Here is a 115,343-nt window from a genome sequence, read left to right as displayed (position 1 = left end):
TAGTGCTTGGCTGTTTGTTTTAATGGCGAGCTTTTTATTATAGCGATAGACGAAAAGCATAATGACTGCAGTCGCAAGTGCTGTCCACCCTGCCAACAGGTCAGGAGCCGCATGCTTTGGGTCCAATAAGGATGGTACGGCATTCGTAACGACTTGAACTCCGACAAATAGCATAATAAATGATGCGACAAGTGCTGAAATCGTCTCCGCCCGAAAATGACCATACGGGTGATCATTATCAGGTGGTTTCCTTGCAATACGAAGCCCGATCAAAACAGCAATTGATGCGACGACATCCGTTGAGTTGTTAAGACCGTCGGCCATTAAAGCTTCCGACGCGGTGACATACGCAACTCCTATTTTTAATACAGAGCAGAATATGTAGGCGAAAATACTTACCCACGCTCCACGTTCTCCTTGTTTTAGATCCGAATAGACATCCATACCTCATCACCTCAAAAATACTTCTCCAACCTGCTTCAACAACGAGAAAAATCAAAGCGCTGGAAGCAGTTGCTTTTTTTCGAACTTCATCGTAACAGATAGGATTCATGTGGGTCTACAGAAACAGTTTTAGTTCGATTCATGAGAATAGGGGGAAGGAAAATGTGTTGCACACCCGCAATTTTTTCACTGGAAAATTTTCCTTGAAATTAAATGGACTTCCCGTTATCCTATTCTTGCAATCCAAAATAAAAAAAGCACGGGAGCTTGGAAATCACCAGGCTGAGAGGATGGTACTGTGCCATCGACCGTTGAACCTGAACTGGGTAATGCCAGCGGAGGAATGTCATATACGACACGAAAAGATACGTGTATCTTTAGGATACTCGTTTCTTCTCTACTCTCGCGTTGGCGTCGCATGTTGTTTATGCGGCGCTTTTTCGTGGGATGTTTCTTTCGCCTCCCTAAACGGTTCTCGCTTTCGTGCAACCAAAACAAGGAGGTTTTTCTTATGTCATTGGTGTCATCTTTTCCAGGCAGTCGCAAAGTATACGAAACAGGTAGTCGCGCGGACATCCGAGTCCCGATGCGCGAGATTTCCCTTCATCCTACCGAAGGATTGTCTGGCTCCACACCCAATCCCCCTCTTCGCGTGTACGATACGAGTGGCGAGTATACCGCAACGGGTTACGTTCCTGACATTGAAGCAGGACTGCCCTCCATCCGCCACAAGTGGATCGATGAGCGAAATGATGCGGAAACGTATGTCGGTCGCGAACCACAACTAGTTGACGACGGCATCCGAAACGAAGAAAAGGCAGCCACCCTCCCTACTTTCCCTCGAGAGGGCTACGAACCAAAACGGGCAAAGCCAGGGAAAAATGTTACCCAGCTTCATTATGCCCGAAAAAATATCATCACACCGGAAATGGAATACGTTGCCATTCGCGAGGGTGTCTCCCCTGAATTTGTGAGGGCAGAAATCGCCGCTGGACGTGCGATCCTCCCTTCTAACGTCAATCATCCTGAAAGCGAGCCGATGATCATTGGCCGCAACTTTCATGTCAAAATCAATGCCAACATCGGAACGTCAGCTGTAAGCTCTTCGATGGAAGAAGAAGTTGAAAAAATGATTTGGTCGGTCCGTTGGGGTGCCGACACCATTATGGACCTTTCCACGGGAAAACATATCCACACCACACGGGAGTGGATTATCCGCAACAGTCCCGTTCCAGTCGGTACCGTCCCGATTTATCAAGCACTTGAAAAAGTAAATGGGAAAGCCGAGGATTTGACATGGGAGGTTTACCGAGACACCTTGATTGAGCAAGCAGAACAAGGCGTTGATTACTTCACGATTCATGCTGGTGTTCTATTGCGCTACATTCCTATGACAGCTAACCGTGTTACCGGTATCGTCTCTCGCGGTGGATCGATTTTGGCCGCATGGTGCCTGGCCCATCATGAGGAAAACTTCTTGTATACGCATTTCGCTGAAATTTGCGAAATTCTGAAGGCCTATGACATTTGTGTATCCCTCGGAGATGGACTACGTCCTGGCTCTATCGCGGATGCGAATGACGAGGCGCAGTTCGCAGAGCTTGAAACATTGGGAGAACTCACAAAAATTGCGTGGGAACACGACGTACAAGTCATGATTGAAGGCCCCGGTCACGTCCCGATGCATCTCATTCGCGAAAATATGGATAAACAGTTGTCCATTTGCCATGAGGCTCCTTTTTACACACTTGGACCACTCACGACCGACATCGCTCCCGGCTATGATCACATTACTTCAGCGATTGGCGCCGCCATGATTGGATGGTTCGGAACAGCGATGCTCTGCTACGTAACGCCCAAGGAGCACCTCGGCTTACCCAATAAGGAGGATGTCCGCAACGGTTTAATCGCATACAAAATCGCAGCGCATGCCGCTGATCTCGCAAAAGGACATCCGCGGGCAAAACAACGAGACGACGCCTTATCCAAAGCTCGTTTTGATTTTCGCTGGAACGATCAATTTAATTTGTCTCTGGACCCAGAGCGCGCCCGCGAATATCACGACGAAACATTGCCAGCAGAAGCCGCCAAGTCCGCTCATTTTTGTTCCATGTGCGGACCTAAATTTTGCAGCATGAAAATATCGCACGACATTCGTCACATCGCCAATGAACAAGGGTCTGCCCAAGTTCCCACCATTCTTGCAGGGATGCAGGAAAAATCCCGTGAGTTCCGCGAACAAGGAAGCCGTTTGTACCAGTCGTAATGAAGGGGGATGCCTATGGAGGAAGCCAGTCGTTTACGAGAAAAGATCATTCGATTAGAGGCTGAGCTAGAGCAATCTAAACAACAATTGCGGCTGATTCAACAGGACTGCAGCCACGTCTATATCGAAACTCCACTTACGCGAACATGCTCCAAGTGCCTGCAAACCGAAAGCCTCTACTATTAATAGAAAAAGGTCGAAATCCCGTTGGAGGATCTCGACCTTTTTTCTTGCTTATTTCGTCATTCCGACTTGCAACGGAAGTCCTTCTTTATAATAGAGAGAAGGCGATAGCAGAATGAAGAAAATATGGACATGTAGAAAGCCTTGGTTCTTCAAAATGCCGTGTATGGCACTAGCAATCGCGTCATGTTGCTTTTGTTCACGCGGAAACATCATGATCTCTACAGACAAAGGACTGTTCGTCAATTGATCTACCTGAAGCAGCTCCAATTTCACCTTTTCCTGAGCGACCTCAGCAATTTTGGAAAACTCTTCTATAAGAATCTGAGAAATGGGCTCTATGTCTTGCTTCGCAAAGCCTTTAAACCGAAGAAACGGCAAGTCAATTCCTTCTTTCGTAAATAAGTTCGCACAGTCATTATAAACAAGTCTCTAATTATATATCAATGAAAAAAGGATTAAAGAAACACAAACATTCCCAACCCGAGCGAGACACAAAGAGGGCCATATCAGAGAGTAGCTTCCTTCCCATGAGGTGTGGTGGACGTACCACGGAAGGAGGAAGCAGCTCAACCAGATACAGCCCAATGCGCTAACCCATCAATTACTTTAGATACAAGTAGTATAGCTCGAATTCAATACTTAATCAATAAAAAAGTTTCGTAAAATTCCTACAAATACCCATGCGACTTCATTATTTTAAGCTGTTTTTAGAAATTTCAAATAGAGGACATCCCTCGATTCATGAGGGATGTTGTTCACTCCAGCACACATTGATCAGTAGGTATATCAACAATTGCTTGTATGCTTGGTTGTCGTAACGTATAACCCTCTGTCCATTCTGCGAAGTTCACTTTCACAGTAACATTTGGTTGTAGCCAAATCGCTCCTCTATTCCTTTCGGGTTTGTTAAAGAAGGGCATATCCTTTTGTATGAGTGGCACGATCCTCTCTGTTAGTGCCATCCAATCGTTCCGCGTTAATCTCCCTGCCCCTGCATGTCCAATATAAAGTAACCTACCTTCTGAATCGTATAGCCCCAACAGTACTGCGTTTACGATGTTGTCTCGTATCGTTACTCCTCCTACAACCGCTACGATATCCCGATAGTATTTTTTCTTTTGCCATTGTTTTTCTTTACGCCCAATAACATATTTGCTGTTTAGATCTTTCATGATAATGCCTTCCATGCCTTGTTGCTGAATGACAGTAAACAACGCTTTTCCATTATCGTGGTTGGAAACTAATTGGATATGGTCATTCGTCACGATTATTTCTTGTAGGATATGAATCCTTTCTTTCAATGAACGCAGATTGATCCACTGCTCGTCGAAAAAGATGACATCAAAAATCATATATGTAATAGGAACTTCTTTTCGCACATGGCTAACTTTCTCCAAACGTCTTATTCCATCCCGTCGCATCACTTCATGAAACGATGGTTTTCCGTCCGGTCCTAATGCAATAATTTCTCCATCTACTATGACAGATCGAGCTTTGCAGTACGAATGAATGTCTGCTACTTCAGGAAAATGAAAAGTCCGTTCATTTAACCGACGATTAAATAATCTCGTTTGATGACCATCAAAGTAGGTCAGTATCCGGACACCATCCCACTTCACTTGGGCAATCCAGTCTGATCCTTGAGGAATTACGTCACATAATATTGGCTCCATCGGAATGATTGGATGCATGGTTCACCTCAGGTCAATAAAATACCCTCAATCGTTCGAAGGTTCTTCCTACTATTATGCTAGATCAGGGGATATATCATACCAAGTGGACTTAGGCGGGAATCATTCTTCTACCAATTCATTCCAACCCAACAAGTCATTCACGATGGAGTCCAGCTCATTACGTAATGGATTACTCGACCACATATAAATGATCCGTGACAGATTCAATCATTGGTCCAATGTCTTTGAGCATGTCACGATAACTTCCGCTATTTTTCATCGTCTCCAACGCCTCCTTCTCTCTCCAGATACTTACGACACCAAAAAAGGGATTGTCCGTTTCTAAGCTAGGCTCCATGAAATATACATCTACACTTCCTGCGGCTTTATTGAGAGGAACAAGTACATTTCGCCCTATTTGCCTCAGTTGCTCCTCCATTCCCTCTTTACTACTGATTGTCACCACTCGAACAAACATCATCGTTCCTCCTTATCTAATTAATTATCTAGTTAACGAATCGTGCTTTTTAACCAAGAATCCAGCTTCGTCAAATCATCAGCCGAGCAGGTTTCGTTTAGTTCGCTGTGTAAAGAAGCGATAGATTGGCGTTTTAATACAGCCTGCCAAGCACGCTCCGCTTCATCCATGACATCAGATAACAAGCAGGCGTTGTTATCCTTTAACTGTAGCATCCCTTCAAAGATACCCGTCGAACGATAAAGAGATTTCACACCTTCTACTGCCATGTACACATCATAAATGGTTATGTCGTCTGGTGAAGCTTGCAGTCGAAAGCCTCCTTTTGCACCTGGCACAGACAGAACAATCCCTGCCTGTACAAGTTTTCTCATTAACTTTTGCAAATAAGTTGGAGAGACGTGGAGCTGTTGACTTAGAGCTTCACCAGATAACATCGCCTGTCTAGGTAGTCGAGTTAGCACCAGAAGAGCATAAACGGCCTGTTCGACGCCAGACTTCATATTCATGCTTCATCCTCTGTATTGAACATCTGATTTTGTTGGGCGATTTTCAATTTTTCGGGCGTTACATCATTACCCAGCGGGTCTAAGATCGTTAGCCCTGAAAATGTGTGCAAAACTTGCCCGCGGATAATTTGCAGATATTCTTGACGAAGCTGTTGTTGTTCTTCCTTTTCTTTTTTGGTTAAACCATCTTCGCGTTGTTTTTTCGATAAGCTATTCATTCGTTCTAAAAATGGGATCATCATTTTTTCCACCTTTCTATTTATAGAAGTTCCTTTGCAAGCAAACGGTAAGACTGTAGTCTCGCCTCATGGCTATGACTGATTGTTCCAAGTACGGCTTCCGTGATCCCGTATTTTTCATCGTGCTCACGTAGTGTATCAGCAACATCTTTTGCACTTCCCACCAGGAAACGATTGCGGTTGTGTTCGATCTGCATTTTGTCCATTTCGGTATAGGAATAATTCAATGCTTCTTCTGGTGTGAAGATTTGAAACGGCATGCCTTTATCCAGAAACAGCAAATTCAGATCCAGGCTCGCTGCGTGATATTCAGCTTCCTCCGTTGTTTCCGCCGCCATCACAAAATAGCCAACATTGATTTTGGGAGCAGGCATAAACTCTGAGGGTGTGAAGTTCGTGCGATACGCTTCGAGCATTGGAGACTCTAATTGTCCACTGATGAACTGGGCAAATGAATACCCGATACCGAATCTTCCTGCCTGTGCAGCGCTGCTTCCACTTGATCCTAGTAGCCAAACCTCAGGAAGTGGAGCGTCTACTGGTGCTGCCAATGTGCGGCTGTACACATGATCTTCAGGCATCGTATCTGTCATAAACATCATGGTTTCCATCAGCTTATCGTACTGGTTAAGCAGATTCGGTTGTCTTCCTTCATGCAGGGCAAGCGTGGAGAACCGATCTCCCCCTGGAGCACGACCGACACCAAAATCAATTCGATTAGGATACAGCGTTGATAACGTTTTAAAAACTTCGGCCATTTTTAATGGAGAATAATGCATCAGCATAATTCCACCGGAGCCAACACGAATGTTGTTTGTTACAGATGCAATGTGTGCAATCATGATCTCAGGAGAGGCGCTTGCCAAGTTTGTAGCCCCATGATGCTCTGAGTACCAAATTCTGTTATACCCCATATCATCCACAAGCTTCGCCAGCTCAATGGTATTTTGAAAGGTTTGCGCTGAAGTTTGACCGTTAGATGTAGGTGTTTGATCCAAAACACTTAGTTTCATAGTTAGACCTTCTTTCGTCGTGAATAAGGATATTTAATATCTGTGATTTTGTTTTATAGAGAGGCGACAGATACAAGATCTATCGAAAATGCATGTTTTCAGGGAAGACGCCACATGATCAAGCATGTGATGATATGTGGCGGAACATCCATCCTACCAATTACTTGCCATTCCAGTACGTCACTTCATCAACACTCAAGCGTACAGTCGGGAACCCTGGTTGTGTAGCTTTCCCTACAGGAATCATCAGAACGTTCACCCAGTTATCTGGAACATCGAAGATTTTTCGGAACTCTTCTGTGTTATAACCAAGCATTGGCACAGTGTCGTAACCTCTTGCCTTTGCCGCGAGCATCAATTGCATCGCAACAAGTCCTCCATCAAGGTGCTGCCATTCTCTCCATACTTGTTCACTCACCGTACCGTAGTACCCTTTCACACTTTCGTTAATTCTGTTTTTCACTTCTTCTGGCATGAAACCGGCTTCCACTGCTCTTTGATTGATTTTTTCCGCGTTCTCTACTGTATAGGCGTTCATATCTCCTAATACGACAATGACCGCGGATGCATCAACCACTTGTTGTTGTCCCAGTGCCGTAGGAAGCAGTTTTTCCTTGAGTGCTTTCTCTGTAAAGACCATAAAACGCCAAGGATTCAGATTCGTACCACTTGGAGCGAGAATCGCCTCTCCGATGAGTTCTTTGATTTCTTCCTCTGAGATTGTATAAGAAGGATCAAAAGTCCGAACAGAACGACGCTCTCGAATGACGTCATAAAAATTTGCTGTGCGATTTGCAGTTTTCATAGTAGCAGTACCTCCTAAATATTTTATGCAGGATACTTCTATGGGTATAATGGTTACAGTCCTTATCACGATCCCGCATTACTTGGTAACGAACCCTATTATGCAAGGGATAGGAAACATTGAAAAGTACGCACTTTTACGTACTATAGGAACGCCAACGTGCTATAGGTACGTCAACGTACCTGTATATTTTTAAAGGAGTTAAAGAAAATGAAACAGTACAACAACAGGCTGGAAGTCGTTTTAGAAGTGATTGGTGGAAAGTGGAAGGCTCATATTTTATATCACTTAACCAGGGGACCGATCCGAACAGGGGAATTAAAACGATTAGTAACGGGGATTTCACAAAAAATGCTCACGGTACAATTAAAAGAGCTTGAAAGAGATGGCTTGATCACCCGAAAAACATACGATCAAGTACCGCCAAGAGTTGAATACGCCCTGACCGAATATGGGGAATCATTAAAAGAAGTCTTACAAGTACTATGTAAATGGGGCGGAGACTATCTAAAGCATCGGTATCCGAATGGTGAAGTTTCCGTTAAAAATCAGGATGATATTATTGGATGACCATACCTTAGTCACATATTTCGTTGAAAAATCAAGGTATATGGTTCTCATCCATTACAAAAAGGCAGCTGAGTCAAAGACTAAAAAGTCTTTACTGTCACTGCCTTTATTTAACGATGTATGAATGGTAGCTTTGACTTGGAAATTCGTAGGCACACCCCCTCTACTTTCGATCTCATTGTCGAAACGATCCAGCCTGTTTTGCCCTCCCCAGCTTTTGTTTTCCATGATTAAGAGCCTGCATCTCCCCGTAGCTCGTCAACAGCGCTATCAGTAAGAGGGCAATAAACACAATAGCTGTCGCAACCCCTCCGACTGCTGATTTGTCCTTAAAAAAGTCCCCAATCAAAATCACGATCACACATCCACTCAAACAGACTGTCGTGATCCACACCATCGACCGGTAAAATCGATAAAGCTTCGTTCCTTCGGGTATGAGGCTTTGCTCTCTTCCTTTGTTCTTTCTCCTTACGTGAATGAGCAAAAAGATCGCCAACGGGAATTGAAAGACGAGCACGATCAACGGCAAGCTATAACTAATAAATTGATCGATATGCGCTACATTTGGAAACGCAAATATGGACGATACAACGATAAACCATCCACACGGAGCATTGAATGTATTGTAATGCCGCTGTCCCCCAAATGATCCCACCCCCACTAAAAATGCCAAGTAAGCGACAATGACTTTGATTGTGAAAGCGGGGAACCAAACACTAAAGAGGATCATTTCGACCCTGTCCAAAAAATCTGTGACGTGGATTTGCTGGACGAGAATATAGATAGGGAAATTCAGTCGACTGGCGATCATGAAACCCATCACCCCGAGCAAGACGAGCAACATAATCGTCGTCCCAAAGCCAACAATGATGACCCCGTGCTTCATCGCAGCAAAAAATAGTCGCGGCTCTACAATGGCATGTAAGAATGCCCCAATGAGAAAAATATCACCATATACACCCACTGGTAAAAAGTTGCTGACCACGATTCGATCCAAGCTAGTGGTCAAGATTGGTTCCAATCGCTCAACGTTGTATTCATTAACCAGCAGGAAATAGAGCGAAATGCACATGATGAAATAAAGAGGAAAATAAAACTCATTTACCCGTGCCGCCACCTCAAGACTCGTTTTGCCATAGTACATCATCAGTAAGACGAAGACGAGTAAGATGACCTCCAATGGCGTGGTTGGCAATAAGGAGATATGTAAAAAATCAGCAGCCCCTTTAATATCGATCGCCAGGATGATCCAAATGTAAAACAAAATGAGTAGATTGATAGCTCCACCAATCCACTTCCCACCAATGATAAACAAGATTTCAAAGATATTTTTCCCGGGGTATGCTTCAACCAGCCCACTCAAAACGTAGGCGATAAAAAGCGCATAAAAGATGGGTAAAATTTGAGAGAACCAAGCATCCATCCTTGCTACATGAACGACAGACCGCAAGAAACTGATCATCATTCCTGTCATCAAGACACTACCGACCAGCCAGGCAATTTGTCGATGATTGACAACTTGCTTGTGAATCATACTTGGGCCTCCTTATACGAACTGATCCACCCACCACTTCACATGAGGAGATAGAAAGTTCATCAAATTACTCGTGGGTAACACTTGATAATACTGGAATTGCAAAGCAATCAGACAAAGAATGGTTAAAACGTAGAAAATAGCAATGACTCGCTGCTGTCTCCCGTCCATTGCTTTTCGCTTCATGATGAATTCTCCAAACGAAAGTACCAACATAGAGATAAAAAAGATCAAAAATATTCTATTCATGATCATCTTCACCTTGGGTTATATTTTTCGTTGTCTGTCCGAAATTGGCCATGTGCACTTTGGATCGGATTTCATATGTGATTTTCGGAAGCTCCTTATTCCACCTGTTCCGATATCGGTCTCGCCACTCTCGCGGATAATTCCTCGACAATGCGATTCCTAACCCAATGAAGTCTGATTGTTTCTGTTGGATCGTTTTCATCATATGATTCACACCGCTATTGATTTGCTCGACGAGCTTTGTTTGCAGCATTCTAATATTTTTCTCTTCCTCGAGATCGAGGGTTGACAGATTCTCCACCACCACAGCAGAAGCGTAGAGATCAATTTTGAAATGAATGTGGCCTTTCCTGATCACAGGCTTGATACTCGCCCTTCCTTTCGAAAGAGTTATCGTAAGCCGTTCGTGCTTGTTAAGGGACTCCACAACAGAAAACGGAGTAAAATCGCGTTGGAACAATCGCAAGCCGAGCAGTTCTTTGGGCTTCGCGATGGATACGAGCTTGTCCTGTCGAAATAAGCCTACCCCCGTCGCCTCTATTTCTTTTGACTTTCCTTTCGGATGGGAATCCACTGCTGCCAGAACGGGTAAAATGGCATCAACCCCTGGTGTACCGAGCATCTGGGCTACATCCTTCAACGTTACCGTAATGCCCCCCATCTTGACCAACTCACGCATCGCTTCTCCCGAAAAACGTTCAAATTGCGGCTGTGCGGTTAGTAATTCGATTCCTTTGCCTTTTGTCATGACAATGTAAGCTGTCAGTCTGTTTTCCGGAAAGCGCGACACAATATCCAGCACATCCGACATTCCGTCCTTCGCCAGTTCTTCGCCTATGACGATCATCCGGTGATGGGAGTAGTAAATTTCTCGAGACATTCTTGCTTGGATCAATCCATTCGCTTCCCGAATTGTCCTGCCTACTGCGGAATCAACGTAATAACTCTTATCACCACTCGTCCCACCACCACCTCCGGACTGGGCGCCTAGGCTACTGACCAGGGGGACCTGAATGGATAACCGATACCTGCCGTCTGGTTCCTTATCCATCGCCATTGCAATGACGATGGCCATATCATTTACTTCACGGCGATCCCAACATCCAGATACTAGGAACATACAGAGCGACACCACCAATATGCGGGTCACAGCCTTCACGATTGTCCCTCCTCATTTGGATGACGGTTGCCTGTCACTCCTGATTGCCCTCCTCTTTGCTGAATAGAATTAGCAAAACCATCGCTCATACGCCTTGCATTTTGAACTCCCAAAAAGCTTGGGCGTTTTTCCATCATCGACCACGGAGCCCTCATTAGTACGTCTTTTAGATCGCCGATCGACATCGGTCCTAGCGGCGATAAATAAGGGACACCAAAAGAGCGCAGGTTGGCCATATGACCGAGGATGAGTAATAACGCTACTAGCATTCCATAGATGCCGAGGATCGAAGCCGCAATCATGATCGGAAAACGCAGCATTCGCAATGAAATCGATGCATTAAAATGCGGGATGGTAAATGAGGCAATCCCTGTGAGCGATACGACGATAACCATGGGGGCAGAAACAATCCCTGCCTGCACCGCTGCCTGACCAACGACCAGCGCACCTAAAATACTGACGGCTTGTCCGACCGTTTTCGGGAGACGAATCCCCGCTTCTCGCAAGGCTTCAAAAGAAATTTCCATGATAAAAGCCTCCACAATAGCAGGAAAAGGAATGGACTCGCGCGCAGCCGCAATACTTAAAAGGAGCGTGGTCGGTAGCATCTGTTGGTGATAAGTCGTAATGGCCACATATAAAGCAGGGGTAATGAGCGAAATGATGAGAAATACGTAACGCAGCAGTCGAACTAGGGTAGCCATTTGAAATCGCTCGTAATAATCCTCGCTGGCCTGCATCATCATCCAAAACGTAACAGGCACGATCAAAACCATCGGTGTCCCATCCACAAATATCGCGACACGTCCCTCCAGCAATGCCGCTGCAACCGTGTCTGGGCGCTCGGAATACATAACCTGAGGGAAAGGCGAGTACGTGTTATCCTGGATCATCTCTTCGATATATCCACTTTCCAGCACAGCATCCATATTGATCTTGCTGATTCGACCAGTGACCTCCTGTACGATCTCTGGATCAGCAATCCCATCAAGAAAGGCAACCACCAGATTGGTGTTCGTCTCACGTCCAACTACCAAGGACTTCATTTTCAAACGAGGTGTTCGCAATTTGCGCCGCAGCATCGACGTGTTCGTGCGAATATTTTCGATAAAGCCTTCACGCGGCCCACGTACGACCGCTTCTCCTTCTGGTTCGTTAACGGAGCGTTTTTCTGCTCCACGAATGCCGAGCGTGAGCGCTTCTGTATTTCCCTCAACAAGAATGCCTGTATCACCTGAAAGCACAGCTTGTAGCAGCTTTTTATAATCGTCTACTCTTCCCATCTGGGAAACGGGCAAAAGTGACTCTTCAATCACTTTTATATCTTCATCGCCGTCTTCAAGCACCATTAGCGATTTCAGTGCAGAATTGACCTCTTTCGTATCAATTAGCCCATCAACGAAGACAGCAATCCCACGGACACTGTTTTTTTGACGGAATTCTCGTATGACAAAATCAGAGCAATCAGCGAACATTTTTTTCAAAAGATCAATGTTCTGTTCCAATTGAGGCGAAATCGGTATACCCTCCAGCTCGATTAAGCTACAGGCATTCATTGTCTCAATCAGTTCTTGCATTTTATCTTTCTTCTTGAATTCCATTTCATCACCAACCACTGGAAAGCTACCCGTATTATGGTTGATTGGCAGGAAATATATGCAAAGTGGTTTTCCTTTTACATAGAGAAACACGGATGGGAGATAGTAGGAACACCTACTACCTTTTAAAAAGAAGGTGAAAACATTATTGCGTCCTGCAACAAAAGAGTACGAGCTGACGATTGACAATCACATATTGTCCATTACAAATCCTGACAAGCCTCTATGGCCACAGGCCAAGGTAACCAAGCTAGATTACTTGCGCTATTTGCTGATTGTCGCAGCCCCACTTCTGCGGTATAGCAAGGATCGGCTGTTAACCGTCATTCGCTACCCTCACGGAGTTGGCGACAAGCACTTCTATCAAAAAAACGCCCCTGACTATGCGCCTGACTGGATACAAACGCATACGTGGGAAAATGTTCGTTACGTACTGTGCAATGATCGGGCGACACTCGTGTGGATGGCAAATCAAGCAGCATTGGAGTGGCACGTCTCCTTTCACCTCGCCAAGGATGAGACTCCGACAGAGCTCGTATTTGACCTTGACCCTTCTACAGACGATTTTGCTGTTGTGATAGAGTCTGCCCTCTTGTTGAAACAGCTGCTCGATGAATTACAGCTGCCTTCATGGGTCAAAACATCTGGTTCCAGTGGCTTGCAAATATACGTTCCGATTGAACTCCGCTATACCTTTGAACAGACACGCCTGGTCGGACATTTCATCGCATCCTATTTAGTCAGCAAGCATCCCTCACTTTTAACCATCGAGCGACTAGTGAAGAATCGGGGAGATAAGCTGTACATTGACTATTTGCAACACTGGCGGGGGAAAACATTACCAGCCCCTTATTCAACCCGTGCAAAAGAACAGGCAACCGTATCAACACCACTCCTGTGGGAGGAGGTTCCTCATTCTCATCCCACAGACTTCACCGTTTATACAGTGCCCAAACGACTGGAAACATTCGGAGATTTATTCTCATCCGTATCTGCTCCAATGAAACGAGCCTCCCTTGATGCCATCCTCGGCTTTTTGCAGTCCCAGTAAGCCATTAGTTGGAATCCAGCAGCCTATTTGTGCTATACTTGGCACAGATGTTTTGAGGCAAGGAGGCACATTCATGATTGATCCGATCGCAATTGCAATCGGCCCCTTAAAGATTCACTGGTATGGCATTATTATGGGGCTGGCGTTTTTCTTGGGTACTTATCTCGCGCGCTACAATTCCAAACGTTCTGGCATTGATCCTGATCACGTCTTGAACATGGTGGTTCTGATCATTCCAGCAGCCATCGTTTGTGCAAGATTGTATTATGTAACGTTTGAATGGGAGCAGTACGAAGACAATCCACTGGACATCTTCGCAGTTTGGCAAGGCGGCTTGGCTATTCACGGTGGATTAATCGGTGGTGTTCTGGCAGGAAGCTGGTATATTCGAAAACATAATCTGCCGTTCCTTCGTTTGGCTGACATTTTTATGCCGAGTGTCATTTTGGGTCAAGCCATCGGACGTTGGGGAAACTTTATCAACCAGGAAGCGCACGGTGGTCCCGTCTCTGCTGAGTTTATGGAAAAGTTCCCCGCATTCATCCGCGAACAAATGTTTATCGGCGGACAATATTACCACCCTACGTTTTTGTATGAATCGATCTGGAACCTTTTCGTTTTCGCCGTTCTCATGTTCATGCTGTACCGATTCAAAAAATTCGACGGACAGGTCTTGTTCAGCTACATGATCCTGTATTCACTCGGTCGCTTCTACATTGAGGGAATGCGTACAGACAGCTTGTTAATAGCAGATACTCTGCGTGTCGCTCAATTAGTCAGTCTGTGCTTAATTGCTGCTGGTGTCATCCTGATGCTCGTGTTTGCACGCAAAAACAAGCAGACAGGACATTCCCAAAACTCGATTGAATAACGTTAATATGCCATAGCCATTACCACTTAGGTCAGTCCGACTGGGTGGTTTTTTCTTTACCTTGTCTGAATTGTCGCAATGCAGGCAATAACTAGGAGAAAGAATGAAAAAGGTGGGGAATCAGATGGATGATGGAATTTTAGAAGAGTATCTCGATCGCTACGTACGTATTCATTTTGCTCCTGATATGATCGGTCAAGGATTATCCGCATACGCAGAAGGCAAATTGTATGATTACAGCCCAAATGGGATTTTAATTGAAGAACGGGATGGCTCACTGGACTATATCCCATTCTCTGCCGTACGCCTCGTGCAAATTAAACCCAAGCCTGGTTTATGGGAGCGTTTAACTGGGTCAAGTTAATGAAAAAGACACCTTCCCGCGTTCTCTACACGGAAAGGTGTCTGGTTGTGTGTTATATAAAGATGTAGCTCTACAGGAATACGTCATACACGACGTAGCATGCAGCAGCCAAAAGTCCTGTAATCGGAAGGGTAATGACCCAAGTGACCAAAATTCGGCCAGCCAAGCCCCATTTTACTGCGTTCAGCTTTTGCGATGCCCCAACCCCCAAGATGGCGGATGTGATCACGTGCGTTGTGCTCACCGGCAGTTTCAAAGCTGTAAAGATTGTGATAATCAAGGCAGAAGACAGGTCTGCTGAGAAACCGGAAATTGGCTTGATTTTCATAATCTTACCACCCAAGGTCTTGATGATACGCCATCCACCAAAAGCTGTACCTAAAGCCATTGCAATAGCAGCTGAGAGTTTTACCCACAGTGGAATGACGAATTCGCCCGGTTCTTGTATCAAGAATCCTCCAGAAATCAGAGCAAGGGTGATTACGCCCATTGTTTTTTGCGCATCGTTGGCTCCATGGCTGAAGGCCTGCCAAGCTGCTGACACGACTTGCATCGAACGGAAATTTCGATTGGTTTTGTGGTACGCTGAGTTACGAACAAACCAAGACACAAGCTTGATCACGACAAAACCAACAGCAAAGGCAACAAGCGGTGATACGATCAACGCTTGGATAATGCTAATGAAGCCTGACCAGTTAATGGCACCACTTCCTGCGGCACCAAAAGCAGCACCTGCAACACCGCCGATAATCGCGTGCGAGGACGAACTAGGAATTCCGAACCACCAGGTGATTAGGTTCCACAAAATCGCAGATGTCAACGCGGCCAAAACGACGACCAATCCATTTTCCAGCTTGAATGGATCGGTAATGCCTCCCCCGATTGTCTTCGCTACACCTGTATACGAAAGTGCACCAAGCAAGTTACACAGGGATGCAATAATAATCGCGGTTTTCGGACTTAATGCACGCGTCGAAACAGAAGTCGCAATTGCATTCGCTGTATCGTGAAAACCATTGATAAAGTCAAAAGCTAGCGCCATGATGACGACGAGTACCAGAATAAGCAACTCTGGCGAAAGATCAGGCATTCTTTAACACGATCCCTTCTACCAGGTTGGAGACGTCCTCAGCGAAGTCAGCACAGTCTTCGAGCTTATCGTAAATCTCTTTGAGTTTGATAGCCTCCATTGGGTTGGTATCAGGAGAGTTCAACAAATCAGATACCATTTTGCGGTAGTTGGAGTCAGATTCATGCTCCAAATCTTTAATTTCCCCAGCGATTTGTGTAACGACTTTATGATCCAGCTTGCGCAGTGTGCGAATCAGCTCGATCAGCTTTGCCGAGCATTTCACCAAAATATTGGCTTGTGCCAGTACACGTGGATCTGGTTGAGTCACTTGGTACAAATACATACGATCAGCGACACCGTCAATGTAGTCGATCATCGAGTCCATCGTATGAGCGAGTTGGTGAATGTCTTCACGCTCAAGCGGAGTGATAAAAGTGGAGTTTAACTCGTTCATGATGCGACGAACGATCTCGTCTCCTTCTTTCTCGACAGCCTTGATTGCCTTAACCTTTGTTTCTAGATCTTGATAGTTTCCTATCATTTCATAGAAAAGATGAGTTCCTTTGTGCACAGTGGCAATCTGCTGCTCGAACAGATCAAAGAAGATATACTTGTTTGATTTCAACATACGGGACTTCTTCACTCCTTTGAATAAATGACACCTAACAGATTATATCGAAAGTTATTGTTTCCGTAAATTTAAAATCAAGGTCAAGTGTGTATATTTTTCTTTAAGGAATTATTAAGTTTTTGTAAATGCCCTTTACAATCAAAAAAAACACCCGTGTCAAGAGAGATGACGAGTGTTATTCTTGCCAATATTTATCTTTTCATTCGAAGCGACCATCATGCAATCTTTCCTCTTTTTCGCTTCATACATCAGCATATCTGCTATTTTCGCTAACTCTTCCGCTGTTGAAGCATGGTGAGGGTACGAGGCTACTCCGATGCTGACCGTGACACCTGAAAGAGCGTGCCTCACTTGATTTTGAATACGTTCTCCAATTGCCAGTCCTCTTATTGTGTCTGTATGCGTTAACAAAACGACGAATTCTTCCCCACCCCATCTTCCAACCGTATCTTGTTTGCGTACACTTGCTTGCAAGAGTCTTGCAAATTGGCAAAGGATTCGGTCGCCTTCCAAATGGCCATATGAATCATTGAATATTTTGAAATTATCCAAATCAATAAACAATAAAGTAACAGATTGATGATTGCTTTTTGCCAACTCTACTTCTTCAACCAACTTGTCATGAAATCTGCGATTGACGAGAACGCCTGTAAGTGAATCGTGATAAGCCATCTGCCGCAACTGATCTACATATTTCCCTATTTGATAGGCAGCAAGCGACTGAATGATAGCCACAAGTAAAAGAAAGACAACCATACTCTCATCCGTAGGCAATCCGTATCCGATCAGCCAAACCGAGATGATCACACAGGACACACCCAAGCTAATCCAACGTGAGCCCAAAGCACACTACCCCCGATCTATCCGATGTTACCCTCTTCCAATTCGGACATTAGACCTACCTAACGAATTTTTAGTAGGTCTTTTTTCACATAACCAGGAATATTTTACCTATCTTTTTTTGTAAGTTCAAGCAAAACCACGAAACTGTCACTTATTCATTCAAGCGAATCTTGGAAAAATCCTGACAACCAGCCTTTGGTCTATACACATGCTGTAACATGAATTGGAACCAATTGGAAGGGATAAGCTAATGGCTAATAATGACAGACGGGAGTGAATGAATGTATGCCCCGTATTGAAGCAGTGGCTACAGCAGTACCTTCCCACGAGATTACACAAGAGGATTCCATGAAGCTGGCACGCCTATTTTTTCAAGATGCTTTTCCCGACATAGACCGTTTGTTACACGTATTTGCACACAGTCACATTCAGAAGCGATATTTTAGCATGCCAATGGATTGGTTTTTGGAGGACCGGCCCTTTGCAGAGAAAAATCAATTGTATATCGAACATGCAGAAGCCTTGGCCGAGGAAGCAGCCCGAAAGTGTTTGACAAAAGCTGGTGTCGAGCCGTCATCCATCGATTGTCTGATGTTTGTATCAAGCACTGGTATTGCGACCCCAAGCCTTGATTCCCGCTTGCTACACCGTTTAGGACTCCGTCCGCAAGCAACCCGTGTACCGTTGTGGGGCCTTGGCTGTGCCGGTGGAGCGATGGGATTGTCGCGGGCATGTGAATACACCCAAGCTTATCCCTCGCGGCGAGTATTGCTTGTGAGCGTAGAACTGTGCGGCTTGACCTTCATCCGACAAGATTTGTCTAAAAGCAATTTGGTCGCAACGTGCCTATTTGGAGATGGAGCTGCAGCCGCATTAATAGAAGGAGACCAAGTCTTGTCCTCTTCTGACGCACCTAAGGTTCAATTTTGTGATGCACGAACGACAACATGGCCGGACACCGTAGATGTCATGGGATGGGAATTGACCGATCCGGGGTTAAAAGTCATTTTCTCTCGCGACATCCCTACTCTCATTCGTTCTTCGATGCGCGAAAACGTCGAAAGCTTTCTGTCACCACACGGGATGTCTATTGATCATCTGCGTCATTTCATTTTCCATCCAGGTGGAGCCAAGGTATTAACGGCTTACCAGCGGTCTCTGGGCATTGGCACAGAAGCCACTCGTTTTTCTGAAGATGTTCTAACCAATTTTGGAAACATGTCTTCCCCTACGGTTTTGTTCGTCTTGGAAAAAAGCTTGGAGAGGGCGTGGGAACCAGGAGATCGCGGTTTGGTCGCTGCGCTTGGACCTGGATTTAGCTCCGAGCTCTTACTTCTGGAGGCGAGATAGCCATGTTGCTCTTCTTTGGATTCGTCATGGTTGCAGTCGTGTTGCAGCGGCTGGTCGAGCTTCTCGTTGCCGTGAGGAATGCCCGCTATATCCGGTCAAAAGGTGGCTACGAGGTTGGGGCGAGTCATTACAAATACATCGTTCTTCTTCATCTTCTCTTTTTTCTCTCGCTTATTTTCGAGGTGGTGGGAAAAAGCAGTGCCATGGTTCTGCCCTCCTGGTGGGCGGTACCGTTCAGCCTGTTTTTGATCGCGCAAGGACTTCGTTACTGGTGCATTCGCAGCTTGGGTAAACGGTGGAATACTCGCATCTTCATACTCCCAGGGGAGGCTCCGATCAAGCGAGGTCCTTATCGGTTCATTCGTCACCCCAACTACTTGGTCGTATCGCTTGAGCTGCTCCTACTCCCCCTGACATTTTCCGCTGTGACAACTGCCCTGACGTTTTCACTCTTGAATGCCTGGCTGCTCCTGCGTATACGGATTCCCTTGGAAGAAGCAAGCGTCTACGATGGTAATCGTGAGTCATAAAAACGAAAAGTCTTTGGCACACGCACATGCCAAAGACTTTTTATCGAGCAAAAGGTTTATCACTTGTCATTCAGCGGGAAAAGAAAAGAAGCTATTACTCTTTCCCGTGAGGTGGATCAAGTGAGTCGTACAACCATAGTGGAGCCTCAGGAGACGAAGCGTATCATCGTCCGAGACTTTTTCGCTTTGATTGAAACGCTACCGAACAAAGATGACCAAGCTAGTATTCAAACCTTTCTTCGCTATTTGCAAAGTCTGCTAAGAATCAAGCAAGTCGTTCCACCGGTTGTGGAAATCATGACGGTCATCAAACAAAACAAGCCACTTCTCTACCACGCAGCACGCAGAATTACTCTTCCTTCAAGCAATCTGCACATGCTATTTCAGCTAGAAATGGATATTATGCTTGCTCACGAAAGGCTTCGTCAGTACGACAAATGATTTGGGTAGGCTTTGCCTTACCCTTTCAAGTTTTCTGGATTCAAACATTCAAGTTCTGCAATGACAAAACGACCATCTTTGCGAATCAGGACGTCATCAAACCAGATTTCTCCTCCACCCCAATCCGGACGCTGGATGGAAACCATGTCCCAGTGCACAGACGATTTGTTGCCATTGTATGCTTCGTCATAGCATTGACCAGGCGTGAAGTGGAAGCTTCCGTCTATTTTTTCGTCAAACAAGATATCTTTCATCGGGTTGCGAATGTAAGGATTCACACCGATAGCGAATTCCCCAACGAAGCGCGCTCCCTCGTCCGTATCCAAAATTTGATTCAAGCGTTCGGTATCGTTCGCTGTTGCTTCCACAATTTTACCGTCCTTGAAGGTCAAGCGAACATTTTCGAAAGTGAAGCCGTGGTATGGTGTTGGCGCATTATGAGTGATAACGCCATTTACGGAATCCTTCACAGGTGCTGTATACACTTCACCATCTGGAATATTGCGCAGGCCAGCACATTTCACAGCAGGAATGTCCTTGATTGAGAAGCTGAGATCCGTTTCAGGTCCTACCAAGCGTACCTTGTCTGTGCGATTCATCAAGTCAACCAGACTATCCATTGCTTTGTCCATTTTCGCGTAATCCAGGTTACATACTTGGAAGTAAAAATCTTCAAAAGCTGCTGTAGACATATTCGCAAGCTGTGCCATGGAAGGATTCGGGTAACGAAGAACAACCCACTTCGTTTTAGGCACGCGCACGTTCATCACCGGCAGCTCATACAAGCGAGAATAGATGCTCAGCTTGTCACTTGGAACATCAGCCATTTCATTGATGTTGTTCGCTGCACGAATCCCGATGTAACCTTGCATTTTCTCCATGAGTTCAACTTCATGTTGAGCCATGGTCTTCAACTGCTCTTCATTGCAATTCATTGCGATTTCTCGGCTGACGGCGGGATTAATCAATTGAACATAAGGACTGCCGCCTGCTTTGTAAATCTCACGCACGAGGGCTTGCACCAAATCCGGTGTGTCCCCTTTCGCGTTGATCAAAATGTTTTCCCCTGGCTGTACTCGTACAGAATAGTTAACCAGATTGTGCGCTAATTGATCTAATCGTGAGTCTCTCATTCGTGGCACACCCTTTTTAAATTTTCTGATTCCTCTTGTATTTTTACCGATACAATCTACCAAGTCAATAAAAAATTTTTTATCAACGAAACAAAAAGCGGCCAGCCTCCTTGTTTCCAGGCTGACCTTGCTCTTTTCCTATGTTTTTACACGGTCTGTTCCCTGTCCTCAATGGTTCCCATCTTGTACATGTCACTGACCAACTCTTGCGTTGTAGCTAGACCAGCCGTATATTCGTCTGCCTCTTGATAGTAGACGGCTCCACCTGCATCCTCAGTGCCCAACTCTCTCGCCCTGGATCGAGCCTGATCTTTTTCATAACCTGCCATTTTCGTTCCTCCTTCCCTCTGGTTTCTATTCGCTATAGTTTGTACGGGAATCTCCAGATTTAGCCGAAAAAAAGACGCCTTGCCCAATCGAGGGACAAAGCGTCTTTATCATCAGCTATGCTTATTTTTCGTTATCGGATTCTGGAGCGATCGTTGCCCAACCAGCTGCTGGAGCACTCACAGGAGTTACGCCACCAGTAGTAACAAATTGATCTACTCCTGGCATCATTGCCCAACCAGCTACGTTAGAGATTACTGGAACATATTGTCCACTCACCCATACATACTCATCTTTACCTGGCATGATGACCCAGCCACCTTGTTGAGTCAAACCTTGAATTGGGGAAACTGTTTCTGGAGTCGCAGGTTTTACTTCAGGTTTAGTTGCTGGTGCAGTTGTTGTGGTTTCAGTTGCTGGTTTTTCTTCAGTATTTGCAGGCTTTTCTTCTGTAGTTGCTGGTTTTTCTTCAGTTGCAGTTGTTTTTGCTTCTGTTGCAGTAGTCGTTTCAGTAGCTTTTACTGCCTCTTCTGCAAATGCAGCTTGTGTGAAGAGAGCCGCTCCTAAGATACAAGAACTCATGATCAGTGTGCTTTTCTTTTTCATATGTGTACACTCCCATTCCCGCGGTACACACTTTTGTCTTACACGAATGTCCCCAAACCCGAACTTGAAGGTATGCTATATGCACTGCTGCATTTTCCTGAGAAAATACGTAAACTGCTCTAACTCGTCGTCAGACAGATTCTCCAGCAGCTTTCCTACTAGTGCTCTCCTGTGACACAAAAGTCCTTCCAGAGTCGGAACGGCTTGTTGTGACAAAGCGACCCACACGACACGTCGATCCTGTTCATCTCGAACCCGGTCAATAAAACCAGCCTTGACCAACCGATTGAGTGCGATTGTGGTGGCACTATTGGATAACTTCAAAATAGTCGCCAGCTCAGAAACTGTGCTTCGTCCTTTTTGATGTAGCACACGCAGCAAGATAAACTGCTTCGGACTGATTGACTCTTCCTCTAGCCAATTGTTAATAAAGAAACGAGCAATCTCGACAAATACTCGATCCAGTTCCTCAAGTTTACTGGCACGGGACATATTGCTCACAACATCACCCATTTTCGGAAAATTAATAATATAAGTACTTTTACTATAAAACTATATAGCCTAAGTACCGGAAGATCAAGAGGACTCCCGAAATTATTTCTTTTCACGAAAGATATGTATGAGCCAGACAAAGTGTTTACCACTTAATATTTTTATTGTAAAACTTATTTCAAGAACATCTTAACTCAAACAGGAAAAACTGACAATAGGTAAGCTTGCAAAATAATGTTACGACTTTTTCAGCTTCATCCACGAAGCCAATTATTTCCTTGAATCATCTTTCGTATCTATTCGTAAAGCATGTATAATGGGAAGACAGCCTTACACACACGAGGCATTTGACTCAGGCATATTTGCCACAGAAACTACATACATAGGAGAATTTCAATGGAACAAACCAACCCTACACCAAAATGGAAAGCGGAATTGCTCGATTGGTTAAAATCGTTTGTCTTGATTGGCGGATTGACTGCCTTTATCTACGTATTTGTCATGGCTCCCTACGTTGTCCAAGGGCGTTCGATGGAAAGTACGTTGCATGACCGCGAGCGCGTCATCGTAAACAAAGCGGTTTACTATCTCAAAGAACCGCAGCCTGGCGATATCGTCATCATTCATCCAGATGCAACTGGCGACAACTGGATCAAGCGCGTGGTCGCAGTAGCAGGTGACACCGTTGAAGCCAAAAATGATCAAGTGTATGTCAATGGTCAACCGCTCAGCGAAGAGTATTTGGTCGAAAACAAGCTAAAAGCTTCTTCGTCAGGTGTGACGTTAACCGAAGATTTTGACCCTGTGAAAATTCCTGAGGGCAGTGTGTTTGTTATGGGGGACAATCGCAACAACAGTATGGACAGCCGCGTCATTGGCCCTGTTCAACTGGATCATGTAGTTGGACGTGCAGAGGTCGTATACTGGCCGCTGTCCCAGGTTCGCCTCCCACGTTAACATTTATCCATGCACAAAAAAGCCGCTCCTTATCGGGGCGGCTCTTTTCGTTTTCGATGACGTTATTTGTGGGCAATTGCCGCTTCAGAAAAATAATCCTCCAAAGTAAGGCCACCTGCCATAATTTCTTTCGCCATTTCCTTCCCTACATAACGCAAATGCCAAGGCTCATAGGCATATCCAGTCGTATCTTCCTTGCCCTTCAAATAGCGAATGACGAAGCCAAAGTCTGCACAGTTGGCTGCCAGCCATGTTCCTTCAGGTGTCTCAGCAAAGGATTCTTCCAAGCGTGTACTTGCATCATATCCGGACACATCCATAGCCAAGCCAGTCTGATGCTCGCTCTTTCCAGGTACGGCACTGTAGGCAGCGGCATGTTCAGCACCTTGTGTTCTTACATACGTTTCGTACAGCGATTTTTGGGTCTTAGATGAGCGGTAGCCAGAAACAGCATACAGTTCAATACCTTCTGTCTTTGCTTTGGCAAACAGTTCTTCTAATGCTTGTGCGGCTTCTGCTCTCAGTAATCGCTTCTCAACTTTTTCATCAAAAGGAAATGGCACATTCGGCTCTATCAAATCCGGTGGAATATAATCGGCAGGCAATGCCCGCTGTTTATTTACGACAACCGAGAGATCTGTTGCATTCGTAACAGTTGGCACTCCATCCACATCTTTTATCGTCTCTGCAAGAGATGCCCGTTGGGGACGTGCTGTCTCCTCGTTATTTGGCTCAACTGTCGTTGACTGCGTTCCCTCTCCCGCGGATTGTCCATTCGACTCGCTGGATAACATTCCACTTAATGAGGGAGGTTCACATCCACTGAGTAATGCTACTGATAATGCTGCGACGATCGCAAGGCTGCTGGTGCGATTTTTGTTCATGATCGATCCTCCTGGTTCCTTACAGACACATATGTTCTGCTCTACCTTACCATGGAGTTATACGAAAGAAAAGGTAGATAGGTCACGCTTTTTCGGAGGTATATTCCTCGTTTAAGTTTTTGACAAGCACCGACACCCATTCATCCAGCGACCAAAATGGGAAGCCCGCGGCCTTAGCCTTGCTGTTATCCATGTAAAAGGATGCGACAAACCCAAAGGGAGACGCATCAGAAGCATCTATTGTTGGCTCAATGCGGGCAGGTTTTCCGACTGTTTGCGCAATCATCTCCATCAGTTCAGCAAGCGAAACAGTCCCATCCGAGCACGCATTTACTGGCCCTGTGATGGACGTTGTCGGCACCCATGCCAAAAATTGAGCTGCTTCCTGTGCATGTATAAAGCATATCCGGGCAGCGAGATTCGTGATACCTATTGGGAGCTCCTCTTGCACATGCTCAATGTGAAACCATAGCCGACGAGTGTAATCGTCTTCCGCCAGTACGATTGGAAAACGAACGGCTACGACAGGGAAGGCCTTCTCCTGAAAAAAGACGGCTTCTGCTTGACGTTTGCCTTCTTGATAGGTCGTCTCGTCTCTCGTTTTCCGGTTGATTTCATACGTGTATGGATCAAATGCTTCTTCCTGTAGTGGTTCCTCTGCATAGTCGTAGACGGACAGAGTAGAGGTCAAAACGTACTTACCCACTTTCCCCCGAAAAACCTTACACGCATCCATTGCATTTTGGGAGGAATAACAGATGTTATCGTACACCACGTCCCACTGCTCTTCCCCTGCAACCGCTAGTGAATGGACGTCATCGCGATCAAGGGTCATTCTTTTGACAGAGGCAGGCAACTCCACTTGGGTAAACCCTCTCGTTGCCACCGTAACGTCTGCCCCAGCTTCAACGAGAAGCTGGACCAATCGCTTTCCAAAAAATCGCGTTCCTCCGAGTACAAGTACTTTCTTCATTTTTGCAACATCCTTTCCTTGATCAGCCTACTTTTTGCGATTCAACTCGATGGACCGCTCTCCTTCCTTCCAATTAACCGTATAGCCCAGCTTCTCGCCAATTTTTTTGACAGGCAAGTAAGGCATTCCCTTCACCATGACCACATCAGACTGGAAGGACGTCACTTTTTGTCCCAAACCTAACAGCAACTTGTTAGCGTGAACATACGCTACCCCATCTATCATCACTTTTTGCTCTGCTGTATATGGATAGACATGGCCGTTTACTCGTAAGTCAAAGGGGCCTTCTTTTTCTTTTGGCGACTGGACTGGCTGCGCAGCCGTATACGCAATGGCATCGACCCCTAGTACAGTACCCTCGCGTGTGTTATCCGCTCCGCCGTACATTTTTCCCGTTTCAAAATCGTACACTATCGCTTGGACGTTACCAATGTTCGTCGGCTCCTCAGCAAAGACGTGACCTTTTGCCATCAATTGCAGGATGACATCTTGGTCAATGCCCGCTTCCCACGTCACATTCGGATAGCCGCTAGAAAAAATGCGTGGTGCACGGATGGCCTCCTCAATTTCCATTCCATGATCGATCACATTGAGAATCGTCTGCGATACGGAGGCGATAATCGTAGAGCCACCAGGTGAGCCAATTGCTAAAAAAGGCTTTCCGTCTTTTAGCACCATGGTTGGCGTCATGCTCGAACGTGGACGCTTGCCAGGCTCGACCTGATTGACACCACCAGGAATCGCGTCAAAATCCGTAAGCTCATTATTGAGCATGAAGCCGTAACCCGGAACCATCACACCGCTGCCAAAAATATCTTCAATGGTGGTCGTATACGCAACGATATTCCCCCATTTGTCCATCACAGAGAAGTGCGTGGTCTGCTTGACCGGAGATTGATCTCTCAGTTTTATGGACACCTCTGGCTTTTTGCCAGGATCGTACTTCCAAGGGTCGCCTGCCACTATATTGGCATTCGCGGTTTCTTCACGAATGAGCTGACGCCGTTCCTTGATGTATTCCTCCGCAATCAGTCCCTTTTTCGGTACTGGATACACGTCCTCGTCCGCCATATACGCCGCCCGATCTGCGTAGGCGAGGTGGTTGGCTTCAATCAGATGATGCAAATAGGCTACCGACCCGATTCCGTCTTTTGTGTTATCGTAGCCTTCCATCAGCTTCAAAATCTGAATCAGCGTCAAGCCGCCAGAGCTGGGTGGTGCCATCGAAATCACTTCATATCCGCGATACATGCCGCTGACCGGTTCACGCTCTTTTACTTGATACGCCTGCAAATCATCGAGTGTCATGGAGCCACCCGTCCTTTGTACCTCCTCGACGAGGGCCTTGCCAATTTCCCCTTCATACAAGGCATTCGAGCCTTTGTCACGGATGATCTTCAACGTTTTCGCCAATTGGGGCTGAATCAGCATCTCACCTTCTTTGAGTGGAACGCCGTTTGGCGCAAACACCTGTGCAGCCGTCCCATGCTTCTTCAGCTTTTCCATGGAATTGGCAATAAATTGAGCGGACACCCAGTTGACGCGAACTCCTTTTTCCGCCAGTTCAATCGACGGTTCTATCACTTTTCCCAAGTCCCATGTCCCATACGATTCCAACGCCTGTTCTACACCCAGCAATGTACCTGGAACACCTACGGCCTGACCGCTCGTATGTCTCTCTTCAAACGGGATCGGCGTGCCGTCCGCCCGCAAAAACATATGAGGAGTCACCTTGGCAGGCGCCACTTCCCGACTATCTAACACGGTCACTTTGTTTTGATCCTTCACGTAAATCATCATGAAGCCACCGCCGCCGATACCGGACATATACGGTTCTGCCACATTCAGAGCAAATTGGATCCCAGCCGCAGCATCAATCGCATTGCCGCCCTTTGCCAAGATATCTCTACCGACCTGCGCCGCTGCTGGATGAGAGACCGCGACAATTCCTTTTGTAGCTCCTTGCACACCGGCTGGCACACCTGGGACTTTTCCCACCGCAAAATGAGGAAACGAAAGCACGGAAACAATCGAGAGGGCAACCAACATCCCTTTTTTCATGCGATCCCTCCTATTCCATTTCATTAACTTCTACTATTATTATAATTTTCAGCATTTTTCAAGGTCAACCCACATTCACAGTTGCCTAGGCAAACTTTTCTCTACAGAAAAAAACACTCTTCTGCAGCAAGACTTGTCGTCTTCACAGAAGAGTGTTGCGATTTTTGCTTATGGCATGACGACCAAATTGCTCACCACGCGTCGTTCTTTGCCGCCAGAAGGCTTGTTCAACAGCTTGCCATTGTAATAAAACGCACTGGATCCGCCGCCGTCGAGGTTATACGCATCCACGACATGCCACTCTTGCAGCTTTCTTTGCGCTTCCTCCAGCGTAACACCATTACTCCAACCATCTCGTCTTCCATCAATAACAATCAGCAGCAAATCGCCGTTGTCGAAATGACCGATCAGCGTTCGCGGTTGACGCGCATTCGCCCATTCACGCGGAATAGGCAATCGCTTTCCGTCTTGCAAGAGACGCGGCAAAAAGCTCGCTCCCTGCAATATCCCTTGTTGTGTAATTTGCGCCTGTGTTTTGATGTTTGTTCCGACCAGATGACCTTTGTTGTTGAAACCGACAAAGCTCAGCTTCGCATTATTGGAAAAGGTTCGAATCTTGCCGTCAACAACAGTGATGCCTAACGGAGTCAGATTGCCCTGCTTGTCCGCCATAAAGCCACCTGCATTGATCGCAAGTATGGCTCCTGTACGCTTACCAGCTTGACTCGTCGTTTCTCCTTTACTTTTCACAGAGTTGTTGGCCAGCACCATTTTCAACGCGTTCGGATCATTGAGGCGCACTTTGGCCATATAACCGCGGTATCCGCCTTCTTGTAGGGAATAGACTTTCACTGTCGAGTTTTTCCCGAAGTGTTGACCGATCGGCTTGCCAAGCATGTTGGACAAAATCGTGTCCAATACATCCGCAGATTTTTGCGTCTGGGATTTGCTCGCTTCAAGTGCGCTGCTGATGTTCTTGTTTTGTTGCTCGTATTCTTTCTGTTCCTTTTTCGAGCGATCCCGGATGTCTTCGATGACAACTTCTACGTTTCGAAGCTGCACCTTGGTGTCGTTGAGCCGTTCCCCCAGCTCATCTGCTTGGCTCTTCGCTACGGCAGAAGGAAGCTTCAGGCCTTCTATCTGGAGCTTGTCCACTGGATTGTCCAGCGCAAAAGCGACCAAAAAACCGAGAGCAGGCGCCAGCAGAAAGAGAAAGAAACGGTTTATCTTACCAAGCACGGGCAGCATCCTCCAATTTTTTCAGAGATGCTTTCAAATCAACCAGCTGTTTATTGAGCTGGTCAACCCTATCCTGCAGAGCTTCTTTGGTCTTGTTCGTGCCACCAATGGTTTCACCCGTCAATGCCAAATCTTCTTCCAGATTTCCCAGACCCTTCTGGACATTTTGCATTTCTTCCTGCACCAGAGTCAATTGATCTCCCAATGCCTTCGTCTGCTTTTGATTCTCTTCTTGAATTTGATCAATTCGTTGGTTCACAAATTGCTGCTGCTTGTCCAACGTATAAACAGCAAAGGCATATCCAGCGTAGGCAAGTCCTACCCAGACCAGAACGGCCAAAACGATTGGTAGTAAAGGACGCTTACCTTCTGTCTGGGAGGGAATCAATGCCTGAAAAAGACTGCCTCTTCTGCGTCTTCCTTTCTGCTTCCCGTTTGCCGGGAGTGGCAGTGTGGGTGACGAAGTCGATGACGCTCCCATGTATTTGTCGTCCATCGGCCCCCTCCTCCTTTCTGTGACTTAGAGTGAGGTTTCATTATAACATAGAAAGTTTTTGAAGCTGCATTTTGCTGAATAATGGAGAAATAAGTCGAGAAAAGAAAATACCGCCAATATTTTTGGCGGTACCTCGCTTTATTTTCGTAGTTGAAATTCGTTTTGCAACTGGTTGTGCAGCCTTTGCAAAAACAGGATCGGGTCTTCCTTGGTGTTCTGTTCGTCAACAAGCTCTAATTTTTTGCGCATGATGCTGGCAATTTGATTCCCGAGTTCATATTTTTTTGCTTGAGTTAAAGAGGATAGTCTGCCGATGAAGGAAGAAAGCAGTTGCCAGTCCTCTCGGGTAATCGCCTGTTTTTGGCGCTCATCAAGTATGAGTAGCGCATGATTCAAATCAAAGCCATTTGGCTGTTTGTCTTTCTTTTTCTGAAAAAGAGTCGACCGCTGTCCTGACTCCACCACGACAATTGTGCCAGCTACCATATCGCCAATTCGCTTATCACGGGGGTGGAAAAAGCATACGAGCGCCCCGAGAAAATAACCAGATGGCATTGCGTCAATGATGCGAAACAGATTCCGGATCGTTGAGGAAACAAAAGTCGCAGGCTGTCCGTTATCACGGATGACCCGGATTCCCACCAGCCTTTTGCCAACGGTCTGTCCGCCCCAGAATGCTTCCAGTAGCCAAAAGTAGCCAAAGTTTACGATGAAGGTAACCAGGAGAACGATGGCTATCGTGTAGTTGTCATCATCCAGGAAAAAATCTTCTTCTTTTCCAAATAAAACTATGCCAAACAAAATAAATACAGTAAGATTAACCAGGAGCAAGATTCCTGTATCAATCAGCATCGCAGTGGCTCGACTGCCTAGACCTGCCGTCTGAAATCGCAGCATAACATGCTCGGGTGTCACGACAGAAGCTTCTCGATTTGACCCACTGACGTATGTCGGTTCATTCATGATGGTTTTCTTCCCCCCTCGAAACTTTGAGGTTTTTTCTAGTTTTGAAACACGCGCTAATGTAAGGAGGCATTATACATGGATATTACCTCGTTTTGGCACAAGCATAAAGCCTCTTGGGCCGAACTGGAACAATTAGTGGAGCGTTTTACCCGACAACCTCGGCACATCAGTGCTACCGATATTGATCGCCTGACACAACTATATAAGAAAACATCTGCTCATTTGGCCTATGTGCGCTCCTACCATCCTGCAGACGAGATCACGCTCTACTTAAATCAACTCGTCTTACGTGCACATAATTTGGCTTACAAGCAACGAATAGGCAGCTGGCAGCAGCTCAAGCATTTCTTTGGTAGCTACTTGATGGGTCTCGTACATAAGCGAATGAGCTTCATTGGTGTGGCAGCCCTTCTCTTCATCATCGGTGGTATTTCTGGCTTTGCCGCCGTTATGGTCGATCCACTCAACCTGTATTATGTATTGCCACAAGGGATGGCTGAGCAGATCGATCCATCTAGGCTGGGAGAAGGGCACGAATCTCTCGACAGTCCGGTCATCTCCACGATGATTATGACCAACAACATCAAAGTTGCGATGCTGGCCTTTGTCAGTGGAATTACGTTTGGAATCGTCCCTATCTACCTTCTCTTGTTCAATGGCCTTCTGGTTGGAGCTTTGGCAGCCGTCTACTATCAGGCAGATAGCAGCTATGCGTTTTGGGCCTACATTTTGCCACACGGCGTGATCGAGCTGACTGCCATTTTCATTGCTGGCGGAGCAGGTCTTCACATGGGGTACCGTCTGCTAGTACCCGGCCGCTACGCACGAAGACATCAATTTTTGGAGGCGGCAAAAGAATCAGCGCATCTACTATTGGCTACCATCCCACTTTTGTTCATCGCGGGAATCATAGAGGGCTATATTACTCCATCGAGTCTCTCTCTCGAAGCCAAGTACATCGTAGCTGTCGGCACAATGCTTTTGCTAATTGCCTGGTACCTCCTCGGATACAGACCCGATTCTCACAAAGCTTCTCTTGATTTGATGTCCAAATAAGTATTGATAACCGTTAGCGTCAACTGATCGGCCGGAACGTCCAGTACCTGGATACCCGCGCCGATCATTTTTTGTTGAAACGCCCTGCGATCGAGCTGGAACCGTTGAGCTACCGCCTTCGTAAACGCCAAGCTGCTGTTGCTCGTGTCTATATGACTCCATTCATGCAGAAGCGGATCTGCCAAAGACAGCAGCAAGAGTAAATGCGAACGGCGCATCCGCCACAAATAATTGCTCAACTGATCTTCGACGAGGTAGTTTTCCATATCTGAAAAAAGAACCACCAAGCTCCTTCTCTTCTGCTGGCGATTCAAAAATTCAAGCGCCTTCGCCGGATCAGCCTCTACAAAATCACTCGTCAGGTTGTAGGTTGCCTCCAAAAGGGTGTGCAAGTGGCGCAGCCCTCTACCTGGAGGTATGTACGTCTTGATCTCATGCGAATAGGCTAGTAGCGCTACCTGATCTCCTTGACGCAATGCCACTGCCGCTAACGTGAGCGCAGACTCCAGTGATCGATCCAATCTCGTCTGGTTATCCAGCTCAACACCCATCAACCTACCGCAATCGACCAGTATGGTAATCACTTTGCCATGCTCTGGTCGATATTGGTTTGTCATCAGACGGCGGGAGCGTGCTGAAGCAGACCAGTTAATCATCCGAGGATCATCGTCAGGCACGTAATCGCGGATCGCATGGAATTCCGTCCCAGCTTTTGCCCTGCGCATGATTTTTTTCCCGTCGACGATCAGGCTCTCCTGCAACGAAGCCAAGTAACCACGAACGGCTGAAAGGTCGGGATATACCTTGATCGTTTGTTCACACGCAAAGCGGCTTTGGCGATACCACAAGCCAAGTTTGCCATGCCACCGCATGTAAAGCCAGCGGAACACGTACTCTCCGCGTTCTTTTCCTCTTGTTTCAAAACTTATGTTAGTTAAGGGTTGCTCCATCACACCTGTGACCGGTCCAGCTTCTTCAAATGACAGTGGAAGATCGTCCACGATGGAGTACGCAACGGATTGCCCACTTCTGTTCGCCAGCTCAAGCTCGATCGAAAACGATTGTCCGATATCCGTCTGCTCAGGCAAGATTCGCTGGATCGACAAGTCTCTGCGTTTGGGGATGGTCATCCAATCCAAGATGCTAGCGATCAGGAGTAAACCGTTGTACAAAAAGAATGTCGAATAGCCAATCTCCAGTAGAAATCCGACGATCGCGATGGGTGTGCCTAGCAAAACTGCCACGAGCAGTCGCTTGGATGGCAAGACAAAACGGTCTGCCAAAAAATCAGCGAGGAACTGGAATAGCCGCCAGCGTCTCTTCGATGATGTGGTCACTGGTACCCCCCTCCAATTCTACCTGCGGTGACAGTATGAGTCGGTGCCGCAATGCAGGGCGAGCCACCATCTTCACGTCATCAGGCGTCACAAACTTGCGATTGTCCAAAAGTGCCCAGGCTTTGCTCGCCATCAACACAGCGATTCCAGCACGAGAGCTGGCACCTAAGAGCAAACGTTTCGTTTCGCGTGTATTGCGAATCAGTGTCGTGATGTACTCCAAAATCGAATCATCCACAACCACTTCTTCTAATTGGCGTCGCTTCTCCAAAATCGCCTCCCATGTAAAGAGCGGCTCTTGATTACGCTCGTGGCTGCGCTTGTTGGGAATATGTTTAGCGAGGATTTGCTTTTCATTTTCATGCGATGGATACGACATCGTTAGCTTGAACAAAAAGCGATCAAGCTGAGCCTCCGGCAACACATACGTTCCTTCGTATTCCACCGGGTTTTGCGTAGCGACGACGAAAAACGGATCTGGCAAAGGATAAGTGATACCATGAATCGTCACTTGCCCTTCCTCCATTGCTTCTAAAAGGGCCGCTTGGGTTTTCGGCGGTGTCCGGTTGATCTCGTCCGCCAGCAATAAGTTAGCGAAAACAGGACCTTTGATTGTCTCAAACTGGTTCTGCTGCATATTGAACACCACGTGACCAATAATGTCCGATGGCATCATGTCAGGCGTAAACTGGACGCGCTTGCTTACGCCCCCCATCAATTCCGATAAGGTCCTGACCATTTTCGTCTTTCCGATACCAGGTACACCTTCTAGCAAAACGTGTCCGCCGGCAACCAAAGCTGTTAGCAGTAGCCGAACATTTTGCCGCTGACCAACCAGCTCTTTTTCCATTTGTTGCAACAATTGCTCCACGGTAGTTGTCACTCCTTCTCCAGACGCTTCGTAATCTCATCCAACAAGAGACTGTCTGCAAGCAAGCTCTTCGGCGAGTATCGCCCTTCGTTTTTTGCCTGTTCCAGTCGTTCCAGCAGATGAGCGAATTTCTCTACCTCTTGATTTGTCCATCTTGTTTTGGCATATCGCACGATTTCCACTCGATCAGCCCGTTGGTGCACTCCCCACCGATCGTACAACAGCTGTCGCATGTAAGCCTCTCGATGTCGTAACGCATCCTGTGCCAGCCCTCTTCGCTCATACCAGCTAGACACGGCGAGCAACGTCTCATCACCACGTCGCACCGTCCATTCCCTAAGCGTATAGACCGGTCCGAAACGTTTTCCTCTCCACCACACATACAGCAACAGTAGGATACCGAGTTGTATGCAGGCAACTATGAGCCACCCTGGGTAGATCGCCAAAAAACCTGGTTTTTCCTGCAAGCCGTGATGGTATTCGTCGACCCAGAGGACCGACCAATCTCCTTGTACGTACGGCCAGATCGCTTCAAAGTGGGACAATCGCTCAATTTTTTGATTGGTTAGCCATTCCGGTACGAGAAAAAACGTGACACTGCCATCTCCCACTTCTGTTCTTCCTCCGAGTATCCCCTGATCGTCGTAGAGAAGTAGCTCCATGTCGTCATCTTCTAAAAATCTCAATGAGGTCTCTGCTTTGCCCATGAACTTCCCCTGAACGAGAGGTCCCTGAATATTTCGCTCCTGATTTTCTTTATCCCGGATGTACTCCGTATAAAACGGAAGGTCTTCCCACTCTGGTCTCGAGTGAAAGAGAATCAGGTCATTGCCTTCACTGACCCAATCCAGAATATCTATCTGTTCCTCTGGCATCAGTCTTTCCGGCTCTACTACGAGCATGGCCTGCCCAGTTGCTGTTGGTAAAAAACGCATAGGCTGCCGCCATTCCTTTACCTGCTTGCCTTTTTCCTCCAGCAATACGAGCACAGCCTTGATTCCGCTCGGCTGTGCAGAAGAAGCCAAGTACGGTGGAAGAAGCTCGGCTGTAGGCTTGACAATCAACCAGCCCACGATGACGAGCAGCAAGGTAGCCACAACAATTCCGACACGATAGGTGCGCAAACTATCCATGCTGTCCCTCCTCGCGCCAGATGCCTTCCAGTTCGTTTACACGCTGCCAGAACGACGCTTCATCAACAAGTGCCTGCCCGTACCAAACAGCATCGAATTCTCGTGCGAAGCTGCCGAACACATCGCGTAAGCTCGGTTGATTTGCCTCAATTTCTTCTGCGTATTCCCAATTCGTTTTCCATTTCTCCACACGAACCCATGACTTCATTTGCAAATAAACCAACAACGCCAAAAACAACGAGCGTTCTCCTTCCCGCCATTCTCCTCGCGCTGCCTTTTCTTTCGCATCACGCAAATAGTCTGCATGAGAACGTATTTTTTCACCTTCCATAAACAGCGGTCGATGCTTCTTCTGTACCCAAATCATTCTGCGGAACAACCAGTAAATGATGCCGACCAGTCCCAGTACTGCCATAATGAGCACGAGTGTAGATACGGTATTAGCCGCGCCAGATGGAATACTGGTCCACTTAAAAAGATCGGCGATCAACTCGATCACAAACTCCATCGCTCTTTGAATCCAGTTCTCTCCACTACCTTGGGGCAAATTGAACTCGTCTCTGGCTAGAATCTCTTGTAAATGCTCCTTGTCATCTACCCAAGGACTCGTGCTAATCATGGGTAACTCCCGGCTCTTGTGCAGGGGTAGGAGTTGCTGGTTCTACTGGTGCAGATGTGGCAAGCTGACGGCTTACTAGCTCTTGTAAATCTGTCCCTTCTTTTCTCACGCGCAGATCAAAGTAAGCCAACGCGTAAACAATGGCCATCCAAGGGGTCAAGAGGCAGGTAAGTGCAACCAAAATGATTTGCGCGAGGATAGATGTACCTAAGACGCCAGTGAGTACTAATTGCATGCCGCTAGAGAACATCGAGTAGATCACACTGAGAACAACAAAAAGACCAAATAAACGCCAAAAGTTTCCTTTTGTCATATTCCAGCTCTGACCGATTCCGACACCATCACGTTCGAACAGAACGAGCGGCATATAAAAACCCCAACGAATTAAGAAAAAGCCCGGTACGAGCATCATCCCAGCAATTAAGAATAAATAGCCAAATAAAACTAAAACGATCATAAGCACAATGCTGCCTTCATCTGACGGATCAAACATGGTTTCAAATGTCATTCCACCCGCGAAGGCGATCATGACGAAAATCAATCCATATACGATGACAAATGCTGTCGACACTGCAAACGCGATTACTCCATATAGGAAAGTACTGCCCGCGAGCGGCCAAAATCGACGAAGTGCCCCCTTCAAGGCATCTTTTAAGCTCAAAGTCTCTCCCTCGAGAGCAGCCTTCGTCAGTAAAATCGAACCGGAAATCATTTGCGGGTAGGCGATGATCAAAAGGATTGGTGCGACAAGGAATATGAATATGAGCAGCATAGGAAGGCTTTGTGTCATAAATTCTTCTTGTCCGGCAAACCTTGCGCCTAACGATTCCGCAAAGTCCATACCTTCTGTATCTTGTGCGAGCAAAGGCACTCTGGTAAGGTCAACCAGAAGCAGTTGCTGCAGGAGTAACAATGGACCGAACCAAATTAAAGCCAGCAAAAAGAATGCTCCAAAATACTGGCGATATACAGAAAAGCTCTTGTCCAACAGCTTCCCCACTCCCATGGGGGCAATCGGCGTACGATTCATGAGAAACCTCCATCTTTCTTTTTGAGATTACCTGATAAGTATACACGATTTTCCTGTTTTTTTAAAAAAATCATCTAATTTTGCTAATGTTTTCCTGCCTGATTTTGTCAAATCAGGTGTTAGTCCAATGCGGTCCCCCCCCTGCTGAATATGATATTGCATGCATAGTAAGGAGGGTGTTGCCTTTGAAAGCATTGAGAAAGAAGAAGCTAAAAGCAAAGCAAGCCCGCTGCCGCTGCAAGAAGCGATCTACCAAACGCAAATCCAATAGTCTGCTCAGGCAACTACGCCGTTTTGTGCGTATCAGCGTTCGCGCACCTCGAGTGAATGTGACCAGCCCCATTCCACAAGTAGAAGCACCTGTTGTACATGTAGAAGCTCCCGTTATACAAGTAGAAGCTCCCGTTGTACATGTAGAACGGCCTGTTGTACAAGTAGAAGCTCCCGTTGTACATGTAGAACCGCCTGTTGTACAAGTAGAAGCTCCCGTTGTACATGTAGAACCGCCTGTTGTACGAGTAGAAGCACCTTATGTACAAGTGGAAGCTCCGAAGCCAATCGTCATCCCGGCACCATTAGTGAAGGTAGATGTCGAAGCGGAAGAATCAGCGGATCAAGCATGTATAGATGGGCTTCGTCAAGAGCTCAGCAAATGCCTGAGAAACGATCAACTTGTGGAGGTCTTACTGACGACGGATTGGGGACCTGAGAGTCGTTCTTACCGAGTCGGCAAGCTTCTTAGAGTGGATGAAGGAATCATTGAATTACTGACCTTAGCCTCCTCACGTACAAACGGAGCCTCTATCCTGATTCCTATCACCCACATCGTCGCGATTATTCCAAATGCAGAACCTTATTGAAAAAGCTGATATTCTGCGAGGCTTTAGGTTTGCCTAAAGATGCGGGGAGTCTGTGCGTAGTAGATTCCCCGCATCTTCCCCCATTTCGTGCAATATGCATGTGGGACAAGCCCTTTTGTTCAGACAGGCCTGTCCACTCTAGCAGGACAGTACGTGACTCTTTCGTCTCGAAGGTATGAATAAACGCCCACTTCTCCGATCTCTCTGCGGGAAGTGGGCTGATAGCATTCACTTTTTGGTTTTACCTACCCTTGTTATTCCATACGTCTAGCACATCGCTTGCGACTCGATCCCATGTAAATCTTTGTTCGGCAAGCTGGCGTCCGCTTCTCCCCATTTGACGTTGGAGATCGCGGCTGGACAACAGTTGTTTCAGCTGTAAAGCAAACGCTTGAGGGTCCTCCGGCTGCTCGATCAACAGTCCATTGCCTCCAATGATCACCTCAGCATTTCCACCCCGTTTTGTCGTGACAAAAGGCAGACCGGCAGCCATCGCTTCATAATGGACACGTGCCAGTGGTTCCTCCCATTGCGAAGGACAGACAAAAACGTCCCCCGCCCAGAACCAGTGGTGAATCTGATCTGCCGGAACAAATCCCGTAGTTATAACCGGAACAGGCGAACGATTCGCTAATGAGCGTACATACGCTGCATAGTCACTGATTTTATTTTCACCATACCAGGACCCTCCAACCAAGACGAGAGCGATGTTGGAATGGTAGGAGCGGAGTTCATTCATCGCACGAACTAGAATGTCGGCTCCTTTTTTCGGCGTCAATCGTCCTACAAACAAAATCACTTGTTTGTTGCCAAGATTATGCGTCGCCCGCAGTTCCTGACGAATCTTTTGTGCCGTATTGGATCTTTCCACCGGAACGAATGTTTCCAAGTTCACACCTGAATAAATCGTGCGAACCTTATTTGCGGCTTCTGGATGCAACGAGGCAATGACCCGACCGACATAATCACTGATCGTGATGATGCGTTCTGTTTCAGCAACCGCTCTAGCAGCTTCTGCCTGCCCTATTTTTACCGGATCAAACATATCATTGTGCATACTTAGAATGATACGTGCGTTCGGGCATACCTCACGAATGATGGGAACCATCCGCGGTCGGTTAAAAACATGGATGACATCATAGTTGTTCGCACTTAGGAAAGCGGCTACTTCGCGTGCATAAATCTCGAACACCCCTTGACCCTCTACCCGCACATAACGTGCATTGCGAACTTTTTCATCCATTGGTAGCGTGGGATCCGACGTTCCCAGGATAGTCAGCTCGTGATGCCTCCCTAGAATATCTGCAATCCCTGCAATATATGTCTGAATCGCTCCCCCTCGTATAGGAGGGACTGGCAATTTTTCTGTACAGACCATAATAACTTTCATCCGTATTCTCCTTTCCCGTTCCGCCTTCTTGCATTAGTTGCCTCTCGTCTTCTTTGATTTTTGACGCTGCTTCTTCATCTGATCGTTGATGAATTTACGGCTTGGTTTCGCCGTCTTGGCAACTTTCTTGCTCTTGTTGGAAGTGACGGTCCGGGACTGCTGTTTAGATGTCCACACAGTTCCTTTTTTGTTTTTCCTTTGACTTGCGGGTTTTGCTTGTGGTGATTTGGCCTTTACATTGATAGAGACCTTTACTCTCCTTTGAGGCTTGCTTGACTTATTGCTGCTGCTTTTTGAGACAGCTGAGCTCATCCCCCGTTTTTTGTTTCGACGAACGAGGTTTCGTGCTTCGCTCGTAGCGAGTGGCGCTGATGGCGTAAAAGGAGCATTGCCCGAAAATGAGATTCGAGTTCTGCGGGTAGTGCTTTGGTCTGCCTCTGCCCCTTCCTGCTGGCTTTCTTCCTGGTCGGAAGTCGGAAGTGAGCTGGCTACCTGATCGCTTGCAGGCTCCTTGACTTTGGATCCCTTCACCTTCGAATCTTTCTCCTTAGACACCTTGCTCATGGACTCTTTGTCTTTCGGCTCCTCGAGCAAAGACTCTGTCGGTGGAGTGGATACCGCAACAGGTATGAATTCCTGGATACCTGACGCTAGCCTTTGCGGTTCAACCACTTCCGTTATTTGGTCGTAGTTGCCTGGTTCGTATTTGCTGATGTCTTTTGCGAGCTCTGCCAATGCAGCATCTTTCGTTTTATCCCCCGTCAACACTCGCTGCAGAATGCCTTCCGCTTCCGTCGACAGAAAGATTTCGGGATTATAAAACATCTCTTTGAGGTGCTTATAAAATTCGTTTGGCACTGCCATATCATTTAAGAGCACTTCAAACGATTCGCGATCCAGTGGATTTGCCTTATGATAGGCTTCGATCATACCGCGCATCCAGGTAACATCCCAGACGCCCATATCATCCATCGTACTGGTGATGAGCTTGCGCAAATCCCGAAACGGCAAATCGTACGACACGCCATCCAGGTCGATGACCCAAAGCCCTCCCGGACCATTTTGACCATTTGACCAGCCGTAATCTTGGTGCACCAATCCCCAGTGCGCCTCTCCCGTTTTGATCATTTTTGGATAGGCAGATGTTTTTAATTTCTCTAAGGCTGCCCATGCTTGCTGTTCATAGTGATCGACGACGGCCAAAATGGATTTGCTTGTTGGGGTTTCACTGTAGGCTTTTGCTACTTCCCGCATCCACCCGATTTTTTTGGCAATCTTTTGATAATGATTGGGCCAACGATATAAACGGGAAGAGTTTTTGGCTCCTGCGGGCGGAACATAGCCTTTCGAATGACGATGGAATTCACCAAGACCGTAGCAAAGCTCTTGCGCGCCTACCAAATCTACTTTTGTTGCCGGTTGCAAGGCAATCCAATCGGTAACAATCCAAAGTTTCCCACCCTTTTCTACAAAAAGACTGCCATTTCGGGCAGGAATCAATGCTGGTACTCTTGCCCCCTGTTTGACGACGTATTCTTGGAAAGCCACACTATAGAGACTGCGTTCAGGCGTACGGTGCAGTACCTTTAGGCTGCGCGGACCTTTATCTGTCTCGATGCGCCAAATAGCCCCGCCTTTGTCTGGCTTGGAAGTAATGAGTGTACGACTCTTCACCGACATGTCATACTCTTTGATCACTTGGTCTGCGATCGCATCTACTTCCGGTGGCACTGTCATATCCCAGTTAGCCGGCGTTTCCGCATTCCCTTCTCGGGTATCCCATGGCTTAATCACATATTGTTCCATTACATTCCCCCCACACTTCTGTGGTGATGCCTTCGTCCTTCTCCATAAGCTATTCGCTATGTCCTTATCTCGAACCGGACAAATATCATTGGGAGTCTGCCAATTCGTTATTCGCACAGGGATAAAGTCTCGCAAAAAAACAGCTCGACCCCTCGCATGGTAGCGATAGTCAAGCTGTTCGTATTAAATCATCAGCAATTCGCGTATTTCTTGCTCGGTTAAAGCTGAGATTGCCTCTTGCCCCGGTGTAATGATTTCCTCGATCAAGTTTTTCTTTTTTTGTTGCAGCTCGTACATTTTCTCTTCGACCGTTCCCTCTGCAACAAGCCTGATCACTTGAACGACGTTCTTTTGTCCGATACGATGGGCACGATCAGCTGCCTGTTGTTCCACAGCGGGATTCCACCACAGATCATACAAGATTACGGTGTCCGCACCCGTCACATTTAATCCAGTTCCCCCAGCTTTCAAAGACATGAGAAACAAATCCCGCTCTCCCTCGTTAAATCGGTTGCACAAATCTAGTCTCTCTGCTACTGGCGTCTGTCCATCCAGATAGAAAAACGGGACACCGTGATACCCCAGCTCGCGTCCGATTATCCCTAGCATCTCCGTAAATTGAGAAAAGAGCAAAACGCGCTTCCTAGCATTTTTGCATTCACCAATAATCTCAAATAGCTGTTCGAGCTTGGATGACCCTCCGTCATACTCTTTGACGAACAGCGCTGGATGACAACATATTTGGCGCAGTCTCGTCAAGCCAGCGAGAATTTTGATCCGATTCTTTTGAAAGCCTTTATTGTACAGATGCTTCACTGTTTCCTGTTGGAGCTGCGCCAAGTAGGCGACATACAGCTTTTTCTGTTCAGGCAACAGTCTTGCGCTTTGCAGTGTTTCAATTTTGGCCGGCAATTCCTTTAGTACCTCAGTCTTGAGCCTGCGCAATAAAAATGGACGCGTTCGCTTCGCAATCGTATCTCGCGGCAAGTCGAGGAATTCCTTTCGTGCCGGAAAAAGTTCAGGGAAAACAGCATCGTAGATGGACCACAGCTCTTCTACCCTGTTTTCCACAGGTGTTCCCGTAAGAGCAAAGCGATGCTTGGCTTTTATTCGTTTTACTGTCTGAGCTGTTTGAGTCACATAGTTTTTGAAGGTCTGCGCTTCATCCAAAATCAAGGTGTGGAAGGAATTCTCCTCGAACTGGGCATGATCACGACGCAAGAGCGGATACGAAGTAATGAGTACATCGATTTCTGATAGCTCGTTTACGATTTGATTTCGCTCTTCCTTCGTGCCATCCACAATAACGCTACGGATATTTGGCGCGAACTTTTTGATTTCATTGTGCCAATTGTATAAAAGAGAGGCAGGAGCCACGATAATCGCTGGGAGCTTTTGTTCTCGGATTTCGGGCAGAACAGAGAGAAGAAAAGTAATACTTTGCAATGTCTTCCCCAGGCCCATATCGTCTGCAAGAATTCCCCCAAAGCCGTAGTGTGCTAGTGTTTTCATCCATTGATAACCAAACTTCTGATAATCTCGAAGTGTCGCCTGCAAAGATTCGGGTTCTGGAAAGTCCAGATTATCAGGGTTACGCATATTCTCCAAAAACTGGCGCAATGATTTGCCTAGCTGAACAGACTGTCCCTGCATAGGTATATCAAGCAAGCGCAGTCCGCGAAAAGCAGGCAGTTGAAAACCACTTCCCATTTGCTCAGCATATTGCATGCCCATCTCGTCCAGGAAACGATTGATTTGCTCAAATTCCTTTGTCTCAAGCGGCAGGAGCGCTCCATTCGACAGCCGATGATATCTGCGCTTTTCTTCTACCGATTGGATCACACTTCGGATCTCGGACTCGGGTATCCCATCCATATCAAAGCGAAAATCCAGCCAATTTGTTCGCTCATCGACATCCACTTTTACTTTGGGTGGTAGGTGGAGAGGCTGAATCCTGATTTTTACGGAAGTTGTCGCGAATACCTTTAACAGTTTTTCCAGCTTAGGGACGACGTGGTAAAGGAAGTCGTACTCAGCTTCCTCGTCATCGAGAAAATACCCTCCTTCCGTGCGGGTAAAGGCACTTTCCTCCATCAGCTCTAAAATCTGTCGCTCCTTCTCCCCGTCACGCATCAAAATCAGCTCACTGCCACGTTGCCCTCCCCCTTCATAGCCTTCCAGCGGATTGATGACGATATCGCCATATTGAAACTCAAGTCCCGCCAGTAGCCGGTCTCTTACCCTGTCCAAATACAGCTTGGCTTTTAACTGGAATTGCACGACTCGTTCCGAGACGGCCTTTGCAATTTGCACGTTCCCCAGTTTCATCAAGGCCGGAACAATCTGCACCATGAATGGCTCGATTTTTTCCGCTGGAATGTGAATCCGCTCACTGCTATGAGATTCTAACAAGTGCTTCAGCTCTGCCAAACTGTGGCATTGTTCCTTTGGCAGTCTGTGCCATTTGCCATCTACGAACAACAATCCGTAAGCTTCCAAGACAGTGATTTGTTTGAATCCTTGGACTTCCAGCTGATATTCATCGGTTTTTGTCTGGTCAAATTCGAAGTGGAGTGGCGGCGGCTCATCGATACATGCAAACGTTGGATACATTTGGTCATGATGCTGAATGTGAACAGACGGTGCGGTTAGTAACAAAGCAAATAATCGCTCCCAGGTAAATGGCGGAACAAGAAGAACCCGTTCGCCACCTACATGCTTCTGTTCCTGATACTGGTAACTGGCTGTCTCTCGATATATTTTTTCCGTGCGGTAAATTTGCACGAGTTCAAGGAGGATGGCTTTATGTTCTGGCAAAAAGCGATGCAAATTCGGATCATAGGTAAATTGGCTAGAGAAACGATACACTTGCTGCTTATCCAACCGGTCTAAAAACGCGCGAATGTCCTTTACGATGTACAACCTCTTTGGCCCTAGTTTCAGCTCTATTCCGATCATGCTCTTGCGAAAGCCGTACGGTACGATTTTACATATGATTTCCAAGGCAAGCGTTGTTCGTGAATCCAGCAACACGCGATTATGGCTTGTCCGAATCGGTCGGTCCACGAACAAGCCGAACAGTCCCTCAGTTAGCTGGGAATCAGGCTGTGTTGTCATGCCTGCTTGTCTCGTTGTAAAGGAAGTGGAATAGCTGACAGGATGCTCATCTACTTGCAGATCACGCATGGTTAACAAAGAGGCTGCGATATGTTGGCAGTAGTGATCGTACGACGCTAAAGTAGGGCAACTGCACACTGCTGCCATACCAGACTCGTCCAGTTCAATAGTGACCTGATAATTATTTTTTCCTGCGTTCACTGTCGTTTTGATCCAGGCAGGCTCCTGTTGAAAATGCTCCACAAGCACGTTCCCAGAACGGTAAAAAGTCTTTCCTCTTTCATAAGAAAGGCGACCGCACCATTCTTTTATCGTTTGATGACTCACTTGAAAGCTCATTTTCTGTTCCATCCTTATCATGAAATATGTTTAATATTACAGAATGCAACAGAAAAAAGATACGCATGTACGCGTATCTTTTTTCAACAAATACAAACGATTAGTCGTCGTCATCTTCGTCTTCATCTTCGTCTTCGTCTTCATCTTCATCTTCTTCGTCTTCAGATTCCTCATCTTCGGATTCCTCATCTTCGGATTCCTCGTCTTCGGATTCCTCGCCTTCGGATTCTTCGTCTTCATCTTCCTCATCTTCTTCATTACTGCCGAAGTACAATTTTTTCGTGGTACCATCTTCGTATTCAATTTTTACTTCCAATTCTTCTGCACCTTCACCGATGGCCTCACGTAATTGCTCCAACCATTCTTCCATGTTAACCACACCTCCTGGCTATAAATGATTACTTGGTAGCATTTGCCAACAGTTTACTGTCGACTTTGATACTATATGACGCGTTTCTTTTTCTTGTATGGACAGTTGTCGCCTTACTCAAAGAAGATTTTTACACAACTTGGAATACCGCTTCACTTGCGCTTCTACCTAGCCGCTGTTGCAAATGTACGTTTACATATTTGGAAGTAGACTGGACAAACTTTTGAGGGAATCGCCTTAAATACATCACGACTTCGCTACAGAAGGGAGAGCTCATTATTGAAAAGACGAATGATCAAAAGCTTGTTGATCGGGATTAGTTTGTTGCTTACAAGTGCCTTGCCAGTTGACTCGATTATGGCCTCACCAGATCACCCGTACCATTTTGGATTTAAAAAGAGCAAGAATGGTCAGCTACCCTCTATCAACGAGGAAGGCTTTAAAGGCATTGTGGATCGTCACGGTGCGGTTTTTTTAGGGGATACTACGAAAAAAGAGCTTTTCTTGACGTTTGATAACGGTTATGAAAATGGCTTTACGCCAAAGATTTTAGATACACTTGTCACGAAAAAAGTCCCTGCCATTTTCTTTGTGACAGGGCACTTTGTGAAAGAACAACCCGAGTTGATAAAGCGAATGGCACAAGAGGGACATCTGATCGGCAACCATTCCTGGAGCCATCCCGATATGACAACCGTATCGAATCAGAAAATCAAAGACGAACTGACGAAAGTAAGCGATGCGGTCCAGCAAGTGACTGGACAAGCTAACATGCGTTACTTGCGACCTCCGAGAGGTATTTTCAGCGATCGCACACTTGCTGTAACCAAAGATTTGGGCTATACCAATGTCTTTTGGTCGGTCGCCTATAAGGATTGGGATACAAAAGTCCAGCGGGGGGCAAAATATGCCTATGATAGCGTAATGGCTCAATTGCATCCCGGCGCTGTTATTCTGCTCCATTCTGTCTCCAAAGACAATGCAGAGGCTCTCGGGATGATGATCGATGAAGCACGCAAGCAAGGCTATGAATTCAAGAGCTTGGATCACCTTCCGAAAAAGTAGTGCACACCCTCCTTTTGCAAGCAAAAACTCCCGCTGCTTCGCATGTGCAAAGCGCGGGAGTTTTTGGGTTTAGTTGCGATCCAGCAAGGATGCTCCAGCAATACCTGGATGAGTCATTTCAAATGGATCGAGAATCAGATCCAGTTCTTCTTCTGTCAGTACATTGTGTTGCAAGCACAGCTCACGTACAGACTTTCCTGTCAAAATGGCTTCGCGGGCAATGCGTGCAGCAGTCTCATACCCGAGATGAGGATTCACCGCTGTGATGACGCCTACGCTTTTTTCCACGTATTCTTTCATGCGCTCGCGGTTTGCCTCGATTCCTTCCAAGCAGTGACGCGTAAAGACATCGAATGTATTGTCCATAATGCTGATCGATTGCAGCAAGTTGAAGACAAGCACAGGCTCCATAACGTTCAGTTCTAGCTGACCTGCCTCGGATGCCAAACAAATCGTATGGTCATTTCCGATGACCTGAAACGCTACTTGGTTGATGAGCTCTGCCATGACAGGATTGACTTTTCCTGGCATAATCGAGGAGCCTGGCTGACGTGCTGGCAAGGAGATTTCTCCCAGTCCAGCTCGAGGTCCTGATGCCATCAAACGCAAGTCATTCGCAATTTTAGACATATTCATCATGCAAACTTTCAGTGCTGCTGATACTTCTGTGTACGCATCTGTGTTTTGTGTAGCATCCACGAGATGCTCTGCACCTGTCAGCGGGAAGCTTGTGATAGCGGCAAGATGCTTGACTACTGTTGTAATGTAACGAGGGTCAGCATTCAAACCCGTTCCTACCGCAGTCGCTCCCATATTCACTTCGTACAAATGCTGACGAGATTGCTTGATACGCTTGATGTCGCGCTCAAGTACTCGACGGTATGCTTCGAATTCTTGGCCCAAGCGAATCGGAACCGCATCCTGCAAATGCGTTCTGCCCATTTTTATGACATCATCGAATTCTTTTGCTTTTTGGCCAAATGCATCATGCATCTTATCCATCGTCACGAGCAGCTTTTCCAACAGGGTGAGTGTTGAAATATGAATCGCTGTCGGGAAAGCATCATTGGTAGACTGAGACATGTTGACATGTGTATTTGGGCTTAGGTGGAAATAATCCCCTTTTTTCTCACCAAGCATTTCAAGACCGCGGTTCGCGATCACTTCGTTGGCATTCATATTGATCGAAGTACCTGCTCCACCTTGGATCGGATCGACGATAAATTGATCATGCCATTTTCCTTGCATGATTTCTTCCGCCGCAGCGACAATCGCATTTCCTAAGCGCGGATTCAATCTGGAAACTTCCATATTTGCCATCGCAGCTGCTTTCTTTACCATTGCCATTGCATTGATGAGGGAAAAATGAAGATGATACCCGGTGATTGGGAAGTTTTCCGTTGCTCGCATTGTTTGCACGCCATAATAAGCATCTACTGGAATTTGCTTCTCGCCAAGAAAGTCTTTTTCCACTCGAAACGTCTGTTGTTCCATTCTTATCAGACCAGCCTTCTAGGATAATGGTTGCTACTTCCTCTCCATTCTACCACAGTTTGACGCAGGAAGACCGTTCCACCTGAAACACTATTATTTGTTTTTACGTCTTACTATTTGTAGGTACCATTTCATACCAGACAGAATCGAGGGATACCATGAAAAAACTGCTTTTGCTGCTGTTGACGATTGGCTTGCTGCAAGGATGCACGAGTGGCACAACTAGCCCTTCCACTCCAACAGAACAACAGAAGCCACCCGTTGCGGCCGAGCCAGAGAAACCTGCTTCTGAGCCACCCGCAACCACGCAACCACCTACAACTCCTGAGAAACAACCAACGGAGCAACCAGCTCAGCAGGAGACAGTCTATGCCAATGATATTTTCCGCAATGTCACTGTGAAGAAAACCGCCCAAGACACGTTTGAAATCAAAGGACAGGCGAGCGTGTTCGAAGCTGTACTTAATTATGTCGTAGAAGATGGACATAACGAGCTGACGCAAGGTTTCGTGCAGGCTACGACCGCTGCTCCTGATTGGGGAGATTTTACCCATACACTGAAAGTGAAAAAAGCGGAGCCGAACAGCACACTGACACTGATCTTGTTTGAAACAAGCATGAAAGACGGCAGCCGAAGAATGGAACTCATCATTCCGCTCCCGGAATAAGGCCTGCAAAAAAATCAGACCCTCTCTATTAAAAAGAGAGGGCCTGATTGAAAGGGTCTATTATTAGATAGCAGTAGACAGTCAGTTGCCGTATGCCTTGCTGTTACTTTTACTCGCCTTGTTCTTCCTTGAAGCATTCCATGCAGAGTGCACCATTGTTCTCGATTTCATACTCTGTCAAGCGAGCCTGGCAAGACTTGCATTGTTTTTCCGTGAGCACTAAGTTCAAGACTATATCTCCTCTCAATGATGTAACGTAGTCTATTTATATTATAACCAAAGATTTATATCAGACAAATAGCTATCTGTTAAAATTTCGTGAATTTTCAAATATAAAAAATAATAAACAAAGAGGAGATCATCATGACCTCACCCTATTTTTCACTTTTCCTGACAGGAGAGTCGTTTCAACTGTTTTCCACTTCTCACGTTATCACCTTGATTCTTGTGCTCTGTCTGGTCGTACTCACTTATTTATTTCGGCAAAAGCTCCAAGCCTCGACAAATCGACTCTCCACACGTTACGTACTTGCGGGTGTCTTGCTCTTATCGGAGATTTGTTATCAGCTTTGGCATGTTTATACCGAGAGCTGGACGGCTGCTTACACATTGCCCTTGCAGCTATGTAGTGTGACTCTCCTTCTTTCTACCGTGATGCTGATGACGAGAAGCTACGGGCTGTATGAGATTACGTTTTTTGCCGGGATTGGCGGAGCCATGCAGGCATTGCTTACCCCCGAGTTGTTTTATCCATTTCCGCATTTTCGCTTTGTGCATTTTTTTGTAGCCCACGCGGGAATCGTCCTTGCTTGCCTGTACATGACGTGGGTAGAAGGCTACCGTCCGACTGTCCGTTCCATTTGGAAAACGATGGGCTTTTTAAACCTGCTTTTGCTTGTCGCACTTTTCGTCAACCAATGGACGGGCGGAAATTACTTATTTGTCTCGCGCAAACCGGACAATCCCAGTCTGATTGACTTTTTGGGCCCGTATCCGTGGTATATCGTTTCGTTGGAAGGAGTAGCACTCACTTTGTTTTTCTTGTTGTACCTGCCCTTTGTCCGAAAGCAGCCGTTGGCGAAGGAAGTCAGGGGCGATTTATCTGTCTGAATTACGCTTGCTGCTCGTTCACCCAATCAGTTACAAACTGCAAGAAGCGCTTGGCGGCCGGTGACTGCTTGGAAAAAGAAGTTGCTGCCACCCCCAGTGAACGGTAATGCTCCCCTTCAAGCGGGATCATCCGGATATTTGCAGGCAAACGGAACAAAATCATTTCCGGAAGAATGCTGATCCCGAGCCCATTTTGCACCATGGCAATAATCGCGTGATCATCTCCCACTTCATATTTGATTCGCGGCTCGATCTGATACTGGGCCAGCAAACGCTGTATATCATTGTCACAGCCCGTCTTCGGCATGATAAACGTCTCTTCGGCCAATTGGCTCACATGCACCCGCTCCTCTCCGTAGAGCGGGTGTTCCTCTGTCACCAGCAAATACATTTGATCCTTTTTTAAAGGAATACATTCCAAATCCTCTGTTGTCGGTAAGGAGACGAAGCCGAAATCAATTTCTCCGGTTTGAATCCAGCTCTCAATTCCATCGTAATACCCTTCCATCAGCTTAATCTCGATCGCCGGATACTGGTCTTGGAACCGCTTGAGGATTCCGGGAAGCCATTTCGTGGAAACACTCGTAAACGTTCCAATTCTCACCGTCCCGACCTCCAACCCGTTGATGGCAAACACCTCTTGTTTCATCCGCTCATGACAGCGCAAGGTCTCACGCATGTACGGAAGCAGTCGCTCCCCATTACTCGTGAGGCTAATGCCCGATCGTCCTCTGGTCAAAAGCGAAAACCCAAATTCCCGCTCCAAACTTGCAATCGCATGGCTGATCGCTGATTGTGTCAGACCTAGTATTTCGCCAGCTTTGGTTAAGCTCCCCGACTCAATAACGGTGATCACTACCTCAAACTTGTTCAAACTCACCTCTTCGTCCCCTTTACATGAATTCGATTCATGAAAATCATCACAAACATTCATTTTTCTTATTTAAACGATACTCGTATACTGTTTATGGCGCAACACTGATTAGGACCCGCTTTTTCCCGGGCAAGGAGGCTTATCCCATCATGAAACCGCAAGTGAAAGCCGATTTGGCTATGATTTTGGTCACCCTGTTTTGGGGAACATCGTATGTGTTTATGCAAATGGGATTGAAGGATTTGGAGACTTTCAATCTGATCGGTATCCGCTTTGGCATTGCTTTTGGACTGGCAGCCGCCTTATTCTATAAACGCTTGCGTTCCACGAATCGAAAAACATTGCTCCATGCATTCGTACTCGGTGCGCTCCTTTTCGGGGTTTTTGCCACCATCACGAACGGAGTGAAATCAACGACAGCTTCCCAGGCTGGTTTTCTCGTTAGCTTGACCGTTATCTTTGTTCCGCTCTTATCTATTCTTTTGAAAAATCGTCCTGAAAAAAGAGTCTTTGTCGGCGCTGGACTGGCCATGATCGGCATCGGGCTGCTCACACTAAGCGCTGAATTTCGCATCAGCCAAGGAGACCTTTTGTGCATCGCTGGTGCCCTCTTTTACGCTACACATATTACCGTAACAGGCCGATGGGCCAATCAATCGGATACGATCCAGTTGGGGATTTACCAGCTTGGCTTTACGGCACTGTTGGGCATTGTTTTTTCTTTTGCGCTGGAGACTCCCACATTGCCACAGACTACAGAGGCTTGGATCGCCGTGCTCGCCCTTAGCGTATTATGCAGTGCAATTGGCTTTGTCGTTCAAACGGTGGCCCAAAAATATACGACTGCCACGCACACGGGTGTTATTTTTTCCTTGGAGCCAATCTTCGCTGCCCTGTTTGCCTTCTTGGTCACAGGCGAAACACTGTCTGCTCGCGGGTACATAGGCGCAGGTCTCGTTTTGATCAGTGTGTTGATTGCGGAAATCGATGTGAAGAGCTTGCTGCGCGGAAAGCAGCTGACAAAAAACCCGACCCACTTATCCTGAGTCGGGTTTTGCGTATGGGTCATGCAAGAGAGCAATTTGAAAGAAATCCATGCCTGATTTATTTGCTATGATTGAAAAAATGAGTTTATCCATGACGAAGCTATTTAGTATGGAGGGATGGACATGAACCAAAACAACGAAGCAAACAAATTCACAACGCAAGTAGGTGAATGCGAGATTGTGATCACCCGCGTATTTGGTGCTCCACGCGATCTTGTGTTTGATGCTTGGACGAAAGAGGAGAACCTGTCGAAGTGGTGGGGGCCTCGAGGTTTTACGACGACTTCTCAGAAGTTTGATCTAAAACCGGGCGGTACATGGCAGTTTATCATGCACGGTCCTGATGGCGTTGATTTTCCCAACACCAACGTATTTGTCGAGGTCGTTCAACTCGAGCGAATCGCCTTCAAACATACTGTGTTTCCTCATTTTCAAGCGACAGCCATCTTTGAGGATCTGGATGGCAAGACCAAACTCACTTATCGCACCGTTTTTGAAGAAACTGCCGCTGTATTCGATAAGGTGAAAACATATGCCGTCCCAGGTGCCGAACAGACCATGGATCGTCTTGAAGAGCATCTGGCACGTATGTCTGAAAAGTAGATCGTTCCATAAAACAGCGGCAATCCAGGACTTTACTTTCTTGTCCAGGGCAGCCGCTGCTCTGATTTTCGGGTTATTTTTTCAAGACGTGTAGCAAACTTTTCCGCCAATGATGGTCATCATGACCTTTGTCGAGAGCAGCTCGTCTGGATCGATGGTAAATAGGTCTTTGGAGTAGACGGTCATATCCGCATATTTTCCACGAGAAAGCGTGCCTTTGACATGATCTTCATTCGTCACCTGTGCACTGCCCAATGTAAACAGATGAATCGCTTCCTCCATTGTCAGCTTTTCTTGCGGGAAGTATCCATCGTGTGTTTCCCCCGGTGCTTTGCGCGTGACGGCTGCGTGTATCCCCAACAGAGGATCGATTGGTTCTACCGGTGTATCCGAGCCCGCAGCACAAATGATTCCGTAATCCATCATCGTTTTCCAGATGTACGAGTGTTGAATCCGTTCCTGTCCTACGCGATCCATCACCCATGGGAAGTCTCCTGCGAGAAAACGCGGTTGGATATCTGCGATTCGATGAGGATGCTTCAAGCGGTCCAGCAGGTCCGGCCGCAAGATTTGCGTATGAATGAGGCGATCCCGATAGGCGACTGCCGGGAACTGATCCAAGCTGTCCAGCACCATTTCCAGTGCTTTGTCGCCTATGGTGTGCACAGCAATGGGCATCCCGAGTCCACGTGCTTGTCGAACCAGCTCTGTCAGCTCGTCTTGCTCATGTACGGGATAACCACTGGTGCTCGGATCATCAGCGTACGGAGCTGACAGATAAGCCGTCCTGCGTCCTAATGCCCCATCTGCAAAAATTTTCACCGCTCCGATTTGCACATGAGCGTTGCCGTAACCTGCCGTCATGTTTAAGTCGCGCAGCTCATGCATATGCGGATAGAAGACAAGCAGGTTGCTGCGCAACGCAAGCTCTTCGCCATTGATGAGCTCATCATAGAGCCGATACGTTTGCGCAAGTCCGCCCAATTCACGCAAATCCTCTGTATGTGCCCCTGTCAATCCATGCGCCATTGCATAGCGAATCGAGCTGCGCAGGCTTTGCTTCAACTGACCATAGTCAGGTCTCGGAATATGCTTCGTAATCAGGTTGGAGGCAGTTTCTAATAGCATACCCGTTGGTTTTCCGCTCACAGAATCATGTACAATGACTCCCCCCGCAGGCACCTCCATGTCACGATGGTAGCCACATAGCTCCAACGCCTTGCTGTTGACCAAATTCGCATGTCCACATATTCGTGCGAGAAGAATCGGGCAATGTGGTGCCGCTTGATCAAGCTCTTCGATGGTAGGAATGCCGCCACCATCCGCGAACAAATTCTCATCCCAGCCGTAGCCTTGTATCCACGTATTTTCAGGTGTCGCTTGCGCTTTTTCTTTTAAGAGAAACAGCATCTCGTCCTTGGAACGTGCTTTGCTCAAATCCAGCTGCAAAAAGGTGAGACCGAGCCATCCCAAGTGCAGGTGGCTGTCAATCAATCCCGGGGTAGCAGTATATCCTTGCAAATCAATGACCGCTGCATCACTGCCTCCGTATTGAAGAAGCATGTCCGCATCACTGCCCAAGTCATGGACAATTCCATCCCGAACGACTAGCGCTTGTACGAACAAATGCCTAGAATCTCCTGTGTAAATGCGTCCATTTCTGAAAATGGTTGTCGACATTTCATGACCTCTTTTCTGTTCACTTCTGTATTTTCGTATGCCTATCCTCTCTTAATTTGTTTGCTGCTAGTCGTTTTCCTCCCTGAAATGAAATAACGTTCAAAAAATTGCGATCTTCGCTTTTCGTTTGGAAAAACATGGTGTTTACTCACTTTCCTGTTGAAAGCAGCAGCGGTAGGGCACGTTATGTTCATGTCCTATTTTTGCGCGGAGGGAACGTATGCAGCAAAAAACAAAGAAACGCCTTCCATCCTTCCTTCAAATTCAGGAGTCCACTGGTCTGAAAGTGTCACCCCACGAGCCTTCTCATCAAAAGCCATCAGGCCGTCTGGACAATCAAGCCAAGCTGCTGCTCCTGGTCAACGCTGTATTCATTGCCGCTGGCGCCCTTTCTGGCACGTTTGTAAACGTCTATTTGTGGAAGGTAAAAAGTCAATTTGCGCCGATCGCTTGGTTTACTTTTGCCGCCCATCTCGCGGGTGCTCTTACTTTCTGGCTTGCTGGCTGGTACGTCAAGCGTTTGAACAAAATGAATGTCTTGCGTGCCGGAATGGCAGTTTCTGCCCTTTTTTATTTGCTCGTTCTTCTGGCGGGTCCAAAAGCTGTCTCTTATGCCGTACCGCTTGGGCTCGTTCAGGGGATGGCGAGTGGATTTTTCTGGCTTTCTTTTAATGTGGTGTACTTCGAAATCACGAATGCCGATAACCGCGACCTTTTCAACAGTTCGGCAGGGTTGCTTGCTTCCATTGGCGGTATGCTCGCTCCATGGATATCAGGCTTGCTCATTACGCGACTTCCGGGCAATAGTGGTTACTCCCTTATTTTCGGGATCTCTCTTGCGCTATTTGTCGTCGGCGTGTTCATCAGCTTTTTCCTGAAAAAACGCCAGTCGGAAGGGACGTATTCTTGGAGCTTTTCCTTACGTTGTTTGCGAGAGGAGCCCGAGTGGCGCTGGGCAGCAGGCGCTTTGGCTGGTCAAGGACTGCGTGAAGGCGTATTCGGCTTTGTGATCGGTCTACTCGTCTACATTTCCACGAGAAGCGAGATGACTCTCGGCAATTACTGGTTGACTACATCTGCCGTCGGACTTGTGAGCTACTTCCTGATCGCCAAATGGTTCGCTCCTCGCTATCGCAAGTGGGGAATGCTCACTGGTTCTGTCATCATGTGGGGGATTCTCTTCGTATTTTTTTGGCAGGTGAGCTTTACGACACTGCTTATTTTCGGGATCGCCGTGTCTATCGCTTATCCGCTGTTCTCTGTGCCCATGCTCTCCACGATTTTTGATCTGATTGGCACTAACGAAGAGAGCGCACGCAATCGGGTCGAGTATGTCGTGCTGCGAGAGTTCGCTCTGGACGTTGGTCGGCTGGTGGGGATTCTGATCTTTCTGCTGGTAACCTCCTTGAGCGTCTCTCCTCTTACGCTGAACTGGTTGATTCTGTGCATCGGAATCGGCCCACTCATCGCATGGGCGTGCATGACCAAGCTATTCCGTCACGTCCCTGTGACTAAAAAAGCTGACAACTGAACGAAGAATGCGCCCATGACAAAACCCGCTTCGGCTAACTTGCCTAGCGGGTTTTGTCACTGATTTATGAAGACAGTCTCCAGCCACCTGTCGTTTGCTGCAGCTTCCACAGCCGTGCATACAAGCCGTTTTTCATCACAAGCTCATCATGCTGTCCCTGTTCGACGACAGTGCCATTTTCCAGCACGTAGATGTTGTCAGCATTTCGGATGGTTTTCAGGCGATGAGCAATGGCAATAACCGTTCTTCCCTCGATAAGCGTATCGATCGCTTTCTGAATTTGCGCCTCATTTTCGGGGTCGAGTGAGGCTGTTGCTTCATCCAAGAGAATGATCGGCGCATTTTTCAAGATCGCTCGGGCAATGGATATGCGCTGTTTTTCCCCGCCTGACAGCGTGCTTCCCCCTTCTCCTACGAGCGTATCGTAGCCATCGGGCAGCTTCATGATGAAATCATGGCAGCTCGCTTGTTTGGCCGCCTCCTCGACCTCAGCTTGTGTCGCATCCCTTTTTCCGAAGCGAATGTTGTTTGCAATCGTGTCCTGGAATAAATACACGTCCTGGAACACCATCGACACGCGGGAGAGGAGTGCCTCCGGTTCTATGTCGACAAGCGGTTGATTGCCTAGCTGAACAGTGCCTTGCGACGGGTCATAAAATCTGGCAATCAGCCGCATCACGGTGCTTTTTCCACTGCCGGACGGCCCGACCAACGCTGTAAATGAACCGACTGGCATGTGCATGCTCACGTTGTTCAGGACGTTCTTTTCGATATAGCCAAAAGAGACTCCTTCGAGCTTCACATCGTTTTCCGCAGGCGGTTGGTGCTGGCCTGTCATGATCGGCTCCGCCAATAACTGGACAATCCGCTCCCCCGCTTGCTCGTGGTAACGGAATTCTGCATAGTTGACGAGTGCAGCTGTCAATGGATCAAAGAGACGTGTACCAACCAGCAGGAACATGACAAACGTGATCAGGTCTATGCCACCTGCTACGAGCAAATACACGCCGACCATGACCATGAGTGTGAGGCCAGCTCGGATAAAAGCAATGGCGGCGAGCACAATTGGTCCCAGCAAGCCTTCGATTCGTATGCTCTGCCGCATGAACTCGCGAAAGGATTGCTCCAGCCGTACAAAGCGTTCGCCGGTCAAATTGTACGCCTTGATGACGCGTATGCCGTTCAAATATTCCTGCAAGCGATTGGCGGCGTCAATTTTGGCCCGCATATGCGTTGCTCCGAGCCTGCGTTGAAGTCCTGATGTCATCAGCACTAAGAGAATCGCTATGGGAAATGCAGCAAACAAGGCCAGTGCCATGCGCCAATCCGCGAAAGAAAGACCTACGATCGCCATGACAGGCATGATGATCGCCCCCAGCATTTGCGGTACGAGATGGGAAATCCCGTGCTCCACCATCGTAAAGTCTCCCATCATCATATTGGCCAAATCCCCTGGGTCTCTTTTGTTCAAGTAACCGAGTGACAGCTTGCGAAGATGCTCTGCGAGCTTGGTTCGCCCCTCTGCCGCCGTGCTGTAGGCACCGCGAAATTGTGTGCGATACGCTGGAATTTCGCATAGAAACAAAAGGAGCAAGGAGACTACCATCCATCCGCATACCCACCAGAGTCGCTCGATGTTCAATGAGACACCCGGCTGGGCAAACGGCTCAAAAATCAATCGGGCTGCCTCCGCGAGCAAGGCAAACGGCAATATTTGCGCAAGGTTGGCAAGTGTCGTGTAAATAACGGGTTTGATCAGCGCCCTTGGTTTACCTGCTGTGATATTGTTCAGCATACTCATCTGCGTCCACATTCCCCTTTCCTTCGCCCATTTGCCAATCCTGCGCATCGGTGTAAGCCTTCCACATCCGGGCATAGAGCCCATTCGCCTCTATCAATGATTGATGCCTGCCTTGTTCGATCAGCTTTCCTTTTTCCAGCACCAAAATTTGATCGGCATCCCGAATCGTTGACAGGCGATGTGCGATGACAATGACAGTTTTGCCCTTCATCAGCTCTGCCAGAGCCAGTTGCATCTCATACTCATTTTCAGGATCAGCAAAGGCAGTCGCCTCGTCGAGGACAAGAATCGGTGCGTTTTTCAGGATCGCCCGTGCGACCGCCACACGCTGCTCTTCTCCCCCGGACAAGTAGACTCCCCCTTCCCCAATCAGGGTCTCGTAGCCTTTCGGGAGCTTTTGAATAAAATCATGACATTGGGCTGCCTTCGCCGCTGCATAGACTGCCTCTGGCGTTGCGTCTGGCAATCCAATGGCAATGTTGTTGTAAACCGTGTCGTAAAACAAAAACGTATCTTGAAAGACGAAAGCTACGGTGTTCATCAAATCGGTGCTCGACAGCTCCCGAACATCTACCTGGCCAATGCGAATCGCTCCCTCCGAAACATCCCAAAATCTTGGAATGAGATTCGCTACCGTAGATTTCCCTGCACCAGACGGCCCGACCAGAGCTGTCACCTGCCCGTGCTTCGCCAAGAAGGATATGCGAGAAAGTGCCTCGCCTCCTGTTTTACCCTCTGCTGCATAAGAAAAAGAGACGTTTTCATATGCGACATCAAAGCTCTGTGGACGCTGGGAGCTAATCGGTTCGGCAACGGGTTGCTCTGCCAAAATCCGATCCATGCGCTCCACCCCCTCGCCAATGTCACGCAGGGTAGAGGTCAAAAATAAGAGCTTAAACATTGGGGCAGATACACCTGGCGCCATTACGAGAAAAAAGAGCAGAACAGACGCAAACGCAACATTTTGCGGGTCTTGACTCAGCATAAACACCCCTACCGGGAGTATGAAGGCCGCAAATGAACTCAGGATCACCTTGAACACCAAAAATCCGTTTTGAAAATCATCCGTATGCTTGACGCAATAGTCCCGATAGGTGATCATATCCGCATAAAAGCGCCGGAAGGAATGAACTGTCTGGCCGAATACCTTGATCGCTGGCATTCCGCGTACATACTGGACGGCAGATCCGTTCATTCGTTCTAACGAATCGTAGTACCTCTTGATATTTTCTTTTGTTTTCGTCCCAGAAAACGTAATGATCTGCACAATCAGTCCCAGTATAATCGGCACGACGCAGGCCAGCGCCAGCCAGACGTTCAAGTAAAACATCACGCCGATCATGAGCACCGTCGTCACGACTACATGCACCAAATCCGGAAGCTGATGCGCGACAAACGTCTCGACCTTTTCCACATTTTGCTCCAATGTTTTTTTAACTGCACCGGTAGACGTTCCGTTGAGCCAGCCAAGCGGCAAACGGCCGATATGCGAAGCCAATTTGACCCGCATTCCGTATAAAATGCGAAACGCAGCGATATGAGACACCATCCCGCCCGCATACATCATGAGCAGACTTCCCACGAGTCCCAAAAGTGCAATAACTCCCCACCGAATCATGTACGCCCCGTCCGCCATAGCGGGAGACGCTGCATGCGTTAACAGTTCGCGTAAAATGAAGTAGACAGATGCATAAGGCACCAACATGCATATTGCGCTCAAGGAAGACAATATTGCCGAGACGACGAGCAATCCGCGCTTCTCATCCGCAATCTCCAGCAAGCGACGCACGCCTTTTTTGGGCTGCATCCCCTCTCTGCTCTCCATTGTCGTCATTCCTGTTCTCCTCTCTCCTGCTTGCTTCTTTTGTCCTACCTCTTATCATAATGTGACCTTCTGCCCTCTACCGCCGATTGCCGGATAGATCTTGCCCCTAGCCGGAGGATTATCTTATTTGATGAGAGGGGACGTTTTTCACACAAAAAACCTTTCCCACTAGGAGGCTAGCTCCCACAGGAAAGGTTGCGTTGGTTTTTTCGATTATGGTTGGACTACTTTTTCTTTCGCTTTCGTTACGATGTGGTGACCGAGCGGCAAGCCGCGCTGCTCCAGCTCATCAGCTGTCACAATATGGAGCGTCTCACTTTTACACGGCATGGGCATCAATCCGCCCAATGGACTCATCACTCTTCCGATCGTGTCTGTCTCAATGAGCACGTACAGGCCTTTTTCCTCCAATTGTTGCATGAATTCTCCCCAACGCTTGGAAGTAATTTGATCGGCGTGCTTGGTGAATATGACACCCATTTCTTGTGCTAGCATGTAAAATCTCCTTTGTTCTATCCGTCAAATATATGCTTCAAAAGATAATCTAACAATACAGGGAAACCTCCCTTCTGGCAAAATCCGTGTAAGCCAAAAAAACACGAAAAACGGTTGTTTTTGACCGCTTTTCGTTTCAGGAATCTCACATCTTCCTCGCACACACCGTTTCAACGCGGCACGCTGTTTTTTGCCGTTTGCTTTTGAAAAAGAGGCCTATTTTTGCAGATTTCCTGACTATTTTTCGTGTCCTGCCCATCATGTACCTGTATTTCCTCGTTTTAGAAGCTCGCTGCCAGCTCCACATGCAGCAGTCGAGCAAAAGGAACCCAGTGAATCTCGGAGCCAGCCCGAAGCTTGAGGCGTCTCGCCGCCTGATCAATATGAATAATGTGGGCAGACAGGCGTCGCGGCTCTCGCCCGTCATAATAGGTCAGCGTCAGGATGCTCTCTGTCTGGAACGCCTGCCATACCAGCTCGCTCAAGGCGCTGAGCTGCTCCTGATCCAGCTCGGGTGGTACATAGCGGCGCTCTTCTTCCTTGATGCGCAAATACATTTCCCGATGCTCCGGCAGCACAAACCGACTGGCCACGAATACATTTTCCTTTTTGGACACGCGTTTTTCCCTCATCGCTTGTTCTCTCCTCGCTGTTCATATCGGGTCCACAAATGGACGAGCTCCTGACACTCTGCCCGCAATACCTCAATCGTATAGATCGCTTCTCGCACGTACCCGCGTTGTCGATAGTGGACGACATACATATGTCCCTGACGTCGTGAGCTGACGACTGTGTAACCTCGCTGCCGCAAGATGCCACGCAGCTGGTGATGCTGCCTCTCCGCCCACCGCGAGAGCTCATCGAACATCATCTGATAAGAAAACTTCAACGGCACAATCCGCATCTGCCCCAGATCGGCCATGACTGCCCGAAACAAAATGCCAAATAAAATATACTGGCGTATCAATTCCTGCTCGTCTGACACCATCGGCTCCGTCACTTGTAGTGTCCTCCGATCTTACGTGCGCGCTCTTTCGCCTGTCCCGCTTCCAAGGCAGAGGTGGCGCGCAGGATGGCGTCCTGACCGTATCGGCTCCGGATATCATCCATAGCTTGTGCCAACGAACGCCGCTTGTGATTGTCCGTGAACAGATTGAGTTGCACCACGTTATCAGGGACAAGCTGCCCCAGATTGACCCCGATACTGCGGACGGGCGTTTCCTGCCAGTGACGGTCAAACAGAAAGCAGGCCGCTTCGTACAGAGTCATGGCATCATTCGTCTGGTCCGTGAGCTTCATCTGCCGCCCAAAGCCCGTTCCAGCAGCCAAATCGGCTCCACGACAGCCCACAGACAGAACGGAGCCCATCAGCTCCTTTTTCCTCGCCCGACGGTACACTTCTTCGCACAGCTCAAGCAATATAACCTTGATTTCTACTGCTGTATGATAATCCCGTGGCAACGTCATGTGATGACCGATCCCTTTTTGTGAATCATAGGAATCCAAAGCCACAGGTGAATCGTCGATTCCGTGAGCCGTGCGCCACAGCACCTCCCCGTTCACTCCCCAATGTCGGGTAAGGATGGCTGGCCTCATATCTGCAAGCTGCCCGATCTGATAGACGCCCATCCGATGAAAATGACGCTTCATGCGTGAGCCTACCCCGAACAGCTTTTCAATCGGAAGCTTCCAGAGCGTATCCGCTAACGTTTCCCGCTTGAGCCAAAAAACGCCTTCTTCCCGTTTCTTGGCGAAATTGTCGCAGGCCATCTTGGCCAGTACCTTGTTCTCCCCGATGCCTACCCGACAGTTGATTCCCGTCTCCATCCAGACGCGCTGCCGAATCTGTGCAGCCATCTGCAACGGATCACCAAACAGATGGACGCTGCCTGTCACGTCGAGAAACTGCTCGTCGATTCTGTTTTCATTTTATTGTTCATGATTAGTAAACCAAATAAGTCACTGACCTTGGAAAAAAATGTGCTCTTGAAACAGGAATATTTGTTCGGTATTCTGTATACAATAACAAAGGGAACAAACGTTCTTGTCGGAGGGTGATTCTATGTCTTGGAATTTAGAAAAGCACCAAGGCTGCCGTAGCGTTGAAACCATCTATTTTAATCGAAGTTGTATTCTATCCTTGTCCCTAGTAGCAAAGAAGCAATTAGGATGACGCAAATCCCTTTGCAAACTGAAGAAGAATCTCAATTCATTAAAGAGTACATTCTTCTCCCCATCATTTTGGATATCTTGGAAAAGGATATCAAAACTTTGGATTCTGTACCGTTAAAAATGCCTACTATTTATGCCAGAACCTTACGCCATGTACAAGACCTGATTACTATCGATTTATTGGGAATACGCAAATATCTGAGAAAACATGGGATAAAAGTGTATGAACAAAACTGGACTAAACTCGGTATAGAAGCAAGGTACTTATGTCGCGGTTATCATCACCAATTTTCAATGCTACGGGGCTTAGTGAAAGCTGAAGTGGAGAAAAAGCTAAGCGAATATTTAAATATTGATCTGGCTGGTGAAATAAACTCATGAGTAAACAATTAGATCGAGTCATTATGCTGGCAGATTGCCAATCTTTTTACGCGAGTGTGGAAAAAGCAGCTCATCCTGAATATAAAAATAAACCTCTCGTTGTTGCCGGCGACCCTACGCGGCGATCAGGGATTATTCTAGCTGCTTGTCCCATTGCCAAAAAACATGGTATTACAACGGCAGAACGGCTGGGAGAAGCTCTTGCTAAGTGTCCAGAGGTGGTTGTGATTCGACCTCGTATGGAGGAATACATTCGGGTATCTCTTCAGATTACCGAAATTCTACAATCTTATACAGATCTAGTGGAACCATATAGCATTGACGAACAGCACCTCGACATAACGGCTAGTTTGAAGCTTTTCGGCTCCCCCGTCACGATTGCTAAAAATATTCAGCAAAGAGTGATGAACGAGACAGGCGTCCGCACAAGGATCGGGATTAGTTACTGCAAAGTCGTAAGTAAAATGGCTTGCGATAATTTCGCAAAAAAAAATGAACGAGGTATTTTTACCCTTTCGAAGGTGGATCTCCCAACCATACTTTGGCCACTACCGGTGAACAAAATGTTTATGGTTGGATCAAGAATGACACAACATCTCACCCGAATGGGCATCATGACAATCGGTGATCTGGCAAATACCTCTCTCACCACTCTAAAACGCAAATGGGGTATTAACGGAGAAGTTCTATGGTGTATCGCTAACGGCATAGATTCTTCACCGGTAAGTCCAAACACCCATAACCACCAAAAAGTGATCGGTCATCAAATGACGTTACCGAGAGATTATTACACGTTGCAAGAAATCTTAGTTCCCCTTTTGGAACTATCAGAATTGGTATGCCAAAGATGCCGTGCCAAGGGGTATATGGGATGGGTTGTATCCGTAGGTTGCCGGGGAGCAGACTTCAATCGTCCCACGGGGTTTCATCGGCAGATGACATTAACTGACCCAACAAGTCTTACAGGTGATGTCTACAAAGCTGCGACCATGTTGTTAGAGCGACACTGGGATGGATCTCCTATACGCAGTATCGGAGTAAGCCTAAGTCAACTTGTCAGCGATGAGGAATTTCAGTTAGTTTTGTTCGATGACCGTGAGAAGAAGCTTGCATTGGAAAAGACCACCGATATGATTAAGCAAAGATTTGGAAATGCATCGATTATGCGAGCAGTATCCCTGACAAAAGCAGGTCAAGCAAAAGATCGTTCTCAAAAAATTGGAGGCCACTATAAATGAGCAAAAAGCTGCAAGGTAATGGCTTGTTTGAATCTTCACGGATGATGCTTCCAGAGCACAAGGAAGCATATCTTGAGCATCAACAAAATTTGAAAAAAAAGACCCGTCCATTGTTAGACGGACAGGAAACGGAACTCTTTGCACATATGATTTCTGAATCGATGTTTACCGGCAGAGAAATAAAAATCGTCTTATTTGACATGTTTGAGGAAAAAATAGCAACAGGTAGAGTTATCGATGTTGATCAACAAAAAAGGGTAATAAAATTAGCAAACGTAATGGATCGTCAGTTGATTCCCTTCGATAATATTATTACCCTACACTTTATTTAATGGATTCTGCTAGCAAAGTCTGGTCTAAACTACAATTAGTCTAAAAAGCTCGGATATTTTTTATGATTTCAAACGAGTGGATTACAACAGAAACAGAACGTCAGTGGACAACGTGCAGTAAACGTTAAAGGATCTATTTGCAGACACGATTCAAGAAATGTTTGAAGCTAAAATAGAACCTCTCTTAAATATACCAAACATAACATAAAAAACTTAGCGGACAACCAACATCGGCGATGGGTAAAGTAAGAAAACTCTCTATGTTCTTCGAAGTCGACGTCCACCGGGATCTAGAAGGCGATTTTGAGCCAACCATTGTAAAGAAACATCAGTCCAGCATTCTCTCTACCAACGTGTCAAGGGTCCACTTTTCCTTACACCCTTGACTCTGTTGGTTGCAAAAAAAGTTTCCTTATTAGGGAGATAAAACCTCTTATATATCAGTTGCTTGAGTTTACAAGAAATTATTAACAGACTCTAAAAAGCACCTATCCTTTCAAATGACATTTAAATATCATCTTAAAAAACAGATGCTAATTTTAGAATTTTTTCCAATTTTTATACAAACCTAGTAGCTTTACCATTAGCTGTAGCAACATAAGAAGCCGTAGGCACATATGCCTTGTTCGGTTGTAGCTTCATCTATATTTCATATGGTTTTATAACCATGAACGGTTCCAGAAAAAATTAAACCAGTGTGCTCCGGTGGAATACCGTAACACACTGGCTGCTTAGGCTTTTTTAGTTCTGTCTACTTGACAGGGGTAAGACCAAAAGAAAGGTCTTTTATAACTTGCTTGCATGTAGTCAAAGCAATCATTGCACGGATCAGCTAACTCTAAAACATAGCGAGGAATCGCTTCTGCATTTCTTTCGGGCACACGATTTCAATAGTCGTATAGATCATCCAATAATGTCCGAACGGATCCTTCACACTTCCCGCGCGGTCACCGTAGAATTGATCCGTCATTGGATTAACAATTGTCGCTCCAGCCGCAATCGCCTGCTGGAACAGCTTATCCGCATCTTCAACTTGAAGTTGGATACCAACCGTTGTATTGCCCAAAGTTTCCGGCCCCTGAATACCGTAATCAGGATATTCACCTGCGATTGATATTTTGGCTCCGCCGATTGTAATTTCAGCATGAGCCACTTTGCCTCCCGGCTCTGTCAAACGGTAAACCTCTACCGCATCGAAAGCCTTCTTATAGAACTCAATCGCCTCCGCAGTATTCTTGATCCATAGAAATGGAGTTGCATTAATCATTTGAATCCACCTTCCTTTTTCCCGAATGATGAGCTATGCAATATCGTTAGATGCAATCATGCTGACTGACTGTTCCCGCCTCTTATAAATATCCTAACCGCTCTCCAAATAAGGGTATAGTAAAAAATTGACCCTATATTTAATTATTGACCGACTAATAACATATCGTCTGCGATTGAAGAGAGATTTAATTGTGGATCGCAACATGATTGTGATGCCTGCCATGCGTCGACAAATAATTTGTAGGATTAAGACTGGAGAACTCCTGAAAATCCTTAATAAAATGCATTTGATCATAATAACCGCAAGCGATAGCGACATCCATCCAATTGACGCTCTTCGCGCGGTCTATTCGGTTCAATACCTCCTGAAAACGGCGAAGTCGACAGAATAGCTTGGGAGTCAGCCCCACTTCTTCTTTAAAAACCTGGATAAATCTCCTTTGGCTTAAACCGACTTGTCCGATCACATCCGAGAGGGGTCTAGTATGAGGCACGCTCTGAAACTCGTTAAGTGCGAAGCTTACTGCCGAGTGTCTTATCAGTGGTCGGGAGGCCAGTTTTATAAGACTTTCTTCCAGTGTTCGAAACTTATCGTTCACAAGTTCCGATTGAAGCAGCATCTCACGCAGATCATGGGCTCTGACTCCCCACAGTGTATCCAAGGAAACATGCTTATTATGTAGTTCATTCACAGGTATTTTAAGAAATGGATAAATACCGCCCGGTTTGAAATGTATGCCCAAGACCGTGGTCTCTGCCGAAGTATCAATGATGAAATATTCGGAATGCGGCCCGCAAATAACAGAGCTGCCATAAGTCCGCAACGGGTCCTTATATGCGCGGTCAAACAATTTAATCTTATCGTCACGCAGGTTAATTACAAGTTCTATCGAACCATCAGGCAGCAAGAGCTCCTTCGAATGAGGTGGACTATATCCTTCGAAATACCAGAAGTAATCTACAAAACTTGATAAAGGAGCTTGCGGAATATACGTTTGTAACAACATAGCATATGTGCGACAAGAACCATGGAAGTTAAATCCGTGGAGTCGCTCCCTCCTCTCTTGGGGAGTACCAGAAAGATGTCAAACCAGCATATATCCGGACATGTTAAATAGGCGCAGATCTTCGTTAAGTTTTGTTAGCATGTTCCACGGTGATGACGACATTTCCTTTTTTTGTGCCCTTTTTCTACATACCTGTGAGCCTCAGGAATTTGTTCCAACGGATAGCGTCTATCTATGACTGATTTTATTTTCCCCGTCTCCATAAGCTCTTTGAGGAAAACTAGATCCTTCGAACTCACCTTTGCGATCCCTTGCCCTTCAACTGTCAAGTATGTCCCGTTCTCGATGACCTTATCGGCTCCCAGAAATTTCACCATTTCTACATTTGTGGTACTGCACACACCGGTAACTTCTGTCCCATAATACTTGGCAAGCTGTATGGCGGAAGTTCCTAACGCTCCAGAAGCTCCATAGATAAGAACTTTTTGTCCGTTCTGGATATTTCCTTTTCTAAAAAAATGCAAGGCTGTGGTTCCCCCAAAAGGAACGGCTGCGGCTCCCTCATAAGTCACATTCGCCGGTTTTAAAGCTACAACTCCATCTTCAGGCAGACAAGTGTAACTCGGAATGAGCGCCAAAACGCATCCCTGTTCATGCATACACCTGGTCACATTTTTGCCTATGGCTTCAATTTCCCCGGCTAACTCTACACCTAGAATAGGGTTTCTTGTTTTTCTGAGACCTAGCACTAATCTCATAGGAATTCAAAACAAAATAGGGCTGTTGGTTGATCACCAGTTGCTCCAATCCCAGAAGATGTTTAATATATTCTTCTATAACTCCAGAGCCTGTCACTTCCTTATAATGAACTTTCATACGTTTTAAGTATCGTAAATATCTCAATAAGGAGTAAGCATACCGTTCGCCAGTCAAGTAACTGGCCCTTTTTACAAATAAACCATAGCTCTCAATTTTGTTTTCTACACTCATAAATCTGCCCAACAATCCTTTAATAAAAATACAGTCTATGAACTATTATTTGGTCTAAATAGACGAGCTATTGTAATCGTTTACCAGAGTATTATTGTAAACGATTACCACATAAATAGATTAACTTGAAAATATATCCTTTGTAAACGAACAGTTATGGTGAACATTTAGGTAACAGAACATCGATCGAGTACGGCTCCACCTTGTCTGTAAATGCTTCGAATATGCGAGTGATTTGCATGGAGATGCGAATGTACATCTCCATGCGCGGACGAACAACGACGAGCTGGCGACACTTTTGCTGCGCCTGCCATAGCGCTTCGGATGCGACCACTCCGTATGACTTGGCAATCGGACACGCTGCCAGTACAACTCCGCTGCGCCGCTCTGGATCACCTGCGACGACAATCGGCTTGTTTCGCAGCTCTGGATTGGCCCCTTTCTCGATACTGGCATAAAAGCTCTGCATGTCGATCAAAAACACGATCCGCTTGTTCGCATTGGACACACGATCATCTCCTAATAAGAACTTATGTTCTCGTATTACTTTGTTCTTATTATAGCAAACAAACGTTCGTTTTTATGCCTGTCTTGCGCAAAAAAAGTTGGTAATTATTTCTTGCCGGATAAGCACACGTTGGTAGGTGTTCCGCAAGCGAGAGCGAATCCAATAAGGGGTTACTTTTTCGCGACAGGAATCCAAATTTCGCTTCGGAAGGTTGGTGATGAAATCTCTTTATTTTCGTTCCACAAAATCTCTGGACCCTCAGCCTGTTCATAACCGGAGGATAAAAACCATTCCGAATAAATCCGGGCCCAGACATCTTGCAGCGTATCAGGAAAAGGACCCACTGCTTCGAATACCGCCCAGGTGGAGGCAGGAACTTCGAGTACCGTCAGGTTGTCTGGACAAGCTTTTGCAGTGGCAACGCCGATATAGTGATCGAGCTCGCCATATTCCAGCCGACCTTCTGAAAAATTCGCGGACGCACTGAGCAGTCCAAGTGGCTTGACATCGGATAGCGACTTCAGTTGCTGAATCGTCTCCCTATCTAATGAAGCCCACATGGCCGCAATCTCTGGATTGACCCCACGATAAATCAACGGAACTCTTTTTTTCAGACCCACAATGCGAAATGCCTCTTTTTCTTCCATACGGTAATTCATGGCACTGCCTCCTTTAATGGATAGATGAAAGGTCATTCGCGGATAAGCCTTCAAGGAATGGCCGATGTGTCTGGCTTCTGTCGGAGTGACTCCATGCACAGTCTGAAAAGCTCTGGCAAAGGAATCAGCCGATCCATATCCGTATTTGATCGCAATGTCAATGACCCGCTCGTTGCTGTCCGCAAGCTCAAAAGCTGCAAGCGTAATGCGCCGACGCCGGATGTACTCGGATAGCGGAACACCAGCGAGAAAAGAAAACATCCTTTTGAAGTGATACTCGGAGCAGCAAGCCACCCGAGCGATTTCTTTGTAGTCAATCTCGCTTGTCAAATTGTCTTCGATGTAGTCCAGAGCCTCATTCAGCTTTGCAAGCAAATCCATGGTAATGACCTCTCTTTCCCCCTCAGAATAGCAGATGCAAAATCGGGCGATCCGACATTTCGTGCACAATTATGACGGGTCGACCTTGTGAAAAACACCAATTGAAAGGAGCTTTATCACAATGACAACCACTTCCCCCCTGCTCCCCCAAATCGGAGCCATTTTTGTAGCCGTCAGCGACATCGAGCGCGCACGCGACTGGTACTGCCGCCTATTGGGCATTCCCTCGGACGGTGAGATCATGTTCGGACAGATATACTGCATTCCCTTGCAAAACGGACTGGCGCTCGTTCTAGACAGCAAAATCTTTCCGAAGCGCATCACAGATGATGCTCCCTTGTTTCATTTCAACACACAGGATATCGAAGCCTCTTATGCCTTTCTCAAGGAGAGCGGAGTTGAAGTCGTCGTTCCTATCCAGCATGGTCACTGGTTCAACTTCCGCGATCCCGACGGCAATCTGATCATGGTAAGCCAATGTTAAAGGAAGAGGAGAATGGAGCGAAGATCGGCACCACAACGCTCTTGGCGACCCGAACATCCTCCATATGATTGCCAAAAAAAAAAGAAACAGGCCACCCCGTCGGCTACGTTATCATCGCCGGGCTGACCAATCCTCATCAAAGTATTGAACTTATGCGTATTACAATCGCAGTAAAAGCTGGCAACAGAATATGAGGCCTAGGGGGCAAATGCGTCCGGAGTCGTGACGTACAGCCATTTGCCATCGTTGCTAGCTCCCAAAATCGATACACTTGCTGGCAGTCCTTTCACCAGCACAGATTGTTGCTTATGATCGGCATCGAACAGGAAGAGCGACGACACGGACTCCGCTCCTTGTTCAGCTTTTTCCCAATCGATATAAACCAAATGGGGAGTGCCTGGAATCCATATCGCTTCTGGCTTCATTTCCATCAGTTTGACGTCGCCCTTAAACACCCCTGCATTCCAATACATTTGATAGGCCGCATCTGTCGACTGGATATAGCCAGACCACGCTTCTTTGGGAACGGGTGGATTCCAGCTGATCACCTTGCCTGACTGCCAATCGTAGCGTTGACGAAGCTCTTCAAAGCTATCTTCCTCTGTTCTCATTTCAAACGTTGCGTAACGTCCATCATCCATAAAACTGACGGGCTGGACTTGCCCATTCATCTCATCTGTTGGGACCCATCCTTTAATTACACCTGGGAGGCGCCGTTCTTTTCCAGTCGCCAAATCATACACGACCAGATCGAGATCCTTTTTCTGTTCGGTCTTTCCTACTGCCAGCAATACATGCTTGCGATCATGGCTAAAGCTGGCTCCATGTACGTATCCATCTACCTTGACACGAGTGGCAAACTCGCTTTTCGGTACTTCTGTCCCTTTCGGTGGATGAGCGAAAAAGAAGCCGCGTCGATCTGCCATGAAGTCGCCTGCACCGCTATAGTTATCCGTCAGCTCCACTGGATAAGCAGTCAGCTCTTTTGTCTGTGTGTCATAAATCGAATACAGCATGGGGAACCGCGCATCGCACTCGCAATATTCTGTAAATCGCTCCAGCTGCACATACCGTTCCTCAGGGTCGATAAACTCCATGGGGGTCCTGACGGCAAAGTCCGTCATTTTTTCTTTCACCTTGCCATCGACTGAGACTCGCCAAATCTGAGACGGAGCAAACACTACCGCCGAGAAATCATTCGTATCGTCAAACACGGTTCCCTTTACCGTCTTCGCTCCTGCTACATTTACAACATATTCCGTCCAGCTTCTGTCTTTGGCAAGTGTATCAGGAAGGGTAGCCTTCAATTGCAGTTGACGGTCGTGCAACCAGTGAAACGTAAAAATCGGCTCCACGAATCCCAAATCCTCTTTTTTGGTCTCTTCCTTGGCATTTTTGCGGATAGCTGCTTCGACTGTTCCACGGTTCACAGCTTCTTTAAAAAATATGGTGTACGCCTGTGGTGCAGGTCCCACGACTGTTCTTCGAGGAGAACGGAGCTGTGGAGCATCGTTTAGCTGAATGACCACGTCTTCTTTCATCGCCGCGTAGTCGTAAGGCAGTTCCTTTTGCTTCCATTCCTTTGTCGTTTGGCTGGTCGTATGGGATGGGCCAGTCTGGGCAATCCGACTGTCCGTGGAAGTTGCTTGCGCGAAGTCGGATCCTGTCATGATAAGCAATGCGAACACAATGGACATACTCATTCCCCGAATTTTTCGCAAAGACAAAAAACTCGCCTCGCTTCCTAGAAAAATTTACCTTACAGAGGATAGACGTCGATAGCCTGCTTAAAGTTTCACCCCACAAAAGAAAAAGCCTCCCCACATGCTTGAAGTAGGAAAGCCTTCCTTTCTTAATCGAAGACGACACCGTCCAGTACGCCCTCATTCTTCAAATAGTCACGCAGCCAGTGATACTTTTCATCGCGCCAGAAGGAGTCCTCTGCTACCAGCTTAACAGTCTCCTGTCTTGCTACTTCCAGGGCTTTGTAATCACTTAATAAATCAGCGACTTTAAACTCCGGCAAGCCGCTCTGCTTTGTCCCGAAAAAATCACCTGGTCCGCGCAATTCCAAATCGCGCTGTGACAGCTCAAATCCATCCGTTGTCTCGCACATGACACGCATCCGCTCTTTTCCGATCTCGGATTTCGGATCGGCGATCAGTACACAATACGACTGTTCAGAGCCACGTCCTACCCGCCCGCGCAATTGGTGAAGCTGAGCAAGACCAAACCGCTCCGCATCATAAATCACCATATAGGTGGCATTCGGCACATTCACACCGACCTCTACGACCGTTGTACTGACCAGGACAGCGTGCTCTGCCCCAAGAAAGGCTTGCATGACGGCATCCTTTTCCTTCGCTGGCAGTCGCCCATGCATCAATCCTACGCCGAATTCAGGGAAAATGTGTGTGAGCTGAGCATGTACATCAATCGCATTTTGCACATCGAGCTTTTCCGACTCCTCAATGAGTGGACAAATCACGTACGCCTGTCGTCCTTTGCGCAGCTCATCCCGCATTTGCTCCAACACAGCCGGAAACTGATCATGCTTTTTCCATGTCGTCTCAATCGGTTTGCGCCCCGCAGGCATTTGATCAATCGTCGAAACGTCCATGTCGCCAAATGCCGTAATTGCCAGTGTTCTCGGAATTGGCGTTGCAGTCATAAACAAGACATCAGGTGACAAGCCTTTATTCCGTAAAATTCGCCGTTGCTCCACACCAAATCGGTGCTGCTCGTCCGTAATCACGAGACCAAGACGGGAGAAAAAGACATCCTCCTGAATAAGCGCATGGGTGCCGACCACGACATCGATTAACCCCATTTGCAGAGAGCCGATGACTTCGCGTCTACGTTTCGCCGTCAGCGAGCCAGATAAGAGCGCGACCTGAATGCCGTAATCGGACAAGAGCTTCGTCAACGACTGCACATGCTGCTCGGCGAGAATCTCCGTCGGTACCATCAGCGCTCCCTGATAACCTGCTTTCACAGCAGCAATCAGCGCGATGGCAGCTACGACGGTTTTCCCCGAGCCTACGTCCCCTTGCAGCAGCCGATTCATCGAATGAGGGGCCCGCATGTCGTCCAATATTTCTTTTACCACTCGTTTCTGCGCATCTGTCAGCGGGAACGGTAACCCTTTGACAAATTCCCGTACCTCTTCCATCGGGATCGCCAAAGCAACGCCTTCCGTTTGCTGCCGATTAATCTTGCGCAGTGTTTGCATTTTCAACTGGAATAAGAAAAGCTCCTCAAACATAATCCGTCGCCGCGCTTGACGACCATCTTCCGCATTTTCTGGAAAATGAATCGAATGAAAGGCATTCATGCGCGGCATCAGTCGGTAGCGCTCTACGATATCCGCCGGAAGGACCTCAGGAATCTCCTTGCCGTACTGACGCAACGCCAGTTGAATGGTTTTGCGCAGCAGTGTATGCGTCACATCGCCGCCAAGTGGATAGACAGGAGCGAGCTCACCTCGTTTTGTCGCACGTTCGGAGTCTACTTCAGTCATCTCGCTCACAGTGATTTGTAGCTTGTGCTTGTCCCATTTTCCTGTGACGAGTATTTCCTTGCCTGGCGACAGCCTGCTTTTGACAAACGTCTGATTGAACCAGACAGCCGTCACCACGACACGATCCATGACAACCTTGACCGACAGTCGTGATTTTCTTTTTCCATAAAAACGAACAGAGGGTTCGCCGTACACCGTACCTGCCAGCGTGACCCTCTCTCCGTCTTTTACTTCTGTCAAATCGCGCACACGGTAATCTTCATAGCGAGACGGGAAATACTCCAGCAAATCACCAATGCTGTTGATTCCCAGTCCTGCAAATGCCTTCGCCCGCTCTTCCCCTACCCCGTGCAAAAGGGAGACGGGCGAATGATATGCACCAGCCATCTTACTTCTCCATCCGTACGCCGAACACTTTTGCTTCGATCATGCGGCCCGTTTGCGTAGCAGCAAGACCACCTTGTGCGGTTTCCTTCAGCGTAGTCGGCATGGCGCAGCCGATTCGGTACATGGCATCGATGACTTCATCTGTCGGGATTACGCTCTTGATGCCTGCCATTGCCATATCTGCGGCAACCGTCGCAATCGCTGCTCCCATCGCATTTCGTTTGACACATGGTACTTCAACCAGTCCGGCTACGGGGTCACAGACCAGACCGAGCATATTTTTCATCGCGATCGCCACTGCTTGGGCAGATTCCTCAGGCGTACCGCCAGCCATTTCTACAATTGCCGCAGCAGCCATAGCCGTTGCAGAGCCCACCTCTGCCTGGCAGCCACCTGCAGCACCCGAAATGAATGCATTGTTGGCAATGCAATACCCGATAGCGCCTGCGGTGAACAAATAATTGACCATTTCCTCACGGGTCGGTTGCAGCTTGTCAGATACGGCAAACAACGTCCCTGGTACAATGCCGCATGCTCCCGCTGTAGGCGTTGCAACAATCGTACCCATTGCTGCGTTTACTTCATTAACCGCCACGGACATCGAGACAGCATTCAAAAGTGTGGGACCAGACAAAAACGTCTTGGTCTCCATATATGTTTGCAGCTTCTTCGCATCGCCGCCCGTCAACCCACTATGCGAGCGAATATCTTCAGTAAGCCCGCGACGCACTGCTTTTTCCATCACATCAAGGTTGGCGTACATATCTTGCATAATGGCATCCCGACTACGCTGGGAAACTTCCATTTCTGCTTCAATCATCACCTCGGAGATTTTCTTCCCCTGGGATTCGGCCAACTCTACTAGTTCAGCCACATTACGAAACATCTGGTTGTTCACTCCTCTAATCCTGCTCGTCCTTTTGCTTAGTTCAATGCGAGCAGGGATACGTCAAAGATATGGGGGATTTGACGAATTTCCTCCAAGACTTCCGGCGAGATCGTCGAATCCGTTTCGATTGCCATCAAAGCACGCGAACCGCGTGTGTGTCGAGACACTTCCATGAGCCCCACATTAATGTTGTGCTGGGTCAGCACCTTTGCCACAGCCGCAATCATCCCAAAGCGATCCTCATGCAAGACCAAGAGCGTCGGTGTATCGAAGCCCAACTGAAAGGAAAACCCGTTCACTTCCAACACTTCGATCTTCCCGCCACCAATGGAAACACCAACGATTTCAATCTGTTGCTCATCATCAGACAGCTTGATCCGCGCCGTGTTCGGGTGCTCTGTCAAAACCTCAGAAGTGGTCAACTCCACTTCCATGCCAGCTTTTTCTGCAATCACCAGCGAATTTTTCAGACGCAAATCCGACGTGTCAAAGTCAAGAATTCCTGCAACAGTCGCCACATCAGAGCCATGTCCTTGATACGTTTTTGCAAATGAGCCATAAAAAACAATTTCTGCTCGCAAAGGCATTCTGCCAAACAGCTTGCGAGCCACACGACCGATACGGGCTGCACCAGCCGTATGGGAGCTAGATGGCCCAACCATGATTGGACCGATAATATCAAATACGCTTTTGTACTTCAACCGGTTCTCCTCCTGAATCACAAGGGGTTCAACAAGATTCACTTTCATTGTATCCTACAGCCTTTGAAAGCGCTACAGAGGAAACTGTACGTAAAGCAATCATAACCGATTTACGCTGACAACATGCGGTTAAATCAGGCTAAATGAAAATACTACCTCTGAGTCCCACAGGCAACATGTAAGCGTACAACCTTCATGAATTTCATTTTATTTCTTTGGAAGTGAAATTAAAAATACCTTTACGGAATCTAGTTCTTGGTCGAAATCTGCTTGAACATCATTTCCTTCGTTTGCTGTTTCTACTATTGGAATTCCATCATGATAAGGGAAATGAATAAACTCGTTAATGATTGGTTCAAGCTCATCAAGGATTTCAATCTTTCCGCTAAAGGGGAGTCTTTCATGAATCTGAGAGATAAGATTAAATCTTAGTTGCGAAGCCTGCCAATCGAACCAAACATATAACAGCATTCCATGATCACTATTTGATTTTAAAATTTGCTGTTGTCTATTCTCTATTACTTTATGGAAAAAGTTCATAAAATCAGAAACTGTGAACTGACTAGCTAACTGCATACTTAAAGAAATAGACCACATATTAGCAGAAATTTCTTTGTTCAAATCATCCTTATGACCGCCAATCAATAGAGAGTCATACACAATATCCTCCAGCTCAAAAAGGAAATCATCCTTATTCACCAAAACCTCCCCCTTATTTTCATGACTATTAGAATCTCCGTATAAAAAAGAAGCCCCCTGCCTCAGGGAAGCTCCTCTCCATACCATATATGCCTTACTTATCTTTTACCACGACGATCCCAAGAAGCCCTGGACCTGTATGCGTACCGATCACGGGACCAATCTGTTCCAACCAAGAGTCCGTTACCGAAAACTCTTGCTTGAGTCGCTCCAATAGCTCAGCCGCTTGATCTGGAACACTGCTGTGCAGCACAGCGATTTTCACAGGCTCCCCTTGCGCGTATTCCTGCAAAGCTTCAAATACGCGATTCAGAGCTTTCTTCGTCCCTCTTACCTTGTCAAAAGCAGACACGTACCCAGCGGTATCCAGTGTCAAAATCGGCTTGATATTCAAGAGCGAACCGATAACGGCAGATGCTTTTCCGATCCGACCGCCTTTTTGCAGGAACTCCAGTGTATCTACAATAAAGTATACCTGCACCTCATCCAAATAACGATCAATCTGATCCAGAATCTGCTCCTTGTTCTTGCCTGCTTGTGCGGCTTTGGCAGCCTCCACGCAGATCATTCCATGAACAAACGAAGCTTTGCGCGAATCGATCACCGTAATGTCGATATTTTCATCCAACATCGACTTGGCGATCATCGCTGATTGATACGTACCCGATAAGGAACCCGATAAGAGTATGGCAATGATTTGCACGTCCTTGCCATATTTCTCATGGATCTCTTTGTACGCTTCAGCAAATTCAAGCGGAGACGGCTGTGAGGTCGTTGGCATCACGCTCGATTGCTTCAGCTTATCGAAAAACTCCGAAGACGAGATAGTGACCGCGTCCACATACGTTTCCGCCCCAAACATGATTTTCAACGGGACGGCCACGATCCCCAATGACTGCCTCACAGACGCATCGATATCAGACGCGCTGTCGGTAAGAATCACAATTGGCATTCTCGATCGCTCCTCTCCCTATTCGTTCGTATTCAAAAAGTTGGCTTTTACTCGACAGAAAAAATGAATGGATACAACGGTTGACCGCCTGCCTGGATCTCAACTTCCACATCCGGGTATGCATCAGACAAAGCTTTTTCTAAAGCATGAGCCTGATCTTCTGTCGCATCTTCTCCTAAGAATATCGTCACGATTTCGGAGTCTTCATCCACCATTCCCAAGAGCAACGTCGTTGCGCAAGCTAGCAAGTCGGGACCTGCTGTGACGATTTCTTTCTCAGCCATGCCGATAAAATCGCCTTCTTTGATTTCTACCTCACCCATTTGCGTGTCGCGAACCGCGTGCGTCACCATACCTGTTTTCACCTGGGCAATCGCCTTGGTCATTGCTTGCGCGTTCGTTTCCGGTTCAACATCTGCACGGAAGCTGACCAGTGCTGCCAATCCCTGCGGAATGCTCTTCGTCGGTACGACAGATACAGGAACTTCAGCGAGCTCGGATGCCTGCTGGGCTGCCATGATGATATTGCTGTTGTTTGGCAGGATAATGATGTGCTGGGCATTCAGTCCTTCGATGGCCTTCATGAAGTCCTCTGTGCTCGGATTCATCGTTTGGCCGCCCTCTACCACCACATGCACACCCATGCTGCGCAGAATCGTTGCGATTCCCCCACCAGCAGCTACCGCGATCAATCCGTATGGAAGCAGCTCTGTAGCAGCTTGAGCAGCTGTTTCTGGCTTCGCCTGTCCTTTGCTTTCTTCCGCTTTTAGAATGTTCGCATGCTGCTCACGCATGTTTTCTATCTTCAGTCGATGCAGACTGCCGAATTGCTGAGCGTATTGCAATACGCTTCCCGGATGCTCTGCATGAATATGTACCTTGACCACTTCTTCATCAGAGACGACTAGTAATGAATCGCCCATCGTATCCAGATGGTTGCGGAACAGCGCTTCTGAGAACGTCTTTTTGTTCGGCTCGGTGCTATGCGCGACATGAACCATAAACTCCGTACAGTATCCGTAGGTGATGTCTTCTGTTTTCATGTGGATTTGTGCATTATGCTGCTCAGAAATGAGCTTGTCCAGCTCTTCCTGACCGATTTTAGGTACCGAACGCTCACGATCGGCGGAAAGCTCTTCCCCGCGCAATGCTCGCAAAAACCCTTCATAAATAAACAAGAGACCTTGTCCACCTGAGTCGACTACGCCCACTTCTTTTAGAACAGGCAGCATTTCCGGCGTACGCAACAGCGTAGCTTGCGCCTGCTCGTATGTTTTTTCCATGACAGAGATAATATCATCTGACGTGCGCGCTGCACGCACAGCCATCTCCGCCGCTTCACGGGCAACAGTCAAAATCGTGCCTTCTACCGGCTTCATCACTGCCTGATACGCAGAGTCAACACCAGCTTTCAAGGCATCGGCAAACTGACGGGCGTTAACCTCATCTTTTCCATTGACTGATTTGCTGAAGCCGCGGAATAACTGGGACAAAATCACGCCGGAGTTACCGCGCGCGCCCATTAACAGACCTTTTGCCAAAGCAGCTGCCGATTCAGTGATTCGGGGGGATTCTTTTCGAGTCAGCTCCTCCACACCGGAAGAGAAAGTCAAATTCATGTTTGTCCCCGTATCGCCATCCGGCACAGGAAAGACGTTTAATCCATCCACTACTCTGACGTTGTCGGATAAAAGGTTCGCCCCCAGGTAAACCATCCGGCTAAACAGCACGCCATCTAGACGCGTATGTACCAACTGATGTTCCTCCTTACATATCCCTGTCTGTACGAACTCCCTGCACAAAAATATTAACAGCAGTCACATCAATGCCTACTGTTTGCTCCAAGGTATATCGAACACGGCGTTGAACGTTGCCTGCCACCTCGGAAATTTTCACGCCATAGCTGACGATAATGTGCATGTCCAATACTACTTCGCCATTTGTGTTATGAACGACGACACCTTTACTCAGGTTGTCTCTTCCTAACAGTTCAGCGATTCCATCTTTCAACGCTTTGCGAGAAGCCATGCCCACAAGTCCAAAAACTTCCATGGCCGCGCCTCCAGCGATCCGTGCGATCACATCTTCTGTAACATCGATCTTTCCTAGCGATGTATTCATTTCCACTGTCATGCAAGGACTCCTCCTCTGTTAAACAGCTTGACCGTCATAGGTAAGCGTAACCATGCTTCCTTACAATTCTACACTAACACAAAAGAGAAATGAAGCGTTTTGTCAATCCTATCAACCCTATAAAAAAACTCTATCGAAGTCTAGCATGGGGGAGCGACCGCGTTTTAGCATACGTTGAGAAAGTAGGGGTAAATCATGTTGTCAAGTATTGCAATTGACAGCAATGGTGTGCTAATATAGTCGAGTATTTGTATTTCCCACAAAGGAAATCCCGTTTATATGTAACAAGGGAGGTGGATTGTAATGGCACGTCGTTGCTTTGTAACAGGTAAATCTGCTAAAGCTGGAAACGCTCGCTCCCACTCCATGCGCGCAACTCGCCGCACTTGGGGTGTCAACGTACAAAAAGTGCGCATTCTCGTAAATGGAAAACCGAAGCGCGTTTATGTAAGTACTCGAGCACTGAAATCCGGTCTCGTAACTCGCGTATAGTTGATCTCAGCTATGCGAAAAAAAGCACCCTCGAGGTGCTTTTTTGCATTTCTCCCGTTTCTCCACTCTTCTCCCAAAGGAGGCTCGGGGCCGAAGCTTCACTTCTTCTTGTTGAACGCCTCGATGATGCCCCGAATCATGCCACCCAGGAACTTCGGCAACTTGATGGTGTAAAACCGCATGCTACCCCTCCTCACCGAAATTACTACACACGATACAAATACACGCCGGCCCCTATGAGTGCTAATGCCAATAGGCTATACCAAACCCACGGAGGTGCCCAATACAAGAAAATGGTGATTCCCCCGACAGCCAACGCAACCCCGAGAACACGTCGCAAGGCGCCCCCCTGTCGCAGGCGATAGGAGCGCAATCCCATTTCGTGCCGCACCTCCTTTAGGTGTTCTCAAAAACGTGCATATTACATCATATTCTGCTGTCGGATAAACATGTATCCTGCCACATGAAAAAAGTATATGCCTAAGAAGTAAAAAATCAGGCAACGGAACTCGCTGCCTGATTACATTATGTGGATAGCTTGTACTTGATACCGATTTTTTCCTGTTTCTTACGCGACTCGATCGCGTGCAGGGAACAGCAGCTGCGATGCGCTGCTGAGCACAACTGTCATGACGACTCCCGCGATAATCATTTCTGGCAGCAGATACGTAATGTTATAAATGAGGGAATATTGCCAGACTGGTACACCTTCTGGCGCGTAGCTGCCAAACCAAATCATACCGGATAGAAAATGGCAGACAAATCGTCCAATCACGCCGATGAACAAGCTGCTCCACAGTACCATGATTCGTTGCTTCGTTCCTTCGTAGCCAGACAGGCGAACAAGCCCAGCGAGACCCAGCGCACCAAAAGCGAGCGGATAATCCAGCAACAGCTGAACTGGATGGACAACTGTACTGCCCAAGAGCAATTGAAGAAATCCGACAACAAGTCCTGTAATGACACCAGCAGCGAGTCCACGGCGAACAGCGATCAACGCGATTGGCACCATCACCAGGGATACAGAGCCGCCCTGTGGCATATCGAAAACCTTGATCTGACTAAACACAATTGCAAGAGCCGCCATCATCGCCATTTCCAACAAAATGACCAACCGTTGACGATCCAAAATAGTCACTCCTCAAAATAGAATAAACAAAAAATTTTTTACACTGATAATGTTTCTGATTCTAGCCCAAGTCTATGCTCGTGTCAAAGAAAAAAGCCGCTGCCTCATCGGCACTGCGGCTAGTTGTATTACCGAACCTTCTCCAAAAACTGCTGGGCACGTTCACTTCTTGGCTTTTGGAAAAACTCTTCTGGTGGCGTATCCTCCAAGAGACGACCATCATCGAGGAACAAAATACGGTCTGACACCTCTTCAGCAAAGCGCATTTCATGCGTAACGATTGCCATGGTCATTCCGCTATCAGCCAGCCCCTTCATAACCTCCAAAACCTCCTTGACCATCTCTGGGTCGAGGGCAGAGGTCGGCTCGTCAAACAGCATGATTTGTGGCTCCATCACCAGCGAACGGGCAATGGCTACACGCTGCTTCTGACCGCCTGACAAGCGTGATGGAAAGACATCCGCTTTGTCTGCTAACCCTACGCGTGCCAATAGCTCTCTCGCCTTTTGTTCTGCTTCTGCCGCAGACATGCCTTTTACTTTCATGGGAGCATAGGTCAAGTTTTTCAATACAGTCATATGCGGAAACAGGTGAAAATGCTGGAAAACCATCCCGATTTGCTGACGAATGCCCATCACGTCAGCCTTTGGAGCTGTAATTTCCTGTCCGTTGATCGTAATTGTACCCGTCGTTGGTGTCTCCATGAGGTTGATGCAACGCAATAGCGTTGACTTCCCCGATCCAGATGGACCGATAATGGCGACAACCTCACCTTTACCGATGTTCGTCGTGATGCCCTTCAATACATTCAGTTGCCCAAATGACTTCGTAATGTTATCGATCTTAATCACTGAGTCTCATCCTCCGTTCCAGCACGCGAGCTACCCAAGTCAGGATCATAACCATGACATAGTACAGGGTACCGGCGATCATGTATGGCTCAAAATAGCGGAAGATGGTGCCTTTAACCACATTCGCGTTCTGCATGATGTCTGCAAGACCAATCGTAGAAACGAGTGCAGATTCCTTCAAGAGCGCAATCGTTTCATTGACAAGTGCAGGCAAGATATTTTTGACAGCCTGCGGCAAAATAATGTCGAGCATCATCCGGTGATATGGTACACCAAGCGCCTTGGCCGCTTCCCACTGCCCTTTATCCACCGCCAAAATCCCACCGCGAATCGTCTCAGAAATGTATGCACCTGAGTTTAGTGTAAACGTCAGTACAGCTGCTTCCAATTGAGAAATGTTGTAGCCAGTAAGCTGTGGCGTTGCAAAATAAACAAAGGTCAGCTGCAAAATCAAAGGTGTCCCGCGGAAAACAGACGTATAGGCAACCGCGATCCAGTTTAGCAATTTCACATTCGAAATTTTAATAAGTGCGAGGATGGAGCCCCAGAAAAATCCCAATACAACCGAAATCAAAGTAACAAGTAGCGTGCCCTTTATCCCTTCCAATATGAAAGGAATATAGGGCACGATTTGTGCAAAATCCAAATTCATGCCCATTCTCCCCTCTTGCTGCTTATACCGTTATTATTCGTTGCCTGGAGAGATTATTGACCGAACCATTTTTTAATCAGCTTGTCCATTTCTCCGTTTTCTTGCATCTTTTTAATGACTTCATTAAATTTCTCTACGTGTGGCGATCCTTGTGGAAACGCAACAGCAGAGCCATTCTGTTCGTTTTCTTCCAGAGTGGTGAATTGCAGAGTGTCATTGTTTTCCACGAAGCCTTTCGCTACCGTGTCCTCGATAATAGCAGCATCTACACGGCCCGCTTTTACTTCTTCGACAATCTCAGGTAGCTTGTTCAGTGAAGTGATCTGCAAGCCGGAAACAGTCTTTGCAATCTCCTTTGCTGCCCCTTCCTGAATAGAACCGAGCTGTACCGCCACTTTTTTGCCAGCCAATTGCTCAGGCTTGGTCAGATTGCTGTCTTTCTTTGCTACGATCGTATTTTTCGCATCGTAATAGATGGTGGAGAAATCAGCGTTCTTCTCGCGCTCAGGTGTTGCTGTCATGCCAGCCATAACGAAGTCCGCGCGTTTCGTTTGCAGTGCCGGAATAAGTCCGTCAAAGTTCATGTCATTGATTTGCAGTTCATAGCCGAGCTCTTTTGCAATATATTTCGCGATATCAATGTCAAAGCCGACAATCTCATCTTTTCCGCTGCTCAGGTCGTGATATTCATATGGCTTATAGTCAGCAGAAGTAGCCATAACCAATGTTTTCTTATCGCCAGCAGAAGGTGCAGGTGCTTGTCCTGTTGCGGTTTGATTGCCTGTACCGCATCCAGCGATCACGACTGCCGCAAGCATAGAAGTAAGTGCCAAAGTAATAAATGATTTTGTTTTCTTCATGATGAACCCCCGTTGTTATGATTTTTAAGCATAAAGCAGTCTATTCGTAGCATTAATTTGCATGAAAACTTATATTTATGCATCACAATGATTATTTTACTCATAATCTGAACAATTTCAATCATTTTTTACTTACATTTTAAACACCGAATATACAGAATTTTATGTACAAATCTTTATTTTAGTGGCAGAAAAGCAAACAAGGCTTTATAGTGCTAGTAAAAGGAATTACAGGAGGCTGACATGGAGAAAAACTGGACGTCCTATTTTCAGCAGCAACTCCCAGAAATTATCGAGGAACTGCGTACATATGTAGAGATGGAAACACCCACCCATAACAAGCAAGCTGTCGATCGATTGGGCAGCCTGATTGCCGAACGCTTTCGCCAATTGGGGTGTCGGGTAGAGAGCTTGCCACAAGAACAATACGGAAATCAGCTGCGAATGGAGTATGGAGATGGCGACGAGCAAATCCTCATTCTCGGTCACTTCGATACCGTAAAAGAGATTGGAACATTAGCCGTTGAGCCTTGTCGCGAGGAAAATGGCCGACTCTATGGGCCTGGTACATACGACATGAAAGCAGGGATCGTTTTTAGCTATTTCGCCCTGCGCGCCATGATGGAACACAATCTCTCGCCCAAAAATAAGCTCGTCTTTTTTTGGAACACCGACGAAGAGATTGGCAGTGCTTCCTCCGAAATGCTCATTAGAGAGGAAGCAAAAAGAAGTAAATATGCATTGGTACTAGAGCCTGCCGCAGGAGATGGCTCTTTGAAAACAAGCCGCAAAGGTGGCGGAGACTTCATTTTAAAAGTAACAGGCCGCGCTGCACATGCAGGCAATGATCACGCTAAGGGGATCAATGCGATCGCTGAGCTGGCCCACCACGTCCTCGATATTCAATCGTTTACGAATTATGAGGCAGGCACTACCTTGTCTGTCGGTACCATTACAGGCGGAAGTGCATCGAACGTCGTACCTGACTTTGCCATGACAGAAATCGATGTGCGTATCCAAAGCCGCGAGGAAAGCGAGCGTATTACCCAATTGATGAGTCAGTTGACCCCTGTCCATCCCGAAGCCAAGCTGATCGTGGAAGGCGGAATCACCAAGCCTCCTATGGAACGAACAGCTGGTACCGAGCAACTGTTCTTGCATGCTCAGGAACAAGCGCGTCTGGAAGGATTTGAATTGACGGAGCAAGGTGTCGGTGGAACAAGCGATGGAAACTTCGCCGCTGATGCAGGAACACCAACGCTTGACGGTTTGGGACCTGTTGGTGATGGAGCCCACGCTTCCCACGAGCATATCGTCATTGACGCCATTCCTGGCAGGATTGCCGTAATGCTTCGGATGTTTTTAACCTTGTCATAATAAATTTACAAGTGTATAATTTTATGGAAAATTAAGGCTCCGTCTAGTTAACGACGGAGCCTTATCTGCACTATTTTTGAATAGGCAGTCATATATATTCCTATTCGAATAACAAGGAGAGGTAAAACATGGAATCAATCACCACATCGCCAAGCAATCCCGTAGGATTTTGGCGCCGGCTGGGTGCCGGTCTACTAGATGCAATCATTATCGGACTACCGCTACTACTGATCACCTATATCATTACAGGCAATACAGAAGACAATCTTGTTACCAACATCATCTCCTCACTGTACAGCCTCCTCGTGCCTGTATTTTGGCATGGCTATACAGTGGGCAAACGAATTGCCGTTATTCGCATCGCCCGAATCGATGGAGAGCCTGTAGGAATCGGAACCATGCTGTTACGCAACTTAGTTGGAGGAATCGTGTATGTCATTACACTCGGTCTTGGTATAATCGTCAGCGCCATCATGGTTGGTGTTCGTCAGGATAAACGCTCGATCCATGATTTGATCGCCGGTACGTATGTAACATCAAATCAGCCTTAATTTAGCACTCTTCCGAAATAGAATAGCAGCTCTGCGACGAAAAAAGGCCGGATATAATCATCCGGCCTTTTTTTACTTCTATCCATCAAGCAGTTTATCGGAACAACACCTTATCTGTATTCGCATCCATAAACACCATAGTTGTGTACGGCGGTAGGCTTGCACGCACAATGATATAAGGTGTGTGCACCGCTGGCATTGTAATCTCTTCTGGAGCAGGATTTGTCAGCTCTACATAAACCGTGAGCATTTCCCATCCTTGCTGCGTTCCAACAACCTTCAAATTGTAGCCAGAGGTAGGCATTTCACCACGGGAGACCACATACAGGTCGCCTTGGCGATGTACGCCCTTCTTCGATTTTACTTTTCCTACGAATGCTCGTTCAACCGCTGTCAAGGTACCTTCTTTTTCGATAGACATTTTTTTCGTTTGCACGTCTACTTGAGAAGTCGAGATCGGCTCCGAATGTTTTTGTTCAGCGTGCACGGCAGTTTGTGAAAATGGCAGAATGGAGAGAATGGTGAGAACCGCTACACTGTTTTTCCATAACGATTTCATACATGATCAACTCCTGATTTTTTTTAGAGGGCGAGAAACATTTCTTGATACTGGCCAGTATCTCTCAGACAGGAAATTTTTACCACTATCTGGATAATTTGATTTAATCATTATATTTATTAAAAAGCAATATTTTCCAAAATGTTTTATTTTTGTTAATTAACATTCACCATCTATAACCAATAATCCTTATAAGAGTAAGAATAATTCGATTTCATTCTATTTGTAGTATGAACTATAATTATACTTTTATTTTTATTATTAATTGATTTATCACATAATTAGTTACAATATTCAGATGATTACAAACAACATAAACAGAAAAAAGCACAAAAAAGCTGACGCCGATTGCATATCGTCGTCAGCTTAGAGCTACGTATTATTCTTACTATCCACGAATCGCAGCGATCGCTTGACCGCGATCTGCCTGATTGAATACCGCGCTACCTGCAACGAGGACAGTCGCTCCTGCTTCCTCGCACAAACGTGCTGTTTGTGCATTGACACCGCCATCGATTTCGATTTCCACATGCCCCAAGCCACGCTCGTTCAGCATTTGACGCAACTGGGCAACCTTTGGCACAACGCTGTGAATGAATTTTTGTCCACCAAAACCAGGGTTCACTGTCATGAGGAGAACCATATCCAAGTCAGCAAGGACTGGCTCGATCGTGGAAATCGGTGTAGCCGGGTTCAATACTACTCCCGCTTTCACATCTTGCTCCTTGATCAAGTACAGCGTGCGATGCAGATGACGGCATGCTTCCTGATGAACAGTAATCCAGTCTGCCCCACTTTTCGCGAATTGCGGAATGTAGCGATCTGGATCCTCAATCATCAAGTGTACATCGAGAGGCAGCTTGGTCACTGGGCGAATCGCCTCCACAATTAGAGGGCCGATCGTAATGTTTGGAACGAAGTGTCCATCCATCACATCCACGTGAATCCAATCTGCTCCTCCCTTCTCGACATCGAGAATTTCTTCGCCCAAACGGGCAAAATCAGCAGATAGGATAGAAGGTGCGATTTTTACCATGGTTTGTTCCTCCGTTGGTATTCTTTTAGCTCTTCGCGGAATTGTTTGTAGTGTGCGTAGCGCTGTTCACTGATCTCCCCGGCCTCCAGTGCGGCCTGTACGGCACAAGCTGGCTCGCTTACGTGAAGACAGCCACGGAACTTGCATTCCGAACTGCGATCGGCAAAGTCCCGGAAGGATTCCGCCAGATCAAGCTCGGAGAAATCGATAAATTCGAGTGAACTGAAGCCTGGTGTGTCTGCCACATAGCCGCCGCCCGCAAGCGGAATCAGTTCGACGTGACGCGTTGTATGCTTTCCTCGTCCGAGCTTTTGGCTGACATCTCCTGTCTGCAGGCTGACACCCGGAAACAGCATGTTGATCAGGGAGGATTTGCCTACACCTGACTGACCTGCAAAAACCGAAATACGGTCCCGCAAAATCTCACGTACGTCCTCCACACCACGTTCATCCGCTGTTGAAGTCGGAATCACGCGGTACCCGATCGCTTCATATTTCTCCACGATTTCGGTTACCTCTTCTTCCGATACTTGATCGGCTTTGGATAGCACAATCACAGAATCAATCCCTGCACGCTCCGTGTGCGTCAGGAACTTGTCCAACAGCAACGGACTGAACATCGGCTTGTACATCGAAAAGACGAGTACCGCCTGATCCACATTGGAAACGGGCGGACGAACCAACTCATTCGTCCGTTCGCCCACCTCCATGATATAGCCTTCGTCCTCATTGATCGCATCGTAGACGACCCAATCCCCAACCAGTGGATTTACTTTTGCATCTTTTTTCTTGAAGAGCCCTCGTGCACGGCAACTGTAGATTCGCCCTCCGTCGGCTACATAATAGAAACCGCTGAGCGCTTTCACAATCCGTCCTTCTGGCATTCATGTCCCTCCACTACACTATGGCAAGCTGTTATACGAAACTGGAATCGTCTGGTATTCATTGAAGCCTTGATCAGTCGATCGTTTCACAAAGACCTTGACTACCCCGTCCTTCTGTGGCGCCAAGACGATTGGTACATCGTACTCTTTATTTTCGGTGACCGTATCCGTATGGAGAACTTTTGCTTCTCCACGAGCATCTGTCACTTCAATTTTCACTTCCAGTGTTTCACCAGGCACAACCTCTACATAAACCGGAACGTTTGCCAGCTTGGCGTCCTGCGGATATTGGCCATTGCTGACCTCAAGCGGAACTGCTACACTCTTTTGCACATCCATTCCCGGATCGTATGGGTGCGTGCTGAGAACAATGCCTGGTTTGTCCGTGGTATAAGTAGGCACTTCCTTGATTTCACCGACAGACAGCCCTCTTTTGAACAATTCTACTTGTGCAGCCTCTACGGATTTATTCCGGACATCCGGCATTTTCACGAAGGCTTTTCCTTTACTAATCGTGACCGTTACATTCGTTTTGGTCGGGAACACCTTTTCATTTGCGGCTGGAGACTGCTTGATAACCGTGCCTACCTCGGCTTTGTCGTCCTCTTCCTCTACGAAAGTGACATTCTCCAGTTTAAAACCATTGCTTTTCAATGCTTCCTCTGCTGTTGCTCGCGGCAACGTAACCAGATTTGGCATATTGATCTCTTGTTGTCCTTTGCTTACATACAAGGTCACAACGGAATTTTCCTTTAACCGCATGGGAGGTGCAGGGTCCTGGCGTATTACCATTCCCTTTTCTATCGTATCATTGGCTTCTTCAACGATACGGGCAACAAGTTTGGCATCCTGAATCTTCTTCTCGGCAAGCGTCACTTCGATCCCTTCTACATGAGGTACCTGTGCCTCAGGAACGGAAGGAAACAGATTCAACAGTAAGTTAAATCCGAAGAATGCCAGTACGAAAAACAGTCCGATACCGCCTACCCATAATAGGGCTTTGACCCACCATTGTTTCTTGGCTGGTTTGGCGTCCTCTTCTTCCGTACGCTGCTCATAGCGACCACGCCCCGCTCCTCCGGTTTTGCCATTGGTATGGCCTTCGAGCATGTCAGGTGTGATGATCGGCACCACACGCGTCATCTCTTCATCCACCGGGAACGTCAGCTTTTCTTCGTTTAATCGCTCTGGAAACAGGCAGGTCTCCAAATCTTCTAGCATTTCGCTCGCGGATGCGTATCTGAGAAACGGATCCTTTACCAGCGCCTTTAAAATGACATTCTCCACACTCTGTGGGATAGCCGGATTGACTTGGCGCGGCTCTGGAAGCGGCTCCTGCAAATGCTTGAGCGCCACTGATATAGGCGAATCACCGGAAAACGGCAGTTCACCCGTCACCATTTCGTACAAGACGATCCCCAGCGAGTAAATGTCGGATTTTTCCCCGGTAATCCCACCGCGCGCCTGCTCTGGCGAAAAATAATGGACAGAGCCAAGCATCGCATTCGTATGCGTAATCGTTGCTGATGTAACGGCTCGCGCAATCCCGAAGTCCGTAACCTTCACCCGACCATTTTTTCCAATCATAATGTTATGCGGCTTTATATCTCGATGAATGATCTGGTTTTGATGCGCATGATCGAGTGCATCGCAAATTTGCTCGGCTATCCGCACTGCCTCTTCTACCGGCAGCGCACCACGTTGAATGATGACCTCTTTCAACGTGTAGCCTTCTATGTACTCCATCACCATGTAATGGGTATCGCCTTCCTGACCGACATCATACACCCCAACCACATTGGGGTGAGATAAGCTCGCCACCGCCTGCGCTTCACGTCGGAAACGATTGACGAAATCTTCGTCCGTACCAAACTGTGAACGCAGTACTTTGACTGCCACTGGACGATTCAAAATTAAATCTCTGGCCTTGTATACAATGGCCATACCGCCCCCACCGACGCGGGATTCTATTTGGTATCGTCCTCCCAGTCGTTGACCTTCCATCTCTCTCACCCCTCTTCCTGACCGGCATCAAGCGTATTTCGTACGGCAACCAGCGTTATGTTATCTTCCCCACCGGCATCCAGTGCTTCCTGCACCAAACCGTCCACCTTCGCTTGTAACGATATCTGTTTCTGCAAATTTTCTTCTAAGGAAGGATGACTGACCTTGTTGCTCAGTCCATCTGAGCAAATCAAGACGATATCATCCTCTGACCATTCAAACTGCCCAAGATCAATGAGCACATCCGGTTCAGTCCCGAGCGAACGCATAATAACGTTGCGGTGAGGGTGGACAGACGCCTCCTCGGCTGTAATCTGTCCACTTTTCACCAGCTCATTGACAAGGGAATGGTCTTCTGTTTTCATGACCAGTCCGTCTTGGTTGTAAAAATACAGACGGCTGTCGCCAATATGCGCGGTAATCACAGTGGATTGATCAAACAAGGCAGCAACCACAGTTGTGCCCATGCCACTGCACTCCGGATGTTCAACCGCATATTCATAGACTTCTTTATTCGCCAGCAGGATAGCGTTCATCAATTGCTCACGCACATCCTCTGCTTCGAGGTCCCCATCTAGGTGACGCAGTTCTTTTACTATTCGCTCAACAGCAAGGCGACTGGCGATATCACCAGCCTGATGGCCACCCATACCATCTGCTACAATGGCGAGCACGCGTCCGTTTAAATCGGTCACACAGGCATAATAGTCCTCGTTAACCTGACGAACGCGGCCAACATGGGATTTCATCGCGATTTCCATGGCATCACCCCACGGTTTCTTTAGCGTGTTGTGCCCTCAATTGTCCGCAAGCAGCAGCAATGTCACTACCTTGCTCGCGTCTGATGGTCACATTGATTCCTTTTTCCTCTAAAATGCGTTTGAACTGAAAAATCTCATTGCGAGGCGTACGCACATAATCACGCTCTGGTACGTAGTTCACCGGGATCAGATTCACGTGGCAAAGCATGTCGCCAATGAGTTCGGCCAGCTCCTCTGCATGCTCAGGCTGATCGTTTTTCCCACCGAAAAGACCGTACTCAAAACTGATGCGGCGCCCTGTCTTGTTAATGTAATGGTGGCATGCTTCCATCAGCTTATCGAGCGGGAAGCCGCGGTTGATCGGCATCAGCTGGCTTCTCAGCTCCGTGTTTGGAGCGTGCAGGGAAATCGCCAGGTTCACTTGTCCGCCTCGTTCAGTAAACTCGTAAATCTTCGGCACAATTCCACTGGTGGAAACCGTTATGTGACGAGCACCGATATTCAGTCCACGGTTATCGTTGATTACGGACAAGAACGCCATCAAGCTCTCGAAGTTCTCGAAAGGCTCCCCGATCCCCATGACGACAACGTGACTGACACGCTCACCTTCCGCATCCAATCTGCGTTGTGCCGTCAATACTTGAGAGACAATTTCACCTGCATCCAGGTTACGCTTTAGTCCACCTAATGTAGAGGCACAAAACGTACATCCGATACGGCAGCCCACCTGTGTCGTAACACAAATGCTGTTTCCGTAGTTATGACGCATAATCACCGTCTCAATCGCATGTCCATCAACAAGCTGGAACAAAAACTTGATCGTCCCATCCTGCGACTCCTGATGTGTGATTTCCTTGAGTGGCTCCATGCGGAATGTATCAGCCAGCTTTTCGCGCAACTCCTTGGACAAATTGCTCATCTCGTCAAAAGAAGTGACGCGCTTTACATATAGCCAGTCAAAAATTTGTTGCGCACGAAATGCTTTGTCGCCAGCACTAACCAGCCATTCCTTCATTTCATCTTGTGTCAAACTGTAAATTAGCGGCTTTGCGCCAGTAAATGTCGTTAACGGCATTCTCTATCTCCACATCCTCAAAATCATTGCTTACCTAAATCCATTCTATCATTGTACCTCGTGGGACGTCTCGCTTCAAACGGTTTTGACATCCAGATTCATAAATGCGTCGCTTTTCCTAGTGTAAACCAATACGCCCGCTCGCAAACAAAGGCAAAGGAGTGGCATTTTCCACCCGTTGGTGCGCCACCCCTTGTTTGTATGTCCGTTTCCTTATCCTCTTCGTTTCAATCGCGCGATAAAGAATCCATCACTCTCGAAATGGTGAGGCAAAATTTGTACGCAGGCTCCGGTTTCATCGACATGCTTTCTGACAGCCTCAGGCAGGTCTTGTGCCAGTGTATCATCTAATACAAAATCAGGGTGTTCTTCGACAAAGCGGCGAACAATCTCCTGGTTTTCTGCTGGCTCGATCGTACATGTGCTGTAAACCATGACACCACCCTGAGCAAGCATCGGCGCCAATGTCTTGAGCAGTTCGTACTGTAGCTGAGCAATCGCACGGACGTCTTCAGGCGTTTTGTTCCATTTCAGATCAGGCTTGCGACGAATCACGCCAAAACCGGTGCATGGCGCATCCAGCAGGATTCGATCGAAAGTTCCCAGCGCTTTTTCAGGTAGGTCCAGCGCATCACTAACGATTGGCTCGATGATCGTAATCCCGAGTCTTTTCGCTGCACTCGCAATCAGATCGCGTTTGTGCGGATGTACGTCACTCGCAATAATTTGCCCGCGGTTTTCCATCATTTCTGCTATGTGCGTTGTTTTTCCACCAGGTGCCGCGCAAGCATCCAGTACACGCATGCCTGGTTCGGCAGCAAGAGCTGGTGCTACGAGCATAGAGCTCTCATCCTGGATCGTGAAGTAGCCTTCCTTGAACAAGCGAGAGCCTGCTGCATGTCCGCCTTCCATCAGAATAGCATAAGGACTGACAGTCGATGCTTGTCCTTCCAGCCCTTCTTCCGCCAGCTTGTCCAGCACTTGATCTTTCGTCGTTTTCGATGCATTGACCCGGACAGAGCTATGCGGGGTTCTGTTGTTGGCTTCGCAAATCGCAATCGTCGTCTCTTCGCCATATACGGCGAGCCACTGACGCACAAGCCATTCTGGATGAGAATAGGCTACGGCGATTTGTAAGGCACGGTCACCTTTTGGCTGACGCTCCCACACATCCGGCTGGCGCAACACATTACGCAAGACACCGTTGACCATCGAAGCAATCCCTTGGTGACCACGTTTCTTGGCGATTTCAACCGCCTGGTGAACGGCAGCGCGCTCAGGAATACGGTCTAAAAAGTGAATTTGATACAAGCTGAGACGCAGCAAATTACGGACCCAGGTCTGGACCTTTTTATTCCCGACAAAATGGGAAAGGACATGATCCAACGTCAACTTGCGCTGAATGGTACCATACACAAGCTCTGTTACCAGCCCTGCATCTACTGCACTGAGATTTTCCCGATCCAAGACATTGCGCAGCTCAAGATTGCTGTAGGACTTATGTTCTTCTACCCTGTTCAAAACATCGAGGGCGATATCGCGAGCTCCCTTTTTTGCCACGGACTATTCTCCTACCTTTGTGCCGATTTCAATGCTGCTGCCCGCTCCACGCAAAAAATCGAGTGCACTCATACGTTTTTTGCCTTCTGGCTGCAATTCGGTTATTTTCACTGCACCGCTACCGCAAGCGACAACGATACCATCTTCCTCACGGGCGATGATCGTTCCCGGCTCTTTTCCTTCGCCCGAAGCAGGCATTTTTTCTACCCACCACAGCTTCCAGATCTTGCCTTCGCATGTAGTAAATGCGACTGGCCATGGATTCAAGCCGCGGACTTGGTTATAAATCTGTTCCGCAGAACGGCTCCAGTCAATTTTTTCGTCTGTACGCTTGATATTCGGGGCAAAAGTCGCTGCCGAATGATCCTGTTGTTCTGCTACGAGCTCACCAGCCAACAGGCGTGGAACGGTAGCCAGCAACAGCTCAGAGCCTGCCGCAGCCAATTTGTCAAACATGGTCCCCACGGTATCGCGCTCCTCAATCGGAACGACTACCTTGGACAGCATATCCCCTGCATCGAGAGCTTCCACCATGTACATGATGGTCACGCCTGTTTCTGCTTCTCCCTCGACAATTGATTTATGAATCGGGGCACCCCCACGATATTTCGGCAAAAGAGAAGCGTGCACATTGATGCAGCCATATTTCGGTGCATCGAGCAGCTTTTTAGGCAAAATCTGTCCATACGCCGCGGTAATGATCAGATCAGGCTCGAGCGCTAACACTTCATCCAAAGCTTCTACTTCCTTGATTTTCTCCGGTTGCAATACCAAAAGTCCATGACGCAAAGCCGCCTCCTTCACGGGGGGCGGCGTCAATACTTGCTTGCGTCCAACGGGACGATCGGATTTTGTTACGACTCCAATCACGTTGTAGCCTGCTTCGAGCACAGCCGTAAGACTCGATACAGCAAAGTCAGGCGTACCCATAAACAGGATGCGAGCATCTTTCAAATGGTTATTCCCCTTCCTGGTTCGGGTTTACTTTGTACACCTTGTCAGCTACATCGATAAAGAGGACACCATTCAAATGATCGATCTCATGTTGAGCGCAACGGGACAACAGGTCGTCTGCCTCGAGCTCAACCACATTCCCATTACGATCATGACCGCGCAGCTTGATCCACTTGTGGCGACGAACGTCTCCTTGCAGACCAGGAATGCTCAGGCAGCCTTCTGGATAATCGTATTGCTCCCCTTCATGCTCAACGATTTCCGGATTGATCATTTCAATCAGTCCATCACCGCAATCCATCACGATGACACGCTTGGAGATGCCCACTTGTGGAGCAGCCAAGCCTACACCGTCTGCATCGTACATCGTATCTGCCATATCATCAAGCAGCTTGTGCAAGTTGGAATTAAATTTGGTTACGACCATTGCTTTTTCACGCAAAATCGGATCTGGATGTTTTACAATTGTGCGAATCGCCATGTGTTTCATATCCTCCCTAAAGCAGTACGTAAGGGTCGACGTCAATCGTCATCAATACTTTCTGCTGTTTGTTCCATTCTTCAAACGCAGCCGTCGCCTGAGCGAGCAGGTCTGACAGTTGCGGTTCATCACGATATTTTAGCATGATCTGAAAACGAAATCTATCCTTCACCCTTGCAATGGGCGAAGCGACTGGGCCCAAGAGGACCGTTGTCTGTGCCAAACGCTGCCGCAAATAGTCAGCCATTGTATGCGCACCGCGGATAACAACAGGTACATCCGCGTGGCTAAACGTAATTAATACGAGACGGAAATACGGCGGGTAGCCTGTTCGTCTGCGCTGCATCATTTCATCCTGATAAAATGCGGGATAATCATGCTTGGTCGCATGAATAATGCTGTAGTGCTCCGGCGTATACGTCTGAATCACGACATCGCCGTCCAGCTCATGCCGCCCTGCCCGTCCACCTACCTGTGTCAGGAGCTGAAATGTCTTTTCCGCAGCACGGAAGTCAGGCAGATGCAAGGAAGTATCCGCTGCAATGATTCCCGCCAGCGTCACTCGAGGAAAATCAAGGCCCTTGGCAATCATCTGCGTACCGAGCAAAACGTCGCCTTGACCTGAGCGAAATTTGTTTAATAGCTCTTCGTGAGAGCCTTTACGCGAGGTCGTATCCACGTCCATTCGGATGACCCGGATTCCAGGAAAAAGTTTTGCCAGCTCTGCTTCCACCTTTTGCGTTCCGGTACCAAAAAAGCGTATATGCTCACTCTGACACTCTGGACAATGCTTAGGCTGTGCGATGGTGTATCCACAGTAATGGCAGCGCGCCGTATGATTCGTTTTATGATAAGTAAGCGAGATGTCGCAATGAATGCAGCGCATCGTATAGCCGCAGGATCGGCACATGACAAAGGTAGAGAAGCCTCTTCGGTTAAGGAAAATGACCATCTGCTCTTCTTTTGCCAATCGATCCGCAATCATCTCATGCAGCTTCCGGCTGAACATCGAACGATTCTGGGCCTGAAGCTCCTCGCGCATATCCACAACATGTACCTCTGGCATCGGGCGATTCCCGACACGCTCCGGCATGCGCAACAACTCATATCGGCCTCGTGTAGCCAGTGCATACGTCTCTAAGGCTGGAGTCGCGCTACCCATGACGAGTACACCCTGATTCTCTTTCGCTCGCCACAGGGCTACTTCCCGTGCATGGTAGCGAGGGGTCTCTTCTTGTTTATACGAGCTCTCATGCTCTTCATCGATCACAATCAAACCAACATTCCGAAACGGAGCAAAGATGGCAGATCGTGCACCTACCACCACTTTGACTTGATTGCGAATGATCTTGCGCCACTCGTCATAGCGCTCTCCTTGTGACAATGCACTGTGTAAAACAGCGACGTCTGCACCAAAACGAGCCTTGAAGCGTTCTACCATTTGTGGAGTCAGTGAAATTTCCGGAACGAGAAAGATCGCCTCCCGCCCTTTTTCCAACGTGCGTTCGATCGCTTCGAGATACACTTCGGTCTTACCGCTTCCGGTAACGCCGTGCAGCAAGTAAGAAGCATAGGTTCCCGATTCAATCGATTGCAAGATAGGCCTCAGTACCGCTTCCTGTACCGGGGTAAAGACCGGTTTTTGCATTTCCTGGAAACGTCGATTGGCGTACGGGTCCCGATAAACCTCCACTTGCTCGATCGCGATCCAGCCTTTTGATTCCAGGCTTTTCAGCGGAGAACGCGTTATTCCGTATTCATCCCGCAGCATTTGTACAGATAAGGACTGCTCCTTGTGCATGAGCATCAGTTGAAGGACACGGCGCATCTGCTCTGCCCGCGCTGGCAGAGAACTAATCGCTTCTTCCAGCTTACCCTCATCCAATAAGCTCCGGACAAATGATTGCTGCTTGCGGGTAATTTTGTCCCTTACTTGATACTCCGTAGCAAGCAGACCACTCTGTATCCAACCCGGGACGAGCAAATACTCCTCCGCAAATTGTTTCTCCACTTCTGTTAGCGGTAGTTGCCTTTTGCGAAACAATTCCCACAGAAGCCCCGATCTCCCGCACGCTTCTTCGTCTAATGCATCTGTCGCCGTCAGCCACTTCTCCGACTTCCCTTTGAGCACAGCCGGAAGCATCGCCTGTACAGCCGTTACCCATGGACACAAGTATTGCTTAGACATCCATTCGCTCATCTTTAGCAGCTCTAGCGTAAGAGGAGGAGTGTCGTCTTGTACCTGCACGACGTCTTTTAGTCGCGAACGATCTGGTATAGCTTCGTCATCCTCTACGATCCCGATGACATAACCTTGCAGTTGACGAGGACCAAATGGGACAACCACACGGCTGCCAATGCGAATCAGTGGACGCAACCAAGGCGGAACATGGTAATCAAAAGGTCGATTCGTCCGATTGACCGGAACATCCACGATAATTTGGGCAATCATGACAGGTCTTGGAGCGGTCTATGCTCTTGCACTGCAAGAACAGCATCAAACAGCTTATCTGCCACAGCCCGCTTGCTCAATTTATCCAATGCCAGTTGCTCTCCGCCACGGGTTAGCAAGGTCACGATATTCGTATCGCTCCCCATACCTGCTCCCTCGAGCAATACGTTGTTGGCTACGATCATATCGAGATTTTTTCGCTCCAGCTTGGACTGGGCATGCTGTAACACGTTTTGGGTCTCTGCTGCAAAGCCAACGACGAATTGCTTCGTTTTCAGCTCACCAATGGTCTTTAAAATATCGGGTGCTTTCTCTAGCGCAAGTTCGAGTGGACCATCACCCTTTTTCATCTTATGTTCAGCTACATGCTTCGGTCGATAATCGGACACTGCTGCTGATTTGACGACGATGTCACAGTCCGGCAACTGCTCCATGACGGCATCAAACATTTCTTGTACCGATTCCACCGCGATGAATTCCACTCCATCAGGACGTGCCAAGGAAGTCGGCCCACTGATCAGTGTGACCTTCGCGCCTCTGTCTCGTGCCGCTTCCGCGATGGCGTAGCCCATTTTTCCTGAAGCATGATTGGTTATGTAACGAACTGGATCAATTTTTTCACGAGTCGGTCCCGCTGTGATCAGTACGTGCTTGTCCAACAAATCTTTTTCTCGGATCGTTTGTCTTGTCTCATCGGAAGCAAACCATTGACGAACAGCTTCGACGATTTCCTCTGGCTCCGCCAAACGTCCTTTGCCAATCCAGCCACATGCCAAGAGCCCGACACCCGGTTCAACAAACCGATAGCCATAAGCTGTAAGCTTATCCATATTTGCGATAACCGCAGGGTGATTGTACATATTGACGTTCATGGCAGGCGCGACCATGATAGGCGCTTTCGTAGCCAGTACAGTCGTCGTCAGCATATCATCCGCTATGCCATTCGCCATTTTGCCAATCACGTTAGCTGTTGCTGGCGCGATCAAAACGAGATCAGCTCGATCAGCCAGTTCAATATGGCTAATCACATGCGGGTCTGGCTCTGTAAATGTATCTGTATAAACAGGCAGGTGAGACAAGGCTTGAAACGTCAAAGGCTGAATAAACTGTAAGGCGCTCTCTGTCAAAATGACATGCACCAATGCACCTGCCTGTGTCAGCTTGCTGGTCAGTGCAGCAGCCTTGTAAGCAGCGATACCGCCAGAAACTCCAAGAACAATACGTTTTCCTGCAAGCGAATGCATCTGCACTCTCTCCTTTCTCCCCTTTCCGAAATCCGAAAAAAACAACCTCGTGAGGTTGTTTTTAAAGGTGACTGCTTATTTGCGACCGTCCAAAAACTCGTGAACGAGCTCGTCGGAGATGAACTCTTCCAGTGCCAAACCTACAAACTTTTTGGATTTGGGTCTCACTACTTGAACTTCGCTGTTTTCGCGAAGCTGACGCGCACGCTTGGATGCTACTGTCACCAGGATGTACTTGCTCTCCGCTTTTTCAGTCAATTCGTCAATAGATGGATACAACATAATTCTATTCAACCTCCTGTAACCATTTGCTATATTTGTGAACCTGACGTTCTTTTTTCAGATGTTCCGCTGTAATAATCGCTTGAATTCGATCGCAAGCCGATTCGATGACGTCATTGACGACTACATAATCGTAGTGGTCCATGAGCTCAATTTCAGCACGCGCCACTTCCATGCGCTTGCGAATGATCTCCTGTGATTCTGTCCCGCGACCCACGATCCGGTTTTCCAGTTCGTTTAAATCAGGCGGAGCCAGGAACAGGAATGTACCTTGCGGGAAGCGCTCTTTTACTTGAAGAGCACCCTGAACTTCGATCTCAAGAATGACATCGCGCCCCTCACTCAGCATATCGTCCACGAAATGACGAGGTGTTCCGTAGTAATTTCCTACGTATTCTGCCCATTCCAGAAGAGCATCTTCTTCAATCATTTGCTTGAACTCTTCCTGGCTTTTAAAAAAGTAATTAACTCCTTCCACCTCTCCAGGACGCGGCTGGCGTGTGGTAGCCGAAACAGAATACACCAGATCAGGCATCACTTCACGAAGCGCCTTGCATACTGTTCCTTTTCCCACACCAGCTGGTCCGGAAAGAACCAAAAGGAGACCACGATCAACCATACTCATTGTTTACACTCCTACTTTATTCGTCCGATTCGTCATCCTTCGTAGTCAAGCGCTGTGCCACTGTTTCTGGCTGTACCGCTGACAAAATCACGTGATCGCTGTCTGTAATAATTACCGCACGTGTACGTCTCCCATAGGTAGCGTCCACAAGCATGTTGCGATCACGCGCTTCCTGGATGATCCGTTTGATAGGAGCGGACTCCGGACTTACAATTGAAATAATGCGGTTGGCATTGACGATGTTGCCAAAACCGATATTGATTAGCTTGATTGCCATGACGGCCCAGCCCATCCTTTCATGCTACTCGACATTCTGTATTTGCTCCCGCATCTTCTCCAGTTCTGTCTTGATCTCGACAGCCAGATGCTGAATACGCAAATGATTCGCTTTGGAAGCAATCGTATTGGCTTCCCGATTCATTTCTTGGAGCAGAAAATCCAGTTTTCGACCAATTGCTTCTTCTTTGCCTAATTGAACAGCAAACTGTTGGCAATGACTATCTAAACGGGTCAACTCTTCACTAATATCACTTTTATCAGCGAAAAAGGCAACCTCTTGCGCTACACGAGCAGGGTCCAATTCAAAAGGTGTCAAACCGGCCCACTCACTTACGCGCTGCTCAAGTCGGCCCTTGTAATCTTCCCTACAAAGTGGGGCCAACTGGGAGATCTCCCGCGTCCATGTGTTGACGGCAGTCAGGCGACTGGCTAGATCAGCGTGTAGCAGATTACCCTCGGTCTCTTTCATCGAAACGAGATCCATTGCTGCGCCCCTGACTAGGTCTTGGAGCCACTCTGCCAGCTCCTCCACATTGTCCTCTGACTCTTTGTTATGTATCACGCCAGGAAAGTGTAGCAGATCCTTGACGGTTAAAGGCGTCTCTAGCGAAAAACGCTGAGTCATCTCGCGGGAAATGGAGACTAGCTGTTCAGCTACATCCCAGTCAATGTCCATAACCGTAGCAGAAGAATTTTTCCCTTCCACTGAGACAGTGACATCGACACGCCCTCTTCTGACATACTGTGCGACCAGCTTACGAATCGAATCCTCAAGCATATTCCATGCTTTGGGCAGGCGCACGACAATCTCAGAAAAGCGGTGATTCACTGCACGAATCTCGACTGTTGCTCGAATGGAACCTTTGCTATCTTCTTTTCTACCGTAACCAGTCATGCTTCGAATCACAAGTTTTCACTTCCATTAGACGCAAAATCGTTAATTTATTATAGGAGACAACTCTTGGCAGTGTCAACCGAAGCAACCCCACCACGATGAGATTCCTCCTTGCTCTGACTTATGCTACACTGTGACTGGCAGCTCTCTATCTATTATTCTAGCCATTTTTTTGATCTGAGGTGACTTTTGTGGCATTCGATGGCGTAGTAACCCGCTCCGTAGCGAGGGAATTACATAAACTGGTAGGAGGACGCATCTCGAAAATCCACCAGCCCCACCATAGTGATATTGTTATGCAAGTACGGACACAAGGAGAAACGGTAAAGTTCCTCCTGTCTGCAAACCCGACCTATCCCCGCTTGCACATCACGACAGAAGAATTCACGAATCCGCTGGAAGCTCCGATGTTTTGCATGCTATTGCGCAAGCATTGTGAAGGCGGCGTAATTGAATCTGTCCAGCAAATCGGGATGGAGCGAATCATTCACTTCGACGTACGCACCCGAGATGAGCTGGGTGACACGGCTGTCCGCCGAATTATTGTAGAGATCATGGGCAAGCACAGTAACATCATCCTCATCGATCCTGCAACCGGAATGATTTTGGATAGCGCCATGCATGTGACACTCGCCATTAGCCAGTACAGACAAGTTACGCCTGGCAGACCTTATGTCTCTCCTCCGAGCCAAGATAAACGCGACCCTCTCACTGTAACCGAGCAAGCATTTATTTCTTCCCTCGACTGGAACGGCGGCCGTTTGGACAAGCAAATCGTAGATGGCTACACCGGGATTAGCCCCTTATTGGCAAAAGAAATTTTGCACAGAGCTGGCCTCGCGAATCGTGAAACACTGTGGGCTGCCTTTTCACAGGTGATGAAGGCAATCAACGCTCATGAGTATTTGCCATCCATTATAGAGGCAAATGGCAAAGCGTATTTTCACGTCGTTGAGCTGACTCATCTCTCAAATGGGGTTACCACCCCCTATCCTTCCGCTCAAGAATGCTTGCAGGCATTTTACGAAGGAAAGGCGCTCCGTGACACTGTCAAGCAACGTGCGCACGATTTAATTCGTTTCGTCACCACTGAGCGCAATAAAAATGAAAAGAAAATCGAGAAGCTCGAGCAAACTCTGCAAGATGCGCATGAGGCAGATCAGTTCCGCCTGTACGGTGAATTGATGACCGCCAATATGCACCAAATGAAGCGAGGAGATCGCGAGCTCGTCACAGTCAACTGGTATGACGAAGCAGGAGGTACCATCACAATTCCGCTTGATCCGTTGAAGACCCCATCGGAAAATTTGCAGTCGTATTACAAGCGGTATAACAAGGCCAAAAACAGCCTTTCCATCGTAAGTGAGCAGATTGAGCAAGCACAGGCAGAACTCTTGTACTTGGACGGCGTATTAGTTCAACTAGAACATGCCACCTTAAAAGATGCCGAAGAAATTCGCGAGGAGCTCGTTGAGCAAGGCTACATGCGTGATCGTAAAAAACGCGGTCCGCGCAAGAAAAAAGATACCCGACCAGAGCTTGATACGTACTTTTCTTCGGACGGCATTGAAATTTTGGTCGGTAAAAACAATAAGCAAAATGAATACTTGACCAACAAGCTCGCATCGTCGCAAGAAACATGGCTGCACACCAAGGATATCCCTGGATCCCATGTAGTCATTCGCGCTCGTGAATTTTCGGATGAAACGTTGCTTGAAGCAGCAAATCTGGCGGCTTATTTCAGTCGTGCCAAAGAAGGAAGTCAAATTCCCGTAGATTACACGCTCGTCAAGCATGTAAAAAAACCGAGCGGGGCCAAGCCTGGCTATGTGATCTACGAGCAGCAACGAACGCTTTATGTGACACCCAATGAAGCACTGATCCGTCGATTAAAATCAAACACCTCTTCTACGAATAGTGCGACTACCTAAGTTCATACTAAGGGCATGAAAGGTGGTGTTCGCTCTTTGAACATCGTTCTCAAGCTCTTGTTTAACGGAATCATTGCCATTCCAGGGCTTTGGTGGTCGGGAACGTCCCTTATGTTTGCAGTGCTCGCAAGCGTGATTGTCAGTTTATTGGGTTATGTACTTGATTTGACAATCCTTCCGCGTACGAACAATACGTTTGCGAGCTCCGCTGATTTCTTGTTCGTGTTTGCCTCCTTGTGGCTTGGCTGTTACTTGTTTGGTCAGACCATATCCTTATCTGGTTTGTTGTTGACGGCATTTGCCATTACGGTGGTCGAATACTTTTTCCATGGTTACTTACAACGGCACGGAGTCCATCATTCCAAACATCCGGGCTGAAGCATCATTTCTAATTTGGAAGGAGGATCAGGATGAACGTCATTGGCATCATCCAGACCGATCTTAACGAATTCAACGTGCTGTTTGAGCAGCAAGGCGGACAGGGCGGGCAAGGCGGAAACGGACAAGGACAGCAATCACACGGCAGCGGACAAAACAACCAACAAAACCAAGACAGCGACTCGATGTTTCTCAGCTTTCTTGATGAGCAGCCGAGTTCAAATGAAAACAGCGGGCAAGGGAACAGCCAAGGTGGGCAACAGCAAAATGGCGGCGGCCCGCAAGAACTGACCGTCCGCATTAAAGGAATTCCTGAGGGACAAAAAGCAAACTTCCTGCAAATGTATCAAATTCTTCAAGACGCCCAAGACTCCCAAACACTTGAAAAGGACCTGACCATTGTCGATCACGGGGACCAAGACCAGGGCTCCCAAAAGCAAGGGCAGGGTCACGGCTCGGGCAAACAAAACAAAACCACCCATTAAACAAGCTACAAAAACAAAAACCACCTGGAAGCAGATTCCAAGTGGTTTTTTGTGCTATCGGCAATTCATTGCATTCATAAACGGCCAAGTCCCCGCTCTGCCGTTGACCTCATGTTTCTATAACCTGCGCTCACACAGGTGGGCGACCCTTCTGCACTTCAGCCTTCCCATGCATCCAAAAAGGAGGTGGGCCTGACATCCATCACAGTTTCCGTCTCCCGAAAAACACGTATAAGGTTAGAAACATTTACGGCCTATCGTACATCGCAGGATCTTGATATCCCTACTTTATCACAGAATGGTCCTTTGCTCAACGGATAAAGTTCCCTTTGGACTTTTATCTCATCCCTTCTTCACGAAGGATACACATTTTAACGGAATCGTAATCTAAACAACTCCCAAGAATAGTTCCACTCCAATTTCGACAACCTAGAGAGGAAAACGAATGAAGGGAAGGAAAAACATGCAATTTCGAACAAATATGCTGACAACCTGCTTACTCGCCATGAGCTTGACTGCTGTATCATTCCCCGCCATCATTCCGCCCGCAGCAGCTAGCACACATTCTCATCCTGTTGGAGAAGACAAGGGACAATACGAGAATGAATCGTTTCGGAATATTGCGATCACCAAAACAGGTGAAGGACAATATACGATTAAGGGTGAAGCACGCGTGAACGAAGCCAACGTACGATTCGTCGTGACGGACGGAGACAAGACATTGGCAAATAGCTTTGTGACAGCTAGCATGGGCGCTCCTGACTGGGGAAGCTTTTCCATCGATCTCAAGCTGGACCCGAGCGCAAAATCACCTGTGCTCTCTTTGTTCGAGGAAAGTGCAGCGACAGGACAGCGCATTCATAAGCTAAACATCCCACTACCAAAATAAACCACTACGTGCGCTTTAGCTTCGCTTGTACAAGCTCCTGAAATTCTGGACTTGCGATTAGGGACGGCTGCTGTTGCTTTTCCCAGGCCAGTGCATATTCTAGGCCGTTTGTCTGGCAGCGTCCCAATCCTTCTTTTGTTACCGCATACGCTTGCTTCGGCAGGCGACGTACCGCAGCAACCAATTTTTCAACCTCACTTTCGACTTGACTAGCTTCTACCGCTCGATAGATCAAGCCGATTTCCTCCGCTTTTTTCCCTGTAATCTTTTCTCCCAGCAGTGCGAGACGCTTCGCCCACGCCGTACCAACAAGCCTTGGCATAAGGTATGTCCCTCCAAAATCCGTTGTCAGACCGATCTGGACAAAAGGCTCCTGCAACAGGGCGTCTTCCCTCGCAATGACGAAATCAGCATGCAACGCGAGATTGAGTCCCGCTCCGACGGCTACTCCCTCGATCACTGCAATCACAGGCTTTGGCATTTGATGCAAGTTGGTGATGAAATCATTAATGATCGTCAATGATTGATCAGCGTCACTCTTATCCGTCAGCGCAGTTAACACGCCCAAATCAGCACCGGAGCAAAAGTTCCCCCCCGCTCCCCGCAAAATAAGCACATCGACCTCCTCATCTGCTGAGGCTTTTGCGATAGCGTCCTGCAAAAGGGAAAACATTTCAACCGTCATCGCATTGAGGACGTGTGGCCTGTTGAGTGTAATCGTGCAGATTCCACCAGCTTTTGTTACGATCAATTGCGTTTGATGATCCTGTTCCATCATTTTTCTCACCCTTTCCTATGAAGAAGCAGCAGGAATAACACCCTGCCTTTGCAGCCTGCTCAAATCCTCCTCTGTGAGGTTCAGCTTGCGTTTGAGCAGCTCGTACGTGTAATCGGTGTGCCACGGGGGTGACAATCGCTCCGCCCTGTATCGATGTGCGAAGCTCCCCTCTTGATCGGGCGACTTCTTTTCCAAATAAGGCAGCGTATACGCTATCTCCCTGTTCGCAACGTACGGATTGTCTGCCCAGTTTTCCCAATCTTCAACGGCGGTCAGACAGCAATCCACTTCACTGCCCAGTTCACTCCACTCGGCTTGGGTTCTGGACAAAAACAGTGCTTTCATATCGTCAAACACCTCTGGATGCTCAGCAACGCTAGCTCGATGGCAAAGCTCCCAGTCTGCTCTTCCTACCGCGCGGCAAAAATTAAGCCAGAACTTCTCTTCCAACGCAGCAAGTGCGACATACTGACCGTCTGCTGTCTCAAAGACCTGATACGCCAGCAAACTCCCACTCCCGGTCTCCCGTCCAATCGAGGAGCTGTATAACATGAACAGTGCATGCAGCCCTGTCCAAGAACTAAACAAGTCAGCTGACGAAACATCCAAATAAGCTCCTCGTCCTGTCCGTGCTCGTTGCACAAGCGCCGCGCATATTTGTTCACTAGCATACAACCCGAGTGCATAATCAGATAGCGGAATATCTGCAACGACAGGCTTGCCTTCCAGATCGCGAACCAGTGAGAGAAATCCGCTTACTGCCTGGACATTCAAGTCATGTCCCCCTATTTGGTATAGCTCGCCGCTTTGACCATAGCCCGTCACGGAGCAATAAATGACCGCAGGGTGCATCTCCCACAGGCGATCGTAATCAAGTCCCAAATGTCGCATAACACCTGGTCGATAGCTTTCCACCACGACATCAGCCTGTCTGGCCAGAGCAAACGCGAGCGCTTTTCCCTCATTCGTCCGCAAATTCAAGGAAATACTTTTATGATTGCGATGTGAACGCAGGTAAAACGCTCCCGTCTCTCTAGCTTCAGGATGAGAAGGCCCGGTTAACGGTGAGTGAGCTTTGTCGTGAAACGGTTCCACCTCGATGACCTCTGCCCCCAAATCAGCCAGGCGCATCGTACAAATCGGACCTGGAAGATGGCGAGAAAAATCAACTATCGTCACTCCCGTCAACATGATTTGACTCCCCCTTCACCGACTACACTCTCTTTATAATTCGAGATGAACGACTGTTCACCCTCTTTTTTAATAGAAAATTCAAACAAATATAAAAGCCGTCCCAAGTGGAACGGCTTTTCCAAGAACGGTTATTTTATAAACCGGAGAGTGAGCGGGTACCGGAATTCTTTTCCCTCATTCGCTTTCACCGCAGCGATAATAACGAAGATCGCCCAAAAAATAAAGAGGGCTCCTAATAATAGTGCGCCGATAAAAATGATGATCAACAAACTTGAAATGGCGGCATAAATCGTCACCGAGATGCTAAAATTCAGTGCCTCTTTTCCATGCTGATAAAAAAAGGCTCCTTCTTCACGCTTGATCAACCATACGATTAAAGGTCCTAGTACATTGCCGAACGGAACGATAAAACCAAGGAAGGCGGATAGATGTACGATCATCGCCCACATTCGTTCCTCTTTCCCATTCAGGAATTGCATATCCATACCTCCATTACTCCTTTTCCTCTATTGTACGACAAATTGCGCAAAACTTGCGAAAAAACGAAAAAAGCGCCACCACGGCGCCTTTCTCTATTAATACTTGCTCTCGTGACTTCCACCGTACATGCCGCCGTACCCTCCACCATACCCGCCACCATGAGAGGAGCCGTAACCATCATAGCCGCCGCCAAAGTGGCCCCAACCGCCATAGTGGCCTCCACCTCCACAATGTCCGTGTCCCCAACTACGACCGTATGGTTTACAATGGGTTTTGTAGTGTGGCTTGTAGAAGCAATGCTTTCTGTACACTTTCTTTTCGCAGCATTTAAAGCATCTGCGACGAGATCTTCTGCATCCGCAACTCATTAACCTCACCCCTTCTTGTTCGTTACATCTACAAGGTATGTAGGTGAAGGCATATCGGCATGGACATAAGTCTATACACTAGTAAAAATCAGCGGATGTCTCGTAGGCTATTCAGAAGTAGGAGTGGTCAATCGCTGGTTGGATCGCGCTTTTTCCGACCAGGTAACTCCGGTACATGAGAGCATACTCATGCATCTAACTTAATGGGTGACGAGCTTGCGCAGCTCATTAATACCGTGGTGGTCAGGAATTTCTTGAAATTCCTTTACTTTTGGCAACGTCAGCAAATGAGGCTTCACCATATAGCCAGGCTTGGAAATATACACGACATCACAAGATGTAATCAAATCAAACACTTCGGCATGGTTCGCTTCTATTGTCCGAATATCCAAATGCGTAATGCCTGCGTTGTAGAGATCATTGATCATCCCCGCACCACCTCGTATGGTCGCACAGATCAATCCGACTTTCGTATTTCGTGGGTAGGCCTCCATGGCAGGGATTACAGTCGTCGGGTCCGGGATAAAATCAAGGCTAACGATAGGAGGAGCATCCTTCGGAAGTTTCAGGTTAACACAAGGAGGGATAACGATGGCTTTGTACTGCTGTAAAAAATTCGCATCGCATTCTACCTGCTGGGAAAAATCCTCGATGGTTCTCCCTTCGACCATCACACTCGGAAGATGGTACTGCACCAAACGCATATATTCAGTGACCTCCAGCTCTGTGAACCGCAAAAAAAGAACCGGAAACTGATTGATTTCTTGTAACAAACAGGAAAGGACGCGCGAGAATTCATCCATGGTATAGCCTATTGCTTTTACTTTATGAATGGTTTCTTTGGCGAGTAAAGCAAGATAGATCGGATTACGTGTCAAGAGCGCGTCACTTGCGCTATTGCTTACAATCGTTCCCCTCCCTTGCCGACAATCAACCAGTCCTTCTTGCTGGAGACGCAAATACACGCTGCGAACGGTGTTGTAATTGACTTTCAGTTGTGCCGCCAACTCCCTAACCGTTGGCAGCTGCTCTTGGGAAGGAAGCTCACCGCTTCGAATCGAGGATGAAATTTGTTGGTATAATTGCTCGTGATAAGATATATTGGATTCCTTTTTCAAGGTCAAAGATAGCATGTATTCACCTCTCCAAAAAGTAATGAAAATGATCGTATAGGAATTCAAAATCGATCGTCAATAGAAGGGAAAGCATGAAGCCAGTGTACCGGGTCATACTAATTCAGATGACAATTCCTTAGGAAGAAGGTGCCTTCGTGGGAGAACACAGTCGTTTTCGTGAAGGAGAAAAGTCTCCGAAAAATGCCGTATACATGGAGATTGGTGAATCCGGCGCAAGTGTGCAGGACCCGATGATCATCGAGCTTTCCAGAGGGGAAAAGTTCCCCGCTACACGAAATAAAAATCGCGTATGGACGCAAAAGTAAGGAATGCAAAAACCAACCTGGCACCATGCACAAGGTTGGTTCTCTTTTTTACTAATTGTCGTCGTCTTCGTTGTCTTCTTCTTCCTCTTCGTCTTCTTCATCACCGCTCAAGTAAATAATGGTGACTCCCAAGCTCTCCAATAACGAAAGGACTTCTTTGTTCAACTCCTGATCCATGAGCAATCCCAGGCTTTCCACGAGCTCGAGCTCTTCCAGTTCTCCCTGTTCAGCATCCTCGATCAGTTCTATGATTTCGGTCATTCGCTTTTTTTCCAATACGGCTACGAGTTCATCTCTTGTCATAAATGGTTTTACACCTCATTTTCTACTCTCTATGCTTTATAATAGTACATAAACGAACGATTGAAAACCAAGCAGTGAGGTGAAGATCACCATGTATCCGCAACCGTATCTGGATTATTTGATCCAGTTTCATGTAGAACGCGATTATTTTGAGTGTCATGAAATTCTCGAGGAGTATTGGAAAAGCGCTCCTCCACATGAGCGAGAGCCAGTGTGGGTTGGTTTGATTCAAATCTCCGTCGCTCTTTATCACCAGAGACGCGGGAATCAGTCAGGTGCAATCAAAATGCTCACAAGCGCCATATCCCTTGTCAAAAGGCATCATCTTGACATCCAAATGCTCGGGTTGGATAGTGACAGTCTGGCGAGCCTGCTTGAAGAGCGCCTGACGGAAATGCAAACTGGTCAGCCCTATCGAAGCCTGTCCTTGCCCATGTCCGATACTTTGAAACAGGCGTATCAAAAGGCTTGTACGACGCAAAATCACCCTGAACATCGGGATAGTGATATGCAAGACGCCTACTTGCTGAATAAGCATACCCTGAGAGATCGAAGCGACGTTTTAGCAGAACGCCAGCACCAGCTACAAAGGCGCGAAGCACGTCGAAACAACGAGTCGAACTAATCTGCGTACAGCTGCAAATAACCGGCCGGGACAGCATCGCTCAAACAATAGTGTTCTCCCACTCGGTAAAAGCAAATGCCGGCTTCATGGGCCTCCTTTGCATTCACAGTGACGAGGCGCAATGTGTCTGTTGGCTCTCCAATATGCTCCGGTCTATCCGCAAGCTGCACATACTCACTGGCAATCGGCAACAGGCCGCCAGTGAGTACTTGTTTCACTAACTTTCGATGTGTTCCGTAATAAAGAACATCAGGTGGTGCGCTCTCGATGAGCCTGCTTTTTGCAATCGAGGGCAAAAAGCCGTAGGTAACTCGAATGAGTGCTCCACCGTCCCATTCGATACTCCGCTCCGGATCGAATTCCACAACTTGATGAAGATCTTGCCTGGTTATGTATGCGCACCCTTTCAGCGTATGAAGATAGTCCAGCAACGACTCAACCGGGGTATAACCATATGTGTCATAGTAGAGTTGAAATGCTTCACTGTTTTGCCGAAGTATACTGAGTAATCGCTTGCGAAGTCTCGTTTCTTCATGAATCGCCAGCATCAGTTTCGCCCTCCAATCCGGTCAATAAATCCAGAGAACCACAGCTAGTGCGAGACCCAAATCCGCGAACAAATGACTAAACCAGTTTGGATAAATCGAAGGAAACATCCCTTTCATCCATCCCCAAATCAGCCCTGCACCAAAAACCATCGACGTAATGAGCAAGCCGTTTCGAAAACCAAATAGGATCGTAGAGATAATCAGGTGATACAAGGAATAAAAAAAGCTGGAAAGAAAAATGGACATCAAGATGGATAAGGATGCACGCAACCGCTGCAATACGAATCCTCGCCAGAACAACTCTTCCAGCAGCGAGTTAATGAAAACGAGGTAGAAGGAAAAAACCAAAATCCAGCGGCGTTCAATCCCCCATGTTTCCATACCTGTTCGAACAGCTTCAGGTCTTCCCGGTTCCTGCAGGAGCAACCAAAGCCCAGCCAGCACTCCTGTCAACATAAGAACTCCAAATGCCAGTCCGTATAAAGTACCCTGCCATTCAAAACTTCCCCACGCTAAACGCCAGTGCTTTCGCAAATCTCCTTCCCACCATCCGTGAATGACGGGGATACAGATGCAAACGAGCACATGAAAAGAAAAGAACGTGACAATCACGCTATGCTTTTCCACCAGTCCGTAAAAGATCGTGAGTGTCGCAGCAAATCCATACACGATCAACAGTAGCAACGTCCGTTTTCGCGCCATTTACGAATAACTCCTTTTGGGCGTAATGGCCGCAGTATTGCGTTAGTTTGTCCGTTATGAACACGAAGAATACCCACAAAGACAATAAATATACAAGCGTTTGCATGAATGCTATACTTGAGAAATCGCTTTTTATCAAATGAATGGATCGGTTCAAATTTTTACCTATCTAACGAATGTTTGGAGTGGCTCTCATGTTATGGCGTAATCGTACCTTTCTGCTTTTAATGAGCGGAGAGATCGTCGCGGGAGCGGGCATGTGGATTTCGATTATTGCCAATCTTGCATTCATGCAGAAACTCGTTCCTTCTGATACGGTGAAGGGCTTGATTCTGATGTGTGGATTGGTGGTCAGCATTCTCCTCGCCCCTAAAGCGGGTGTGGTGATTGACATGTACGACAAAGGCAAGATCATGCTGTTTGCCAGCCTGGTCCGAACACTCAGCCCAGTCTTCATGTTCCCCGCTCTTGCAAACGATTCTCTTCTGTGGATGATCGTATCTTTGATCGTGATGCAATGCTCTGCTGCGTTTTATTTTCCAACCGTGCAGGCTTCCTTGCCAGCCATCCTTTCCCAGGACGAGTTACTCAAGGCGAACAGCGCATATTTGAATATCTCTACCCTCTCGCGTATTGGAGGAACAGCCATCGGCGGTATACTCGTTGCCTCCATGGACCTGTCCATGCTGTATGTGTGCTCCATCATCGCGTACGCTGTACTCGCTGTCGTCACACTCTTTCTCCGCATTCCTCCAGTCACTTCACGGAAGATTCAGGAAAAAGTGGAGTTTCGCGAAGTGCTGACGATCTCGCGACAGGACCCGGCCTTGTTTGTCGGATTGATTAATAACGGGCTGATTACCTTGTTCCTTGGTGGTCTGAACCTGATGATCTTGAACTTTAGCGAGCTACAACAGGAACCTCAGCTCATGGGATGGATCTATGCAGCAGAAGGAATCAGCATTTTGATTGGGGGGCTCTTGGCAAAACGTTGGATCGGCCGCAGAAACCTCGTGGCAGCGTCCACCATCATGCTCTTTTTCTTCGCGCTGTCCCAGTTTGGCATGTCATTCGCCGATAACAAATTCATGGTGCTCGCTTCCTTCTCCATGTTCGGCTTTGTCGTTGCTTTCTTCTTCCCGGTCACCGCAACGATTTTCCAGAAGCGCCTACCTCCACACCAGCAAGGGCGATTCTTTTCTTTCAAAAGCATGCTGGATCGTGGATTCTTCTTGTTGGCTCTCGCGATTACAGGAGTTGGGCTGGACCTTCTCGGCATTAGCGGCTACCTCCTCTTCATCGGCTCGGTGACAGTGCTCTTTGGCTTATTGACTTTCTTCTACAGTAAAAAGCATAAGCTGGATGTACGCTCCCACGATGAAGCAGCTGCCTAGTATCGGAATGTAATGTACCATGACAAACGCTTTCCCACAGACCATGCTTTGGTGTACACTAGTGAAAGTATGTTGAACAATTATGGAGGCGTTTTTCCATGCAGATACTTTCCTCTCCCATTTTGGGAATTTTGCTGCCTCTCGTGATGGCCATTGCAGTGATCTTTGTGAGAATGCGTCGGCAAAAAAAGCCGGCTTCTGCAAAAAGCATTATTTTGCCACCCTTCTTTATGGCGACAGGGTTTGCGATGTTCTTATTCCCGGAGGCGCAATTACCGCCCAAGTTTGATATTGCAGCCTTTGTGGTTGGGCTTATCTTTTCGATTCCGTTGATTATGACGTCACGCTTCGAAATCATTGGGCAAGATGTGTATTTGAAACGGTCCCGTGCGTTTTTCTTCATTTTGTCCGGTCTGTTGGTCATCCGGTTGATTATTAAACTGCTGATCAATGATAGCTTTACACCGATTCAAACGGGTGGACTGTTCTTCTTGCTCGCATTCGGTATGCTCGTACCTTGGCGTATCGCGATGCTGGTGATGTACCGGAATTTAACTAAAAAAACGTTTGGTACCTAGTAAAAAACCACCTCCATAGTGAGGTGGTTTCTTTCATAATTCAGTCAGCAAAAAAGAAATCTGCATTCGCTTCACATCTGTATGATACTCCAGACCCAGTCGGTAATTCGTAAGGCTTCTCTTTCCCGCAAATATTGATGGGATACCCTTCTGTCGGAAGTTGATCCTTGGTAATGGTTTTGATTTCTTTCCCCAAGATCATATATTTTTGCTGATATTCGTCATTATCCTTTATCCGTTCTCCATCGAATCTGAGGGTATACCCTACAAATGGCTGTTCCAAAGAAAGGTTTCGGACCTGAACCTCATCCAAAACTTCAAAAAATCTCGAAGCTTGTACAAATTCCACATATTCTAATCCTTCAATACCAATTTTCTCAGCGCGAATTGTATATCGATTTGTGTCAGCAGAAAAATGGATATCATAATAAACAGAGTCCTTTCCTGAAACGCTGGCTACATAATAGTACAAATCATCTATCTGACCATTTTTTTGATAATACGCCTTAAAATATACCAGCCGTGCATGCTCTTCGATTTTGAGTTGATCTCGTATCGTCATCCAATCGTTCGTGAAATTGATTTGAAACATATTGTCGCTGGCAGCAACTACATCTCGTGGACGTTCAAACAGATCCCTCTCCACTGCTGGCAAAATCAAATGCAGGATGAGGAAACATACTAAACCGAGATAAGCGGAACGTTTTTTTGTTTTAACATTCGTCTTTGGACGGAAAATCAAAAGAAATAACAAAAAACCTAAAGGTAAGGGGATCTCGTCTACCTTAAAAGCAAATGCCCCTAAACAAAAATATCCAAAAACTTTCCATCCTAGGTTTGACTCGGTTTCTTCACTTTTTTTGTAGATAAAGACTAACAGAACAATTAGAACTATGTTTAATAAGATACTCACTATGAGCATCCCTATCACCTCCACTTTCTCTTCTGTCTTGTATTTTATCTTCATTTTTGCGTTTTTTCATCCAAATTTCACCATTTTTACAAATTCTAATTTTCATTCCGTTTCAGATTGGGCATTCCACCATCACAGGAATCCTCTGGGTAAGAAAACGGTTGGCATCCAGTGATCGAGGAACTACGACATAAAAAAAACAAAAAACCCTCTCCGATTACGAGATGGTTTTTTGTTTGAATGCTTCGCCCTCTTCCTGAGCTATCATATTCATTTTCTCTTGAAAGTCAGTTCGTAAGAATGCCTTCGCTTCTTCGATTCTCTTTACTCAATACTGTCTTCCCCTTTCGTAACGAGATATAATTAACCATAAAACTTAAAGTTACCTTTAAGTCAAGGGCAGAGGGCTAAGCTGTAAATGTCTTACATGGTCGGAATGCTTGGAGAAGATAGAAAATACGGGTTCGTGTTAGGAAGGGGAAGTGCAAGAAGTGATTTCAAGAGAACAATTAGAAAAGAATCAAGTATGGCTCTATGCTTTCGTACTAATTATTGCCGCTGGAACAGGTTTGTTGTGGCCAGAATCCAGTGCGAGCTTAGATAGCATGATTTCGTTCATACTTGCCATCTTAATGTATGGAATGTTTGCTCAAATACCGTTTTTTCGTTTAAAAGAGGCGCTCTCGAATCGAAAGTTCATTTATGCGCTACTTGTTACGAATTACATAGCTGTACCTATCCTTGTTTGGGGGTTAACTCAGCTTCTTCCAACCGATCCAGCAATTCTATTAGGTGTACTCCTTGTTTTGCTTACCCCCTGCATTGACTATGTTATCGTCTTTACACATCTTGGGAGAGGGAACGAAAAGCTTGTTTTGGTTTCAACCCCTATACTCTTTGTCACCCAAATGCTTTTATTGCCTATTTATCTATGGCTTTTTATGGGCAAGACATCGGCAGAAATTGTAAGTGTCGGACCGTTTCTCGAAGCGTTTTTAGGTCTTATTGTTGTTCCACTGGTACTTGCTCTACTTACTCAATGGTGGTCAAGACGCCAACCATACGGAGAACGTTTTCTTGAGGCTACAGCATGGCTTCCTGTGCCTTTTATGGCACTAACCCTCTTTATTGTTGTTGCATCCCAAATCTCTAAACTATATACCTCTTTTCATTTTATTAGCCAAGTGATTCCCGTCTATGTAGCATATATGGCCATTACACCGATTATTGCACGTATCGTTTCTCGTCTATTCCGTTTAGATACCGGTGCAGGGCGGGCTCTCATCTTTAGTGCAGGAACCCGTAATTCTCTTGTCGTTCTTCCTTTTGCACTGGCGCTACCTGAACCTCTAAACGGGGTAGTGTCTGCTGTAATCGTAACCCAAACAATTGTAGAACTTATTGGGGAGCTATTATATATTCGTCTTGTTCCAAATGTACTTTTACGAGAGACGAACAGAAATGCTGAAAACAAAAATGAATAGTATTCGTAGATGATTAAACTATCTACATTACGGGTGGTGTCAACTTCGTTGGTACCACCCCTTGTATGTGTGTCAGATGGGGACACCTAAGTAGCTAGAAAGTAAGATCCTCCACCAATCTTATACTCGCTATTTTGGCTTGCTCCTGCCAGCCTCACAAAAAACGGTCTTTGCCCGCGATTTTTCCATGCAGTCTGCGCCAATCCCTCCTCAGTCGGTTGGCAAAGCACTACATTTCCACCCGGAAGTTCAAATGCTTGGCAGATGGCCCCCAGTTCTTTATCGTGGAATTTTTCGCTCTTCTTCCATCCAAACCAACTTTGCCAACGTGCTGTTGCTTCTTCCAGATCTTTTACTGCATAGCCTACTGACTGGAGATGGGCTGCACCGTTCGGATGTGCGCCAATGATGCCACGATTCGTCAAATCTTCTATTCTTTCCTCATCTGTTTGCGACCATTCAATGAGAAATGGCGGTAGAAGAGCACTATCTGTATCTTCGAGGAATAACATCCGCCACCGAAGCGTCGTGCCATCATCACGCGTACGACATCCCGCAACAGGTCCAGTAACCTGCAAACCTTGGCTTCGCAGGCGCTCTGCCCACGCATCCATCTCTTTGGTCCGAAGCGCAATCTGACCAAATCCTTCTCCCTTTGCTTCATCCTCGATACATTGACGTACGAGCGGATTATCTGATTGTCGAGCAAGCTCCTCGTGTTCAACCGCCAAAAATTCAACATAAAAAAGCCCGAAATAACTAAGGCTATTCCATGTCCCCCAAGACGCATGACGCCCTCCAGCTACCGCATGAAAACCCGCTTGGCAAAATTGTTCCGATGCTTCCTGAGGAGTTCGCTGTACAAAATGAACCAAATGATCAAAAGTTAATCGCACCTTTTTTCGCCTCTTTTCGTATTACTTATAGGATATCAAAATTCATTTATGTAAGGATAGAATGACAAGGGGGAAAAATGAACGAGACCAGATCAAGCCGGGTAAAAGTTCGGCGCAAGCACTCACGCAGAAAATGGGCACGCGTTGGAAAGAACACGCTCCTATTTAGCGTGTTGGCCATCTTCGTCGTCGGAACCTACTACCTATTCCAAACTGCTATGGATGGAGAACATGCCAACCCGAACACGCAGCCTGCTCCTGACAATACCGTGAACCAAAAGACTTCTGTGCAGCTCACCTTTGTCGGTGACATCATGATGTCAGGTAATGTAGAGAAAACCTTACTCGCAAACAGCTATGACTACCCATACAAGCATGTAAGCTCGCTCTTTTTGCAAGATGATATCACAATTGCCAATTTGGAGACGCCGATCACCGAAACTGGTGTTGCTGCACAGAACAAGGCCTATGTCTACAAGTCGTCGCCACTTGCTGTTCCTGCCATGAAAAACGCTGGGATTGATGTGGTGAATCTCGCCAATAATCACTCGATGGATCAAGGAGTGCCGGGATTGCTGGATACCTTTGACGCTTTAGACGAAAACCGGATTGAATACGTCGGCGCAGGTAAGGATGCCAGCCATGCCTATTCACCTGTATTCATAGAAAAGAACGGCATCAAAATCGCGATTCTCGGCTTCAGCAGGGTCATTCCCGAAACGAGCTGGTATGCAGGGCATTCCCAGCCAGGTATGGCCGCTTCCTACGATCCTTCACTAGCAGTAAAAGCGATCCAAGAAGCGAAAAACCAAGCGGATCTCGTCGTGGTGATTGCACACTGGGGCAAAGAACGCGCTGATTATCCTGTCGATCATCAAAAAGAGTTGTCTCGTGCCTACATCGATGCTGGTGCAGATTTGATTGTCGGCGGTCATCCCCACGTACTTCAAGGTTTTGAACGATACAACGACAAATGGATTGCGTACAGTCTCGGCAATTTCATTTTCACACGATCAAACGAACCCAAGACCTGGGAAACGATGGTTCTGCAAGCAAACTGTACGAAAAGCGGCGATTGTGAGCTGACGATGCTTCCGTTTCACGCAGAATTGGGACAAGCTGTACCCATGAATGAAAGCAACGGCGCTGCCCTGCTAAAACGCATTGAATCCATTTCAGAGAGTGTCGACATACAAAGTGAAGGGCGTATTCAACCTCGTGCAAAAGCGGTGGAGACTGCCTCCTGACAAAAGAAGCCGTGTTTCCAGGTAACTAGAAATACGGCTTTTCTTCTTATGATTCCTCTTACTTACGCAGATTCGATAATAGGGAAGCAGCGCACTTCTAAGCCAAAATCATTTTTCAATAGGGACTCGTGCTCTTCGCTGATTCCTGTCACGATCAAACCTGCGCGCAAGACGCCTCCCAAGTCGAATTGGACTTTTAGTTTATGCACGTTGACTCCTGCCTGCTGAAGGAAATGCAAGACACGATCTGGCGTAGCAGTATGACACGAGCCCTCAAGATAACATAGGACGTGTTCTACCGAGTCCACCGTGACTCCAGCTTTGTCAGCCGTTTTTTCTTTCCAAGTAGGATGCGGTGTGAATGGTTGTGTCAATAAATAGGCCAAATCCTCCACGACTGCACTTGCTGTGGGGAGCTCTCCTGCCCCTCTTCCTGTAAACAACAAGTCTCCTACGATGTTGCCGGATAGCTGGACAGCATTAAACGCGTCGTGGATTTGCGCCAACGGATGGCTCAGCGGAAGCATGGTTGGTTCAACAGATAGGCGAATTCCTTTCTCAGCTTGATAGGCCTGCGCGATCAGCTTGATCCGGTACCCGAGCTCGCTCGCAATCCGAATGTGACCTGCTGACAAATCTGCAATTCCTTTGCGAACAACATCTGCTAAGGGCAGCGATTCTCCGTACACAAGCTGTGCCAAGATATACAACTTGTACATAGCATCAAAGCCTTCCACATCCGAACGAGGGTCTGCTTCCGCATAGCCCAGCTCCTGCGCTTGCTTGAGAACCTCCTGGTAGGAGAGCTGCTCTGCCTCCATTTTCGTCAAAATGAAGTTCGTTGTTCCGTTAAGAATACCGCGAACGCCTTGAA

Annotated in this window: 121 protein-coding genes, 1 other RNA gene, 2 pseudogenes and 1 riboswitch (2 of these 125 cut by a window edge); of the genes and pseudogenes, 36 read left to right on the top strand and 88 right to left on the bottom strand. The window is 47.3% G+C overall.

Annotated elements, in window-relative coordinates; genetic code table 11:
- Positions 1-444 carry the 5' portion of a cation diffusion facilitator family transporter gene (locus HP399_RS12665; protein ID WP_173617372.1) on the bottom strand. Its footprint begins 438 nt before the window's first position, so 444 of the gene's 882 nt are visible here — the first part of the coding sequence; its start codon is at positions 442-444; its stop codon lies off the left edge, out of view.
- Between the two features lie 249 nt (positions 445-693).
- Positions 694-806, top strand: a riboswitch (TPP riboswitch).
- 149 nt (positions 807-955) lie between these two features.
- On the opposite strand from HP399_RS12665, the gene thiC reads away from it, so the two are divergent.
- Together thiC and HP399_RS12655 are read left to right on the top strand one after the other, a co-directional pair.
- Entirely contained in the window at positions 956-2,710 is a 1,755-nt protein-coding gene (thiC, locus tag HP399_RS12660) for a phosphomethylpyrimidine synthase ThiC (protein ID WP_173617371.1), read from the top strand.
- A 15-nt stretch (positions 2,711-2,725) separates the two neighbouring features.
- Positions 2,726-2,896, top strand: a complete 171-nt coding sequence (locus tag HP399_RS12655; RefSeq protein WP_016743262.1) for a hypothetical protein — start codon at positions 2,726-2,728, stop codon at positions 2,894-2,896.
- Positions 2,897-2,944: 48 nt separating this feature from the next.
- Here HP399_RS12655 and HP399_RS12650 read toward each other — a convergent pair whose 3' ends face one another.
- The 7 genes from HP399_RS12650 to HP399_RS12620 all read right to left on the bottom strand — a co-directional run bounded on the left by HP399_RS12650 (position 2,945) and on the right by HP399_RS12620 (position 7,613).
- Positions 2,945-3,274: a DUF1904 family protein gene (locus HP399_RS12650; protein ID WP_173617370.1), complete on the bottom strand. Its 330-nt coding sequence runs from the start codon at positions 3,272-3,274 to the stop codon at positions 2,945-2,947.
- A 377-nt stretch (positions 3,275-3,651) separates the two neighbouring features.
- Positions 3,652-4,587 (bottom strand): ATP-dependent DNA ligase, encoded by a 936-nt coding sequence (locus HP399_RS12645; RefSeq protein ID WP_173617369.1) that lies wholly within the window; start codon positions 4,585-4,587, stop codon positions 3,652-3,654.
- 172 nt (positions 4,588-4,759) lie between these two features.
- Positions 4,760-5,050 carry a putative quinol monooxygenase gene (locus HP399_RS12640; protein ID WP_228088509.1) on the bottom strand — a complete coding sequence of 97 codons (291 nt, stop codon included), beginning with the start codon at positions 5,048-5,050 and terminating at the stop codon, positions 4,760-4,762.
- 29 nt (positions 5,051-5,079) lie between these two features.
- Positions 5,080-5,556, bottom strand: a complete 477-nt coding sequence (locus HP399_RS12635) for an RrF2 family transcriptional regulator (protein WP_173617368.1) — start codon at positions 5,554-5,556, stop codon at positions 5,080-5,082.
- Positions 5,553-5,795: a DUF896 domain-containing protein gene (locus HP399_RS12630; protein WP_173617515.1), complete on the bottom strand. Its 243-nt coding sequence runs from the start codon at positions 5,793-5,795 to the stop codon at positions 5,553-5,555. Before HP399_RS12630 ends, HP399_RS12635 begins: the two co-directional genes overlap by 4 nt.
- Positions 5,796-5,815: 20 nt before the next feature.
- Positions 5,816-6,808, bottom strand: a complete 993-nt coding sequence (locus HP399_RS12625) for an LLM class flavin-dependent oxidoreductase (RefSeq protein WP_173617367.1) — start codon at positions 6,806-6,808, stop codon at positions 5,816-5,818.
- 160 nt (positions 6,809-6,968) lie between these two features.
- Entirely contained in the window at positions 6,969-7,613 is a 645-nt protein-coding gene (locus HP399_RS12620; protein ID WP_173617366.1) for a nitroreductase family protein, read from the bottom strand.
- A gap of 210 nt (positions 7,614-7,823) precedes the next feature.
- Here HP399_RS12620 and HP399_RS12615 point away from each other — a divergent pair, with 210 nt between their 5' ends.
- Positions 7,824-8,183: a winged helix-turn-helix transcriptional regulator gene (locus tag HP399_RS12615; RefSeq protein WP_173617365.1), complete on the top strand. Its 360-nt coding sequence runs from the start codon at positions 7,824-7,826 to the stop codon at positions 8,181-8,183.
- A 175-nt stretch (positions 8,184-8,358) separates the two neighbouring features.
- On the opposite strand, the gene HP399_RS12610 is transcribed toward HP399_RS12615, so the two are convergent.
- From HP399_RS12610 to HP399_RS12595, 4 genes are read right to left on the bottom strand one after another with little or no spacing between them, the layout of a single operon-like run.
- The gene (locus HP399_RS12610) at positions 8,359-9,717 is read right to left on the bottom strand and encodes a GerAB/ArcD/ProY family transporter (RefSeq protein ID WP_173617364.1); all 1,359 of its coding nucleotides are present in this window, start codon (positions 9,715-9,717) and stop codon (positions 8,359-8,361) included.
- Between the two features lie 12 nt (positions 9,718-9,729).
- On the bottom strand, positions 9,730-9,966 hold the full coding sequence (locus HP399_RS12605) for a hypothetical protein (RefSeq protein ID WP_173617363.1): 237 nt from the start codon (positions 9,964-9,966) through the stop codon (positions 9,730-9,732).
- Positions 9,959-11,125 (bottom strand): Ger(x)C family spore germination protein, encoded by a 1,167-nt coding sequence (locus HP399_RS12600; RefSeq protein ID WP_173617362.1) that lies wholly within the window; start codon positions 11,123-11,125, stop codon positions 9,959-9,961. Before HP399_RS12600 ends, HP399_RS12605 begins: the two co-directional genes overlap by 8 nt.
- Positions 11,122-12,702 (bottom strand): spore germination protein, encoded by a 1,581-nt coding sequence (locus HP399_RS12595; RefSeq protein ID WP_370642711.1) that lies wholly within the window; start codon positions 12,700-12,702, stop codon positions 11,122-11,124. The genes HP399_RS12600 and HP399_RS12595 overlap by 4 nt, the downstream gene beginning before the upstream one ends.
- Positions 12,703-12,871: 169 nt before the next feature.
- On the opposite strand from HP399_RS12595, the gene ligD reads away from it, so the two are divergent.
- The 3 genes from ligD to HP399_RS12580 all read left to right on the top strand — a co-directional run bounded on the left by ligD (position 12,872) and on the right by HP399_RS12580 (position 15,009).
- Entirely contained in the window at positions 12,872-13,774 is a 903-nt protein-coding gene (gene ligD, locus HP399_RS12590) for a non-homologous end-joining DNA ligase (protein WP_173617360.1), read from the top strand.
- 73 nt (positions 13,775-13,847) lie between these two features.
- Entirely contained in the window at positions 13,848-14,645 is a 798-nt protein-coding gene (lgt, locus tag HP399_RS12585; RefSeq protein WP_173617359.1) for a prolipoprotein diacylglyceryl transferase, read from the top strand.
- Positions 14,646-14,748: 103 nt separating this feature from the next.
- On the top strand, positions 14,749-15,009 hold the full coding sequence (locus tag HP399_RS12580; RefSeq protein ID WP_228088508.1) for a hypothetical protein: 261 nt from the start codon (positions 14,749-14,751) through the stop codon (positions 15,007-15,009).
- Positions 15,010-15,079: 70 nt separating this feature from the next.
- Here the strand turns inward: HP399_RS12580 and HP399_RS12575 are convergent, their stop codons facing one another.
- From HP399_RS12575 to HP399_RS12565, 3 genes are all read right to left on the bottom strand, one after another.
- On the bottom strand, positions 15,080-16,099 hold the full coding sequence (locus tag HP399_RS12575; protein WP_173617358.1) for an inorganic phosphate transporter: 1,020 nt from the start codon (positions 16,097-16,099) through the stop codon (positions 15,080-15,082).
- Positions 16,092-16,709 (bottom strand): DUF47 domain-containing protein, encoded by a 618-nt coding sequence (locus HP399_RS12570; RefSeq protein WP_007728239.1) that lies wholly within the window; start codon positions 16,707-16,709, stop codon positions 16,092-16,094. Before HP399_RS12570 ends, HP399_RS12575 begins: the two co-directional genes overlap by 8 nt.
- Positions 16,710-16,868: 159 nt before the next feature.
- Positions 16,869-17,555, bottom strand: a complete 687-nt coding sequence (locus HP399_RS12565) for a GGDEF domain-containing protein (protein ID WP_173617357.1) — start codon at positions 17,553-17,555, stop codon at positions 16,869-16,871.
- A gap of 285 nt (positions 17,556-17,840) precedes the next feature.
- Here HP399_RS12565 and HP399_RS12560 point away from each other — a divergent pair, with 285 nt between their 5' ends.
- From HP399_RS12560 to HP399_RS12550, 3 genes are all read left to right on the top strand, one after another.
- Positions 17,841-18,905, top strand: coding sequence for a type III polyketide synthase (locus HP399_RS12560; RefSeq protein WP_007728244.1), 1,065 nt, complete (start codon positions 17,841-17,843; stop codon positions 18,903-18,905).
- 2 nt (positions 18,906-18,907) lie between these two features.
- Positions 18,908-19,435: an isoprenylcysteine carboxyl methyltransferase family protein gene (locus HP399_RS12555; RefSeq protein WP_173617356.1), complete on the top strand. Its 528-nt coding sequence runs from the start codon at positions 18,908-18,910 to the stop codon at positions 19,433-19,435.
- A 120-nt stretch (positions 19,436-19,555) separates the two neighbouring features.
- Positions 19,556-19,876, top strand: a complete 321-nt coding sequence (locus tag HP399_RS12550) for a hypothetical protein (RefSeq protein ID WP_173617355.1) — start codon at positions 19,556-19,558, stop codon at positions 19,874-19,876.
- 17 nt (positions 19,877-19,893) lie between these two features.
- Here the strand turns inward: HP399_RS12550 and HP399_RS12545 are convergent, their stop codons facing one another.
- The 4 genes from HP399_RS12545 to HP399_RS12530 form a co-directional block, all read right to left on the bottom strand.
- Entirely contained in the window at positions 19,894-21,009 is a 1,116-nt protein-coding gene (locus tag HP399_RS12545) for an aminopeptidase (RefSeq protein ID WP_173617354.1), read from the bottom strand.
- 146 nt (positions 21,010-21,155) lie between these two features.
- Positions 21,156-21,338, bottom strand: coding sequence for a DUF4025 domain-containing protein (locus HP399_RS12540; protein WP_173617353.1), 183 nt, complete (start codon positions 21,336-21,338; stop codon positions 21,156-21,158).
- 121 nt (positions 21,339-21,459) lie between these two features.
- Entirely contained in the window at positions 21,460-21,942 is a 483-nt protein-coding gene (locus HP399_RS12535; protein ID WP_173617352.1) for a hypothetical protein, read from the bottom strand.
- 75 nt (positions 21,943-22,017) lie between these two features.
- Positions 22,018-22,443: a MarR family winged helix-turn-helix transcriptional regulator gene (locus tag HP399_RS12530; protein WP_173617351.1), complete on the bottom strand. Its 426-nt coding sequence runs from the start codon at positions 22,441-22,443 to the stop codon at positions 22,018-22,020.
- Positions 22,444-22,830: 387 nt separating this feature from the next.
- Here HP399_RS12530 and lepB point away from each other — a divergent pair, with 387 nt between their 5' ends.
- A complete protein-coding gene (gene lepB, locus HP399_RS12525) occupies positions 22,831-23,391 on the top strand; it encodes a signal peptidase I (protein ID WP_173617350.1) in 561 nt (186 codons plus the stop codon).
- 62 nt (positions 23,392-23,453) lie between these two features.
- Here the strand turns inward: lepB and HP399_RS12520 are convergent, their stop codons facing one another.
- The 6 genes from HP399_RS12520 to HP399_RS12495 form a co-directional block, all read right to left on the bottom strand.
- Positions 23,454-24,275 (bottom strand): M15 family metallopeptidase, encoded by an 822-nt coding sequence (locus tag HP399_RS12520; RefSeq protein WP_173617349.1) that lies wholly within the window; start codon positions 24,273-24,275, stop codon positions 23,454-23,456.
- A gap of 82 nt (positions 24,276-24,357) precedes the next feature.
- Positions 24,358-25,248: an NAD-dependent epimerase/dehydratase family protein gene (locus HP399_RS12515; protein WP_173617348.1), complete on the bottom strand. Its 891-nt coding sequence runs from the start codon at positions 25,246-25,248 to the stop codon at positions 24,358-24,360.
- Positions 25,249-25,275: 27 nt separating this feature from the next.
- Positions 25,276-27,309: a gamma-glutamyltransferase gene (gene ggt, locus HP399_RS12510; protein ID WP_173617347.1), complete on the bottom strand. Its 2,034-nt coding sequence runs from the start codon at positions 27,307-27,309 to the stop codon at positions 25,276-25,278.
- Positions 27,310-27,477: 168 nt separating this feature from the next.
- Entirely contained in the window at positions 27,478-28,557 is a 1,080-nt protein-coding gene (locus HP399_RS12505) for a phosphodiester glycosidase family protein (protein WP_173617346.1), read from the bottom strand.
- Complete coding sequence (locus tag HP399_RS12500; RefSeq protein ID WP_173617345.1) at positions 28,538-29,044, bottom strand: coiled-coil domain-containing protein; 507 nt, start codon at positions 29,042-29,044, stop codon at positions 28,538-28,540. The genes HP399_RS12505 and HP399_RS12500 overlap by 20 nt, the downstream gene beginning before the upstream one ends.
- A gap of 138 nt (positions 29,045-29,182) precedes the next feature.
- The gene (locus tag HP399_RS12495; protein ID WP_173617344.1) at positions 29,183-30,007 is read right to left on the bottom strand and encodes an RDD family protein; all 825 of its coding nucleotides are present in this window, start codon (positions 30,005-30,007) and stop codon (positions 29,183-29,185) included.
- Between the two features lie 78 nt (positions 30,008-30,085).
- On the opposite strand from HP399_RS12495, the gene HP399_RS12490 reads away from it, so the two are divergent.
- Positions 30,086-31,066 (top strand): stage II sporulation protein M, encoded by a 981-nt coding sequence (locus tag HP399_RS12490; RefSeq protein ID WP_173617343.1) that lies wholly within the window; start codon positions 30,086-30,088, stop codon positions 31,064-31,066.
- Here the strand turns inward: HP399_RS12490 and HP399_RS12485 are convergent.
- Genes HP399_RS12485 through HP399_RS12465 form a run of 5 tightly spaced genes read right to left on the bottom strand, consistent with a single transcriptional unit; the run spans position 31,033 to position 36,056 of the window.
- Positions 31,033-32,403, bottom strand: coding sequence for a DUF58 domain-containing protein (locus HP399_RS12485; RefSeq protein ID WP_173617342.1), 1,371 nt, complete (start codon positions 32,401-32,403; stop codon positions 31,033-31,035). The two genes, HP399_RS12490 and HP399_RS12485, sit on opposite strands and share 34 nt — an antisense overlap.
- Positions 32,354-33,274 carry an AAA family ATPase gene (locus tag HP399_RS12480; protein WP_173617341.1) on the bottom strand — a complete coding sequence of 307 codons (921 nt, stop codon included), beginning with the start codon at positions 33,272-33,274 and terminating at the stop codon, positions 32,354-32,356. Before HP399_RS12480 ends, HP399_RS12485 begins: the two co-directional genes overlap by 50 nt.
- An 8-nt stretch (positions 33,275-33,282) precedes the next feature.
- Positions 33,283-34,407 carry a DUF4350 domain-containing protein gene (locus tag HP399_RS12475; protein ID WP_173617340.1) on the bottom strand — a complete coding sequence of 375 codons (1,125 nt, stop codon included), beginning with the start codon at positions 34,405-34,407 and terminating at the stop codon, positions 33,283-33,285.
- Complete coding sequence (locus tag HP399_RS12470; protein WP_173617339.1) at positions 34,400-35,026, bottom strand: DUF4129 domain-containing protein; 627 nt, start codon at positions 35,024-35,026, stop codon at positions 34,400-34,402. Before HP399_RS12470 ends, HP399_RS12475 begins: the two co-directional genes overlap by 8 nt.
- Positions 35,019-36,056, bottom strand: a complete 1,038-nt coding sequence (locus tag HP399_RS12465) for a DUF7847 domain-containing protein (protein WP_173617338.1) — start codon at positions 36,054-36,056, stop codon at positions 35,019-35,021. Before HP399_RS12465 ends, HP399_RS12470 begins: the two co-directional genes overlap by 8 nt.
- A 185-nt stretch (positions 36,057-36,241) precedes the next feature.
- Between HP399_RS12465 and HP399_RS12460 the strand changes: the two genes are divergently transcribed.
- Complete coding sequence (locus HP399_RS12460; RefSeq protein ID WP_173617337.1) at positions 36,242-36,916, top strand: hypothetical protein; 675 nt, start codon at positions 36,242-36,244, stop codon at positions 36,914-36,916.
- A 241-nt stretch (positions 36,917-37,157) separates the two neighbouring features.
- Here the strand turns inward: HP399_RS12460 and HP399_RS12455 are convergent, their stop codons facing one another.
- The 4 genes from HP399_RS12455 to HP399_RS12440 all read right to left on the bottom strand — a co-directional run bounded on the left by HP399_RS12455 (position 37,158) and on the right by HP399_RS12440 (position 43,938).
- On the bottom strand, positions 37,158-38,306 hold the full coding sequence (locus HP399_RS12455; RefSeq protein WP_173617336.1) for a glycosyltransferase family 4 protein: 1,149 nt from the start codon (positions 38,304-38,306) through the stop codon (positions 37,158-37,160).
- Positions 38,307-38,339: 33 nt separating this feature from the next.
- Positions 38,340-40,112, bottom strand: a complete 1,773-nt coding sequence (locus tag HP399_RS12450; RefSeq protein ID WP_173617335.1) for a CotS family spore coat protein — start codon at positions 40,110-40,112, stop codon at positions 38,340-38,342.
- A gap of 183 nt (positions 40,113-40,295) precedes the next feature.
- A complete protein-coding gene (locus tag HP399_RS12445) occupies positions 40,296-43,568 on the bottom strand; it encodes a DEAD/DEAH box helicase (RefSeq protein ID WP_173617334.1) in 3,273 nt (1,090 codons plus the stop codon).
- A gap of 100 nt (positions 43,569-43,668) precedes the next feature.
- A complete protein-coding gene (locus HP399_RS12440) occupies positions 43,669-43,938 on the bottom strand; it encodes a DNA primase (RefSeq protein ID WP_173617333.1) in 270 nt (89 codons plus the stop codon).
- 279 nt (positions 43,939-44,217) lie between these two features.
- Here HP399_RS12440 and pdaA point away from each other — a divergent pair, with 279 nt between their 5' ends.
- On the top strand, positions 44,218-45,003 hold the full coding sequence (gene pdaA / locus HP399_RS12435; protein ID WP_173617332.1) for a delta-lactam-biosynthetic de-N-acetylase: 786 nt from the start codon (positions 44,218-44,220) through the stop codon (positions 45,001-45,003).
- 69 nt (positions 45,004-45,072) lie between these two features.
- On the opposite strand, the gene aspA is transcribed toward pdaA, so the two are convergent.
- Entirely contained in the window at positions 45,073-46,497 is a 1,425-nt protein-coding gene (aspA, locus tag HP399_RS12430; protein WP_217367492.1) for an aspartate ammonia-lyase, read from the bottom strand.
- A gap of 158 nt (positions 46,498-46,655) precedes the next feature.
- On the opposite strand from aspA, the gene HP399_RS12425 reads away from it, so the two are divergent.
- Both HP399_RS12425 and HP399_RS12420 read left to right on the top strand, forming a co-directional pair.
- Positions 46,656-47,165: a Gmad2 immunoglobulin-like domain-containing protein gene (locus tag HP399_RS12425; protein WP_173617331.1), complete on the top strand. Its 510-nt coding sequence runs from the start codon at positions 46,656-46,658 to the stop codon at positions 47,163-47,165.
- Positions 47,166-47,528: 363 nt separating this feature from the next.
- Complete coding sequence (locus HP399_RS12420; RefSeq protein WP_173617330.1) at positions 47,529-48,275, top strand: YwaF family protein; 747 nt, start codon at positions 47,529-47,531, stop codon at positions 48,273-48,275.
- A gap of 1 nt (position 48,276) precedes the next feature.
- On the opposite strand, the gene HP399_RS12415 is transcribed toward HP399_RS12420, so the two are convergent.
- Positions 48,277-49,155: a LysR family transcriptional regulator gene (locus HP399_RS12415; RefSeq protein WP_173617329.1), complete on the bottom strand. Its 879-nt coding sequence runs from the start codon at positions 49,153-49,155 to the stop codon at positions 48,277-48,279.
- A 143-nt stretch (positions 49,156-49,298) separates the two neighbouring features.
- On the opposite strand from HP399_RS12415, the gene HP399_RS12410 reads away from it, so the two are divergent.
- Positions 49,299-50,195: a DMT family transporter gene (locus tag HP399_RS12410; RefSeq protein WP_173617328.1), complete on the top strand. Its 897-nt coding sequence runs from the start codon at positions 49,299-49,301 to the stop codon at positions 50,193-50,195.
- A gap of 123 nt (positions 50,196-50,318) precedes the next feature.
- A complete protein-coding gene (locus tag HP399_RS12405) occupies positions 50,319-50,798 on the top strand; it encodes an SRPBCC family protein (protein WP_173617327.1) in 480 nt (159 codons plus the stop codon).
- Positions 50,799-50,879: 81 nt separating this feature from the next.
- Here HP399_RS12405 and HP399_RS12400 read toward each other — a convergent pair whose 3' ends face one another.
- On the bottom strand, positions 50,880-52,478 hold the full coding sequence (locus tag HP399_RS12400) for an amidohydrolase (RefSeq protein ID WP_173617326.1): 1,599 nt from the start codon (positions 52,476-52,478) through the stop codon (positions 50,880-50,882).
- A gap of 220 nt (positions 52,479-52,698) precedes the next feature.
- Here HP399_RS12400 and HP399_RS12395 point away from each other — a divergent pair, with 220 nt between their 5' ends.
- Positions 52,699-54,009 carry an MFS transporter gene (locus tag HP399_RS12395; RefSeq protein ID WP_173617325.1) on the top strand — a complete coding sequence of 437 codons (1,311 nt, stop codon included), beginning with the start codon at positions 52,699-52,701 and terminating at the stop codon, positions 54,007-54,009.
- Between the two features lie 64 nt (positions 54,010-54,073).
- Here HP399_RS12395 and HP399_RS12390 read toward each other — a convergent pair whose 3' ends face one another.
- The 6 genes and pseudogenes from HP399_RS12390 to HP399_RS12365 form a co-directional block, all read right to left on the bottom strand.
- Positions 54,074-55,810 carry an ABC transporter ATP-binding protein gene (locus tag HP399_RS12390; RefSeq protein WP_173617324.1) on the bottom strand — a complete coding sequence of 579 codons (1,737 nt, stop codon included), beginning with the start codon at positions 55,808-55,810 and terminating at the stop codon, positions 54,074-54,076.
- On the bottom strand, positions 55,779-57,617 hold the full coding sequence (locus tag HP399_RS12385; RefSeq protein ID WP_173617513.1) for an ABC transporter ATP-binding protein: 1,839 nt from the start codon (positions 57,615-57,617) through the stop codon (positions 55,779-55,781). The genes HP399_RS12390 and HP399_RS12385 overlap by 32 nt, the downstream gene beginning before the upstream one ends.
- A 231-nt stretch (positions 57,618-57,848) precedes the next feature.
- Positions 57,849-58,130 carry a hypothetical protein gene (locus HP399_RS12380; protein ID WP_007728325.1) on the bottom strand — a complete coding sequence of 94 codons (282 nt, stop codon included), beginning with the start codon at positions 58,128-58,130 and terminating at the stop codon, positions 57,849-57,851.
- A gap of 281 nt (positions 58,131-58,411) precedes the next feature.
- Positions 58,412-58,762 carry a YolD-like family protein gene (locus tag HP399_RS12375; RefSeq protein ID WP_007728326.1) on the bottom strand — a complete coding sequence of 117 codons (351 nt, stop codon included), beginning with the start codon at positions 58,760-58,762 and terminating at the stop codon, positions 58,412-58,414.
- A complete protein-coding gene (locus HP399_RS12370; protein WP_173617323.1) occupies positions 58,759-59,130 on the bottom strand; it encodes a YhjD family protein in 372 nt (123 codons plus the stop codon). The genes HP399_RS12375 and HP399_RS12370 overlap by 4 nt, the downstream gene beginning before the upstream one ends.
- Positions 59,127-60,047 (bottom strand): annotated as a pseudogene (locus tag HP399_RS12365) (DNA polymerase IV); the annotation flags it as partial. The gene HP399_RS12370 and the pseudogene HP399_RS12365, both read right to left, overlap by 4 nt.
- Before the next feature lie 252 nt (positions 60,048-60,299).
- On the opposite strand from HP399_RS12365, the gene HP399_RS12360 reads away from it, so the two are divergent.
- From HP399_RS12360 to HP399_RS31135, 4 genes are all read left to right on the top strand, one after another.
- On the top strand, positions 60,300-60,683 hold the full coding sequence (locus HP399_RS12360) for a YhjD family protein (RefSeq protein WP_173617322.1): 384 nt from the start codon (positions 60,300-60,302) through the stop codon (positions 60,681-60,683).
- A complete protein-coding gene (locus HP399_RS12355) occupies positions 60,680-61,921 on the top strand; it encodes a DNA polymerase IV (protein WP_173617321.1) in 1,242 nt (413 codons plus the stop codon). Before HP399_RS12360 ends, HP399_RS12355 begins: the two co-directional genes overlap by 4 nt.
- A complete protein-coding gene (locus HP399_RS12350; RefSeq protein WP_173617320.1) occupies positions 61,918-62,253 on the top strand; it encodes a YolD-like family protein in 336 nt (111 codons plus the stop codon). The genes HP399_RS12355 and HP399_RS12350 overlap by 4 nt, the downstream gene beginning before the upstream one ends.
- 651 nt (positions 62,254-62,904) lie before the next feature.
- On the top strand, positions 62,905-62,988 hold the full coding sequence (locus HP399_RS31135; RefSeq protein WP_369124625.1) for an IS3 family transposase: 84 nt from the start codon (positions 62,905-62,907) through the stop codon (positions 62,986-62,988).
- Positions 62,989-63,091: 103 nt separating this feature from the next.
- Here HP399_RS31135 and HP399_RS12345 read toward each other — a convergent pair whose 3' ends face one another.
- From HP399_RS12345 to HP399_RS12325, 5 genes and pseudogenes are all read right to left on the bottom strand, one after another.
- A complete protein-coding gene (locus HP399_RS12345; RefSeq protein WP_173617319.1) occupies positions 63,092-63,520 on the bottom strand; it encodes a VOC family protein in 429 nt (142 codons plus the stop codon).
- A 187-nt stretch (positions 63,521-63,707) separates the two neighbouring features.
- On the bottom strand, positions 63,708-64,529 hold the full coding sequence (locus HP399_RS12340) for a DUF6597 domain-containing transcriptional factor (protein WP_173617318.1): 822 nt from the start codon (positions 64,527-64,529) through the stop codon (positions 63,708-63,710).
- Positions 64,530-64,663: 134 nt separating this feature from the next.
- On the bottom strand, positions 64,664-65,188 hold the full coding sequence (locus HP399_RS12335; RefSeq protein ID WP_228088505.1) for an NAD(P)-dependent alcohol dehydrogenase: 525 nt from the start codon (positions 65,186-65,188) through the stop codon (positions 64,664-64,666).
- 512 nt (positions 65,189-65,700) lie between these two features.
- Positions 65,701-66,027, bottom strand: a pseudogene (gene polYB / locus HP399_RS12330) (DNA polymerase IV); the annotation flags it as partial.
- Positions 66,028-66,197: 170 nt separating this feature from the next.
- On the bottom strand, positions 66,198-67,067 hold the full coding sequence (locus tag HP399_RS12325; protein ID WP_173617317.1) for an AraC family transcriptional regulator: 870 nt from the start codon (positions 67,065-67,067) through the stop codon (positions 66,198-66,200).
- Between the two features lie 121 nt (positions 67,068-67,188).
- Between HP399_RS12325 and HP399_RS12320 the strand changes: the two genes are divergently transcribed.
- Complete coding sequence (locus tag HP399_RS12320; protein ID WP_173617316.1) at positions 67,189-67,551, top strand: VOC family protein; 363 nt, start codon at positions 67,189-67,191, stop codon at positions 67,549-67,551.
- A 197-nt stretch (positions 67,552-67,748) separates the two neighbouring features.
- Here the strand turns inward: HP399_RS12320 and HP399_RS12315 are convergent, their stop codons facing one another.
- The 8 genes from HP399_RS12315 to HP399_RS12280 form a co-directional block, all read right to left on the bottom strand.
- Positions 67,749-69,278 (bottom strand): hypothetical protein, encoded by a 1,530-nt coding sequence (locus tag HP399_RS12315; protein ID WP_228088504.1) that lies wholly within the window; start codon positions 69,276-69,278, stop codon positions 67,749-67,751.
- A 125-nt stretch (positions 69,279-69,403) separates the two neighbouring features.
- Positions 69,404-71,458, bottom strand: a complete 2,055-nt coding sequence (gene recG, locus HP399_RS12310; RefSeq protein WP_173617314.1) for an ATP-dependent DNA helicase RecG — start codon at positions 71,456-71,458, stop codon at positions 69,404-69,406.
- 1 nt (position 71,459) lies between these two features.
- The gene (gene sdaAA, locus HP399_RS12305; RefSeq protein ID WP_173617313.1) at positions 71,460-72,344 is read right to left on the bottom strand and encodes an L-serine ammonia-lyase, iron-sulfur-dependent, subunit alpha; all 885 of its coding nucleotides are present in this window, start codon (positions 72,342-72,344) and stop codon (positions 71,460-71,462) included.
- Positions 72,345-72,382: 38 nt separating this feature from the next.
- The gene (sdaAB, locus tag HP399_RS12300) at positions 72,383-73,048 is read right to left on the bottom strand and encodes an L-serine ammonia-lyase, iron-sulfur-dependent subunit beta (RefSeq protein WP_039961391.1); all 666 of its coding nucleotides are present in this window, start codon (positions 73,046-73,048) and stop codon (positions 72,383-72,385) included.
- Between the two features lie 207 nt (positions 73,049-73,255).
- Positions 73,256-73,747 (bottom strand): hypothetical protein, encoded by a 492-nt coding sequence (locus HP399_RS12295; RefSeq protein WP_173617312.1) that lies wholly within the window; start codon positions 73,745-73,747, stop codon positions 73,256-73,258.
- A gap of 94 nt (positions 73,748-73,841) precedes the next feature.
- Positions 73,842-74,699: a DegV family protein gene (locus tag HP399_RS12290; protein ID WP_173617311.1), complete on the bottom strand. Its 858-nt coding sequence runs from the start codon at positions 74,697-74,699 to the stop codon at positions 73,842-73,844.
- A gap of 47 nt (positions 74,700-74,746) precedes the next feature.
- The gene (locus HP399_RS12285) at positions 74,747-76,453 is read right to left on the bottom strand and encodes a DAK2 domain-containing protein (protein ID WP_173617310.1); all 1,707 of its coding nucleotides are present in this window, start codon (positions 76,451-76,453) and stop codon (positions 74,747-74,749) included.
- A 13-nt stretch (positions 76,454-76,466) separates the two neighbouring features.
- A complete protein-coding gene (locus HP399_RS12280) occupies positions 76,467-76,832 on the bottom strand; it encodes an Asp23/Gls24 family envelope stress response protein (RefSeq protein WP_007728362.1) in 366 nt (121 codons plus the stop codon).
- Positions 76,833-77,135: 303 nt separating this feature from the next.
- Here HP399_RS12280 and rpmB point away from each other — a divergent pair, with 303 nt between their 5' ends.
- Positions 77,136-77,324, top strand: coding sequence for a 50S ribosomal protein L28 (gene rpmB, locus HP399_RS12275; protein ID WP_005831020.1), 189 nt, complete (start codon positions 77,136-77,138; stop codon positions 77,322-77,324).
- Positions 77,325-77,422: 98 nt separating this feature from the next.
- On the opposite strand, the gene spoVM is transcribed toward rpmB, so the two are convergent.
- The 6 genes from spoVM to HP399_RS12245 all read right to left on the bottom strand — a co-directional run bounded on the left by spoVM (position 77,423) and on the right by HP399_RS12245 (position 80,816).
- Complete coding sequence (spoVM, locus tag HP399_RS12270) at positions 77,423-77,506, bottom strand: stage V sporulation protein SpoVM (RefSeq protein ID WP_005831022.1); 84 nt, start codon at positions 77,504-77,506, stop codon at positions 77,423-77,425.
- Positions 77,507-77,529: 23 nt separating this feature from the next.
- Complete coding sequence (locus HP399_RS12265) at positions 77,530-77,703, bottom strand: hypothetical protein (protein ID WP_007728365.1); 174 nt, start codon at positions 77,701-77,703, stop codon at positions 77,530-77,532.
- Between the two features lie 189 nt (positions 77,704-77,892).
- Positions 77,893-78,453 (bottom strand): energy-coupled thiamine transporter ThiT, encoded by a 561-nt coding sequence (thiT, locus tag HP399_RS12260; RefSeq protein WP_173617309.1) that lies wholly within the window; start codon positions 78,451-78,453, stop codon positions 77,893-77,895.
- A gap of 128 nt (positions 78,454-78,581) precedes the next feature.
- On the bottom strand, positions 78,582-79,304 hold the full coding sequence (locus HP399_RS12255) for an amino acid ABC transporter ATP-binding protein (RefSeq protein WP_173617308.1): 723 nt from the start codon (positions 79,302-79,304) through the stop codon (positions 78,582-78,584).
- Complete coding sequence (locus tag HP399_RS12250) at positions 79,297-79,956, bottom strand: amino acid ABC transporter permease (protein WP_007728368.1); 660 nt, start codon at positions 79,954-79,956, stop codon at positions 79,297-79,299. The genes HP399_RS12255 and HP399_RS12250 overlap by 8 nt, the downstream gene beginning before the upstream one ends.
- A gap of 53 nt (positions 79,957-80,009) precedes the next feature.
- The gene (locus tag HP399_RS12245; protein WP_173617307.1) at positions 80,010-80,816 is read right to left on the bottom strand and encodes a transporter substrate-binding domain-containing protein; all 807 of its coding nucleotides are present in this window, start codon (positions 80,814-80,816) and stop codon (positions 80,010-80,012) included.
- Between the two features lie 243 nt (positions 80,817-81,059).
- Between HP399_RS12245 and HP399_RS12240 the strand changes: the two genes are divergently transcribed.
- On the top strand, positions 81,060-82,193 hold the full coding sequence (locus HP399_RS12240; RefSeq protein ID WP_173617306.1) for a M20 family metallopeptidase: 1,134 nt from the start codon (positions 81,060-81,062) through the stop codon (positions 82,191-82,193).
- Positions 82,194-82,321: 128 nt separating this feature from the next.
- Entirely contained in the window at positions 82,322-82,744 is a 423-nt protein-coding gene (locus HP399_RS12235) for an RDD family protein (RefSeq protein WP_007728371.1), read from the top strand.
- A gap of 94 nt (positions 82,745-82,838) precedes the next feature.
- Here the strand turns inward: HP399_RS12235 and HP399_RS12230 are convergent, their stop codons facing one another.
- The 15 genes from HP399_RS12230 to HP399_RS12160 form a co-directional block, all read right to left on the bottom strand.
- Complete coding sequence (locus tag HP399_RS12230; RefSeq protein WP_173617305.1) at positions 82,839-83,303, bottom strand: protease complex subunit PrcB family protein; 465 nt, start codon at positions 83,301-83,303, stop codon at positions 82,839-82,841.
- A gap of 388 nt (positions 83,304-83,691) precedes the next feature.
- A complete protein-coding gene (rpe, locus tag HP399_RS12225) occupies positions 83,692-84,339 on the bottom strand; it encodes a ribulose-phosphate 3-epimerase (RefSeq protein WP_173617304.1) in 648 nt (215 codons plus the stop codon).
- Entirely contained in the window at positions 84,333-85,223 is an 891-nt protein-coding gene (rsgA, locus tag HP399_RS12220) for a ribosome small subunit-dependent GTPase A (protein WP_173617303.1), read from the bottom strand. The genes rpe and rsgA overlap by 7 nt, the downstream gene beginning before the upstream one ends.
- A gap of 18 nt (positions 85,224-85,241) precedes the next feature.
- Complete coding sequence (gene pknB / locus HP399_RS12215) at positions 85,242-87,227, bottom strand: Stk1 family PASTA domain-containing Ser/Thr kinase (protein ID WP_173617302.1); 1,986 nt, start codon at positions 87,225-87,227, stop codon at positions 85,242-85,244.
- 5 nt (positions 87,228-87,232) lie between these two features.
- The gene (locus tag HP399_RS12210) at positions 87,233-87,988 is read right to left on the bottom strand and encodes a Stp1/IreP family PP2C-type Ser/Thr phosphatase (protein WP_173617301.1); all 756 of its coding nucleotides are present in this window, start codon (positions 87,986-87,988) and stop codon (positions 87,233-87,235) included.
- A gap of 4 nt (positions 87,989-87,992) precedes the next feature.
- On the bottom strand, positions 87,993-89,063 hold the full coding sequence (rlmN, locus tag HP399_RS12205) for a dual-specificity RNA methyltransferase RlmN (RefSeq protein ID WP_173617300.1): 1,071 nt from the start codon (positions 89,061-89,063) through the stop codon (positions 87,993-87,995).
- 213 nt (positions 89,064-89,276) lie between these two features.
- Entirely contained in the window at positions 89,277-90,623 is a 1,347-nt protein-coding gene (rsmB, locus tag HP399_RS12200; RefSeq protein WP_173617299.1) for a 16S rRNA (cytosine(967)-C(5))-methyltransferase RsmB, read from the bottom strand.
- A gap of 3 nt (positions 90,624-90,626) precedes the next feature.
- Positions 90,627-91,577: a methionyl-tRNA formyltransferase gene (gene fmt, locus HP399_RS12195; RefSeq protein ID WP_173617298.1), complete on the bottom strand. Its 951-nt coding sequence runs from the start codon at positions 91,575-91,577 to the stop codon at positions 90,627-90,629.
- Between the two features lie 4 nt (positions 91,578-91,581).
- Entirely contained in the window at positions 91,582-92,058 is a 477-nt protein-coding gene (def, locus tag HP399_RS12190) for a peptide deformylase (protein ID WP_007728382.1), read from the bottom strand.
- A gap of 16 nt (positions 92,059-92,074) precedes the next feature.
- Entirely contained in the window at positions 92,075-94,510 is a 2,436-nt protein-coding gene (priA, locus tag HP399_RS12185; protein ID WP_173617297.1) for a primosomal protein N', read from the bottom strand.
- Positions 94,507-95,754 carry a bifunctional phosphopantothenoylcysteine decarboxylase/phosphopantothenate--cysteine ligase CoaBC gene (gene coaBC, locus HP399_RS12180; RefSeq protein WP_173617296.1) on the bottom strand — a complete coding sequence of 416 codons (1,248 nt, stop codon included), beginning with the start codon at positions 95,752-95,754 and terminating at the stop codon, positions 94,507-94,509. The genes priA and coaBC overlap by 4 nt, the downstream gene beginning before the upstream one ends.
- Positions 95,755-95,829: 75 nt before the next feature.
- The gene (rpoZ, locus tag HP399_RS12175) at positions 95,830-96,036 is read right to left on the bottom strand and encodes a DNA-directed RNA polymerase subunit omega (protein ID WP_007728388.1); all 207 of its coding nucleotides are present in this window, start codon (positions 96,034-96,036) and stop codon (positions 95,830-95,832) included.
- A 4-nt stretch (positions 96,037-96,040) separates the two neighbouring features.
- Complete coding sequence (gene gmk, locus HP399_RS12170) at positions 96,041-96,661, bottom strand: guanylate kinase (protein ID WP_173617295.1); 621 nt, start codon at positions 96,659-96,661, stop codon at positions 96,041-96,043.
- A 16-nt stretch (positions 96,662-96,677) separates the two neighbouring features.
- Positions 96,678-96,938, bottom strand: coding sequence for an extracellular matrix/biofilm regulator RemA (gene remA / locus HP399_RS12165; RefSeq protein ID WP_015891999.1), 261 nt, complete (start codon positions 96,936-96,938; stop codon positions 96,678-96,680).
- Positions 96,939-96,962: 24 nt separating this feature from the next.
- Entirely contained in the window at positions 96,963-97,847 is an 885-nt protein-coding gene (locus HP399_RS12160; protein ID WP_173617294.1) for a YicC/YloC family endoribonuclease, read from the bottom strand.
- 179 nt (positions 97,848-98,026) lie between these two features.
- On the opposite strand from HP399_RS12160, the gene HP399_RS12155 reads away from it, so the two are divergent.
- The 3 genes from HP399_RS12155 to HP399_RS12145 are packed head-to-tail and all read left to right on the top strand — an operon-like array spanning position 98,027 to position 100,629.
- Positions 98,027-99,766: an Rqc2 family fibronectin-binding protein gene (locus HP399_RS12155; protein WP_173617293.1), complete on the top strand. Its 1,740-nt coding sequence runs from the start codon at positions 98,027-98,029 to the stop codon at positions 99,764-99,766.
- A gap of 36 nt (positions 99,767-99,802) precedes the next feature.
- On the top strand, positions 99,803-100,144 hold the full coding sequence (locus HP399_RS12150; RefSeq protein WP_007728396.1) for a DUF2512 family protein: 342 nt from the start codon (positions 99,803-99,805) through the stop codon (positions 100,142-100,144).
- A 32-nt stretch (positions 100,145-100,176) separates the two neighbouring features.
- Entirely contained in the window at positions 100,177-100,629 is a 453-nt protein-coding gene (locus HP399_RS12145) for a hypothetical protein (protein ID WP_173617292.1), read from the top strand.
- Positions 100,630-100,714: 85 nt separating this feature from the next.
- Here HP399_RS12145 and ssrS read toward each other — a convergent pair.
- Positions 100,715-100,905, bottom strand: a non-coding RNA gene (gene ssrS, locus HP399_RS12140) — 6S RNA.
- A 187-nt stretch (positions 100,906-101,092) separates the two neighbouring features.
- Between ssrS and HP399_RS12135 the strand changes: the two genes are divergently transcribed.
- Positions 101,093-101,518 (top strand): Gmad2 immunoglobulin-like domain-containing protein, encoded by a 426-nt coding sequence (locus tag HP399_RS12135; protein ID WP_173617291.1) that lies wholly within the window; start codon positions 101,093-101,095, stop codon positions 101,516-101,518.
- Between the two features lie 4 nt (positions 101,519-101,522).
- On the opposite strand, the gene HP399_RS12130 is transcribed toward HP399_RS12135, so the two are convergent.
- The 4 genes from HP399_RS12130 to HP399_RS12115 all read right to left on the bottom strand — a co-directional run bounded on the left by HP399_RS12130 (position 101,523) and on the right by HP399_RS12115 (position 105,471).
- Positions 101,523-102,293 (bottom strand): enoyl-CoA hydratase/isomerase family protein, encoded by a 771-nt coding sequence (locus HP399_RS12130; protein WP_173617512.1) that lies wholly within the window; start codon positions 102,291-102,293, stop codon positions 101,523-101,525.
- 18 nt (positions 102,294-102,311) lie between these two features.
- The gene (locus tag HP399_RS12125; RefSeq protein WP_173617290.1) at positions 102,312-103,487 is read right to left on the bottom strand and encodes a CaiB/BaiF CoA transferase family protein; all 1,176 of its coding nucleotides are present in this window, start codon (positions 103,485-103,487) and stop codon (positions 102,312-102,314) included.
- 131 nt (positions 103,488-103,618) lie between these two features.
- Entirely contained in the window at positions 103,619-103,969 is a 351-nt protein-coding gene (locus HP399_RS12120) for a DUF4870 domain-containing protein (RefSeq protein ID WP_017249475.1), read from the bottom strand.
- Positions 103,970-104,538: 569 nt separating this feature from the next.
- Positions 104,539-105,471 carry a GntR family transcriptional regulator gene (locus HP399_RS12115; protein ID WP_173617288.1) on the bottom strand — a complete coding sequence of 311 codons (933 nt, stop codon included), beginning with the start codon at positions 105,469-105,471 and terminating at the stop codon, positions 104,539-104,541.
- A 137-nt stretch (positions 105,472-105,608) separates the two neighbouring features.
- Between HP399_RS12115 and HP399_RS12110 the strand changes: the two genes are divergently transcribed.
- Positions 105,609-105,779: a YjzC family protein gene (locus tag HP399_RS12110; RefSeq protein WP_007728413.1), complete on the top strand. Its 171-nt coding sequence runs from the start codon at positions 105,609-105,611 to the stop codon at positions 105,777-105,779.
- Between the two features lie 51 nt (positions 105,780-105,830).
- On the opposite strand, the gene HP399_RS12105 is transcribed toward HP399_RS12110, so the two are convergent.
- On the bottom strand, positions 105,831-106,082 hold the full coding sequence (locus HP399_RS12105) for a hypothetical protein (protein ID WP_173617287.1): 252 nt from the start codon (positions 106,080-106,082) through the stop codon (positions 105,831-105,833).
- Between the two features lie 91 nt (positions 106,083-106,173).
- On the opposite strand from HP399_RS12105, the gene HP399_RS12100 reads away from it, so the two are divergent.
- Entirely contained in the window at positions 106,174-106,707 is a 534-nt protein-coding gene (locus HP399_RS12100; protein WP_173617286.1) for a DUF309 domain-containing protein, read from the top strand.
- Here HP399_RS12100 and HP399_RS12095 read toward each other — a convergent pair.
- Together HP399_RS12095 and HP399_RS12090 are read right to left on the bottom strand one after the other, a co-directional pair.
- Positions 106,704-107,255 carry an RNA 2'-phosphotransferase gene (locus HP399_RS12095; protein ID WP_173617285.1) on the bottom strand — a complete coding sequence of 184 codons (552 nt, stop codon included), beginning with the start codon at positions 107,253-107,255 and terminating at the stop codon, positions 106,704-106,706. The two genes, HP399_RS12100 and HP399_RS12095, sit on opposite strands and share 4 nt — an antisense overlap.
- A 21-nt stretch (positions 107,256-107,276) precedes the next feature.
- Entirely contained in the window at positions 107,277-107,957 is a 681-nt protein-coding gene (locus tag HP399_RS12090; RefSeq protein WP_173617284.1) for a CPBP family intramembrane glutamic endopeptidase, read from the bottom strand.
- A 194-nt stretch (positions 107,958-108,151) separates the two neighbouring features.
- Between HP399_RS12090 and HP399_RS12085 the strand changes: the two genes are divergently transcribed.
- Positions 108,152-109,351 carry an MFS transporter gene (locus HP399_RS12085; protein WP_173617283.1) on the top strand — a complete coding sequence of 400 codons (1,200 nt, stop codon included), beginning with the start codon at positions 108,152-108,154 and terminating at the stop codon, positions 109,349-109,351.
- Between the two features lie 98 nt (positions 109,352-109,449).
- Positions 109,450-109,929: a CcdC family protein gene (locus tag HP399_RS12080; RefSeq protein WP_173617282.1), complete on the top strand. Its 480-nt coding sequence runs from the start codon at positions 109,450-109,452 to the stop codon at positions 109,927-109,929.
- Positions 109,930-109,969: 40 nt separating this feature from the next.
- Here HP399_RS12080 and HP399_RS12075 read toward each other — a convergent pair whose 3' ends face one another.
- Positions 109,970-110,851 (bottom strand): hypothetical protein, encoded by an 882-nt coding sequence (locus HP399_RS12075; protein WP_173617281.1) that lies wholly within the window; start codon positions 110,849-110,851, stop codon positions 109,970-109,972.
- A gap of 482 nt (positions 110,852-111,333) precedes the next feature.
- Here HP399_RS12075 and HP399_RS12070 point away from each other — a divergent pair, with 482 nt between their 5' ends.
- Positions 111,334-112,326 (top strand): arsenic resistance protein, encoded by a 993-nt coding sequence (locus HP399_RS12070; protein WP_173617511.1) that lies wholly within the window; start codon positions 111,334-111,336, stop codon positions 112,324-112,326.
- Between the two features lie 86 nt (positions 112,327-112,412).
- On the opposite strand, the gene HP399_RS12065 is transcribed toward HP399_RS12070, so the two are convergent.
- Positions 112,413-113,222, bottom strand: a complete 810-nt coding sequence (locus HP399_RS12065) for a VOC family protein (RefSeq protein ID WP_173617280.1) — start codon at positions 113,220-113,222, stop codon at positions 112,413-112,415.
- A 77-nt stretch (positions 113,223-113,299) separates the two neighbouring features.
- Here HP399_RS12065 and HP399_RS12060 point away from each other — a divergent pair, with 77 nt between their 5' ends.
- Positions 113,300-114,469 (top strand): CapA family protein, encoded by a 1,170-nt coding sequence (locus tag HP399_RS12060; protein WP_173617279.1) that lies wholly within the window; start codon positions 113,300-113,302, stop codon positions 114,467-114,469.
- 62 nt (positions 114,470-114,531) lie between these two features.
- Here the strand turns inward: HP399_RS12060 and HP399_RS12055 are convergent, their stop codons facing one another.
- A protein-coding gene (locus HP399_RS12055) for a homoserine dehydrogenase (RefSeq protein WP_173617278.1) crosses the window boundary here: on the bottom strand, positions 114,532-115,343 show its 3' portion. It continues 454 nt past the right edge of the window; 812 of the gene's 1,266 nt are visible here — the last part of the coding sequence; its start codon lies off the right edge, out of view — the gene reads right to left on this strand; its stop codon occupies positions 114,532-114,534.

The sequence above is a fragment of the Brevibacillus sp. DP1.3A genome (assembly GCF_013284245.2).
Classification (GTDB): domain Bacteria; phylum Bacillota; class Bacilli; order Brevibacillales; family Brevibacillaceae; genus Brevibacillus.
This window is presented reverse-complemented; position numbering and strand designations above follow the sequence as displayed.

Bases quoted from the DNA above. Each gene is read 5' to 3' on its own strand.
- HP399_RS12100 (WP_173617286.1), top strand. From the start codon at position 106,174: ATGTATCCGCAACCGTATCTGGATTATTTGATCCAGTTTCATGTAGAA.
- rpmB (WP_005831020.1), top strand. From the start codon at position 77,136: ATGGCACGTCGTTGCTTTGTAACAGGTAAATCTGCTAAAGCTGGAAAC.
- pknB (WP_173617302.1), bottom strand. From the start codon at position 87,227: ATGGAAGGTCAACGACTGGGAGGACGATACCAAATAGAATCCCGCGTC.
- remA (WP_015891999.1), bottom strand. From the start codon at position 96,938: ATGGCAATCAAGCTAATCAATATCGGTTTTGGCAACATCGTCAATGCC.
- sdaAA (WP_173617313.1), bottom strand. From the start codon at position 72,344: ATGTTTCGTAATGTGGCTGAACTAGTAGAGTTGGCCGAATCCCAGGGG.
- HP399_RS12445 (WP_173617334.1), bottom strand. From the start codon at position 43,568: ATGAGCTTTCAAGTGAGTCATCAAACGATAAAAGAATGGTGCGGTCGC.
- HP399_RS12280 (WP_007728362.1), bottom strand. From the start codon at position 76,832: ATGACAGTGGAAATGAATACATCGCTAGGAAAGATCGATGTTACAGAA.
- HP399_RS12210 (WP_173617301.1), bottom strand. From the start codon at position 87,988: ATGGAAATCGCGATGAAATCCCATGTTGGCCGCGTTCGTCAGGTTAAC.
- HP399_RS12575 (WP_173617358.1), bottom strand. From the start codon at position 16,099: ATGCCTGATCTTTCGCCAGAGTTGCTTATTCTGGTACTCGTCGTCATC.
- lgt (WP_173617359.1), top strand. From the start codon at position 13,848: ATGATTGATCCGATCGCAATTGCAATCGGCCCCTTAAAGATTCACTGG.
- HP399_RS12655 (WP_016743262.1), top strand. From the start codon at position 2,726: ATGGAGGAAGCCAGTCGTTTACGAGAAAAGATCATTCGATTAGAGGCT.
- coaBC (WP_173617296.1), bottom strand. From the start codon at position 95,754: ATGCATTCGCTTGCAGGAAAACGTATTGTTCTTGGAGTTTCTGGCGGT.
- HP399_RS12470 (WP_173617339.1), bottom strand. From the start codon at position 35,026: ATGATTAGCACGAGTCCTTGGGTAGATGACAAGGAGCATTTACAAGAG.
- HP399_RS12360 (WP_173617322.1), top strand. From the start codon at position 60,300: ATGACGCAAATCCCTTTGCAAACTGAAGAAGAATCTCAATTCATTAAA.
- HP399_RS12625 (WP_173617367.1), bottom strand. From the start codon at position 6,808: ATGAAACTAAGTGTTTTGGATCAAACACCTACATCTAACGGTCAAACT.
- HP399_RS12350 (WP_173617320.1), top strand. From the start codon at position 61,918: ATGAGCAAAAAGCTGCAAGGTAATGGCTTGTTTGAATCTTCACGGATG.
- HP399_RS12075 (WP_173617281.1), bottom strand. From the start codon at position 110,851: ATGCTCATAGTGAGTATCTTATTAAACATAGTTCTAATTGTTCTGTTA.
- HP399_RS12390 (WP_173617324.1), bottom strand. From the start codon at position 55,810: ATGAGTATGCTGAACAATATCACAGCAGGTAAACCAAGGGCGCTGATC.
- HP399_RS12385 (WP_173617513.1), bottom strand. From the start codon at position 57,617: ATGCAGCCCAAAAAAGGCGTGCGTCGCTTGCTGGAGATTGCGGATGAG.
- HP399_RS12645 (WP_173617369.1), bottom strand. From the start codon at position 4,587: ATGCATCCAATCATTCCGATGGAGCCAATATTATGTGACGTAATTCCT.
- rsgA (WP_173617303.1), bottom strand. From the start codon at position 85,223: ATGCCAGAAGGACGGATTGTGAAAGCGCTCAGCGGTTTCTATTATGTA.
- HP399_RS12135 (WP_173617291.1), top strand. From the start codon at position 101,093: ATGCAATTTCGAACAAATATGCTGACAACCTGCTTACTCGCCATGAGC.
- HP399_RS12580 (WP_228088508.1), top strand. From the start codon at position 14,749: ATGAAAAAGGTGGGGAATCAGATGGATGATGGAATTTTAGAAGAGTAT.
- HP399_RS12060 (WP_173617279.1), top strand. From the start codon at position 113,300: ATGAACGAGACCAGATCAAGCCGGGTAAAAGTTCGGCGCAAGCACTCA.
- HP399_RS12240 (WP_173617306.1), top strand. From the start codon at position 81,060: ATGGAGAAAAACTGGACGTCCTATTTTCAGCAGCAACTCCCAGAAATT.
- HP399_RS12620 (WP_173617366.1), bottom strand. From the start codon at position 7,613: ATGAAAACTGCAAATCGCACAGCAAATTTTTATGACGTCATTCGAGAG.
- rpe (WP_173617304.1), bottom strand. From the start codon at position 84,339: ATGGTAAAAATCGCACCTTCTATCCTATCTGCTGATTTTGCCCGTTTG.
- HP399_RS12515 (WP_173617348.1), bottom strand. From the start codon at position 25,248: ATGAAGAAAGTACTTGTACTCGGAGGAACGCGATTTTTTGGAAAGCGA.
- rlmN (WP_173617300.1), bottom strand. From the start codon at position 89,063: ATGCCGTTAACGACATTTACTGGCGCAAAGCCGCTAATTTACAGTTTG.
- HP399_RS12120 (WP_017249475.1), bottom strand. From the start codon at position 103,969: ATGCAATTCCTGAATGGGAAAGAGGAACGAATGTGGGCGATGATCGTA.
- HP399_RS12595 (WP_370642711.1), bottom strand. From the start codon at position 12,702: ATGCAAGAACTGATTGAGACAATGAATGCCTGTAGCTTAATCGAGCTG.
- HP399_RS12400 (WP_173617326.1), bottom strand. From the start codon at position 52,478: ATGTCGACAACCATTTTCAGAAATGGACGCATTTACACAGGAGATTCT.
- HP399_RS12250 (WP_007728368.1), bottom strand. From the start codon at position 79,956: ATGAATTTGGATTTTGCACAAATCGTGCCCTATATTCCTTTCATATTG.
- HP399_RS12325 (WP_173617317.1), bottom strand. From the start codon at position 67,067: ATGGATTTGCTTGCAAAGCTGAATGAGGCTCTGGACTACATCGAAGAC.
- HP399_RS12395 (WP_173617325.1), top strand. From the start codon at position 52,699: ATGCAGCAAAAAACAAAGAAACGCCTTCCATCCTTCCTTCAAATTCAG.
- HP399_RS12455 (WP_173617336.1), bottom strand. From the start codon at position 38,306: ATGAAAGTTATTATGGTCTGTACAGAAAAATTGCCAGTCCCTCCTATA.
- HP399_RS12230 (WP_173617305.1), bottom strand. From the start codon at position 83,303: ATGAAATCGTTATGGAAAAACAGTGTAGCGGTTCTCACCATTCTCTCC.
- HP399_RS12095 (WP_173617285.1), bottom strand. From the start codon at position 107,255: ATGCTGGCGATTCATGAAGAAACGAGACTTCGCAAGCGATTACTCAGT.
- HP399_RS12505 (WP_173617346.1), bottom strand. From the start codon at position 28,557: ATGCTGCCCGTGCTTGGTAAGATAAACCGTTTCTTTCTCTTTCTGCTG.
- HP399_RS12490 (WP_173617343.1), top strand. From the start codon at position 30,086: ATGGATATTACCTCGTTTTGGCACAAGCATAAAGCCTCTTGGGCCGAA.
- HP399_RS12105 (WP_173617287.1), bottom strand. From the start codon at position 106,082: ATGACAAGAGATGAACTCGTAGCCGTATTGGAAAAAAAGCGAATGACC.
- HP399_RS12115 (WP_173617288.1), bottom strand. From the start codon at position 105,471: ATGCTATCTTTGACCTTGAAAAAGGAATCCAATATATCTTATCACGAG.
- HP399_RS12545 (WP_173617354.1), bottom strand. From the start codon at position 21,009: ATGAGAGACTCACGATTAGATCAATTAGCGCACAATCTGGTTAACTAT.
- HP399_RS12450 (WP_173617335.1), bottom strand. From the start codon at position 40,112: ATGGAACAATATGTGATTAAGCCATGGGATACCCGAGAAGGGAATGCG.
- HP399_RS12495 (WP_173617344.1), bottom strand. From the start codon at position 30,007: ATGAATGAACCGACATACGTCAGTGGGTCAAATCGAGAAGCTTCTGTC.
- HP399_RS12615 (WP_173617365.1), top strand. From the start codon at position 7,824: ATGAAACAGTACAACAACAGGCTGGAAGTCGTTTTAGAAGTGATTGGT.
- HP399_RS12425 (WP_173617331.1), top strand. From the start codon at position 46,656: ATGAAAAAACTGCTTTTGCTGCTGTTGACGATTGGCTTGCTGCAAGGA.
- HP399_RS12465 (WP_173617338.1), bottom strand. From the start codon at position 36,056: ATGAATCGTACGCCGATTGCCCCCATGGGAGTGGGGAAGCTGTTGGAC.
- ggt (WP_173617347.1), bottom strand. From the start codon at position 27,309: ATGAAAAAAGGGATGTTGGTTGCCCTCTCGATTGTTTCCGTGCTTTCG.
- HP399_RS12265 (WP_007728365.1), bottom strand. From the start codon at position 77,703: ATGGGATTGCGCTCCTATCGCCTGCGACAGGGGGGCGCCTTGCGACGT.
- HP399_RS12570 (WP_007728239.1), bottom strand. From the start codon at position 16,709: ATGTTGAAATCAAACAAGTATATCTTCTTTGATCTGTTCGAGCAGCAG.
- HP399_RS12235 (WP_007728371.1), top strand. From the start codon at position 82,322: ATGGAATCAATCACCACATCGCCAAGCAATCCCGTAGGATTTTGGCGC.
- HP399_RS12335 (WP_228088505.1), bottom strand. From the start codon at position 65,188: ATGCATGAACAGGGATGCGTTTTGGCGCTCATTCCGAGTTACACTTGT.
- HP399_RS12080 (WP_173617282.1), top strand. From the start codon at position 109,450: ATGCAGATACTTTCCTCTCCCATTTTGGGAATTTTGCTGCCTCTCGTG.
- HP399_RS12380 (WP_007728325.1), bottom strand. From the start codon at position 58,130: ATGCTAGCACAAGAAATGGGTGTCATATTCACCAAGCACGCCGATCAA.
- HP399_RS12630 (WP_173617515.1), bottom strand. From the start codon at position 5,795: ATGATCCCATTTTTAGAACGAATGAATAGCTTATCGAAAAAACAACGC.
- HP399_RS12375 (WP_007728326.1), bottom strand. From the start codon at position 58,762: ATGAGGGAAAAACGCGTGTCCAAAAAGGAAAATGTATTCGTGGCCAGT.
- def (WP_007728382.1), bottom strand. From the start codon at position 92,058: ATGGCGATTCGCACAATTGTAAAACATCCAGATCCGATTTTGCGTGAA.
- HP399_RS12610 (WP_173617364.1), bottom strand. From the start codon at position 9,717: ATGATTCACAAGCAAGTTGTCAATCATCGACAAATTGCCTGGCTGGTC.
- spoVM (WP_005831022.1), bottom strand. From the start codon at position 77,506: ATGCGGTTTTACACCATCAAGTTGCCGAAGTTCCTGGGTGGCATGATT.
- HP399_RS12125 (WP_173617290.1), bottom strand. From the start codon at position 103,487: ATGTTGACGGGAGTGACGATAGTTGATTTTTCTCGCCATCTTCCAGGT.
- HP399_RS12635 (WP_173617368.1), bottom strand. From the start codon at position 5,556: ATGAATATGAAGTCTGGCGTCGAACAGGCCGTTTATGCTCTTCTGGTG.
- HP399_RS12090 (WP_173617284.1), bottom strand. From the start codon at position 107,957: ATGGCGCGAAAACGGACGTTGCTACTGTTGATCGTGTATGGATTTGCT.
- thiC (WP_173617371.1), top strand. From the start codon at position 956: ATGTCATTGGTGTCATCTTTTCCAGGCAGTCGCAAAGTATACGAAACA.
- lepB (WP_173617350.1), top strand. From the start codon at position 22,831: ATGGAACAAACCAACCCTACACCAAAATGGAAAGCGGAATTGCTCGAT.
- HP399_RS12560 (WP_007728244.1), top strand. From the start codon at position 17,841: ATGCCCCGTATTGAAGCAGTGGCTACAGCAGTACCTTCCCACGAGATT.
- priA (WP_173617297.1), bottom strand. From the start codon at position 94,510: ATGATTGCCCAAATTATCGTGGATGTTCCGGTCAATCGGACGAATCGA.
- HP399_RS12520 (WP_173617349.1), bottom strand. From the start codon at position 24,275: ATGAACAAAAATCGCACCAGCAGCCTTGCGATCGTCGCAGCATTATCA.
- HP399_RS12355 (WP_173617321.1), top strand. From the start codon at position 60,680: ATGAGTAAACAATTAGATCGAGTCATTATGCTGGCAGATTGCCAATCT.
- HP399_RS12440 (WP_173617333.1), bottom strand. From the start codon at position 43,938: ATGGAAGAATGGTTGGAGCAATTACGTGAGGCCATCGGTGAAGGTGCA.
- HP399_RS12535 (WP_173617352.1), bottom strand. From the start codon at position 21,942: ATGAAAAAGAAAAGCACACTGATCATGAGTTCTTGTATCTTAGGAGCG.
- HP399_RS12420 (WP_173617330.1), top strand. From the start codon at position 47,529: ATGACCTCACCCTATTTTTCACTTTTCCTGACAGGAGAGTCGTTTCAA.
- HP399_RS12245 (WP_173617307.1), bottom strand. From the start codon at position 80,816: ATGAAGAAAACAAAATCATTTATTACTTTGGCACTTACTTCTATGCTT.
- HP399_RS12085 (WP_173617283.1), top strand. From the start codon at position 108,152: ATGTTATGGCGTAATCGTACCTTTCTGCTTTTAATGAGCGGAGAGATC.
- HP399_RS12405 (WP_173617327.1), top strand. From the start codon at position 50,319: ATGAACCAAAACAACGAAGCAAACAAATTCACAACGCAAGTAGGTGAA.
- rpoZ (WP_007728388.1), bottom strand. From the start codon at position 96,036: ATGTTGTATCCATCTATTGACGAATTGACTGAAAAAGCGGAGAGCAAG.
- HP399_RS12475 (WP_173617340.1), bottom strand. From the start codon at position 34,407: ATGGATAGTTTGCGCACCTATCGTGTCGGAATTGTTGTGGCTACCTTG.
- HP399_RS12145 (WP_173617292.1), top strand. From the start codon at position 100,177: ATGAACGTCATTGGCATCATCCAGACCGATCTTAACGAATTCAACGTG.
- HP399_RS12345 (WP_173617319.1), bottom strand. From the start codon at position 63,520: ATGATTAATGCAACTCCATTTCTATGGATCAAGAATACTGCGGAGGCG.
- HP399_RS12320 (WP_173617316.1), top strand. From the start codon at position 67,189: ATGACAACCACTTCCCCCCTGCTCCCCCAAATCGGAGCCATTTTTGTA.
- HP399_RS12340 (WP_173617318.1), bottom strand. From the start codon at position 64,529: ATGTTGTTACAAACGTATATTCCGCAAGCTCCTTTATCAAGTTTTGTA.
- HP399_RS12290 (WP_173617311.1), bottom strand. From the start codon at position 74,699: ATGCCAATTGTGATTCTTACCGACAGCGCGTCTGATATCGATGCGTCT.
- HP399_RS12540 (WP_173617353.1), bottom strand. From the start codon at position 21,338: ATGGCAGGTTATGAAAAAGATCAGGCTCGATCCAGGGCGAGAGAGTTG.
- recG (WP_173617314.1), bottom strand. From the start codon at position 71,458: ATGGCTGGTGCATATCATTCGCCCGTCTCCCTTTTGCACGGGGTAGGG.
- gmk (WP_173617295.1), bottom strand. From the start codon at position 96,661: ATGAGTATGGTTGATCGTGGTCTCCTTTTGGTTCTTTCCGGACCAGCT.
- HP399_RS12500 (WP_173617345.1), bottom strand. From the start codon at position 29,044: ATGGACGACAAATACATGGGAGCGTCATCGACTTCGTCACCCACACTG.
- HP399_RS12640 (WP_228088509.1), bottom strand. From the start codon at position 5,050: ATGATGTTTGTTCGAGTGGTGACAATCAGTAGTAAAGAGGGAATGGAG.
- HP399_RS12555 (WP_173617356.1), top strand. From the start codon at position 18,908: ATGTTGCTCTTCTTTGGATTCGTCATGGTTGCAGTCGTGTTGCAGCGG.
- HP399_RS12410 (WP_173617328.1), top strand. From the start codon at position 49,299: ATGAAACCGCAAGTGAAAGCCGATTTGGCTATGATTTTGGTCACCCTG.
- aspA (WP_217367492.1), bottom strand. From the start codon at position 46,497: ATGGAACAACAGACGTTTCGAGTGGAAAAAGACTTTCTTGGCGAGAAG.
- HP399_RS12605 (WP_173617363.1), bottom strand. From the start codon at position 9,966: ATGAATAGAATATTTTTGATCTTTTTTATCTCTATGTTGGTACTTTCG.
- HP399_RS12130 (WP_173617512.1), bottom strand. From the start codon at position 102,293: ATGGAACAGGATCATCAAACGCAATTGATCGTAACAAAAGCTGGTGGA.